General features: G+C 63.2%; 103 protein-coding genes and 1 pseudogene (1 of these 104 only partly in view). 43 read left to right on the top strand and 61 right to left on the bottom strand.

All coding sequences use genetic code 11. From position 1 onward, the window contains the following. From AC0ZZU_RS20925 to AC0ZZU_RS20910, 4 genes are all read right to left on the bottom strand, one after another. Window positions 1-727, bottom strand: partial view of a tripartite tricarboxylate transporter permease gene (locus tag AC0ZZU_RS20925; RefSeq protein ID WP_476343198.1) — the 5' portion only. The gene continues 788 nt to the left of window position 1, outside the view; 727 of the gene's 1515 nt are visible here — the first part of the coding sequence; its start codon is at window positions 725-727; the stop codon falls past the left edge of the window. Window positions 728-730: 3 nt separating this feature from the next. Next, on the bottom strand, window positions 731-1189 hold the full coding sequence (locus AC0ZZU_RS20920; protein ID WP_476343197.1) for a tripartite tricarboxylate transporter TctB family protein: 459 nt from the start codon (window positions 1187-1189) through the stop codon (window positions 731-733). Between the two features lie 204 nt (window positions 1190-1393). Then, window positions 1394-2374 carry a Bug family tripartite tricarboxylate transporter substrate binding protein gene (locus AC0ZZU_RS20915; protein WP_476343196.1) on the bottom strand — a complete coding sequence of 327 codons (981 nt, stop codon included), beginning with the start codon at window positions 2372-2374 and terminating at the stop codon, window positions 1394-1396. 29 nt (window positions 2375-2403) lie between these two features. Further along, complete coding sequence (locus AC0ZZU_RS20910; protein ID WP_476343195.1) at window positions 2404-3693, bottom strand: OprD family porin; 1290 nt, start codon at window positions 3691-3693, stop codon at window positions 2404-2406. Between the two features lie 202 nt (window positions 3694-3895). On the opposite strand from AC0ZZU_RS20910, the gene AC0ZZU_RS20905 reads away from it, so the two are divergent. Both AC0ZZU_RS20905 and AC0ZZU_RS20900 read left to right on the top strand, forming a co-directional pair. Beyond that, the gene (locus tag AC0ZZU_RS20905; RefSeq protein ID WP_476343194.1) at window positions 3896-4567 is read left to right on the top strand and encodes a response regulator; all 672 of its coding nucleotides are present in this window, start codon (window positions 3896-3898) and stop codon (window positions 4565-4567) included. Continuing rightward, a complete protein-coding gene (locus AC0ZZU_RS20900; RefSeq protein WP_476343193.1) occupies window positions 4560-5945 on the top strand; it encodes a sensor histidine kinase in 1386 nt (461 codons plus the stop codon). The genes AC0ZZU_RS20905 and AC0ZZU_RS20900 overlap by 8 nt, the downstream gene beginning before the upstream one ends. Here AC0ZZU_RS20900 and AC0ZZU_RS20895 read toward each other — a convergent pair. Both AC0ZZU_RS20895 and ygfZ read right to left on the bottom strand, forming a co-directional pair. Continuing rightward, window positions 5942-6748: an HDOD domain-containing protein gene (locus AC0ZZU_RS20895; protein WP_476343192.1), complete on the bottom strand. Its 807-nt coding sequence runs from the start codon at window positions 6746-6748 to the stop codon at window positions 5942-5944. The two genes, AC0ZZU_RS20900 and AC0ZZU_RS20895, sit on opposite strands and share 4 nt — an antisense overlap. A gap of 55 nt (window positions 6749-6803) precedes the next feature. Further along, window positions 6804-7745, bottom strand: a complete 942-nt coding sequence (ygfZ, locus tag AC0ZZU_RS20890; RefSeq protein WP_476343191.1) for a CAF17-like 4Fe-4S cluster assembly/insertion protein YgfZ — start codon at window positions 7743-7745, stop codon at window positions 6804-6806. 133 nt (window positions 7746-7878) lie between these two features. Here ygfZ and AC0ZZU_RS20885 point away from each other — a divergent pair, with 133 nt between their 5' ends. Then, a complete protein-coding gene (locus AC0ZZU_RS20885) occupies window positions 7879-8133 on the top strand; it encodes an FAD assembly factor SdhE (RefSeq protein ID WP_158459726.1) in 255 nt (84 codons plus the stop codon). Then, complete coding sequence (locus AC0ZZU_RS20880; RefSeq protein ID WP_476343190.1) at window positions 8117-8569, top strand: protein YgfX; 453 nt, start codon at window positions 8117-8119, stop codon at window positions 8567-8569. The genes AC0ZZU_RS20885 and AC0ZZU_RS20880 overlap by 17 nt, the downstream gene beginning before the upstream one ends. Here AC0ZZU_RS20880 and nadB read toward each other — a convergent pair. After that, a complete protein-coding gene (gene nadB, locus AC0ZZU_RS20875; protein WP_476343189.1) occupies window positions 8538-10154 on the bottom strand; it encodes an L-aspartate oxidase in 1617 nt (538 codons plus the stop codon). The two genes, AC0ZZU_RS20880 and nadB, sit on opposite strands and share 32 nt — an antisense overlap. Window positions 10155-10585: 431 nt before the next feature. Between nadB and rpoE the strand changes: the two genes are divergently transcribed. From rpoE to pdxJ, 10 genes are all read left to right on the top strand, one after another. Continuing rightward, entirely contained in the window at window positions 10586-11167 is a 582-nt protein-coding gene (rpoE, locus tag AC0ZZU_RS20870) for an RNA polymerase sigma factor RpoE/AlgU (protein WP_003252049.1), read from the top strand. Between the two features lie 31 nt (window positions 11168-11198). Beyond that, on the top strand, window positions 11199-11786 hold the full coding sequence (locus AC0ZZU_RS20865) for a sigma-E factor negative regulatory protein (RefSeq protein WP_476343188.1): 588 nt from the start codon (window positions 11199-11201) through the stop codon (window positions 11784-11786). 12 nt (window positions 11787-11798) lie between these two features. After that, entirely contained in the window at window positions 11799-12764 is a 966-nt protein-coding gene (locus tag AC0ZZU_RS20860; protein WP_476343187.1) for a MucB/RseB C-terminal domain-containing protein, read from the top strand. A 222-nt stretch (window positions 12765-12986) separates the two neighbouring features. Next, entirely contained in the window at window positions 12987-14366 is a 1380-nt protein-coding gene (locus AC0ZZU_RS20855; RefSeq protein WP_476343285.1) for a DegQ family serine endoprotease, read from the top strand. A gap of 236 nt (window positions 14367-14602) precedes the next feature. Further along, window positions 14603-16402, top strand: coding sequence for a translation elongation factor 4 (gene lepA, locus AC0ZZU_RS20850; protein ID WP_476343186.1), 1800 nt, complete (start codon window positions 14603-14605; stop codon window positions 16400-16402). A gap of 5 nt (window positions 16403-16407) precedes the next feature. After that, the gene (gene lepB / locus AC0ZZU_RS20845; RefSeq protein WP_476343185.1) at window positions 16408-17262 is read left to right on the top strand and encodes a signal peptidase I; all 855 of its coding nucleotides are present in this window, start codon (window positions 16408-16410) and stop codon (window positions 17260-17262) included. Between the two features lie 214 nt (window positions 17263-17476). Beyond that, window positions 17477-18166 carry a ribonuclease III gene (gene rnc / locus AC0ZZU_RS20840; protein ID WP_476343184.1) on the top strand — a complete coding sequence of 230 codons (690 nt, stop codon included), beginning with the start codon at window positions 17477-17479 and terminating at the stop codon, window positions 18164-18166. Then, a complete protein-coding gene (era, locus tag AC0ZZU_RS20835) occupies window positions 18159-19061 on the top strand; it encodes a GTPase Era (protein WP_476343183.1) in 903 nt (300 codons plus the stop codon). The genes rnc and era overlap by 8 nt, the downstream gene beginning before the upstream one ends. Before the next feature lie 54 nt (window positions 19062-19115). After that, complete coding sequence (recO, locus tag AC0ZZU_RS20830; RefSeq protein WP_476343182.1) at window positions 19116-19799, top strand: DNA repair protein RecO; 684 nt, start codon at window positions 19116-19118, stop codon at window positions 19797-19799. A gap of 9 nt (window positions 19800-19808) precedes the next feature. Continuing rightward, window positions 19809-20588, top strand: coding sequence for a pyridoxine 5'-phosphate synthase (gene pdxJ / locus AC0ZZU_RS20825; protein WP_476343181.1), 780 nt, complete (start codon window positions 19809-19811; stop codon window positions 20586-20588). Between the two features lie 23 nt (window positions 20589-20611). Here pdxJ and cmoB read toward each other — a convergent pair whose 3' ends face one another. From cmoB to AC0ZZU_RS20795, 6 genes are all read right to left on the bottom strand, one after another. Next, complete coding sequence (gene cmoB / locus AC0ZZU_RS20820) at window positions 20612-21568, bottom strand: tRNA 5-methoxyuridine(34)/uridine 5-oxyacetic acid(34) synthase CmoB (RefSeq protein ID WP_476343180.1); 957 nt, start codon at window positions 21566-21568, stop codon at window positions 20612-20614. After that, window positions 21565-22308 carry a carboxy-S-adenosyl-L-methionine synthase CmoA gene (cmoA, locus tag AC0ZZU_RS20815; RefSeq protein WP_476343179.1) on the bottom strand — a complete coding sequence of 248 codons (744 nt, stop codon included), beginning with the start codon at window positions 22306-22308 and terminating at the stop codon, window positions 21565-21567. Before cmoA ends, cmoB begins: the two co-directional genes overlap by 4 nt. An 88-nt stretch (window positions 22309-22396) precedes the next feature. Then, on the bottom strand, window positions 22397-22789 hold the full coding sequence (locus AC0ZZU_RS20810) for a protease inhibitor I42 family protein (RefSeq protein WP_476343178.1): 393 nt from the start codon (window positions 22787-22789) through the stop codon (window positions 22397-22399). Between the two features lie 84 nt (window positions 22790-22873). Beyond that, a complete protein-coding gene (gene lon / locus AC0ZZU_RS20805) occupies window positions 22874-25294 on the bottom strand; it encodes an endopeptidase La (protein WP_476343177.1) in 2421 nt (806 codons plus the stop codon). Between the two features lie 142 nt (window positions 25295-25436). Further along, complete coding sequence (locus AC0ZZU_RS20800; protein WP_476343176.1) at window positions 25437-27845, bottom strand: glucose/quinate/shikimate family membrane-bound PQQ-dependent dehydrogenase; 2409 nt, start codon at window positions 27843-27845, stop codon at window positions 25437-25439. Window positions 27846-27876: 31 nt separating this feature from the next. Further along, window positions 27877-29220, bottom strand: coding sequence for a carbohydrate porin (locus tag AC0ZZU_RS20795; protein ID WP_476343175.1), 1344 nt, complete (start codon window positions 29218-29220; stop codon window positions 27877-27879). Between the two features lie 252 nt (window positions 29221-29472). Between AC0ZZU_RS20795 and AC0ZZU_RS20790 the strand changes: the two genes are divergently transcribed. Together AC0ZZU_RS20790 and AC0ZZU_RS20785 are read left to right on the top strand one after the other, a co-directional pair. Then, complete coding sequence (locus AC0ZZU_RS20790; RefSeq protein ID WP_476343174.1) at window positions 29473-29694, top strand: VF530 family protein; 222 nt, start codon at window positions 29473-29475, stop codon at window positions 29692-29694. After that, window positions 29695-30345 (top strand): Pr6Pr family membrane protein, encoded by a 651-nt coding sequence (locus AC0ZZU_RS20785; RefSeq protein ID WP_476343173.1) that lies wholly within the window; start codon window positions 29695-29697, stop codon window positions 30343-30345. It abuts the gene before it with no gap. 5 nt (window positions 30346-30350) lie between these two features. Here the strand turns inward: AC0ZZU_RS20785 and AC0ZZU_RS20780 are convergent, their stop codons facing one another. The 3 genes from AC0ZZU_RS20780 to AC0ZZU_RS20770 all read right to left on the bottom strand — a co-directional run bounded on the left by AC0ZZU_RS20780 (window position 30351) and on the right by AC0ZZU_RS20770 (window position 34901). Further along, complete coding sequence (locus tag AC0ZZU_RS20780) at window positions 30351-31121, bottom strand: siderophore-interacting protein (RefSeq protein WP_476343172.1); 771 nt, start codon at window positions 31119-31121, stop codon at window positions 30351-30353. After that, window positions 31118-31675 carry a PadR family transcriptional regulator gene (locus AC0ZZU_RS20775; protein ID WP_476343171.1) on the bottom strand — a complete coding sequence of 186 codons (558 nt, stop codon included), beginning with the start codon at window positions 31673-31675 and terminating at the stop codon, window positions 31118-31120. The genes AC0ZZU_RS20780 and AC0ZZU_RS20775 overlap by 4 nt, the downstream gene beginning before the upstream one ends. A gap of 112 nt (window positions 31676-31787) precedes the next feature. Then, the gene (locus tag AC0ZZU_RS20770) at window positions 31788-34901 is read right to left on the bottom strand and encodes a transglycosylase domain-containing protein (RefSeq protein ID WP_476343284.1); all 3114 of its coding nucleotides are present in this window, start codon (window positions 34899-34901) and stop codon (window positions 31788-31790) included. Between the two features lie 324 nt (window positions 34902-35225). Here AC0ZZU_RS20770 and AC0ZZU_RS20765 point away from each other — a divergent pair, with 324 nt between their 5' ends. Next, entirely contained in the window at window positions 35226-36644 is a 1419-nt protein-coding gene (locus AC0ZZU_RS20765; protein ID WP_476343170.1) for an amino acid permease, read from the top strand. A 93-nt stretch (window positions 36645-36737) separates the two neighbouring features. Here AC0ZZU_RS20765 and AC0ZZU_RS20760 read toward each other — a convergent pair whose 3' ends face one another. Together AC0ZZU_RS20760 and metR are read right to left on the bottom strand one after the other, a co-directional pair. Continuing rightward, window positions 36738-41033, bottom strand: a complete 4296-nt coding sequence (locus AC0ZZU_RS20760; RefSeq protein WP_476343169.1) for a DEAD/DEAH box helicase — start codon at window positions 41031-41033, stop codon at window positions 36738-36740. 90 nt (window positions 41034-41123) lie between these two features. Beyond that, window positions 41124-42041, bottom strand: coding sequence for a transcriptional regulator MetR (gene metR / locus AC0ZZU_RS20755; RefSeq protein WP_476343168.1), 918 nt, complete (start codon window positions 42039-42041; stop codon window positions 41124-41126). Window positions 42042-42266: 225 nt separating this feature from the next. Between metR and AC0ZZU_RS20750 the strand changes: the two genes are divergently transcribed. Then, the gene (locus tag AC0ZZU_RS20750) at window positions 42267-43301 is read left to right on the top strand and encodes an alpha/beta fold hydrolase (RefSeq protein ID WP_476343167.1); all 1035 of its coding nucleotides are present in this window, start codon (window positions 42267-42269) and stop codon (window positions 43299-43301) included. Here AC0ZZU_RS20750 and AC0ZZU_RS20745 read toward each other — a convergent pair. The 11 genes from AC0ZZU_RS20745 to AC0ZZU_RS20695 form a co-directional block, all read right to left on the bottom strand. Next, window positions 43298-43624 (bottom strand): GlpM family protein, encoded by a 327-nt coding sequence (locus tag AC0ZZU_RS20745; RefSeq protein WP_476343283.1) that lies wholly within the window; start codon window positions 43622-43624, stop codon window positions 43298-43300. The genes AC0ZZU_RS20750 and AC0ZZU_RS20745 overlap by 4 nt on opposite strands. Before the next feature lie 27 nt (window positions 43625-43651). Further along, window positions 43652-44977 (bottom strand): two-component response regulator AauR, encoded by a 1326-nt coding sequence (aauR, locus tag AC0ZZU_RS20740; protein ID WP_476343166.1) that lies wholly within the window; start codon window positions 44975-44977, stop codon window positions 43652-43654. A 13-nt stretch (window positions 44978-44990) separates the two neighbouring features. Beyond that, complete coding sequence (gene aauS / locus AC0ZZU_RS20735) at window positions 44991-46901, bottom strand: two-component sensor histidine kinase AauS (RefSeq protein WP_476343165.1); 1911 nt, start codon at window positions 46899-46901, stop codon at window positions 44991-44993. A 68-nt stretch (window positions 46902-46969) separates the two neighbouring features. After that, the gene (locus AC0ZZU_RS20730) at window positions 46970-47704 is read right to left on the bottom strand and encodes an amino acid ABC transporter ATP-binding protein (protein WP_476343164.1); all 735 of its coding nucleotides are present in this window, start codon (window positions 47702-47704) and stop codon (window positions 46970-46972) included. Further along, entirely contained in the window at window positions 47701-48372 is a 672-nt protein-coding gene (locus tag AC0ZZU_RS20725; protein WP_476343282.1) for an amino acid ABC transporter permease, read from the bottom strand. The genes AC0ZZU_RS20730 and AC0ZZU_RS20725 overlap by 4 nt, the downstream gene beginning before the upstream one ends. Next, on the bottom strand, window positions 48372-49118 hold the full coding sequence (locus AC0ZZU_RS20720; RefSeq protein WP_476343163.1) for an amino acid ABC transporter permease: 747 nt from the start codon (window positions 49116-49118) through the stop codon (window positions 48372-48374). Before AC0ZZU_RS20720 ends, AC0ZZU_RS20725 begins: the two co-directional genes overlap by 1 nt. 95 nt (window positions 49119-49213) lie before the next feature. Continuing rightward, on the bottom strand, window positions 49214-50128 hold the full coding sequence (locus AC0ZZU_RS20715; protein WP_476343162.1) for a glutamate/aspartate ABC transporter substrate-binding protein: 915 nt from the start codon (window positions 50126-50128) through the stop codon (window positions 49214-49216). Window positions 50129-50415: 287 nt separating this feature from the next. Then, window positions 50416-51942, bottom strand: coding sequence for a glycerol-3-phosphate dehydrogenase (gene glpD, locus AC0ZZU_RS20710; RefSeq protein WP_476343161.1), 1527 nt, complete (start codon window positions 51940-51942; stop codon window positions 50416-50418). A 184-nt stretch (window positions 51943-52126) separates the two neighbouring features. Beyond that, entirely contained in the window at window positions 52127-52882 is a 756-nt protein-coding gene (locus AC0ZZU_RS20705) for a DeoR family transcriptional regulator (protein WP_476343160.1), read from the bottom strand. Window positions 52883-52972: 90 nt separating this feature from the next. Beyond that, complete coding sequence (gene glpK / locus AC0ZZU_RS20700) at window positions 52973-54472, bottom strand: glycerol kinase GlpK (protein WP_476343159.1); 1500 nt, start codon at window positions 54470-54472, stop codon at window positions 52973-52975. Between the two features lie 67 nt (window positions 54473-54539). Continuing rightward, window positions 54540-55391, bottom strand: a complete 852-nt coding sequence (locus AC0ZZU_RS20695) for an MIP/aquaporin family protein (protein WP_476343158.1) — start codon at window positions 55389-55391, stop codon at window positions 54540-54542. Between the two features lie 310 nt (window positions 55392-55701). On the opposite strand from AC0ZZU_RS20695, the gene ybaK reads away from it, so the two are divergent. Then, window positions 55702-56172 (top strand): Cys-tRNA(Pro) deacylase, encoded by a 471-nt coding sequence (gene ybaK / locus AC0ZZU_RS20690; RefSeq protein WP_476343157.1) that lies wholly within the window; start codon window positions 55702-55704, stop codon window positions 56170-56172. A 70-nt stretch (window positions 56173-56242) separates the two neighbouring features. Here the strand turns inward: ybaK and AC0ZZU_RS20685 are convergent, their stop codons facing one another. Continuing rightward, window positions 56243-57352 carry an ABC transporter ATP-binding protein gene (locus tag AC0ZZU_RS20685; protein WP_476343156.1) on the bottom strand — a complete coding sequence of 370 codons (1110 nt, stop codon included), beginning with the start codon at window positions 57350-57352 and terminating at the stop codon, window positions 56243-56245. Beyond that, the gene (gene argF, locus AC0ZZU_RS20680; RefSeq protein WP_476343155.1) at window positions 57349-58269 is read right to left on the bottom strand and encodes an ornithine carbamoyltransferase; all 921 of its coding nucleotides are present in this window, start codon (window positions 58267-58269) and stop codon (window positions 57349-57351) included. Before argF ends, AC0ZZU_RS20685 begins: the two co-directional genes overlap by 4 nt. Before the next feature lie 374 nt (window positions 58270-58643). Between argF and AC0ZZU_RS20675 the strand changes: the two genes are divergently transcribed. Both AC0ZZU_RS20675 and grxD read left to right on the top strand, forming a co-directional pair. Then, on the top strand, window positions 58644-60752 hold the full coding sequence (locus AC0ZZU_RS20675; RefSeq protein WP_476343154.1) for a molybdopterin-dependent oxidoreductase: 2109 nt from the start codon (window positions 58644-58646) through the stop codon (window positions 60750-60752). Between the two features lie 89 nt (window positions 60753-60841). Beyond that, a complete protein-coding gene (grxD, locus tag AC0ZZU_RS20670; protein ID WP_158459768.1) occupies window positions 60842-61174 on the top strand; it encodes a Grx4 family monothiol glutaredoxin in 333 nt (110 codons plus the stop codon). A gap of 67 nt (window positions 61175-61241) precedes the next feature. Here the strand turns inward: grxD and bfr are convergent, their stop codons facing one another. After that, entirely contained in the window at window positions 61242-61712 is a 471-nt protein-coding gene (gene bfr, locus AC0ZZU_RS20665; protein WP_476343153.1) for a bacterioferritin, read from the bottom strand. 198 nt (window positions 61713-61910) lie between these two features. Beyond that, the gene (locus tag AC0ZZU_RS20660; RefSeq protein ID WP_476343152.1) at window positions 61911-62129 is read right to left on the bottom strand and encodes a bacterioferritin-associated ferredoxin; all 219 of its coding nucleotides are present in this window, start codon (window positions 62127-62129) and stop codon (window positions 61911-61913) included. 212 nt (window positions 62130-62341) lie between these two features. Here AC0ZZU_RS20660 and AC0ZZU_RS20655 point away from each other — a divergent pair, with 212 nt between their 5' ends. Beyond that, a complete protein-coding gene (locus tag AC0ZZU_RS20655) occupies window positions 62342-62944 on the top strand; it encodes a peroxiredoxin (RefSeq protein WP_158459771.1) in 603 nt (200 codons plus the stop codon). A gap of 65 nt (window positions 62945-63009) precedes the next feature. Here AC0ZZU_RS20655 and rnt read toward each other — a convergent pair whose 3' ends face one another. Both rnt and pyrC read right to left on the bottom strand, forming a co-directional pair. After that, entirely contained in the window at window positions 63010-63681 is a 672-nt protein-coding gene (gene rnt / locus AC0ZZU_RS20650; RefSeq protein WP_476343151.1) for a ribonuclease T, read from the bottom strand. Beyond that, a complete protein-coding gene (gene pyrC, locus AC0ZZU_RS20645) occupies window positions 63678-64724 on the bottom strand; it encodes a dihydroorotase (protein ID WP_476343150.1) in 1047 nt (348 codons plus the stop codon). Before pyrC ends, rnt begins: the two co-directional genes overlap by 4 nt. A 131-nt stretch (window positions 64725-64855) precedes the next feature. Between pyrC and AC0ZZU_RS20640 the strand changes: the two genes are divergently transcribed. After that, window positions 64856-65824 (top strand): flagellar protein MotY, encoded by a 969-nt coding sequence (locus tag AC0ZZU_RS20640; protein WP_476343149.1) that lies wholly within the window; start codon window positions 64856-64858, stop codon window positions 65822-65824. A 127-nt stretch (window positions 65825-65951) separates the two neighbouring features. Further along, window positions 65952-67169, top strand: a complete 1218-nt coding sequence (locus AC0ZZU_RS20635) for an argininosuccinate synthase (protein WP_476343148.1) — start codon at window positions 65952-65954, stop codon at window positions 67167-67169. A gap of 70 nt (window positions 67170-67239) precedes the next feature. Here AC0ZZU_RS20635 and AC0ZZU_RS20630 read toward each other — a convergent pair whose 3' ends face one another. Further along, a complete protein-coding gene (locus tag AC0ZZU_RS20630; protein ID WP_476343147.1) occupies window positions 67240-67755 on the bottom strand; it encodes a hypothetical protein in 516 nt (171 codons plus the stop codon). 387 nt (window positions 67756-68142) lie between these two features. Between AC0ZZU_RS20630 and AC0ZZU_RS20625 the strand changes: the two genes are divergently transcribed. Then, the gene (locus tag AC0ZZU_RS20625) at window positions 68143-68769 is read left to right on the top strand and encodes a response regulator (protein ID WP_476343146.1); all 627 of its coding nucleotides are present in this window, start codon (window positions 68143-68145) and stop codon (window positions 68767-68769) included. A gap of 112 nt (window positions 68770-68881) precedes the next feature. On the opposite strand, the gene AC0ZZU_RS20620 is transcribed toward AC0ZZU_RS20625, so the two are convergent. From AC0ZZU_RS20620 to metG, 3 genes are all read right to left on the bottom strand, one after another. Then, on the bottom strand, window positions 68882-69058 hold the full coding sequence (locus AC0ZZU_RS20620) for a PA3496 family putative envelope integrity protein (protein ID WP_476343145.1): 177 nt from the start codon (window positions 69056-69058) through the stop codon (window positions 68882-68884). 105 nt (window positions 69059-69163) lie between these two features. After that, window positions 69164-69802 (bottom strand): endonuclease III, encoded by a 639-nt coding sequence (gene nth, locus AC0ZZU_RS20615; RefSeq protein ID WP_476343144.1) that lies wholly within the window; start codon window positions 69800-69802, stop codon window positions 69164-69166. Between the two features lie 60 nt (window positions 69803-69862). Beyond that, window positions 69863-71905, bottom strand: a complete 2043-nt coding sequence (gene metG / locus AC0ZZU_RS20610; RefSeq protein ID WP_476343143.1) for a methionine--tRNA ligase — start codon at window positions 71903-71905, stop codon at window positions 69863-69865. A gap of 157 nt (window positions 71906-72062) precedes the next feature. Here metG and apbC point away from each other — a divergent pair, with 157 nt between their 5' ends. Continuing rightward, window positions 72063-73157, top strand: coding sequence for an iron-sulfur cluster carrier protein ApbC (apbC, locus tag AC0ZZU_RS20605; RefSeq protein ID WP_476343142.1), 1095 nt, complete (start codon window positions 72063-72065; stop codon window positions 73155-73157). A 69-nt stretch (window positions 73158-73226) separates the two neighbouring features. On the opposite strand, the gene AC0ZZU_RS20600 is transcribed toward apbC, so the two are convergent. Next, complete coding sequence (locus tag AC0ZZU_RS20600; RefSeq protein WP_101321828.1) at window positions 73227-73436, bottom strand: cold-shock protein; 210 nt, start codon at window positions 73434-73436, stop codon at window positions 73227-73229. A gap of 343 nt (window positions 73437-73779) precedes the next feature. On the opposite strand from AC0ZZU_RS20600, the gene dcd reads away from it, so the two are divergent. Then, window positions 73780-74346, top strand: coding sequence for a dCTP deaminase (gene dcd / locus AC0ZZU_RS20595; protein WP_158459780.1), 567 nt, complete (start codon window positions 73780-73782; stop codon window positions 74344-74346). Window positions 74347-74442: 96 nt separating this feature from the next. Further along, window positions 74443-74673 (top strand): hypothetical protein, encoded by a 231-nt coding sequence (locus AC0ZZU_RS20590; protein ID WP_324122522.1) that lies wholly within the window; start codon window positions 74443-74445, stop codon window positions 74671-74673. Here AC0ZZU_RS20590 and pdeM read toward each other — a convergent pair whose 3' ends face one another. The 10 genes from pdeM to AC0ZZU_RS20540 form a co-directional block, all read right to left on the bottom strand. After that, on the bottom strand, window positions 74674-75333 hold the full coding sequence (gene pdeM, locus AC0ZZU_RS20585) for a ligase-associated DNA damage response endonuclease PdeM (RefSeq protein WP_476343141.1): 660 nt from the start codon (window positions 75331-75333) through the stop codon (window positions 74674-74676). After that, on the bottom strand, window positions 75334-77805 hold the full coding sequence (locus tag AC0ZZU_RS20580) for a ligase-associated DNA damage response DEXH box helicase (RefSeq protein ID WP_476343140.1): 2472 nt from the start codon (window positions 77803-77805) through the stop codon (window positions 75334-75336). Window positions 77806-77883: 78 nt separating this feature from the next. Then, on the bottom strand, window positions 77884-78999 hold the full coding sequence (locus AC0ZZU_RS20575) for a succinylglutamate desuccinylase/aspartoacylase family protein (RefSeq protein WP_476343139.1): 1116 nt from the start codon (window positions 78997-78999) through the stop codon (window positions 77884-77886). Window positions 79000-79096: 97 nt separating this feature from the next. Then, window positions 79097-80755 carry an ATP-dependent DNA ligase gene (locus AC0ZZU_RS20570; protein ID WP_476343138.1) on the bottom strand — a complete coding sequence of 553 codons (1659 nt, stop codon included), beginning with the start codon at window positions 80753-80755 and terminating at the stop codon, window positions 79097-79099. Then, complete coding sequence (locus AC0ZZU_RS20565; RefSeq protein WP_476343137.1) at window positions 80752-81783, bottom strand: ligase-associated DNA damage response exonuclease; 1032 nt, start codon at window positions 81781-81783, stop codon at window positions 80752-80754. The genes AC0ZZU_RS20570 and AC0ZZU_RS20565 overlap by 4 nt, the downstream gene beginning before the upstream one ends. Window positions 81784-81869: 86 nt before the next feature. Then, window positions 81870-84311 (bottom strand): penicillin acylase family protein, encoded by a 2442-nt coding sequence (locus AC0ZZU_RS20560; protein WP_476343136.1) that lies wholly within the window; start codon window positions 84309-84311, stop codon window positions 81870-81872. Between the two features lie 183 nt (window positions 84312-84494). Continuing rightward, window positions 84495-84698, bottom strand: coding sequence for an SEC-C metal-binding domain-containing protein (locus AC0ZZU_RS20555; protein ID WP_027977214.1), 204 nt, complete (start codon window positions 84696-84698; stop codon window positions 84495-84497). Window positions 84699-84704: 6 nt separating this feature from the next. Continuing rightward, complete coding sequence (locus tag AC0ZZU_RS20550) at window positions 84705-85181, bottom strand: LEA/WHy family protein (RefSeq protein ID WP_476343135.1); 477 nt, start codon at window positions 85179-85181, stop codon at window positions 84705-84707. A gap of 2 nt (window positions 85182-85183) precedes the next feature. Continuing rightward, a complete protein-coding gene (locus AC0ZZU_RS20545; RefSeq protein WP_476343134.1) occupies window positions 85184-85660 on the bottom strand; it encodes a YchJ family protein in 477 nt (158 codons plus the stop codon). A 4-nt stretch (window positions 85661-85664) separates the two neighbouring features. Next, entirely contained in the window at window positions 85665-86159 is a 495-nt protein-coding gene (locus tag AC0ZZU_RS20540) for a DUF6231 family protein (RefSeq protein ID WP_476343133.1), read from the bottom strand. 160 nt (window positions 86160-86319) lie between these two features. Here AC0ZZU_RS20540 and AC0ZZU_RS20535 point away from each other — a divergent pair, with 160 nt between their 5' ends. Then, window positions 86320-87018 carry a PA1041 family peptidoglycan-binding anchor lipoprotein gene (locus tag AC0ZZU_RS20535; protein ID WP_476343132.1) on the top strand — a complete coding sequence of 233 codons (699 nt, stop codon included), beginning with the start codon at window positions 86320-86322 and terminating at the stop codon, window positions 87016-87018. A 122-nt stretch (window positions 87019-87140) separates the two neighbouring features. Beyond that, window positions 87141-87416 carry a DUF1145 domain-containing protein gene (locus AC0ZZU_RS20530; RefSeq protein ID WP_476343131.1) on the top strand — a complete coding sequence of 92 codons (276 nt, stop codon included), beginning with the start codon at window positions 87141-87143 and terminating at the stop codon, window positions 87414-87416. A gap of 9 nt (window positions 87417-87425) precedes the next feature. Here the strand turns inward: AC0ZZU_RS20530 and AC0ZZU_RS20525 are convergent, their stop codons facing one another. Continuing rightward, the gene (locus tag AC0ZZU_RS20525) at window positions 87426-87890 is read right to left on the bottom strand and encodes a CopD family protein (protein ID WP_476343130.1); all 465 of its coding nucleotides are present in this window, start codon (window positions 87888-87890) and stop codon (window positions 87426-87428) included. A gap of 97 nt (window positions 87891-87987) precedes the next feature. Between AC0ZZU_RS20525 and dinG the strand changes: the two genes are divergently transcribed. From dinG to AC0ZZU_RS20495, 6 genes are all read left to right on the top strand, one after another. Then, window positions 87988-90132: an ATP-dependent DNA helicase DinG gene (gene dinG, locus AC0ZZU_RS20520; RefSeq protein ID WP_476343129.1), complete on the top strand. Its 2145-nt coding sequence runs from the start codon at window positions 87988-87990 to the stop codon at window positions 90130-90132. 80 nt (window positions 90133-90212) lie between these two features. Then, a complete protein-coding gene (locus AC0ZZU_RS20515) occupies window positions 90213-92486 on the top strand; it encodes a beta-agarase (protein ID WP_476343128.1) in 2274 nt (757 codons plus the stop codon). A 72-nt stretch (window positions 92487-92558) separates the two neighbouring features. Next, window positions 92559-93704 (top strand): serine hydrolase domain-containing protein, encoded by a 1146-nt coding sequence (locus AC0ZZU_RS20510; protein ID WP_476343127.1) that lies wholly within the window; start codon window positions 92559-92561, stop codon window positions 93702-93704. A 99-nt stretch (window positions 93705-93803) separates the two neighbouring features. Further along, window positions 93804-94772, top strand: a complete 969-nt coding sequence (locus tag AC0ZZU_RS20505; RefSeq protein WP_476343126.1) for an OmpA family protein — start codon at window positions 93804-93806, stop codon at window positions 94770-94772. 18 nt (window positions 94773-94790) lie between these two features. Further along, window positions 94791-95438: a pyridoxamine 5'-phosphate oxidase gene (gene pdxH, locus AC0ZZU_RS20500; protein ID WP_476343125.1), complete on the top strand. Its 648-nt coding sequence runs from the start codon at window positions 94791-94793 to the stop codon at window positions 95436-95438. Window positions 95439-95539: 101 nt separating this feature from the next. Beyond that, window positions 95540-96004, top strand: coding sequence for an outer membrane lipoprotein (locus AC0ZZU_RS20495; protein WP_158459799.1), 465 nt, complete (start codon window positions 95540-95542; stop codon window positions 96002-96004). Window positions 96005-96078: 74 nt separating this feature from the next. Here the strand turns inward: AC0ZZU_RS20495 and AC0ZZU_RS20490 are convergent, their stop codons facing one another. From AC0ZZU_RS20490 to AC0ZZU_RS20460, 7 genes are all read right to left on the bottom strand, one after another. Then, entirely contained in the window at window positions 96079-97692 is a 1614-nt protein-coding gene (locus tag AC0ZZU_RS20490; protein WP_476343124.1) for an NAD(P)/FAD-dependent oxidoreductase, read from the bottom strand. Window positions 97693-97795: 103 nt separating this feature from the next. Further along, window positions 97796-98470, bottom strand: coding sequence for a COG3650 family protein (locus AC0ZZU_RS20485; RefSeq protein WP_476343123.1), 675 nt, complete (start codon window positions 98468-98470; stop codon window positions 97796-97798). 58 nt (window positions 98471-98528) lie between these two features. Then, the gene (locus AC0ZZU_RS20480; protein WP_476343122.1) at window positions 98529-99230 is read right to left on the bottom strand and encodes an ABC transporter ATP-binding protein; all 702 of its coding nucleotides are present in this window, start codon (window positions 99228-99230) and stop codon (window positions 98529-98531) included. Then, window positions 99231-99998 carry a high-affinity branched-chain amino acid ABC transporter ATP-binding protein LivG gene (livG, locus tag AC0ZZU_RS20475; protein WP_476343121.1) on the bottom strand — a complete coding sequence of 256 codons (768 nt, stop codon included), beginning with the start codon at window positions 99996-99998 and terminating at the stop codon, window positions 99231-99233. It abuts the gene before it with no gap. Then, window positions 99995-101251, bottom strand: coding sequence for a high-affinity branched-chain amino acid ABC transporter permease LivM (locus tag AC0ZZU_RS20470; RefSeq protein WP_476343120.1), 1257 nt, complete (start codon window positions 101249-101251; stop codon window positions 99995-99997). Before AC0ZZU_RS20470 ends, livG begins: the two co-directional genes overlap by 4 nt. Then, window positions 101248-102171: a high-affinity branched-chain amino acid ABC transporter permease LivH gene (gene livH, locus AC0ZZU_RS20465; protein ID WP_158459805.1), complete on the bottom strand. Its 924-nt coding sequence runs from the start codon at window positions 102169-102171 to the stop codon at window positions 101248-101250. The genes AC0ZZU_RS20470 and livH overlap by 4 nt, the downstream gene beginning before the upstream one ends. A gap of 185 nt (window positions 102172-102356) precedes the next feature. Further along, window positions 102357-103475, bottom strand: a complete 1119-nt coding sequence (locus AC0ZZU_RS20460) for a branched-chain amino acid ABC transporter substrate-binding protein (protein WP_476343119.1) — start codon at window positions 103473-103475, stop codon at window positions 102357-102359. Between the two features lie 362 nt (window positions 103476-103837). On the opposite strand from AC0ZZU_RS20460, the gene AC0ZZU_RS20455 reads away from it, so the two are divergent. Then, a complete protein-coding gene (locus AC0ZZU_RS20455) occupies window positions 103838-104143 on the top strand; it encodes a DUF2288 domain-containing protein (protein ID WP_476343118.1) in 306 nt (101 codons plus the stop codon). 172 nt (window positions 104144-104315) lie between these two features. Here AC0ZZU_RS20455 and rapA read toward each other — a convergent pair whose 3' ends face one another. After that, window positions 104316-107162 (bottom strand): RNA polymerase-associated protein RapA, encoded by a 2847-nt coding sequence (gene rapA / locus AC0ZZU_RS20450; RefSeq protein WP_476343117.1) that lies wholly within the window; start codon window positions 107160-107162, stop codon window positions 104316-104318. 169 nt (window positions 107163-107331) lie between these two features. Between rapA and AC0ZZU_RS20445 the strand changes: the two genes are divergently transcribed. The 6 genes from AC0ZZU_RS20445 to AC0ZZU_RS20420 all read left to right on the top strand — a co-directional run bounded on the left by AC0ZZU_RS20445 (window position 107332) and on the right by AC0ZZU_RS20420 (window position 111997). After that, window positions 107332-107967: a M949_RS01915 family surface polysaccharide biosynthesis protein gene (locus AC0ZZU_RS20445; protein WP_476343116.1), complete on the top strand. Its 636-nt coding sequence runs from the start codon at window positions 107332-107334 to the stop codon at window positions 107965-107967. Between the two features lie 98 nt (window positions 107968-108065). Beyond that, window positions 108066-108395, top strand: a complete 330-nt coding sequence (locus AC0ZZU_RS20440) for an aspartate-semialdehyde dehydrogenase (protein ID WP_476343115.1) — start codon at window positions 108066-108068, stop codon at window positions 108393-108395. 73 nt (window positions 108396-108468) lie between these two features. Continuing rightward, window positions 108469-108627 carry a hypothetical protein gene (locus AC0ZZU_RS20435; RefSeq protein ID WP_476343114.1) on the top strand — a complete coding sequence of 53 codons (159 nt, stop codon included), beginning with the start codon at window positions 108469-108471 and terminating at the stop codon, window positions 108625-108627. 325 nt (window positions 108628-108952) lie between these two features. Then, window positions 108953-110938 (top strand): FUSC family protein, encoded by a 1986-nt coding sequence (locus tag AC0ZZU_RS20430; protein ID WP_476343113.1) that lies wholly within the window; start codon window positions 108953-108955, stop codon window positions 110936-110938. Further along, window positions 110925-111131 carry a DUF1656 domain-containing protein gene (locus AC0ZZU_RS20425; RefSeq protein ID WP_476343112.1) on the top strand — a complete coding sequence of 69 codons (207 nt, stop codon included), beginning with the start codon at window positions 110925-110927 and terminating at the stop codon, window positions 111129-111131. The genes AC0ZZU_RS20430 and AC0ZZU_RS20425 overlap by 14 nt, the downstream gene beginning before the upstream one ends. Before the next feature lie 11 nt (window positions 111132-111142). Beyond that, window positions 111143-111997 (top strand): efflux RND transporter periplasmic adaptor subunit, encoded by an 855-nt coding sequence (locus AC0ZZU_RS20420; RefSeq protein ID WP_476343111.1) that lies wholly within the window; start codon window positions 111143-111145, stop codon window positions 111995-111997. Window positions 111998-112010: 13 nt separating this feature from the next. On the opposite strand, the gene AC0ZZU_RS20415 is transcribed toward AC0ZZU_RS20420, so the two are convergent. Together AC0ZZU_RS20415 and AC0ZZU_RS20410 are read right to left on the bottom strand one after the other, a co-directional pair. Continuing rightward, the gene (locus AC0ZZU_RS20415; protein WP_476343109.1) at window positions 112011-112916 is read right to left on the bottom strand and encodes a formate/nitrite transporter family protein; all 906 of its coding nucleotides are present in this window, start codon (window positions 112914-112916) and stop codon (window positions 112011-112013) included. Between the two features lie 219 nt (window positions 112917-113135). Beyond that, window positions 113136-113337, bottom strand: a pseudogene (locus AC0ZZU_RS20410) (hypothetical protein); the annotation flags it as partial.

The following is a 113337-nucleotide window of genomic DNA, read 5'->3' as shown; positions in this document are numbered from 1 at the left end:
ACAGCATACGTCCGGTGGCCTTGACCGCCTGGTGACCGTGATGGGTTTTCTCGATCAGCAACAGAATCTCGCTGATCGAGAACAGGCCCAGCACCAGTACGACGAACTGGATGCCGTCGGCCAGGTGCACGCTGTCGCCGGTAAAGCGATAGACCCCACTGTTCGCATCGATGCCGACCGCGGAGAGGAACAGCCCGATCAGCGCCGCGATAAACGTCTTCAACGGCTTGTCGCCCGCCATGCCGCCCAGGCAGATGATGGCGAAGACCATCAGCACGAAGTACTCGGCCGGGCCGAAGGCGATCGCCCATTTGGCCAGCAGCGGCGCGAACAGCACCATGCCGCAGGTGGCGATGAACGCGCCGATGAACGAACTCCAGGCCGACAGGGACAGAGCGACGCCCGCCAGGCCTTGCCGGGCCATGGGGTAGCCGTCGAGGGTGGTCATCACGGTGGAAGCTTCGCCGGGGATGTTGAGCAGGATCGAGCTGATTCGCCCGCCGTACTCGCAGCCCAGGTAGACCGCAGCCAGCAGGATCAGCGCCGACTCCGGTGGCAGGCCGAGGGCGAAGGCAATGGGAATCAGCAGCGCCACGCCATTGATCGGACCCAGGCCTGGCAGCAGGCCGACCACGGTCCCGATCAACGTGCCGCTCAGGGCGGTGACCAGGTTGTAGGGGGTGAGGGCGACGCCGAAGCCCTGGCCCAGGTAGCTCAAGGTATCCATGTGTCAGTTCTCCAGAACATCAAGCAGGCCGAGGGGCAGGGGTACATCCATCACGCGGTCGAACAGCCAGTAGAGGAACAGGCTCATGCCGATCACGATGATCGTGCTGTGCAGCCAGCGTCCACCGTAGAGGCGCGCCATGGGTACGCCGATCAGGATGCTGCTGACGATGAAGCCAAGCGACTCGAAGGTCGCGGCGAACACCAGCAGCAAGGCCACGCAGAGGCCGATCTTGGTCAGGGTTTCGCGGTCGAGCTCGGGCTCGTCGTCCTTTTGCACGATGGGGGTCGGACGGAACGCCAGGTAAAGCAGCGCCAGGCCCATGAGGCCAAGCATCAGCAGGGGGTAGGCGCGAGGGCCTACCGGTTCATAGGAAAATGCGGCCTGGTAGGGCCAGGCCATGACCGCCAGGGCCGCGCAGACGGCCAGCAGGATCAGGGCGAAGATGCGTTGCAGGATCATGGTGAAATCCTCGTGGTGAGGCAGGCTTTTGAACACTGCTCCTCGAGACGGCGCCGTACCTGTGGGAGCTGGCTTGCCAGCGAAAGAGCCGATGCAGACTGCCGACATGAATGCGGTGTCTGTGCCATCGATTCGCTGGCAAGCCAGCTCCCACAGGTCCAGCGTCGTTCTCGAGATCAGGTGAAGTCAGAGGTTTCAGCAGGCTTACTGAATCAGCCCGAATTCCTTGGCCAGCGTCTTGTAGTCCGCGACCTGTTTCTTCACGTAGGTGTCCAGCTCTTCACCGGTCATGGCGAAGGGGAACAGCTCGCGCTGGTCACGCAGCTTGGCGAACTCTTCGGAAGTCAGCAGCTTGTCGAACGAAGCTTTCCACCAGGCGTAGTCCTCGTCGCTGACCTTCGGCCCCAGGTAGAAACCGCGTACCACCGGCCAGACAATGTCGTAGCCCTGTTCCTTGGCGGTGGGGATGTCCTTCATCCCGGCCTCGTCCAGGCGATTCTCCGAGAACACCGCGAGGATGCGCATGTCGCCACTCTGGATGTGCGGCATGGAGTCGGAAATGTCGGTACTGCCGACCTGGATGTGCCCACCCAGCAGCGCAGTGGCGATCTCGCCGCCGCCTTCAAGCGCCACGTAGCGCAGGTCACGAGGGTTGATGCCGGCGGCCTTGGCGATCAGTGCAGTCTGCATCCAGTCCTGGCTGCCGACGGTGCCGCCGGAGCCGATCACCACTTTGCTCGGGTCCTTCTTCAGCGCGGCGACCAGGTCGGCCAGGTTCTGGTAGGGTGAGTCCTTCTTCACGGCGATGGCGCCATAGCTGGTGCCGACCGCAGCCAGCCAGCGCACGGCATTTTCGTCGAAGCGTCCGAACTTGCCCTGGGCCAGGTTCAACAGCGAACCGCTCGACCAGGCCACCAGCGTGCCGGCATCGCCTGGGCGCTGAGCGACCACGGCGTTGTAGGCCACTGCACCGACACCGCCGGGCATGTAGGTGACACGCATGGGCTTGCTGAGGATCTTCTCGTTGACCAGCGCGCTCTGTACCAGCTTGCAGGTCAGGTCGAAACCGCCGCCGGGGGAAGCGGGGGCGATACATTCAGGACGCTTTGGTTCGGCAGCGAGGGCGTTGCCGGCCAGCAGCAGGCAGCCGGTTGCGAGGACGAGGCGGCGCAGTGAAAAAGTCATCGTCTATCTCCGTACATTGTTGTTATTGGTTACCAGAGGGCCACGCTGTAGCTCACCAGCAGCCGCACTTCGTCGGCGTCGCGGGCAAAGTTCGAGCGGAAGGTGGCGTTGCGCAGGCGCACGGCGACGTTTTTCAGCGCGCCGCTTTGTACCACGTACTTGAACTCGGTATTGCGCTCCCACTCCTTGCCCTCGCCGCCATTGGCCAGGCTGACGTTGTCGCCGCTGAGGTAGCGGGTCATGAAGGTCAGGCCAGGAATGCCGAGAGCGGCAAAGTTGTAGTCGTAGCGCGCTTGCCATGAGCGCTCGTCGGCGCCGGCAAAATCATTGATCTGTACGAAGTTGACCAGATAGGGGTCGGAGCCGTCGATGTAGGGAAAGGCGCTGTCGCCCGACAGGTGCTGGTAGGCGAAACTCAGCTTGTGGCCGCTCAAGGCGTAGCTGAACATGCCGTTGGCGGCGGTGTTGTCGATCTTGCCGCCACGCGCCTGACCCTGATCGTCGCTGACCGACAGGCGCAGGTCGGCGCCAAAGGTACCTGGACCCCACGGCTGGCTGGCGACCAGGCCGACGAAGTGCTGGCGGTAGACTTCGTCGAGCTGGGCGAAGTGGTAGCTGCCGGTGAGGCGGTCGCTGAACTTGTAGTCCAGGCCGGCCAGGTCGTAGTGCTCGCCGGCCACGGTACCCAGGAAGCGGCTGTTCTTGTTGTTGAGCGCGATGTCTTCCTTGTTGGTGTCGTCGCGGTCCTTGGCTTTTTCGAGGCGCCCGCCAGTGAAGGTCAGGTTGCGGATCTCGCGGGAGGTCAACAAGCCGCCTTCGAAGGTCTGGGGCAGGATGCGCCCGTCATTGGGCTGCAGGGTCGGCAGCTCCGGGATCAGGGTGCCGATCTTGAGCTCGGTGTTGGAAATCTTCACCTTGCCGGTCAGGCCGAGCTTGGAGTATTCGTCGGCGGCGCGGCCATCATCGTGCGTCGGCAGCAGGCCGGTACCGGTGCGGTCGGGGCTCGAGTCGAGCTTGACTCCCAGCATGCCCAGCGCATCGAGGCCAAAGCCCACGGTGCCGTCGGTGTAGCCGGATTCCAGGTTGAGCATGAAACCCTGTGCCCACTCATCGCGCTTGGACTGCTGGCTGCTGGTGCCGTCGCGGAAATCACGGTTGAAGTACATGTTGCGGGTTTCGAAGGTGGCGCTGCTGTCTTCGATGAAGGCGGCCTGGCTCAGCGGGGCGACACCGGCAAGGGCGAGCGCGCTGGCGATGGCGGAGGGGCGGGTAGGCAAGCGTCGGATAGGCGCGTGCGCCTGAGGCTGCAGTGACAGCATCGTCGGGTGACTCCGTTTATTGTTTTTATGGGTCTGCACCTTTCTGGTGCTTGTTCGGCCCACTACGGGGCCGTAGCGAAATGCTAGGTAACGAACCTTTCGCTAACCTTTCAATGTGAAAGGATTGTTGCAAAGGGCTTCACAGGTCGCCCGACGGGGGTACACTCCGCGCCACAGACCCTGACCCGAGCGGGAGAAATCGATGCGTGTGCTGCTGGTCGAAGACCATCTGCAACTGGCCGAAAGCGTTGCCCAGGCCTTGAAGAGCACCGGCCTGACCGTCGATGTGCTGCATGACGGCGTCGCCGCCGACCTGGCGCTGGCCAGCGAGGAGTACGCGGTTGCCGTGCTCGACGTGGGCTTACCGCGCATGGACGGCTTTGAAGTGCTGGCGCGCCTGCGGGCGCGCGGCAAGACCCTGCCGGTGCTGATGCTGACCGCGCGCAGCGACGTCAAGGACCGGGTCCATGGCTTGAACCTGGGCGCCGATGACTACCTGGCCAAGCCTTTCGAACTGACCGAACTCGAGGCGCGGGTCAAGGCTCTGCTGCGCCGCAGTGTGCTGGGCGGCGAACGCCAGCAGCGCTGCGGCCCGCTGGTCTACGACCTCGATACCCGGCGCTTCAGCCTGGGCGATGATCTGCTGACCCTCACCTCGCGCGAGCAGAGCGTGCTTGAAGCGCTGATCGCGCGCCCGGGCCGAGTCATGAGCAAGGAGCAGCTGGCAGCCCAGGTGTTCGGCCTGGACGAAGAGGCCAGCCCCGATGCCATCGAGATCTACATTCATCGTCTGCGCAAGAAACTCGACGGGCAGCAGGTGGCGATCGTGACCTTCCGGGGGCTCGGCTACCTGCTCGAGCATCGCGATGCGTGACGAGGGCAGCCTTCGCGGGCGCCTGTTGTGGAACCTGGCGCTGCTGCTGGTGATGCTGATGCTGGCCAGCGGGCTGAGTGCCTACTGGAATGGCCGGGAGGCCGCCGACACCGCCTACGACCGCACGCTCCTGGCGTCGGCGCGGACCATCGCCGCCGGGCTGTCGCAGCGTGACGGCACCTTGAGCGCCGATGTGCCCTACGTTGCGCTCGATACTTTCGCCTATGACAGCGCCGGGCGTATCTACTACCAGGTCAATGACATCCACGAGCGGCTGATTTCCGGCTACGAAAACCTCCCGGCGCCGCCGCCTGGCACCCCGCGTACCGACGACTATCCAGCCTTGGCGCGCTTCTACAATGCCAGCTACCAGGGCCAGGACGTGCGCGTGGTCAGCCTGCTCAAGCCGGTGAGCGAGCCGAACATGAACGGCATGGCCGAGATTCGCGTAGCCGAGACCGAAGAAGCCCGCGTGCGCATGGCCCGCAGCCTCATGGGCGATACCCTTCTACGGCTGGGCATGCTGGCGCTGGGGGCGTTGCTGCTGGTGTGGTTCGCCGTCAGCGCCGCGCTGCGGCCGCTGGAGCGGCTGCGCACGGCCGTGGAAGAGCGCCAGCCGGATGACCTGCGCGCCTTGCCGTTGGTGCAAGTGCAGCATGAGCTGAGGCCGCTGGTGCGCGCCCTCAACCATTTCACCGAACGCCTGCGCGAACAGTTCGAGCGTCAGGCGCAATTTATCGCCGACGCGGCGCATGAGCTGCGCACACCCCTGGCCGCGCTCAAGGCCCGGGTTGAACTAGGCCTGCGTTCGCACGAGCCGCAGGAGTGGCGCCAGACGCTGGAATCCGCGGCCCAGGGCACCGACCGCCTGACGCATCTCGCCAACCAGCTGCTGTCGCTGGCGCGGGTCGAGAACGGTGCGCGGGCCATTGCCGAAGGCGGGGCACAACGTCTCGACCTCACCCAGCTGGCACGCGAACTGGGCCTTGCCATGGCGCCCCTGGCCCATGCCCACGGCGTGGCCCTGGCCCTGGAGGCCGAGGCGCCGGTCTGGCTCAAGGGCGAGCCCACCTTGCTCAACGAACTGCTCAGCAACCTGGTGGACAACGCCCTGGCGCACACGCCCAAGGGCGGCAATGTGATTCTACGAGTACTCGCTCCCGCAGTACTGGAAGTCGAGGACGACGGGCCGGGGATTCCCGAGCAGGAGCGCGAGCGGGTGTTCGAGCGCTTCTATCGGCGCAGTGCGCAGGGCACCGGCCTGGGGCTGGCCATCGTCGGGGAGATCTGCCGGGCACACCTGGCGCAGATCAGCCTGCATGACGCTGAGGGTGGCGGCCTGAGAGTACGGGTCAGTTTTATCGCCGACCCGGACTAACGCAGCATGCCTCGGGCGACCAGCACGTCGGCCGCCTGCAACTCGGTGCCTTGGGGCAGGTTCAGATGGCGGTAGGCCGGCAGGTCGGTGAACGAATGCTCGCGGTTCTTGCTGGTCAGGGCGCAGGCGAGCTGCACGATGTCGATGTAGTCCATGCGGTCGGTTCGCCTCTCGCGGTCCTGAACCTGGCTTGGCAGGTGCGTGAACTGCTCGGGAAACTCCCAGGACTTGAGGATCTTGTCGCCCAGAACAGGCTGGATCTGTTCGATGACATGATGCAGGCACACCGGGTCGGCGAGCAGTTCGTTGTGTTCTTCGGCATAGATGAGCACCGGGAGGGCGCCGATCTGGTGCACCAGGCCCCCCAGCGCAGCCTGATCGGGCTTGAGGCGGGTGTATCGACGGCTGATTTCGTAACTGATGCCCGCCACTTCCAGGCTGTTGGTCCAGATGTCCCGCAATTTTTGCTCGACCGCCGGGGAGCGGGCATGGAAGATCTGCTCGATCACCAGTCCGATCGCCAGGTTGCAGCTGTAGTTGATCCCCAGGCGGGTGATCGCAGTATGCAGTTCGGTGACTTCGACAGAAGCGCGCAGCAGCGGGCTGTTGACCACCTTGATCAAGCGCGCGGACAAGGCGGCGTCACGACCGATGACCTTGCTCAGGGCGCCGACGCTGATCTCGCTGTTCTCGGCGGCCTCGCGAATGCTCAGTGCGACTTCCGGCAGGGTCGGCAGGACCAGGTCGTCGTTCTCGATGGCATCGAGCAACTCTGCTTGCACCATCTCGGCCAGCTTGTTCATGGTCTTCTCTAACGCAGTGTATTGACGGCTCCGCCGGGCGGGCGGAGCGGGCGGGTCAACGCTGGATTTCCCGGTCGCGGTCCAGTTCGTAAGGCAGGGACAGCAGTTCAAGACGGGGCCCTTCCGGGCTGCCCAGGTGCAGGTTGTCGTCCGCGACCGCATCGGCGGTCAGCACCGCGAGCAGCTCGCAGCCTTGCCCTGCCTGGGCGGCAATGACCACTTCGCCCACCGAGGAGCCATGGGTCGGCGAGAAGATCTCGCTGCCCGCCACGGGCACTTCGGCCCCAGCCAGTGCCAGACGATACTGGCGCCGCTTGAGCTTGCCAAGGTACTGCATGCGCGCGACGATTTCCTGGCCGGTGTAGCAACCTTTCTTGAAGCTGACGCCGCCGACGGCCTGCAGGTTGATCATCTGCGGGATGAACAGTTCGCGGGTCGGGCCGGTAACCTGGCCGATACCGGCGCGGACCTGGCCGAGCAGCCATGCATCGAGCGTGCCTTCAGGCAGCAGCGAGGCAAGGGTCGAGCGCAGGGTGTCAGCCTTTTCGATGGTTGCCCAAAGCTCAACACGTCCTTCGGACGCGCGTACGGCGATCAGCCCTTCATTGCGTTGGGTTGCCCCCGCTTCGGCAGGCACTTCCAGGCCCAGTGCCTGGAGGGCGGCATCGCCGTGCTGGAGCCCGAAACGGCACCAGGCCTGGCTCTCGTCGGCCAGCGTGGCCTTGGAGAAAACCGCATATTTCTTCAAGTCCGCCAGTTGCGCCTCGAGCAGCTCGCTGGCCATTGCCAGCAGGTAGCCATTGCCCTCGGGCAGGATGCGGAAGCTTGACTGCATGCGGCCCTTGACCATGCAGCGGGCGCCAAGGCTGGCGTGCTCAGGGCTGAGGTAGCTGATATTGCAGGTCAGTTGACCCTGCAGGAACTTGCCGGCGTCGGAGCCGCGAACGGCGAGAATGCCCTCGTGGGACAGGGGGCAGAAGAAAGCGGTATCGGCCATGGGTCATCGCAGGTGGTAAAGACTGGGGCCCATCATAGAACGGTGGTAACAAAATAGGTAGGTGACTAGACGATCGCCCGATGCCGGGGGCAGTGCGCCGCTGTATACTTGCCGGCCATTCGAGGAGGGTCCCATGGTCGAACAAACTGAAATCAACCGGCTTTTCTGGCACAGCCGCCGCGGCATGCTGGAGCTGGACGTCCTGCTGGTGCCGTTCACGCAAGAGGTCTACTCGACCCTGAGCGAGAAGGACCGCGAGCTCTACGTCCGCCTGTTGAGCTGCGAAGACCAGGACATGTTCGGCTGGTTCATGGAGCGCTCCGAGTCCGAAGACCCCGAGCTGCAGCGCATGGTCCGCATCATCCTGGACCGTGTCCAGCCCAAATGAGCTTTTCGAATGCCGCTGGCAGGGCTCGCGCCATCTGCTGACGGCCTATCTGGCCTGCCAGGCCCTCGCATGCCTGGCGCTGCTGGTGAGCGCGGCGCCTGATTGGCTGCGTGTGAGCCTGTTGCTCGGCTGTCTCGCCCATTCCGCCTGGGCGATACCTCGCCGTATCCTGCTGACCCATCCCCACGCCATTACCGGCCTGCGCCGCGATCCGCGCGGCTGGCAGCTGTTCAGCCATGCCCGTGGCTGGCAGCCAGCGCGTCTTTGCCGTGACAGTCTGGCGTTGCCAAGGATGGTGGTGTTGCGATTCGTGGGCCAGGGGCGGCGGTTGAGCCAGACGCAGTGCATCGCGCCGGACGCGCTGGCGCCGGATCAGCACCGGCGCCTGCGTCTGCGGCTGAAGTTCAGTCGGCGTAGGTGGGCGGCTGCAGGATAGTGTCCTGGGCCACGGGGAGCATGCCTGGATAGTCGAGGGTGTAATGCAGTCCACGGCTCTCCTTGCGCTGCATGGCCGAGCGGATCATCAGCTCGGCCACCTGGGCCAGGTTGCGCAGCTCGATCAGGTCGCGGCTGACCTTGTAGTTGCTGTAGAACTCGTCGATCTCGTCCAGCAGCAGGCGCACACGGTGCTGGGCGCGTTGCAGGCGCTTGCTGGTACGCACGATGCCGACGTAGTCCCACATGAAACGCCGCAGTTCGTCCCAGTTATGGGCGATGATCACATCCTCGTCGGAATCGGTGACCTGGCTTGCATCCCAGCAGGGCAGGGCGACCGGCATGGGTACCTGCTCAAGGTGTGCCTCGATGTCGGCGGCGGCGGCGCGTCCATAGACAAAGCATTCGAGGAGCGAGTTGCTGGCCATGCGGTTGGCGCCGTGCAGCCCGGTAAAGCTGGTTTCGCCAATGGCGTAGAGACCCGGCACGTCGGTATGGCCACGATCATCGACCATCACCCCGCCACAGGTGTAGTGCGCTGCGGGGACCACCGGGATCGGCTGGCGGGTGATATCGATGCCGAAGGTCAGGCAGCGTTCGTACACGGTGGGGAAGTGGCTCTTGATGAAGTCGGCCGGTTTGTGGCTGATGTCCAGATACACGCAATCCACGCCCAGACGTTTCATCTCATGGTCGATGGCGCGGGCCACGATGTCGCGTGGGGCAAGCTCTTCGCGCGGGTCGAAGCGAGGCATGAAGCGTTCGCCGTTCGGCAGGCGCAGCAGGGCTCCCTCGCCGCGCAGGGCTTCGGTCACCAGGAAGCTCTTGGCCTGAGGATGATACAGGCAGGTGGGGTGGAACTGGTTGAACTCAAGGTTTGCCACTCGGCAACCGGCGCGCCAGGCCATGGCGATGCCATCGCCACAGGCGCCGTCGGGATTGCTGGTGTAGAGGTAGACCTTGGCCGCCCCGCCCGTGGCCAGCACCGTGAAGCGCGCGCCGAAGGTGTCGACCTCGCCGGTGGCGCGGTTGAGCACGTAGGCGCCCAGGCAGCGATCGCCTTTCTGGCCGAGCCGGCGCTCGGTGATCAGGTCCACGGCCACCCGTTGCTCGAGCAACTGAATGTTGCTGCGCTTGCGCGCCTGCGCCAGCAGGGTGGTGAAGATGGCTGCGCCCGTGGCATCGGCGGCATGGATGATGCGCCGGTGGCTGTGGCCGCCTTCACGGGTCAGGTGGAACTCGAACGCGCCGTCGTCGGCGCTGTGCTGTTCGTCGCGGGTAAAGGGCACGCCCTGGTCGATCAGCCACTGGATGGCCTCGCGGCTGTGCTCCACGGTGAAGCGCACAGCATCTTCGTTGCACAGGCCGCCGCCGGCATTGAGCGTGTCCTCGACATGGGATTGCACCGTATCGGTGTCGTCGAGAACGGCGGCTACGCCGCCCTGGGCCCAGAACGTCGAGCCATTGGAGAGGTCGCCCTTGCTCAGCACTGCGATGCGCAGGTGACGGGGAAGATTCAGTGCCAGGCTAAGGCCTGCGGCCCCGCTGCCGATAACCAGGACATCGTGTTGGAATTGTTGGGTCATGTCGGGACACTAGTAATCTGGAGGAGGTGAGCGGCACAATAGTCATGCGCAGATGGCATTGTGAAACTACTGTGAATCGTGACCGGCTGTCTTTATAACAGTCCCCGGGACCTGATTTCCAATGGCGCTTGCTGTGCATGGCAATCTTTGTGGAACTTTCCCGGAAGCGGGGGAATCCATAGAAGGCTGCCCGTACGCCACAAATGCCGCGGCGACGCGGGCGGCAGCTCTTTCTGAGCTGTCACCTGCGTATTCGAGACCAGATTATCGACGCAGCCGGCGATGTCCGCGCTGCGTTTTTCGTGCGAGCCGATCATGGGGCGCAGGAAACTTGCTTGGAGGGGAGAACTTTTGCTCAAAGCCCGAGTCTATGTTTGCAAGCCTGAACGATGGCTGTTGCAACGCTCCTTCGAGTTCACTGAGGAGTGTTCATGCTAACCCAGGAAGAGGATCAGCAGCTTGTCGAGCGCGTTCAGCGCGGTGACAGGCGAGCGTTCGATCTGTTGGTGCTGAAGTATCAGCACAAGATTCTCGGGTTGATCGTGCGATTCGTCCACGACACCCATGAGGCCCAGGATGTGGCACAGGAAGCCTTCATCAAGGCCTACCGTGCGCTAGGAAATTTCCGCGGTGACAGCGCGTTCTATACGTGGCTCTACCGCATTGCCATCAACACGGCAAAAAACTATCTGGTGTCCCGCGGTCGGCGGCCACCGGACAGCGATGTAAGTTCCGAGGATGCGGAATTTTACGACGGCGATCATGGCCTCAAGGATCTCGAGTCCCCAGAGCGCTCGTTGTTGCGGGATGAAATCGAAGGCACCGTCCATCGAACCATCCAGCAACTGCCTGAAGATCTGCGCACGGCCTTAACTTTGCGTGAATTTGATGGTCTGAGTTATGAGGACATTGCAAGCGTCATGCAATGTCCGGTGGGTACCGTGCGCTCTCGAATCTTCCGCGCTCGGGAGGCCATAGATAAAGCCCTGCAGCCTCTGTTGCAGGAAACCTGAGACAGCGGCGACAGCCAAGAGAGGAACCGCCATGAGTCGTGAAGCTTTGCAGGAATCGCTGTCCGCGGTAATGGATAACGAAGCGGACGAACTGGAACTGCGTCGGGTTTTGAACGCCGATGATTCCGAGACACGTGCCACCTGGTCGCGTTACCAGGTAGCCCGTGCAGCGATGCACAAGGAGCTGTTGCTGCCCAAGCTGGACATCGCTTCGGCGGTCTCGGCAGCCCTCGCCAACGAGGCCGTTCCGGCCAAGGTCAAGAGCGGTCCATGGCGTAGCCTGGGTCGTCTGGCGGTAGCCGCTTCGGTGACTGTTGCCGTGCTGGCGGGTGTGCGTATGTACAACCAGGATGAAATCACCGGTGTCGAGCTTGCCGCTCAGCAGCCGGTCCAGCAGAACCTCAGCGTTCCGCAAGTCCAAGGTCCAGCGGTACTGGCGGGCTATACCGAAGGCAGCGAGCAGACCACGGGTCCTATGGCCAATGGTGTGTTGCAGAATCAGGCCGGTTGGGATCAGCGTCTGCCGGGCTACCTGCGCCAGCATGCTCAAGAGTCCGCGCTCAAGGGTTCTGAAAGTGCGCTGCCTTACGCACGTGCTGCCAGCCTCGAAAACCGCTAAGTAAGGAGGATCATGCGCGCGCTACCTCTCATGCCGCTGCTGTTAGGCAGCTGCTTGGCGGTGCCGGCACTTGCAGCCAACTCGTCGCCCGAGGCGACGCAGTGGCTGAACAGGCTGGTCCAGGCTGAGCAAGCGCAGAGTTACCAGGGTTCTTTCGTCTACGAGCGTAACGGCAGCTTCTCAACCCACGATATATGGCATCGCGTCCAGGATGGCAAAGTCAGCGAGCGGCTGTTGCAGCTCGATGGCATTGCCCAGGAGGTCGTGCGCGTGGATGGCAAGCTTCGTTGCGTCAGTGGTCCTCTGGTCAGCGAGGTAGGCCCTGCACCTGATCCCGCGCCGCGCGTGCTTGATCCCCTCAAGCTGATGAGCTGGTATGACTTGAGCGTCACGGGCAAGTCGCGGGTCGCTGACCGCGATGCCGTGATCGTCACGCTCAGTCCGCGCGACCAGCATCGCTACGGGTTCGAACTGCACCTTGACAAGCGTACCGGCCTGCCATTGCGTTCGTTGATGCTCAACGACAAGGGGCAGCTGCTCGAGCGCTTCCAGATGACTCGCCTCGATACCCACGACCTGCCAAGCGATGCCGACCTTCGGGCCAGCGCCGCCTGCAAGCCGGTTGAACCGGTGTCCGTGCGCTCCACCGAATCGGTGGCGGGCTGGCGTTCCGACTGGTTACCCCCGGGCTTTGAGCTGATCAACAGCTCCGTGCGCCGGGATCCTGCGCGCAAGAGCACGGTGAGCAGCCTGATGTATGACGATGGTCTGGCACGCTTCTCGGTGTTCCTGGAACCTGTAGAAGACAATGCCGGGGCTGACACCCGTGCCCAGCTGGGCCCGACGGTTGCGGTATCACGCCACCTCAACACGCCCAAGGGCAAGGTCATGATTACCGTGGTCGGCGAGATTCCTCTTGGCACTGCCGAGCGCATCGCGTTGTCCATGCGCGCCCAGGATGCTCAAGCCCGTCAGTGACGGCCAGTTCTCCCTCGATTCGGTGCGGAGATGGCCCGGCTGAAATGAAATTAAAGCATTGTCATTTGCAAAATCCCTGGAAATTTTCTATAGGTCAGGCCTCACAGGTTCTGGCCTTTCATGCGTTTGCAGGGCCTTACTGCCAATTACGCTCGTTGTGACGGGAGCCGTATGTCAATACCACGCTTGAAATCCTATCTATCGTTGTGCGCCGCCGTGCTGATGCTCGGGCAGGTTGTCACCGCCCAGGCGCAGGAAGCCCTTCCGGACTTCACCACCCTGGTCGAGCAGGCCTCGCCTGCCGTGGTGAACATCAGTACCAAGCAGAAATTGCCCGATCGCCGCATGACCGGGCAGATGCCCGACCTCGAAGGCTTGCCGCCGATGTTCCGCGAATTCTTCGAGCGCAACATGCCGCAGCAGCCGCGCTCGCCCCGCGGCGACCGCCAGCGTGAGGCGCAGTCCCTGGGCTCGGGCTTCATCATCTCCAGCGATGGCTATGTGCTGACCAACAACCATGTGGTTGCCGACGCCGACGAGATCATCGTCCGTCTGTCCGATCGCAGCGAACTGCAGGCCAAGCTGGTCGGTACCGACCCGCGTACCGACGTGGCGCTGCTCAAGGTCGAGGGCAAGGACCTGCCTATCGTCAAGCTGGGCGACTCCGAGAAGCTCAAGGTCGGCGAATGGGTGCTGGCGATCGGCTCACCGTTCGGCTTCGACCATTCGGTGACCAAAGGCATTGTCAGTGCCAAGGGCCGTACATTGCCCAACGACACCTATGTGCCATTCATCCAGACCGACGTGGCTATCAACCCAGGCAACTCCGGTGGTCCGCTGTTCAACATGAACGGCGAGGTGGTAGGGATCAACTCGCAGATCTTCACGCGTTCCGGTGGCTTCATGGGTCTGTCCTTCGCGATTCCGATCGATGTCGCACTGGATGTCTCCAACCAGTTGAAGAAAGACGGCAAGGTCAGCCGCGGCTGGCTTGGTGTGGTAATCCAGGAGGTCAACAAAGACCTGGCCGAGTCCTTCGGCCTCGAAAAACCGGCCGGTGCCCTGGTGGCCCAGGTGCTGGAGGAAGGCCCTGCAGCCAAGGGTGGCCTGCAAGTGGGTGACGTGATCCTGAGCATGAACGGTCAGCCGATCGTCATGTCGGCCGATCTGCCACACCTGGTAGGCAGCCTCAAGGATGGCGACAAGGCCAAGCTCGATATCATCCGCAACGGCAAGCGCCAGAACCTGGATATCACCATCGGTGCACTGCCCGAGGAAGACCAGGAGATCGGCGTGGGTACCGATGGCGGTGCCGAGCGCAGCAGCAACCGTCTGGGCGTTTCGGTCTCCGACCTGACCGCCGAGCAGAAGAAGAGCCTGGAGTTGAAGGGCGGCGTGGTCATCAAGGAAGTCCAGGACGGTCCGGCGGCGCTGATCGGCCTGCGTCCAGGTGATGTCATCAGCCATCTGAACAACCAGGCGATTGCCTCGGCCAAGCAGTTCACCGAGATCGCCAAGGAGCTGCCGAAGAATCGTTCGGTGTCCATGCGCGTGCTGCGTCAGGGACGTGCAAGCTTCATTACCTTCAAGCTCGCTGAGTAAGCGACAGGCAAGGTAGGAAAAGGGCAGCGTAAGCTGCCCTTTTTTCATGCAAAACCGGCCTTTGACCTGCCACGTCGGCGATCTGCAGTGATCGGCCGTTACCGTAGTGAAAAGTGCGGTCCGTGAAACCAGCGGTGCAGCCGATCAGGAATTCCCCATAACCCTTCGGCTTAAGGTACAATTCCCGGCTATTTTTCGGCGGGCGTCCGGCTCGCAGCCTTTTCGAGTGTTGACCCGTGAGTGATTTGAGTCATATCCGCAATTTCTCCATCATCGCCCACATCGACCATGGCAAGTCGACGCTGGCCGACCGTTTCATCCAGATGTGCGGCGGTCTGTCGGCGCGCGAAATGGAAGCACAGGTCCTCGATTCCATGGACCTGGAGCGCGAGCGCGGTATCACCATCAAGGCCCACAGCGTCACGCTGCATTACAAGGCCCAGGACGGCAAGACCTACCAGCTGAACTTCATCGACACCCCAGGCCACGTCGACTTCACCTACGAAGTCAGCCGTTCCCTGGCTGCCTGTGAAGGCGCGTTGCTGGTGGTCGATGCCGGCCAGGGCGTCGAGGCCCAGTCGGTCGCCAACTGCTACACCGCCATCGAGCAGGGCCTCGAGGTCATGCCGGTGCTGAACAAGATGGACCTGCCCCAGGCCGATCCGGACCGCGTCAAGGACGAGATCGAAAAGATCATCGGCATCGATGCCACCGACGCCGTGGCCTGCAGTGCCAAGAGCGGCATGGGCGTGGACGAGGTGCTCGAGCGCCTGGTGCACACCATTCCCGCCCCAACGGGTGATATCGAGGCGCCGCTTCAGGCGCTGATCATCGACTCCTGGTTCGACAACTACCTGGGCGTGGTCTCGCTGGTGCGTGTGCGCCATGGCCGCGTCAAGAAGGGCGACAAGATCCTCGTCAAGTCCACCGGCAAGGTGCACCTGGTCGACAGCGTGGGCGTGTTCACCCCCAAGCACACCCAGACCGTCGACCTCAAGGCAGGCGAAGTCGGCTTCATCATCGCCAGCATCAAGGATATTCATGGTGCTCCCGTCGGTGACACCCTGACCCTGAGCTCGACCCCCGAGGTCGAGGTGCTGTCCGGCTTCAAGAAGATCCAGCCGCAGGTGTACGCAGGCCTGTTCCCGGTCAGCTCCGAGGATTTCGAAGATTTCCGCGACGCCCTGCAGAAGCTGACGCTCAACGACTCGTCGCTGCAGTACATGCCTGAAAGCTCCGACGCCCTGGGCTTCGGTTTCCGCTGTGGTTTCCTAGGCATGCTGCACATGGAGATCATCCAGGAGCGCCTGGAGCGCGAATACGACCTGGACCTGATCACCACCGCGCCGAGCGTGATCTTCGAGGTCAAGCTCAAGACCGGCGAAACCGTCTACGTCGACAACCCGTCGAGGCTGCCGGATGTCTCGGCGGTGGAGGACTTCCGCGAGCCGATCGTCTCGGCCAACATCCTCGTGCCTCAGGAGCACCTGGGCAACGTCATTACCCTGTGCATCGAGAAGCGTGGCGTCCAGCGCGACATGCAGTTCCTCGGCTCGCAGGTGCAGGTACGCTACGACCTGCCGATGAACGAGGTGGTGCTGGACTTCTTCGACCGCCTCAAGTCCACCAGCCGCGGCTACGCGTCGCTGGACTATCATTTCGACCGTTATCAGTCGGCCAACCTGGTCAAGCTCGATGTACTGATCAACGGCGACAAGGTCGATGCCCTGGCGCTGATCGTGCATCGTGACAACGCGCACTACAAAGGCCGTGCGTTGACCGAGAAGATGAAGGAGCTGATTCCTCGGCAGATGTTCGACGTGGCCATCCAGGCCGCCATCGGCGGACAGATCGTTGCGCGGACCACTGTCAAGGCACTCAGAAAGAACGTACTGGCTAAATGCTACGGTGGCGATGTGAGCCGTAAGCGCAAGCTGCTGGAGAAGCAGAAGGCCGGTAAGAAACGCATGAAGCAGGTTGGTAATGTGGAGATCCCGCAGGAAGCCTTCCTCGCCGTGCTCAGGTTGGATAGTTAGGTCCTATGTCGCTAAATTTCCCGCTGTTGCTAGTTATCGCCGTCGCTGTCTGTGGCTTGTTGGCACTGATCGATCTGCTGTTCCTGGCTCCGCGCCGGCGCACGGCAATCGCCAACTACCAGGGCAGCGTCACGCAGCCCGAAGGGGCCGTGGTCGAGCGCCTGAACAAGGAGCCGTTGCTCGTCGAGTACGGCAAGTCGTTCTTCCCGGTGCTGTTCATCGTGCTGGTGCTGCGTTCGTTCCTGGTCGAGCCGTTCCAGATCCCGTCGGGATCGATGAAACCGACCCTGGAAGTGGGCGATTTCATCCTGGTGAACAAGTTCTCGTACGGTATCCGCCTGCCGGTGATCGACAAGAAGATCATCGAGGTGGGTGACCCGCAGCGCGGGGATGTCATGGTGTTCCGCTATCCAAGCGATCCCAACGTCAACTACATCAAGCGGGTGGTCGGCCTGCCGGGCGACCGGATCAGCTACACCAACGACAAGCGTCTGCTGGTCAATGGCGAGTCGATTGCCGAGCAACTGCTGGGCGCCGAGCCGGGCACCCTGGGCAGCGCGCAGCTCTACAAGGAAAAACTCGGTGCCACCGAGCACCTGATCCGCAAGGAAATGAGCCGTTACCGCATGCCGCCGGACCAGCAATGGACCGTGCCGGCAGGCCATTACTTCATGATGGGTGACAACCGCGACAACTCCAATGACAGCCGCTTCTGGGATGATCCGAACATTCCCAAGGAGCTGCATGGCATGGTCCCGGACCGCAATATCGTCGGCAAGGCGTTTGCGGTATGGATGAGCTGGCCGGAGCCCAAGCTCAGCCATTTCCCGAACCTCTCGCGGGTCGGTCTGATCCAGTGATACCCAGCGGCGCCGTCTGCCAGACGGCGCCGAATGCATTTCTGACATAGGCTGTGTATTCAGGGGGTGCGAGTGATCGCGCCCCTTTTCCGCCCATGCAGCACAGCCAAACCGTCTTTCAGGATTTTGTTTTGAATACAGCGTTGATTTCGATGGCAGCTCCTTCCGGGGCGCCGTGCCGACTGGCCAAGCGTGACAAGCGGGTGGGGGCACTGTGAGCGATTCCCTGAGCCGCCTCGAGCGCAAGCTCGGCTACACCTTCAAGAACCAGGACATGATGCTGCTGGCCTTGACCCACCGCAGCTACGCCAGCCGCAACAACGAGCGCCTGGAATTCCTGGGCGATGCGATCCTCAACTTCGTGGTCGGCGAGGCGCTGTTCGAGCGCTTTCCGCAGGCCCGCGAAGGCCAGCTGTCTCGCCTGCGTGCCCGCCTGGTCAAGGGCGAGACGCTGGCCGTGCTGGCCCGCGGCTTCGACCTGGGCGAGTACCTGCGCCTGGGCTCCGGCGAGCTGAAGAGCGGGGGGTTCCGTCGTGAGTCGATTCTGGCCGACGCCCTTGAAGCGCTGATCGGTGCCATCTACCAGGACGCCGACATGCAGACTGCGCGCGAGCGCATTCTCGACTGGCTGGCCGGCGAGTTCCAGAGCCTGACCCTGGTCGACACCAACAAAGACCCCAAGACCCGCTTGCAGGAGTTCCTGCAGTCGCGCGCCTGTGAGCTGCCGCGTTACGACGTGGTGGACATCCAGGGCGAACCCCATTGCCGGACCTTCTTCGTCGAGTGCGAAGTGACCCTGCTGAACAAGAAAAGCCGCGGCCAAGGCGTTAGCCGGCGTATCGCCGAGCAAGTCGCCGCTGCTGCTGCATTGATCGCCCTGGGCGTGGAGAATGGCAATGACTGAGAATAATCCGACCCGCTGCGGCTATGTCGCCATCGTTGGCCGTCCGAACGTGGGCAAGTCGACCCTGCTCAACCATATCCTTGGCCAGAAGCTCGCGATCACCTCTCGCAAGCCGCAGACCACGCGTCACAACATGCTCGGCATCAAGACCGAGGGCGATGTCCAGGCGATCTACGTTGACACCCCTGGCATGCACAAGGGCAACGAAAAGGCCCTGAACCGCTACATGAACCGCACCGCATCGGCCGCCCTCAAGGACGTCGACGTGGTTATCTTCGTGGTCGACCGTACCCGCTGGACCGACGAGGACCAACTGGTGCTCGAGCGCGTGCAGTACGTGCAGGGCCCGGTGATCCTGGCGGTCAACAAGACCGACCGTGTCGAGGAAAAGGCCGAGCTGATCCCGCACCTCAAGTGGCTGCAAGAGCAATTGCCGAACGCCGAGATCGTGCCGGTCTCCGCCCAGCAGGGGCACAACCTTGAAGCACTCGAAGGCCTGATCGCCAAGCACCTGCCGGAAAATGATCATTTCTTCCCCGAAGACCAGATCACCGACCGCAGCAGTCGCTTCCTGGCGGCCGAACTGGTTCGCGAGAAGATCATGCGCCAGCTCGGCGCCGAGCTTCCGTACCAGATCACCGTCGAGATCGAAGAGTTCAAGCAGCAAGGTGCAGTGCTGCACATCCATGCCCTGATCCTGGTCGAGCGGGATGGCCAGAAGAAGATCATCATTGGCGACAAGGGCGAGCGCATCAAGCGCATCGGCTCCGAGGCGCGCAAGGACATGGAGCTGCTGTTCGACGCCAAGGTGATGCTCAACCTCTGGGTCAAGGTCAAGGGCGGCTGGTCCGATGACGAGCGCGCCCTGCGTTCGCTGGGCTACGGCGACCTGTAACCCCCCTCGGCGGCCCGCCCTTGCGCGGGCCGCTTCTGTCTCCAGGCGATCCCCATGGAACAACCCGTCGGCCAGCCTGCTTACGTGCTGCACAGCCGCGCCTACCGCGAGACCAGTGCCTTGGTGGACTTCTTCACGCCGCAAGGCCGTGTGCGCGCCGTGTTGCGCCGCGCGCGGGGCAAGGGCGGCAGCCTGGTGCGGCCGTTCATGCCGCTGGAAGTCGAACTGCGAGGGCGCGGTGAGCTGAAGAACGTCGGGCGCCTGGACACGGTCGGCATTGCCGCATGGCTCGTGGGTGATGCGCTGTTCAGCGGGCTGTACCTCAATGAGCTGTTGATGCGCCTGTTGCAGGCAGAAGACCCGCATCCGGCGCTGTTCGAACACTACGCGCTGACCTTGCAGGCCCTGGCGGCCGGCCGCCCCCTCGAACCGCTGCTGCGGGCCTTCGAATGGCGATTGCTGGAAAACCTGGGCTATGCCTTCGCGCTGGATCATGACGTCAACGGTGAAACGGTAGTCGCCGACGGCCTGTACCGCCTGCGGGTCGATGCCGGGCTTGAGCGGGTCAACCTGGGTCAGCCAGGACTGTTCAACGGCGCGGAGCTGTTGGCGCTCGCCGAGGCGGACTGGGAAGCGCCGGGTGCGCTGGGCGCGGCCAAGCGCCTGATGCGCCAGGCGCTGGCCGTGCACCTGGGTGGCAAGCCGCTGGTCAGCCGGGAACTGTTTCGCAAGCGCTGAGCACGACGTATGCTGTGGGGCTCAATCTTCAGGAGTGCCCCTTCCGTGACTCACAGCAACCGCATGCTTCTCGGCGTCAACATCGACCACGTGGCGACCCTGCGCCAGGCTCGGGGCACGCGCTATCCCGATCCGGTCAAGGCTGCCCTCGATGCCGAGGAAGCGGGTGCCGACGGCATTACCGTGCACCTGCGTGAAGACCGCCGCCACATCCAGGAGCGCGATGTGCTGCTGCTCAAGGACGTGCTGCAGACCCGCATGAACTTCGAAATGGGCGTCACCGAAGAAATGATCGCCTTCGCCGAGCACATTCGCCCGGCGCATATCTGTCTGGTGCCCGAGACCCGTCAGGAGCTGACCACCGAAGGTGGGCTGGACGTGGCAGGCCAGGAGGCACGGATCAAGGCGGCAGTCGAGCGGCTGTTGCGCACGGGCGCCGAGGTGTCGCTGTTCATCGACGCCGATGAACGCCAGATCGAAGCCTCGCGGCGCGTGGGTGCGCCGGCCATCGAACTGCACACTGGCCGTTATGCCGATGCACACACCCCGGCCGAAGTGGCCGAGGAGCTCAAGCGTATCGTCGACGGCGTCGCCTTTGGCGTAGGGCAGGGGTTGATCGTCAATGCCGGGCACGGGTTGCATTATCACAACGTCGATGCGATCGCGGCGATCAAGGGGATCAACGAACTGAACATCGGGCATGCGTTGGTTGCGCATGCGCTGTTCGTTGGTTTCAAGGCCGCCGTGGCGGAGATGAAGGCATTGATCCTGGCGGCCAGCACTCGCTGACACAGCAGGTCCAAGGCCGGCGGTTACTTCCGTGCGACGATCGTCGCACGGCGCGGCGCCGGCAATCCCTCGATGGTGCGGCTGTGGTCCGCAGGATCGAGAAAATCTCCCAGCGACTGGTAGCGCATCCACTCCGTACTGCGCTGCTCCTCCACAGTCGTCACACTGACATCCACGCACCGCACATCGCTGAACCCGGCACGCCGTACCCAGCGCTCCAGCGCCGGAACCGAAGGCAGGAACCAGACGTTGCGCATCTGCGCGTAGCGATCCTCGGGCACCAGCACCTGGTGCTCGTCACCTTCGACCACCAGCGTCTCCAGCACCAGCTCGCCACCCTTGACCAGGCAGTCCTTGAGCGCCAGCAGATGCTCGATCGGCGAACGCCGATGATAGAACACGCCCATGGAAAACACGGTGTCGAAGCCTTCGAGGCTGGCTGGCAGCTCTTCCAGCGCAAAGGGCAGGTGCCAGGCCGGCAGCTCAGGCAGGTAGCGCTGCACTGCCTGGAACTGGCAGAAGAACAGCCAGTTCGGGTCGACGCCCACCACCATGTCCGCACCGGCGCCCAGCATGCGCCACTGGTAGTAGCCATTGCCGCAGCCAACGTCGAGGACGCGCTTGCCTGCGAGGTCCAGGTGAGGGGCCACCCGTGACCATTTCCAGTCCGAATGCCATTCGGTGTCGACGTGTACGCCGAACAGGTCGAATGGTCCCTTGCGCCACGGCGAGAGGCCCATCAGGGCATTGCGCATCTGCACGCGGGTGGCGTCATCGCAAGCGCAGTCAAGGCTCAGGCCATGGACCAGGTCGATCTCGGTGGGCTGCAAAGCGGGCAATGCGTCGAGCGCGCTTTGCCAGCGCTCGAGGTCGCCATGGCCTTTTTCCAGCTTGGCATCGAGTTGGGCTTGCAAGCCTTGCGACCAGGCAGCCAGGGGGGTGCCCGCCAGACGGCGGACCAGGGAAGACAGATCGATCATGGCAGGGCTATCAGAGAGGCGAAGTTAAGGCATTGGAACCACGGCACAACCTTGGAAAAACCGGCGGCGTGCAGGCGTTGGCGATGGGTTTCGAGCGTATCGGGTTTCATCACGTTCTCGATGGCGCTGCGCTTCTGGGCAATTTCCAGTTCGCTGTAGCCGTTGGCGCGCTTGAAGCCCAGGTGCAGCTCGGTGAGCAGCGCCTGTTGCGTTTCATCGTCGAAGCACAGTTTCTCGGAGAGGATCAGTGCGCCGCCCGGCAACAAGGCCTGGTGGATGCGGGCAAGCAATCCCTCACGCTCTTCGGGGGCGATGAACTGCAAGGTGAAATTCATCGCCACGACCGAGGCAGGTTCGAAGGGCAGGGCAAGGATGTCGGCCTCGACCACCTGCACCGGCAGCAGCTCCTGGAACATCGAGTCCTGCGCGGTGAGGTATTGGCGGCAGCGCTCGACCATGGCGGCGGAGTTGTCCACGGCAATGACGTGACAGCCATCGCTGCGCACATGGCGGCGCAGCGATTGGGTGACCGCGCCCAGGGAGCTTCCCAGGTCGTACAGCGCGGTGTTCGGCTGGGCGAACCGCGCAGCCAGCACGCCGAGGTTCTCGACGATGGTCGGGTAGCCCGGCACCGAGCGCTTGATCATGTCCGGGAACACCCGGACCACGTCCTCGTTGAAGGCGAAGTCGGGCACCTGGTCCAAGGGCTGGGCGAATAGGCGGTCGGGCTCTTTGCTCACGGGTATTCCAGAAGACGGCGATGGAAAAGGGCGGCATTTTAGCCAAACCGCGCCGTCGCTGCATGATCCGCTGACCAGCGCGGGCTGTTTATTTCACGCTGATGGCGCAATCGAAGGTCTGCACGGGCAGTACTTCCGGCGCCCAAGGCTGCTGGTACACCAGGATCAGGTGGCTCTCGCCAGCCTGTTGCGCCTGGAAACGCCAGGTGGATTGCCCGGCGCTGCCAACGATACCGGCATCCTCTGGATGGCTGTAGACCTCCGGGCCCAGGCTGCGCAGGGTGCTCGACGCCGGGTTCTGCAGCAGCCAGCGATAGCCCGTGCTGGGGTTACTAGGCAGGGTCAGCGTCAGCGTCTGGCCGGTGCGCAGGCTTGTGGGGCAGTCGGACTGGCCGTCCAGGTCGATATTGTGCGCGGGTTGCTGGGCGCAGGCGGTCAGCAGGGCAAGGCTCAAGGGAACGAGCAGACGGGCAGCGGTCATGTTGGCTCCGGAAGTCACGAAGGAGTGGAGCATAACCGATGGTCCCCTGTCGCGGGCAAGCCCGCGATGGGACCGCACCCTCTTTCAGAACAACACTTTCGCCACATCACTGAACCGCTTGGCGAAATGCACCGTCAGCCCTTCCTTCAGGTAATCCGGCAACTCTTCGAAGTCACCCCGGTTCGCCTCCGGCAAAATCAGCTCGAAGATCTTCTGCCGCTTGGCCGCGATCACCTTCTCCCGCACCCCACCGATCGGCAGCACCTGGCCGGTCAGGGTCAGCTCGCCGGTCATGGCCACGCCTTTCTTCGGCACCTGGTCCCGGGCCAGCGACAGCAGTGCACTGGCCATGGTCACGCCGGCACTCGGTCCATCCTTGGGCGTCGCGCCTTCAGGCACATGCAGGTGAATGAAGGCTTCGTTGAAGAACCCGGGGTCTCCTCCATACTGCTGGAGGTTGGCGCTGACATAGCTGTAGGCGATTTCGGCGGATTCCTTCATCACGTCCCCCAGCTTGCCGGTGAGCTTGAGGCCGCGGGTCAGGTTGTGGATTCGAGTCGCTTCGATCGGTAGCGTCGCGCCGCCCATGCTGGTCCAGGCAAGCCCGGTAATGATGCCCTTGCCCGCCAGCACCTGTTCGCTGCGGAACACCGGGATGCCCAGCGCGGATTCCAGGTCCTTGGGGGCGATCTTCAACTGTGCCTGCGGATCCTCGAGGAGCTTGATCACAGCCTTGCGGATCAGTTTGCCCAGCTGCTTCTCCAGCTGGCGCACGCCGGCCTCGCGGGCATAGCCTTCGATTACCAGGCGAAGTGCGCTGTCGGTGATGCTCAGGCTGGTCTTGGACACCCCGGCTTTTTTCAGTTGTTTGGGCCACAGGTGACGCTTTGCGATCGCCAGCTTCTCTTCGGTGATATAGCCCGACAGGCGTATCACTTCCATACGGTCGAGCAGCGGCCCCGGGATGGAGTCCAGCGTGTTCGCCGTGCAGACGAACAGCACCTTGGACAGGTCCAGTCGCAGGTCGAGGTAGTGATCGAGGAAGTCGACATTCTGCTCGGGGTCGAGGGTTTCGAGCAGCGCCGAGGCCGGATCGCCCTGGTAGCTCTGGCCCATCTTGTCGATCTCGTCGAGCATGATCACCGGGTTCATCACCTCGACGTCCTTGAGCGCCTGCACCAGCTTGCCTGGCTGGGCGCCGATGTAGGTCCGGCGGTGACCCTTGATTTCAGCCTCGTCGCGCATGCCGCCGACGCTGAAGCGGTAGAACGGGCGGCCCAGGGACTCGGCGATTGATTTTCCGACACTGGTCTTGCCGACACCAGGCGGGCCGACCAGCAGGACGATCGAGCCACTGATCTCGCCCTTCCAGGCACCGACAGCGAGAAACTCCAGGATCCGTTCCTTGATATCGACGAGCCCGGCGTGGTGCTGGTCGAGCACCTTGCGCGCGTGCTTCAGATTGAGCTTGTCCTCGCCATACACGCCCCAGGGCAGGGCGCAGGCCCATTCCAGGTAGTTGCGCGTGACGGCATATTCTGGCGAGCCGGTCTCCAGAATCGCCAGTTTGCCCATCTCTTCCTGAATGCGTTTCTGCGCGGCAGCCGGCAGAGTCTTGCCTTGCAGGCGTTGCTCGAACTGCTCGAGATCGGCGCTGCGGTCATCCTTGGTCAGCCCCAGCTCCTGCTGGATCACCTTGAGCTGTTCCTTGAGGAAAAACTCGCGCTGGTGCTCGCCGATCTGGCGGTTTACCTCGGCCGAGATCTCGTTTTGCAGGCGCGCGACCTCGACCTCCTTGCGCAGCATCGGCAGGACTTTTTCCATGCGCTTGAGCATGGGCACACAATCGAGCACCTCTTGCAGCTGGTTGCCAGTGGCCGAGGTCAACGCGGCGGCAAAGTCGGTAAGCGGGGAGGGATCATTGGGGCTGAAGCGGTTGAGATAGTTTTTCAGCTCTTCGCTGTACAGCGGATTGAGAGGCAGCAGCTCCTTGATCGCGTTGATCAGGGCCATGCCGTAGGCCTTGACCTCGTCGGTGGGGGCAGGGGGCTGGCGTGGGTATTCGACCTCCACAAGATAGGGCGGCCGGTGGTGTTTGAGCCAGGTGCGGATGCGCACGCGGGTCAGGCCCTGGGCGACGAACTGCAGCTTGCCGTTCTCGCGGCTGGCGTGGTGCACCTTGACCAGCGTGCCGTACAGCGGCAGGGCGGAGGTGTCGAAATGTCGATGGTCTTCGGGCGGCGTGTCCATGAAGAACAGGGCCAAGGCCTGTTGCGGGTCCTTGGCCACCAGGTCGAGAGTCTCGGCCCATGGTTCTTCGTTGACCATTACCGGCAGCACCTGCGCGGGGAAGAACGGCCGGTTATGGATCGGAATCACATAGACCTTGTCCGGCAGTTGCTGGCCCGGCAAGGCCAGGTGATGACCGGGCACGTCCTGGGCTTCGAGGTGTTCGACTTCCGGGTGTTGGTCGGGATAATCCGCAGGATCCTGCTGGTCGCTCATGGGGCACCTAGGCAAATGACTATGGTGCTTAGATGGGGCAACAGCGAGCAGGTTTCAATGGCGATGCCCGCCACGCGCTTTTGTAGGAGCGGGAGCAGTCACCGTGCGCTGGCACCGACGTGAACGGTGCCAGCGGGTGGCCTTATTCCGCCAGTTTGTAGGCGATGATGTAGTCGCCCATCCGGGTACCCAGCGAGCCGTGGCCGCCAGCAGTGACCAGCACGTACTGCTTGCCATCCTTGCCGGTGTAGGTCATCGGCGTGGCCTGGCCGCCAGCGGGCAGGCGCGACTTCCACAGCTCCTTGCCGTTGTTGGTGTCGTAGGCACGCAGGTACTGGTCGAGGGTGCCGCTCAGGAAGCCCACGCCACCTGCGGTGACAATCGAACCGCCCATGCTCGGCACGCCCACTGGCAGGCCGATCGGCACCGGAGTGCTGTCGCGGGTGGTGCCGTTCTTGTGCTTCCACACCACTTTGTTGGTGAACAGATCGATCGCTGCGACGTAACCCCAGGCCGGAGCCTGGCATGGCACGCCCAGCGGCGACATGAACGGGTGCATGGTCACGGCATACGGGGCGCCGGCGTTCGGCTGCACGCCGCTGGTCTCGCTTTCACGCTTGCTGCCCGCGGCAACCTGCTCACGTGGCACCATCTTCGAGACGAAGGCCAGGTAGTTGGGCGAGGTGAACAGCAGTTGGCGGACCGGGTCGACCGAGACACTGCCCCAGTTGAACACACCCACGTTGCCCGGGTAGATCAGGCTGCCCTGCTCGGACGGTGGGGTGTACTGGCCTTCGTAGCGCAGCTCGCGGAACTGGATCCGACACAGCATCTGGTCGAACGGCGTGGCGCCCCACATGGCCTGTTCGGTCAGGTCCGGGCCAAGCAGGTTTAGGTCGGAACGCGCCTGGCTCGGGGCGGTGTGGTCGCCCTTTACCGCACCTTGCGGGGTCGGGATCTCGCGGATCGGCACGATCGGGGTACCGTCGCGACGGTCGAGCACATACAGGCTGCCCTGCTTGGTCGGGGCGATCAGCGCAGGCTTGATGCCATCTTCGGTCTTCAGGTGAACCAGGGTCGGCTGGCTCCCGACGTCCATGTCCCACAGGTCATGATGGGTGAACTGGTAGTTCCAGCGCACCTTGCCGGTGGCGAGGTCGAGTGCGACGATGCCGGCGCTGAACTTCTCGGCGCCAGGAGTACGGTCGGCGCCCCACTGGTCGGGGGTCTGGTTGCCCAGAGGCAGGTAGACCATCCCCAGGTCTTCATCGACGCTGGCCAGCGACCACATGTTGGCCGAGTTGCGGCTGTAGGTCTTGCCCGGGGCGAGCGGGGCGGTCTCGTCCGGATTGTTGCTGTCCCAGTTCCACACGAGGTGGCCGTCGTGCACGTCATAGGCGCGGATCACGCCGGACGGCTCGTCGATCGACTCGTTGTCGGTCACATGACCACCGATGATCACCAGGTCGCGGGTGATCGCTGCAGGCGAGGTGGAGTAGTAGCCGCCTGCGGTGAACGGGCCGATACCGGTAGTGAGGTCGATCACGCCCTGGTTGGCGAAGCCTTCGCATACCTTGCCGTTGTCGGCGTTGAGCACGATCAGGCGGGCATCGGCGGTCGGCAGGTACAGGCGGCGCGGACAGCTCTGGGCGACAGCCTGACCGGCCTGGGAGATCTTCGGCGCGGGACTGCCGTCACTGCTGACGTAGTTGTTCTCGTCATAGTACGAGACCCCACGGCAGGTCATGTGGGCAAAGCCCTTGAAGCCGACAGGGCTCTTGATCTGCGGGTCGAAGCGCCAGATTTCCTCGCCGGTGTCCGGGTTCAACGCCAGCACCTTGCTGTGGGCGGTGCAGGCATAGAGCATGCCGTTGACCTTGAGCGGAGTGTTCTGGTTGGTCAGCTCGATGGGGTCGTTGTCGGTTGGCATGTCGCCGGTGCGGATGCGCCAGGCCTCTTCAAGGCGATAGGCGTTCTGCGGAGTTATCTGTCGCAGCGGCGAATAACGGTCGCCGTGCTCGGTACGGCCATAGGCCTGCCACTCGCCATCGGGCATCGAGGGCGCGGCGCTGGCCATCTCGCTGCTGTCGCGGCCCAGTTCGCCCTGAATCTCGCCAGGGGAGGTGAACTGGCTGGCGATAGCGGTTGCGCCGGACATCACCACGCCGAGGCCCAGCAGGCCAAGGTTGGCGCGCTGTGACGGACCAATCAGCGAACGGGTAGCCCAGGGCAGCAGCAAGACCACGCCGATGGCAAACCACATTGCCAGGCGCGGCACCAGCTGCCACCAGTCCAGGCCCACTTCCCACAGTGCCCAGACGGTGCTTGCAATCAGCACCAGGCCGTACAGGCCCAGGCCGATGCGGCGCTGGGCCAGCAGGAGAACGCCGGACACGGCGAAGCCGATACCGGCGATCAGGTAGTAAAGCGAACCGCCAAGCTGGCTCAACTTGATGCCGCCGGCCAGCAACGCCAGCCCCATCAGCAACAGCAGCGCGCCGATCAGGCGCGGCAGCCAGCGGGTTCCAGTCTTGGCACCTTCAGTGCTCATCGTAGGGTCTCCGTAGGGTCTTGAATGTGGGTTAGAAAGTACTTTGGATCTTGAGCCCGCCGATCAGCGCATCATCGACCTGCGATACCCCGCCCGGATGGCGGATGTACTGCAGGTTCGGGCGCACGGTGAGCCAGTCGGCCAGATGGATCCCGTAGTACAGCTCTGCGCTGTACTCGGTGTCCTGGACTGGCAGGAAAGCGAGGTTGTCGTAGTCGGCAACGCCGGAGGCCTGGTTGGCCAGGCGGGCGTTCTTGCGGTAGCCAGGGTTGACGTGCACGCGGGCGAGGGCGAAACCGATGTCGTCCTTGACCCGGGCATCGAAGAGCCCCTTGTACACCACACCTGCCTGAACATAGTTGTCGATGGCATTGGTCTTCTTGTCGTGCAACGTGGCATTGGCGAACAGGCTCAGGCCGCGCGAATCGTCTGATGCCTGGGACGTCACCTGCTGCTGTACACCCAGCCAGAAACCGTGTTTGCTGGAACTGCTGCGGTACGCCTGGCCGCTGAGCGCAGCCGGTTGACCGTTGTTGTCCTTGTAAACATCTTGTGCCTTGGCATTACTGTAGTAGTACCCGGCGCGATATTCCCCCTTCAGACCAAAGACCCGCGGGCTCCACACCAGTTCGATCGGCATGAGCGCCCCTTGGGTCCCGCTGGTGCTGAGCTTGAAGCCATTGCCCGATTCCAGGTTCGAAGGGTTCTGCTCGTAGATGCCGATCTGGGCATAGAGATCGTCGTGCAGGTTATATCTGACACGCAGCGCCCACTGGCTGACCGGCCAGTTGTACCAGATGCCGCCAACCCAGTTGCCGACCTGCGAGCCGCAGAAGGCCAGGTTCTGGAAGTCGCACGGGAAGCTGTTGAAATCCTCACCCTCGCCGAAGCGACCGAATTTCACGTCCAGCGCACCGTCGAAGTATTTCTGCTTGACCCACAGCTGCGTCAGCCGCCAGGTCTGACCGCGGCCCCAGACTTCCTGGGCCGAGGTAAAGCCACCGACACGCGGGTCGTTGATGCGGTCGTTGCTGATGTTGGCGCCATGGCGCTCGGTGACGGTCAGCTGGAACTCGGCGTCATGCCAGCCGAGTATCTTCTCCAGGTCCAGATGACTGCCAAAGGTGAACTGGTCGCTGTAGCGCGCGGTGCGGTCATGGTCGTAGCCGCCATGCAGGTTGCTGCCCATCTCGCCGGTGTAGCCCAGGGTGAAGTCGTAGCCCTGCTCGAGCAATTCGCTGCGGGTGCCGCCCCAGTCACCGAGCATCCACGGCGAGTCGCTGGCGAACAGCTCGGCAGCCTGGGCGGTGGACAAGGACGTGCAGAGCGCGGCGCAGGCAAGCGCCGGGACGTGGAGATGGGATAATCGGTGCATGAGATAGCGCTATCTTCTGGTGATCGGAAAAACGGCAGCGCATTGAAGAACAACGCTCTTCAATGGAGATGTCGAGAAGGGGAGCTGGCTGAAATGGTTCAGCAGGCGGCGGCAGGATATCGTTGATAACCAAAGAAAAAAAGACAATTTGTCGCAGGGGATCGTTGCGAGATCGGTAACAATCCACTGGGTATGCAAATGGGCAGGCCGATCTGGTGTAACCTGCCGCTCTTTATCGCGGGAGTACCACCCATGAGCACCGGTCAACACAATGCGCTGCATGGCGTGACCCTGGAGCAGGTCCTTACTGCGCTGGTGGCCCACTACCAGTGGCAGGGCCTGGCCGAGCGCATCGATATCCGCTGTTTCAAGAGCGACCCCAGCATCAAGTCGAGCCTGACCTTCCTGCGCAAGACGCCGTGGGCCCGGGAAAAGGTCGAGCAGTTGTATGTGAAACTGCAGCGGTCTGGCTGAGTGCCTCGCCATCCCTGGCTGACCCTGGCCGCAGTGCTGGGCTGGGGCGGGCTTGCCGTGCAGCTGTACCTGGTGCTGCTGGTGCGCTGGCAGGAGCAGGCCAGCCTGGTCGGCGGGCTGGTCAACCTGTTCAGTTATTTCACGGTATTGAGCAACACGCTGGTCGCCACGGTGCTGAGCTACGCGGCGTTCGGGCACAAGGGGCGCGCACGGCAATGGTTTTTATCACCACCGGTCAGTTCGGCGATCGCAACCAGCATCGTCCTGGTGGCGCTGGCCTATAGCCTGCTGCTGCGTCATCTCTGGCATCCCGAGGGCTGGCAGCGGCTGGCGGACGAACTGCTGCACGATGTGATGCCGGTGCTGTTCGTCGTGTACTGGTGGCGCTGCGTCCCGAAGGGCAGCCTGCGCCTGTGGCATGTGCTGGCCTGGGCATTGTATCCGGCGGGGTATTTTACCTTTGCGCTCTGGCGTGGGCATGTGATCGGGGTTTACCCATATCCCTTCATCGACGTAGCCGAGCTCGGTTATGGGCAGGCCGTGCTCAATGCGTCCGGCGTGCTGGCTGGGTTCTGGGCCATCGGCCTGCTGTTGCTGGCTCTGGACCACTGGCAGGGCCGCCGGCAGGCACTGGCCCAGGCGCGGCCCTGAGGGTTTCACTCGTCGTCTTCACTGCTGTCCAGGCGCCAGTAAGCGGCAGCCTTCAGTGTGTCCTCGCTGGCGCCCTTGCTCAGGAGCAAAGCCTTGGCCTGGCGGGTCAGGCTCTTTTCCAGTGCGACCCAGCTGTACAGTTTGCCTTCTGGTAACGCCAGGTCCTGGAGCACCGCCAACATGGCTTGGCGGTGACGCTGAACCCAGATCACTTCGACGTTCGCATGGCTTTCGAGCGGCTGGCGCTCCTGCTCGTCCTCGATCTCGATCACCGCCAGGACCGTGCGGCCTGCGGGCAGTTCTTCCAGGCGTCGGGCGATGGCGGGGATGGCGGTCTCGTCGCCGATCAGCAGGTAGCTGTCGAAGATGTCCGGTACCACCAGCGAGGCGCGCGGCCCGGCGATGTCAAGAGTCTGTCCTGGCGCGGCCTGTTCGGCCCAGGTCGAGGCAGGACCATCACCGTGCAGGACGAAATCGATGTCCAGCTCGCCGGCCGCCAGGTCGATGCGGCGCGGGGTGTATTCGCGCATGGTCGGGCGGGTGCCGCCGTCGCGGCCCAGATTGCGTTGGTCGATCGCCTGCTGTTCTTCCGGCGTGCAGCCAAACAGCAGCTTGATGTGATCGTCGCTGCCCAGGCTGGTGAAACCTGCGAGCTCGGGCCCGCCGAGGGTAATGCGGCGCATGCGCGGGGTGAGTTCGGTGACGCGCAGCACGTCCAGACGGCGCTGCTTGATCTCGTGGCTGACACGGTGGATGGCGGGGGCGTTGTCGGTCATTGATCGTTCTCCTGAGCGGTTGGGCCGGGGCGGGCAGCGATGGCCTTGGCCGTCTCGTTGAGCAGGTCGCGGACCCGGTCGATTTCCTCGCGGCTCCAGCGGCCGCTATGCATGTGCAGGGCATGGCGCAGGTTGCCCACTGCCTCATGGATCTCGGGCGGACGGTCATGACCGCGCAGGGCTCGCTTGCTGACTTCGATACGCATGCGTACGCCGTCCAGCGCGATGGCCTGGTCGCTCAAGGACTGCTGGCCTGCCGCGGTGATGACGTACAAGCGCTTGCTGCCCTGGGCCTGGCCGCTGATCAGCTCGGCTTCTTCAAGAAAATTCAGGGTTGGATAGATCACGCCGGGGCTTGGGCTGTAGTTGCCGTCGAACAGACCCTCGATCTGGCGGATCAGGTCATAGCCATGCCCGGGTTGCTCGGCAAGCATGGCCAGCAGCAGCAGTTTCAGGTCGCCGGGTGCAAATACGCGGGGGCCGCGTTCGCCACGCCCGACGCGGCGTTCGACCGCGTCATGACGCTCGCGGTGGGGGGGAGGATGGTCACGCATGATGGAGCTCCGTCTGTTTCGATATATCGCAAGATATTACTCAAGATATATCTTAAGACAAGCGCTGAAATATCGATGGTCATGATCGAACCCGTCGATAGGACGGGCTCAGTCAGTGCGCGGCCACCTGCGCCGCCGTGCACTGGGTCGCACTGCCGGGCTCCAGATAAGGCATCAGGATCGGCGCCATGCCTTTGAGCACCTGTACCGGCAAGGCCGAGGTGAATTTGAACGTCTCGGCCGCGCGTCCAGGGACAAAGGCCGTGAGCGTGCCGAAGTGATTGTCACCCAGGAAAAACACGAAGGTCGCGGTGCGGTTCAGCGAGCGTGAGCCGATCAGACGGCCACCGGCGCCGAAGCTCTCGATGCGGTTGTCCCCCGTGCCGGTCTTGCCGCCCATGACCAGCGAGGTGCCGTCCTGCAGCTTGAAGCTGCCAGAGACACGCCGCGCCGTACCGGCATCGACCACCTGGGACAGGGCGCCACGCAGTGCTTGAGCCACTTCGACCGGAAGGATGCGCTGGCCCCTGTCCGGGTCGCTGGCAAGCCGGGTCTCATAGGGCGTATCCGCGGCGAAATGCAGGGTATCGATACGCAGGGTAGGCAGGCGCACGCCGTCGTTCTGGATGATGCCGACCAACTCCGACAAGGCGGCAGGCCGGTCTCCCGAGCTGCCAATCGCCGTTGCCAGCGACGGCACCAGATGATCGAAGGGATAGCCCACACGCTTCCAGCGCTGGTGGATATCCAGAAACGCCTCGATCTCCACCATGGTCCGCACGCGGCTGTCACGCGCGCCCTTGTGCCGGCTCTTGAACAGCCAGCCATACACTTCCTGACGCTGGAAGTAGCTGGCGTTGACCGCGTCCTTGAGCTGGGCGCTGGGGTTCTTCAGCAGGTAGCCGAGCAGCCAGAGGTCCAGCGGATGGACCTTGGCGACATAGCCCTGGTCAGGCAGATCGTACTTGCCGGGGCCATAGCTGCCGTACATTTCCACCAGGCGGGTGTCGGTGAGCTTGGCCGCTGCGGCCGTGCCCTTGCCGATGTGTGCGCGCACGAAGGCGTTGAAGATGTCCTGGCTGGCCTCGGGGAACAGATAGCGGTGAACCGCGGCCAGCCGCTGGGGCGTGACGCGCATGCTGTCGAGGAAGGTGTCCAGGCGCTGTTGCGAGGTCTTGCGCTGGTATTTCTTCCAGAAGCGCATCAGGTAGTTGGTGCCTTCGCGGTCGGCGAAGCGGGCCAGGTATTCCTGGCGGCGCGGGTCGGCGTCGTCCTTGAGCAACGGTTCGCGGTTGAAGGGGGATTGATAGGTGACGTAGCGCACCACATCACGCATCAGGCGGATGAAGGGCAGGTTGATCGATTCGCGCAGGGCTTCCTTGAGGGTCGGAATGCGGCCGTTGTCTTCCTTGCGGAAGTTGTTGAACGAATGCATGCCACCGCCGGTGAAGAACGTCTCGCCCGGGCTGGCCGAATACTTGCGCTCAAGCGCTGCGTCGAGCATCGCGGCCAGGTCCTGGTTCTTGTTCTGCATCAACCAGTCCAGCGACCAGCGGCTGATGAAATCCAGTTCCGGGACATCGACTTTCTTCAGTTCTGCAATCGGCTTGCCGGCGTATTGCTGATGCAGCTCGGCGACTATTTCGAGATAGGTGGTCAGCACCCGCAGCTTGGCGGTGGAGCCCAGTTCCAGCTTGCTGCCTTCGTTGATGTCGAACGGCTGATCGGTACTGTCTGTCTGTACCCGGACCCGTGAGCCGTCGGCGGTACGCTCGAAGAGGGTAAAGCTGTAGCGCACCTGGTCGGTGGTCTTGGGAGTGAGCAGGCGCTCGCCGATCAGGCCCATCTCGGCGGCAAAGGCCGGGTCGGAGAGGTTTTTCAGATATTGACTTACCTGCATCTGCAGGTTGCCTTGCAGCGTACTGGTGACAGACAGGTCGAGGCGGTCAAGGTCGTACAGCGGACGATTGAGCATCGCGGCCAGGCGGTTGCGCGCCAGGCTGATGCCTTTGTTGGTGATGATCGGCTGGATGGTCGGCTGCGCCACCCAGTCGCGGAACACGGCCTTGCTGGCCAGCGCAGCGTCCGCCAGCGGGCGGTCGATCACATTGTTGGCCGCCAGCACGCGAACATGGCTGTCGGTAAGCCACGCCAGCTCGGTGCGACCTTTTGAAAGGTAGTGCGAAGGGCGGCGCTGGGCGATCATCAGCGACAGCACCTGGCGCAGCGCAAGGCCACGGGCGGCCAGGCTTTGGTCGTCGGTGGCGGTTGAGGCGAGAGCCTGGTTGACCTGGTCGAAGTCCGCGCCATACCAGACGCGCAGGCCCTCGGCCATGCCGTGCACCTCGCCGTGGCCGGGTACGGCGGACAGCGGCACGCTGTTGAGGTAGTCGCGCACGATCCGCTGGCGGGCCTCCAGCGTGTCTGGGCCTCCCTGGTAGGCGCGCACACTGGCCGAGATCATCTGGCGGATCTTCTCGGCGCCCGACACGGTCAGGCCGTCTGGCGAGTGCCGGTACTTCTCCAGCTGGGTCGCCAGGGTACTGCCCCCGGCCGACTGGCCGGGCAGTGCGAAGTACTTGGCAAGCTGGCTGTACGCGGCCTTGACGAAGCGCGGCCAGTCCACCGCGGGGTTGCTGCGCGGATCATTCGGGTCGAGCAGCTCGCGGTTCTCGATGAACAGCAGGCTGTGCACCATCACCGGCGGTATCGAAGCGAATTCGGGGTACAGGTACTGCGGGTATTTGTACTGGTAAAGCGTAGAGCCACGGCAGTCGGTGATCGACAGCCCGGCCTGGCTTTTTTCGATGAAGGGGACAAACAGTCCCTGGTCGGTATAGCGCATCAGCGCGGGCGAAAACTGCACCTGCTCGCTGATCAGGTAGTCGCGCTTGAGCAGCCGCGGCAGGAATTCGCCCAGCGCGCTGTAGCCCAGGCGCTTGTCGAAGGGGCCCTGGCCGGGATACACGATCGCGTCGCTTGGCCCTGGCTGCATCGAGTAGCTCAGGGTAGCGGCAAAGCGGCTGAACTCACGGGATTGAAGCCGTGAGGTACGCACCTCTTCGGTCACCGCCAGGCCCGTGAGCACGGCCCCGACAATCAGGATCAGCCAGAACAGCCGCCACCACAGGCGGCGCTGACGAGGTGTTTTCGGCATTGGAGTGTCAGCCTGGGGTGCTTCGGGTGCTTCCTTTCTGGTTGATTCCGATTGCCACAGTACGCCCATAGTCTTCAGCCCGGCCACGATATCGTCTTGCTTGTCTGAAGCTTAGACGTTGGCCGAGTTCGGTGAAAATTTTGTGAGAAGGCTCTCCAAGTCACCTGGGCGCGGTGGAAATGCCGAGATTTCCCGCTGAATTTCCCAGTGTATATGGTGAAAATCCCTAGGAACGGCTTCCTATACTGCTCGGCCCCTTCGTCCTGCCAGCAGCTCCACTGCCGGCGGATGGGACGGCCCACGAGGCTTTCCCCGCAAGACGACGCCCGCGCCTACCGGCGCTGCCGGGTCTGCACGAGGGTAAATCCAATAACAAAATGAGGTTGTTTTCCTATGCCAGTCGGCAATCACCCTGCCCAAGGTGCGTCCGCCCAGGGCGGCCCGCTCAAGCGTGAACTTGGCGAGCGGCACATCCGCCTCATGGCGCTCGGCGCCTGTATCGGCGTCGGCCTGTTTCTCGGCTCGGCCAAGGCCATCGAAATGGCCGGTCCCGCCATCATGTTCTCCTACATCATTGGCGGCCTGGCGATCCTGGTGATCATGCGCGCCCTCGGCGAAATGGCCGTGCACAACCCCGTCGCCGGCTCGTTCAGCCGTTATGCCCAGGACTACCTCGGTCCCCTGGCTGGCTTTCTCACCGGCTGGAACTACTGGTTCCTGTGGCTGGTGACCTGCGTGGCGGAAATTACCGCAGTGGCCATCTACATGGGCATCTGGTTCCCCGATGTACCCCGCTGGATCTGGGCGCTGATGGCCCTGGGCAGCATGGGCGCAATCAATCTCATCGCCGTCAAGGCCTTTGGGGAGTTCGAATTCTGGTTTGCCTTGATCAAGATCGTCACCATCATTGCGATGGTGCTGGGTGGCATCGGCATCATCGCCTTTGGACTGGGCAACGACGGCGTGGCGATGGGTATTTCCAACTTGTGGAGCAACGGCGGCTTCATGCCCAACGGCATGACCGGTGTGCTGATGTCACTGCAGATGGTGATGTTCGCTTATCTGGGCGTGGAAATGATCGGCCTCACCGCCGGTGAAGCGCGCAACCCGCAGAAGACCATTCCGCAGGCGATCGGCTCGGTGTTCTGGCGCATCCTGCTGTTCTATGTCGGTGCGCTGTTCGTGATTCTCTCGATCTACCCCTGGAACGAGATCGGCAGCCAGGGCAGTCCCTTCGTCATGACCTTCGAGCGCCTGGGCATCAAGACCGCCGCGGGCATCATCAACTTCGTGGTGATCACTGCCGCGCTGTCATCCTGCAACGGCGGCATCTTCAGCACCGGGCGCATGCTCTACAGCCTGGCGCAGAACGGCCAGGCCCCGTCCGCGTTCGCCCGCACCTCGCGCAATGGTGTGCCCCGCAATGCACTGCTGCTGTCGATCGGCGCGTTGCTGCTGGGGGTGCTGGCCAACTACCTGGTGCCTGAGAAAGTATTCGTCTGGGTAACCTCCATCGCCACCTTCGGTGCGATCTGGACCTGGGTGATGATCCTGCTGGCGCAGCTCAGGTTCCGCGCCGGGCTGAGCACGGCCGAGCGCCAGGCGCTGAAGTACCGCATGTGGCTGTGGCCGCTGAGTTCCTACCTTGCGCTGGCATTCCTGATCCTGGTGGTCGGGCTGATGGCGTTCTTCGAGGAAACCCGTGTGGCGCTGTATATCGGGCCGGCGTTCCTGATGGTGCTGACGGTCTTGTACTTCGTGTTCAGGCTGGCGCCGAAGGAGCCAGCCGGCGCTGTGCAGGCGGTGTCCTGATGCTGGAACGCCGGCGCATGACCGCGATATTGTTCACTTCAGACTGATGTGATCTGTACTGGGGCCGCGATGCGGTCCCAATCGCACTCTCAATCAGAGTATCTGGGCCGAGGTGCGCAGCAAGCGCTGGCGCCAGGCGTTTTGTTCGACCGCGTCACCCTCAACCCAGTACACATGTTTCCCGGACACTCGCGCCGCCACCGGCACCCCGTCGCGATAGAGCACGCGGTTACCGCTGATGGCGGGGACCTTGCTGCCGGGCAGCAGGGTGCCGACCAGGTTCAGCGGGTCGCTGGCACTGATCATCACCAGGCTTTCATCCACCGGGCGCCGGCGCACCTGGCGCAGCAGGCCGACCGCTTCAGGCAGGGCGAACTGCTCGCCGGCCAACCCGCCGATGAAGCGTCCTCCGCGGATTTCGCCGCGCGCTTCCAGCCGGTGGTAGCACCGCAGCAGCTCGCGCCACGAGGGCAACACTTCGCTTTCGCGCTCCAGCAACCGCCAGCAGACCACACCGTAGCGGCGCAGCAGGCTGCGGGCCACATGCTCCAGGCGCTGATCGCTGTCCTGGTTGCTGCTGCCCTTGCGCAAGAGGGCCCAGCGCCCCGCATGGACCATGCTGCTCGACAAGGGCGCATGCCCTCGACGGCCCATGCGCGCGCTGCGCTTGGCCGCCGGAGTGATCAGGGTGCGCAGCCCGGTGAAGCTGTCGGCGCTGACCAGGCCGGCGCCTACCAATTCCTGCAGGGCCGTTTCAAGCTCGCTGGGCAGCAGACGGGCTTCGCTGGTCAGTTCGTCGAAAAACAGTGCGCCTTGCTCCTGCAACGCGCTGTGCACCCGTTGCGCACGCGGGCCCAAGGTGTCGGTGTCCGGCAGGATGACCAGGCTGCGCCACAGGCCCAAGTGTTCTCTTGGCAGCAGCACCAGGGGCGTGCTGGGCAAGGTACTGCTGGAGGCGGTAGCCGCGAGCCTGCTCCAGGTCCATTGGCCACTGCGGCAGGCATCGTCGAGCCATTGCCGGCTGTAGTCCTTGATGCGGCTGGGCAACAGGTCGGCCTCCCAGGCGCTGGCCGCCGAGGGAAAACCCTGCAGCTGGCCGAGTACTTCAGCGACCGCCAGGGGTCCCTGCAGACGCTCTTCCGAGGACAGGTGCTGCCAGTCGAACAGAAACCGCATGAAATCCTGCAGGCTCACGGGTTCGATTTCACGGCGCAGGCGCTTGACGGTGTAGCGGTGGATGCGCGCCAGCAGATGCCGCTCGCACCACTGCAGCGCTTCGACACCAGGGCTGAAATGCCCGCGCATCACGTATCCATCATTCTCCAGCCGCGCCAGGGCTTGCTCTACATCGCTCTGGGGCAGGCCAAGCGGGACGGCGACCTGGGCCAAGGTCTGCGGGCCGTGGCCGCTCAGGCGACCGCGCAGCAGTTCGGTGAGCGCCACGTTGGCATCAAGGGGCTGGTCGAAGCCCGGCAGAACGCCAAGCGCCGGTTGCAACTGCGCGCCCGGAAACAATGGCGGCAGCAGGTTCAGGCGTTCGCGTGCCAGCCACATGGCGTGGTCGGTGCCGGTCAAGCGGGTGGCGCGTCCGGACTTGGCCAGTTGTTCGAGCCAGTCCCCCCAGCCTTCATTGGCCATGACCTCGGCCTCGGTGATCACCCCCAGGGTCATCAACGCTTCATGCATCTCGTCGCTGCCCGCAGGATTCGGCCAGGTTTCGGCCTGCACGGCGGTAATGGCGTCGGCATCCAGCGCGCCCAGGTCGTCGGCGCTGCGGACTTCGGTCCAGCGGCGGTTGAGCACGGCCTGGGTTCGCCGCTCTTCAAGCGGTGCATCGTCGAGAAAGGCATAGGGCCGAGCATTGAGAATGGCTGCAGCCAGCGGCGAGGGCGCGGGCAGGTCTCGGCTGACCAGGCGTATGTCGCCGCTTTCCATGCGCCGCAGCAAGGCCAGCCAGCCTTCGCTGTCCATGGCTTCGTGCAGGCAGTCGTCGAGGGTCTGCTCGACGAGTGGATGCTCGGGGATCTGCCGCTCGCCGGCGACATTTTCGAGGCAGGCGATCTGGTCGGGGAACACTGCGGCGATCAGGTCCTCGCTCTTCATGCGCTGGATCTGCGGCGCCACCTTGCGCCCGCCGACAAAGCGCGGCAGGGCCATGGCCACGCCTGCGTTCCAGCGCCAGCGCACGCCAAACAGCGGCGCTTCGAGCAGCGCCTGGATCAGGATCGCCTCGGCGGTCTTGCTCGACAGGTAGCGCCAGACCTCTTCCAGATCGAAGCTGTGGCTGGTGGACAATGACAGCACGATGGCATCTTCACTGGCCGCGGCCTGCAGTTCGAAGTTGAACGTGCGGCAAAAGCGCTTGCGCAGGGCCAGCCCCCAGGCTCGGTTGATACGGCTGCCGAATGGCGAATGAATGATCAGCTGCGTGCCGCCGGATTCATCGAAGAACCGCTCCATCACCAGCGTTTGCTGCGAGGGCAGGGCGCCGAGCACTTCCCGGGTGCGGCCCAGGTAGTCGAGCAACTGGCTGGCGCTGTCGTCGCCCAGGCCGAACGCTTCGTGCAGCCATCCCCGCAACGGGCCGAAGTCGCCGCCGCTGGCGGTGAGGTGCTGATCGATCTCGGCTTGCAGGCGGGCAACTGCCGCAGAGAGCTCGTCGCTGCGCCCAGGCGCCTCACCCAGCCAGAACGGGATGGTCGGTGGCAGCCCGTGGGCGTCCTCGACCCGCACTCGCCCCGCTTCCACTCGCAGAATGCGGTACGACGCGTTGCCCAGCTGGAAGATATCTCCGGCGATGCTCTCGACCGCGAAGTCTTCGTTGACGCTGCCGATGCTCAGCGCCTGGGGTTCGAGCAGCACGGCGTAGTCGGCGCTTTCCGGAATGGTGCCACCACTGGTCAGGGCTGTCAGCTGGCTGCCACGGCGGCCTCGCAGCATGCCGCTTACCGCATCGCGGTGCACGTAGGCACTGCGCAGGCCCTGGCGCCCGTTATAGCCCTCCGCGAGCATGCGCAGCAGGGCCTGGTAGTGGGCCCAGTCGAGCTCGGCGAAGGGATCGGCCTGGCGCAGGCAATCGAACAGCGCACGCTCGTGCCAGGGCTGGTTGCTGACTTCGGCGACGATCTGCTGGGCCAGCACGTCCAGCGGTGCCTTGGGAATGTGCAGCACGTCCAGTTCGCCGCGACGGACGCAGTCAAGCAAAGCCACGCACTCGATCAGGTCGTCTCGTGAGGTGGCGAAGAGGCGCCCCTTGGGTACGCCGTCCACTTGGTGGCCGGAGCGTCCGACCCGCTGCAAGAAGGCGGCAATGGAGCCAGGGGAGGCGATCTGGCAGACCAGGTCGACCTCGCCGATATCAATACCCAGCTCCAGCGAAGCGGTGGCCACCAGCATCTGCAATGACCCACGCTTGAGCCGCTGCTCGGCATCCAGGCGATATTCCTTGGCCAGGCTGCCATGGTGGGCGGCTACAGCTTCCTTGCCCAGCCGATCGCTCAGGTGGCGGGTCAGGCGCTCGGCCAGGCGCCGGGTATTGACGAACACCAGGGTGGTTCGGTGTGCCCGGGCAAGCTCGGCCAGGCGGTCGTAGACCAGGGACCAGACATCGGTGGCCATCACCGCGCCCAGCGGCACGGGCGGCACTTCGATGGCCAGGTCCCGCTGGCGGGCATGGCCAACGTCGACAATGGCGCAGGGCCGGCCGTGCCCGGCCAGGAACTGCGCCACCCGCTCCACTGGCCGCTGGGTCGCCGACAGGCCGATACGGCGCAACGGCCGGCCGGCCAGCACCTGCAGGCGTTCCAGGCTCAGTGCCAGATGACAGCCGCGCTTGTTGCCGGCCAGGGCGTGGATCTCGTCGACGATCACCGTGTGCACATGGGCCAGGCCCTGGCGGCCGGACGTCGAGCCGAGCAGCACGTACAGCGATTCGGGCGTGGTGACCAGGATATGTGGCGCGTGACGACGCATCGCCGCGCGCTCCTTCTGCGGCGTGTCGCCGCTACGCACGGCGGTGGTGATCCGCGGCGGTTTCAGTCCGCGCGCGGTGAGTGCGTCGCTGATGCCATCCAGCGGCGCTTGCAGGTTCAGGCGGATGTCATTGGACAGCGCCTTGAGCGGCGAGACGTAGACCACCTGAGTCTGTGCCGGCAGTTCTCCCTCCTGCTCCAGACCCTGGCGAAACAGCTCGTCGAGCACCGCCAGGAACGCACTCAGCGTCTTGCCCGAGCCCGTCGGCGCTGCGAGCAGCATCGACTGGCCGCGCTGGATCAATGGCCAGGCCTGCGCCTGCGCGCCGGTGACGCTGGCAAACTGCTGCCGGAACCAGGCGCTGACCGCCGGGTGGAACAGCTCAAGGACCGGGTGCTGCTGGGCGGGAAGGTTCATCTGCTGTTTATGGGGCGCAGCACCTTGAATGGCAAGGGGCGTTCGTCTGGACTCGCAGATGGCGCGGTGACCCGGACGGTGGCGCAAGGCCTACCGCACCGCGCTGACGCCTTCAAGCGTGGCGAACGAGGTGTCCTTGGCGGTCAGCAGGAAATCGCGCATGTACGGCGCATCGAGCATGTCGGTGCGCACTGCCGCGTAGAGGGTCGCGAACAGGCCTTTCTCACCCAGGCGCTTGCCCTTCACATAGCCGCGCGAGCTGTACTCGTGCAGGGCCCAGTGCGGCATGCCGCAGACGCCCCGGCCGCTGGCCACCAGCTGCATCATCATCACCGTCAGCTCCGAAGTCCGCACGGCGGCAGGCTCGATATCGGCCGGCTCCAGGAAGCGGGTGAAGATGTCCAGGCGGTCACGCTCCACCGGGTAGGTGATCAATGTCTGGTCGATCAGGTCCCGGGGCACGATGAAGGGCTTGCTGGCGAGCGGATGCTGATTGGCCACCGCGAGCATCGCTTCGTAGGTGAACAGCGGCACGTAGGTGATCCCGGCCAGGTCCAGCGGATCGGAGGTGACGACAAGGTCGAGATCGCCACGGGCCAGGGCCGGCAGGGGAGCGAAGGCGAAGCCGGAGGCCAGGTCCAGCTCGACCTCGGGCCACGCGTCGCGGAACTGGTCGATGGTCGGCATCAGCCATTGGAAACAGCTGTGGCACTCGATGGCCATGTGCAGGCGACCTGCAGTACCGCCCGCCAGGCGGGCAATGTCGCGCTCGGCGCCGCGCAGCAGCGGCAGAGTGGCATCGGCCAGTTGCAGCAGGCGCAGGCCCGCGCTGGTGAAGCGGATCGGCTTGCTCTTGCGCACGAACAGTTGCATGCCCACGCGTTCCTCCAGCTCCTTGAACTGGTGCGAGAGCGCCGACTGTGTCAGGTGCAGGCGCTCGGCGGCCTCGACTAGGCTGTCGGCCTCGCGCAGGGCATGCAGGGTTTTCAGGTGACGGATTTCCAGCACAGCGGGCTCCATGAACAACATTTGAGACAAATCAGGAAGAGAGTGAGTTTCTCTCATGATGCCGTGGGTTGTCGACAACGGCAGGCCCTGCAGCGGTGGTAGTCGATGATTATTCGATGACCGCTGGGCTGCCTTCATCAAATTGTCACGCAACGGTGGCAGCGCGCCCGTACGCAATTCATCAGACTCGCGCACTACTGGGGATCTGCGTTCTGGTGTTTTCGCATGCGGGCTTTGATGATTTTCTTCTGTTTCCTCATGGGCGTACCTGGGGCCTTCGCGGGCTTGCGGTGCGATACCACGGTGCTCGTTCAGCGGGCTGAGCTGGGTGCGCTGAGCCTGGCCTACCAGAGTGTCGGCGACCAGGCGGACCCGGCCCTGCTGCTGGTCATGGGCTTGGGTGGGCAACTGATCCATTGGCCGGATGACGTCGTCGAGGCCTTGTGCCTGCAAGGATTCCGGGTGATCCGCTACGACAATCGCGACGCGGGGCTGTCGCATTGGAACCAGGCACCGCCCACGGCGAATCTTGCGTTCCAGGTGTTGCGCTACAAGCTCGGTTTGCCGATGACGGCGCCCTACACCCTGACCGACATGGCCACGGACGGGCTGCACTTGATGGATGAGCTGCAGATCCGGCAGTTTCATGTGCTGGGCGCCAGCATGGGCGGCATGATCGCCCAGCACATGGCCGCCGTGGCGCCTGCGCGGGTTCGCAGCCTGATCCTGGTGATGTCCAGTTCAGGCGCGGCGGGTCTGCCGGCGCCGAGCCCCGCGCTGGTGGAGTTGCTTGCCCGGCGCAGTGCCCCGAGCCGTGAAGCCGCCCTCGAACAGCAGGCCGACCTGCTTGCGGCGCTGGGCAGTCCGCGGATCCACGACAATCGCGCCGCTCTGCTGCAGGAGGCTGCCGCGGCCTATGACCGGGCCTTCAATCCCGAAGGCGCCAAGCGCCAGATCATGGCGATCCTCGCCGAGCCAAGCCGGGTAGGGTTGCTCAACCAGTTGCGCCTGCCGGCCCTGGTGGTGCATGGCACCGCCGACCCGTTGTTGCCGGTGATGCACGGCGTGCACCTGGCGGCGCATCTGCAGGGCAGCCAGCTGCGCCTGATTCCAGGGCTGGCCCATCGGTTTCAGGAGCCGTTCAAGGAGCCATTGCTAGGGGCGGTGTTGCCCTACCTCAAGGACCACCGCGAAGATCCGCAGGAGCTTGCCGGCAGGGTTCAGGCCGGCCGCGGTGGAGCCCTGCAGGCGCGGCGTTAGTGCAACCGCACCCACGCCGTGACCAGCACAGTGGCAGCCACCAGCCAGGCAACAGTGGCAAGCGCCAGCGAAACCTCCAGGCGCATGCGGTCGACCAGTATGTACAACGCCGCCAGGTAGACGAAATACGGAATGATCGACCACATGCCGAAGACAATCGTGGCCTTGAGGTCTGCCAACGAGCGGCCCTTGCCGACGATGTAGTGGGCGATCAGGGCAAAGGTGGGAAACAGTGGCACCAGCCCCGCGATGTAGTAGTTGCGGGTCTTGGCGAGCAGGGCGAGCAGCACCACCACGGCACCGCCCAAGGCGGCCTTGAGTATCAGATCCACGATGTCGTTTCCTTATGATCAGCCAAGTCCGTATTTTTTCACTTTGTCGAACAGGGTCGTCTTTGCCATGCCCAGCTCTTGGCTGGCCTGGCTCAGATTGCCGCCGGTGCGGTGCAAGGCGTCGCTGAGCAGGTTGCGCTCGAACGCTTCCACCGCTTCGGCGAACCCGAGGCCCTGGCTGGCGCTGGCGCCGGCCTTCTTGAACGCGGGCAGGCCCAAGGCGTGGCGTTCGGCGACATTGCGCAACTCGCGCACATTGCCGGGCCAATCGTGGGCCATCAGCCGCGACAGGGTCTGGCTGTCGAGCTCTGGGGCTTCGCGGTCGAAGCGCAGCGCCGATTGCTGCAGGAAGTGCTCGAACAACTGCAGGATGTCCTCGCGACGGTCCCTGAGCGGCGGCAGCTCGAGAGTGACCACGTTGAGGCGGTAGTACAGGTCGCTGCGAAATTGCCCACTCTGGCCCAGGGCATCGAGGTCGGCCTTGGTGGCGGCGATGACGCGGCAGTCCACGGCGATGCTCTGGTTCGAGCCGAGGCGCTCCAGGGTGCGCTCCTGCAACACCCGCAGCAGCTTGATCTGCAGGTTGAGCGGCATGCTCTCGACCTCGTCGAGAAACAGCGTGCCGCCATTGGCGTGCTCGATCTTGCCGATGCGCCGCTTGCCAGCACCGGTGAAGGCATTGGCCTCGTGGCCGAAAATCTCGCTTTCGAACAGGTTCTCGGGCAGGCCACCACAGTTGAGCGCGACGAAGGGCTGGGCCTGGCGACGGCTGAAGTCATGCAGGCAGCGGGCGACGAGTTCCTTGCCGGTGCCGGTTTCACCTTCGATCAGCACGTTTGCCGAGGTGTCCGCGACGTTGGCTATCAATTCGCGCAGGTTCTGCATGGCCGGCGAGCGGCCAATGATCCGCCCTTCCAGGCTGCTCTGGCCTGCCAGCTGGCGTCGCAGGGCAAACACCTCGCGGGACAAGCCGCGCTGCTCAAGGGCGCGGCGCACTACCTCCACCAGACGCTCGGGAGAAAAGGGTTTTTCCATGAAGTCGTAGGCGCCGCTGCGCATGGCACCTACTGCCATGTCGATATCGCCGTGCCCGGTGATCAGCACCACCGGCAGGCTGCGGTCACGTGCCTTGAGGCGGTTGAGCAGCTCGAGGCCGTCGATGCCCGGCAGCCGGATATCGCTGACGACGATCCCGGCAAAGTCATCCCCGATCCTTTCCAGGGCTTGTTCCGCGCTGCCGACACCTTCACAAGCGATGTCTTCCAGCGCCAGCGCCTGCTGGCAACCGAGCAGCACATGCGGGTCGTCTTCCACGATCAGGACGGTGAGGGGCGCTTGGTTCATGAATGCTCTCTGCTCATATTCGCTCGGACGCGTCCGCGGGGCGTGCAACCAGGGGCAGGGCGAGAACGAAGGCGGTGCCGCCATTGGCGGGATGCTCGACGCTCAGGTTGCCCTTTGCAGCGGCGGCCAGGCTTGCTGACAAGGTCAGGCCCAGGCCCAGGCCGTGATCACCCGGCTTGGTGGTGAAAAAAGGTTCGAACAGGTGCTTGCGGGTCTCGGCATCGATACCGTGGCCGTTGTCGCGTACCCGCAGGCGGTACTTGTCGCCCTGAGGCTCGCCTTCGAGCCACAGTTCGGGCTGCGGCTGGGCCGCCATGGCGTCCAGGGCATTACCGACAAGGTTCACCAGAATCTGCTCGAGTCGGGTCTGATCGATGGCCAGCTGCTGGTCTTCGAAGTGGCTGTGCAGTTGCAGGCCACAGCCGGCTACGCGGCTGGCCAGCACTTGCAGACTGGCATCCACCGCCTTGACCAGCGACGCCTGACCGCGGTCGTCGCCACGCCGGGCAAAGGAACGCAGGCTGGCGGTAATCCGGCCCATGCGGTCGATCAGCTCGTTCATGGTGCGCAGGTTGGTGCTGGCGGTTTCAAGGGCGCCGCGCTCGAGAAAGCGAACGGTATTGCCCGACAAGGTGCGCAGCGCCGCCAATGGCTGGTTGAGCTCGTGGGCAATGCTGGTGGACATCTGCCCGATGGCAGCCAGCTTGCCGGCCTGCACCAGCTCGTCCTGGGCGTGGCGCAAGGTCTGCTCGGCATGCCGGCGTTCGCGTATCTGGCCCTTGAGACGGTCGTTGCTGGCGCGCAGGTCGGCGGTGCGGTCGGCGATCTTGCGCTCCAGCTGGCTGTTGGCTTCCTGTAGCGCTTCACGGGCTGCCAGGCGCGTGGCCAGCACCTTGCGCCGCTCGTTCCAGGCGATCAGCACGATTGCGAGCAGGGCAAAGGCCACTCCCACCAGCACGCCCTGCACCATGGACTCGCGGCGCAGGTCCTGCAGGGGCGTGAGCAAGGTGAAATGCCAGGGGGTGTCGGCCAGGCGGCGAGTCTGCGCGAGATAGGCGACCTTGTGGTGCTTGCCTTTGTCGGTCTCGCTATTGGCCGGGAAGGTGAGCTTCTCGACGCCGTCCGCCAGGATTTCGCGCGCCAGGGGCTGCAGTTCGTTGAGCGGCCACCAGTAGTACTGCAGGCTGCGCGCCAGGCGCTCCTTGACTTGTGGGGTCAGCGGGCGGACCGACTTGAGACGGCGGGCCGGGTCACTGGAGAGGATGATGATGCCGTTCTCGTCGCTGACAAAAGCTTCAAGGCGGGCACGTTGCCAACGCTCTTCCAGCGTGTCGAGGCGCACCTTGATGACCGCCACCCCGATGATCTTGCCGTGCTCTTCAAGGCCGTGGGCGAGGAAATAGCCGGCCTCGCCGGTGGTGCTGCCGATGCCATAGAAGCGTCCCGGCTCACCGCGCACGGCGTCCTGGAAATAGGCACGGAACGACAGGTCTTCGCCCAGGAACGAATCGGCATCGCGCCAGTTGCTGGTGGCCTGTACCCGGCCGCTGGTGTCGAGCACGAAGATTGCCCGGCTGCGGCTGCGCCGATTGAGGCCCTCGAGGTATTCGTTCACCGCCTGGCGGTGGCTGTCGTCGCTGCGGGTGAGCAGACTGGATACGCTGTCTTCGAGTTCGAGCAGGCTCGGCAGATAGGTGTACTTGCTGATTTCGCTCTCGACGGTGCGCGCATGCAGTTCGAGCTGGCGCTCGCCAGTATCGCTCAAGGTGCGGATGCCGTTGTTCTCGCTGATCATGAAACCGGCCACACCCAGGCCAACCATCAGCAGGATGATCAAGGGCGGGAGCAGCAGTTGGCGGATCAGACGGGGTTTCACGGCAAGGGCAGGCTGAGCTGGGCGAAAGTGTGCGGGGTCGCATTTCATCACAGTGGCCTTGTCGCGACCAGCGCCCGCTGCCCGGTGTTCACCGGACAGCGGGCGCGTGCCATGTCTTAGTGTTGCAGAATCTTGCTGAGGAAGTGCTGGGTACGGGGGTCGCGGGCGTTCTGGTCACCAAAGAATTGCTCCTTGGTGCAGTCCTCGATGATGTTGCCCTTGTCCATGAAGATGACCCGGTTGGCCACCTTGCGCGCGAAACCCATCTCGTGAGTGACACACATCATGGTCATGCCCTCGTGAGCGAGCTCCACCATGACATCGAGCACCTCGCTGACCATCTCGGGGTCGAGCGCCGAGGTTGGCTCGTCGAACAGCATGACAATCGGGTCCATCGACAGTGCACGGGCAATTGCCACCCGTTGTTGCTGGCCGCCTGACAGTTGGCCAGGGTGTTTCTTCGCCTGGTTGCTCAAGCCGACCCGCTCCAGCAGGGCCAGGCCTTTCTTGGTTGCTTCGGCCTCGCTGCGGCCCAGCACCTTGCGCTGGGCAATGGTCAGGTTCTCGGTGATGGTCAGGTGCGGGAACAGCTCGAAGTGCTGGAACACCATGCCGACGCGCGAGCGCAACTTGGGCAGATTGGTCTTCGGGTCGGCAATCGAAGTGCCATCGACCACGATGTCGCCTTTCTGGAACGGCTCCAGGGCGTTGACGCACTTGATCAACGTCGACTTGCCTGACCCGGACGGACCGCAGACCACCACCACCTCACCCTTCTTCACCTCGGTATTGCAGTCGGTCAGTACCTGAAAGTCGCCGTACCACTTGTTCACGTTCTTGATGGAAATCATACGGTGATCCTTTTCTGCAGACGCTTGACCAGCCACGAAGCGGAGAAGCTGATGAGGAAATACACGACCCCGGCGAACACCAGGAACTCGTTCGAGCGCCCGATGATGTCGCCACTGGCGCGTGCCGAGTTGAGGAAGTCGACCAGGCCCACGGTATAGACCAGCGAGGTGTCCTGGAACAGGATGATGCTCTGCTGCAGCAGCAGCGGGGTCATCTTGCGAAACGCCTGGGGCAGGATGATCAGGCGCATGGTCTGGCCGTAGGTCATGCCCAGGGCCTGTGCGGCGCCCATCTGGCCCTTGGAGATCGCTTGCACGCCCGCGCGGACGATTTCGCAGAAGTACGCCGCCTCGAACATCATGAAGGCGACCACGCACGAGGTGAACGCGCCCACCGGGGTGTCTTCACCGGTGATCCAGCGCAGCACGAATGGCACCGCGAGGTAGAACCAGGTGATGACCAGCAGCAACGGGATCGAGCGGAAGTAGTTGACGTAGGCGCCCGCGATCCTCGACATCAGCTTGCTCGAGGAGAGGCGCATCAGGGCCAGGATCGTGCCCAGCACGATACCGCCGACGATGCCCATCACCATCAGTTGCAGGGTCATCACCATGCCGTTCCACAGCGCGGGCAGGGCAGGGATGATGCCAGTGAAGTCCATGTCCATCATTTACCTCCCACGGAGATCAGGCCGGGAACCGCGACCTTCTTCTCGACCATGCGCATCAACAGCATCAGGCCCATGTTGAGGGTGAAGTAGATCAGCGTGGCCAGGGTGAAGGCCTCGAACAGGTTGGCGGAAAACTCGGCGGTCTGCTTGGTCTGGGCCAGCAGCTCCATCAGGCCGATCAGGGAGGCGACCGAGGAGTTCTTGAAGACGTTCAGGAATTCGGATGTCAGCGGTGGAATGATGATCCGGTAGGCTTGCGGCAGCAGCACGTTGGTGTAGATCTGCGGCAGGCTGAAGCCCATGGCGCGGGCGGCGGACTCCTGGCCGCGGGGCAGCGCCTGGATGCCGGTGCGCACCTGTTCGCAGACACGGGCTGCGGTGAACAGGCCGAGGCAGACGACCACGCTGATCAGCGCCGAGGTGGTCGGGTTGAGGTCTTGCTTGAACCATTCCTGCAGGCCCTCGGGCAGCAGGTCAGGCACCAGGAAGTACCAGATGAACAGCTGCACCAGCAGCGGCACGTTGCGGAACAGCTCCACATAGGCGGTGGCGATACCCGACACCAGGCGGTTGGGCACGGTGCGCATGACGCCCAGCACCGAGCCAAGCAGCAGGGCAATGATCCAGGCGCAGATGGCGATCGCGATGGTCCAGCCCAGGCCGGTGATATACCAGTCCAGGTAGGTTTCGTCGCCGACGCCGGTGGACTTGAAGAACACGCCCCAGTCCCAGTTGTAATTCATCGGGATTTCCCCTCAGTTGTTTCACGGGCACCTTCGAGCATCCAAGGGCGGTAGCCGCCCTCGGATGAAAGGTTAGACACTAACGAGGCTGCGGGTCAGGACTTCTTGTCGTCTGCCGCTTTGTCGGTGGGGTTGGCGATCAGTTCCTTGAGCTCGTTGCTCATCGGGAAGTTGAGGTTCAGGCCTTTGGGGGGTACGGGCTGGGTGAACCACTTGTCGTAGATCTTGTTGATCTCGCCCGACTTGTACAAGGCAACGATGGCCTCATCGACCGCCTTCTTGAACGGCGCATCGCCCTTGCGCACCATGCAGCCGTAGATCTCGTACGACTGTGGCGTACCGGTCACGGCCCAGTCGCCCGGCTTCTTGGCCTTGGCCATTTCGCCGGCAAGCAGCGCGTCATCCATCATGAAGGCCACGGCGCGGCCCGATTCGAGCATCTGGAAGGACTCGCCATGGTCCTTGGCCGAGATGACGTTCATCTTCATCTGCTTGTCGGCGTTCATCGCCTTGAGCAGGCGCTCGGAGGTGGTACCGGCGGTAGTCACCACGTTCTTGCCGGCCAGGTCCGGGAAGTCCTTGTACTTGGAATCCTTCTTGGCCAGCAGGCGTGTGCCTACTTCGAAGATACCAACCGAGAAGTCGACCTGCTGCTGGCGCTCGACGTTGTTGGTGGTGGAGCCGCACTCGACGTCGACGGTACCGTTCTGCACCAGCGGGATACGGGTCTGCGAGGTGACCAGGTTGTAGCGGACCTTGAGCTCAGGGGTGTCGAGCTGCTTCTTCAAGTGCTCGACAATGGCGACCTGAATGTCGTGGGAATAGCCCACGGGCTTACCCGAAGCATCGGCGATGTAGGAAAACGGAATGGAAGAGTCTCGGTGCCCCAGGGTGATGGTGCCCGAATCCTTGACCTTCTTGAGGGTGCCGGTCAGTTCTTCGGCCATGACCGGGGAACTGATGACGGCAGCCGCGATGGCGGCGCCCAACAGGTGACGAACGATACGCATCAAATTTTCCTCGACGTTTGTTTTTTTTATGGAGCCGTTGGCGGACTCTTTCGTTCAACGAACACAGCCTGAAGCGGTGATGTATTCGGGTGAAGAGTGTAGAGCATGAGTCGTGCCAAGCCCTGGCATCGATCATAACGCCGCGCAAAGGCTGGTGATCAAGGTTTTATGAAGGTTTTGTGAGGGGAGGGTTTGTCCGGGATTCCGAACGGGTGGCGATTAGCCATCCGGGAATCCGAATGGATTCCCGGACTGCATCATGGACTGGGATTGCCGTTGTCCCGGGCTCAGGCAGCGTTTTGACGATTCAGCTGCTGCAGATAATCGCGCAGCGCCTGCTTCTCGGCATCGGTGGTGAACAACCCAAGCTTGCTGCGGCGCCAGAGGATGTCGTCAGCGCCGACCGCCCACTCCTGCTCGCGCAGGTAATCCACTTCCCGGGTGAACAGCCCACCGCCGATAGCCTGGCCAAGGTCGTCGGGACCCTGAACGCCTTCGAGCAGGTTCCACACGCGGCTGCCGTAGGTTTGCGCCCAGCGGCGGGCGATATCGACCGGCAACCAGCCGCAACGGGCCAGGATGGCGTCGACCAGTGCTTGCACGGTGGTCATCCGCTCGCCGCCTGGGAGGGGCGCGCTGGCCGTCCAGCTGCCACGCATCTGGGTGAAGAACGGCTTGAGCTCGACCATCGCCGACTCGGCCAGCTTGCGGTAGGTGGTCAGCTTGCCACCGAAGACCGACAGCAGCGGTGCCTGGCCCTGGCTGGCGGACAAGGCAAGGGTATAGTCGCGGGTCACCGCCGAAGGGTTGTCCGATTCGTCATTGCACAGCGGCCGCACGCCAGAATAGGTGTGCAGGATGTCGGCGCGGCTGAGTTGATGATTGAAGTGCTCGTTGACCACTTTGAGAATGTAGTCGGTCTCCACATCGGTGATCGCAACCTTGGCCGGGTCACCGGTGTACTCACGGTCCGTGGTCCCGATCAGGGTGAAGCGATCGAGGTAGGGAATCGCGAACACGATGCGCTGGTCTTCGTTCTGCAGGATGTAGGCATGCTCGCCCTCGTACAGACGCGGCACGATCAGGTGGCTGCCCTGGATCAGGCGGATACCGTATGGCGCATCGAGCTGCAGGTCATCCTTGATGAAGCTGGCGACCCATGGGCCCGCTGCGTTGACCAATGCGCGGGCACGAATGCTCTGACGGCTGCCGTCTGCATGCTCCAGCTCGACCTGCCACAGTCCACCGGCGCGCTTGGCGCTCAGGCAGCGGGTGCGGGTTCGAATGTGTGCACCGTGTTCACGGGCGGCCATGGCGTTGACTACCACAAGACGCGCGTCATCCACGGCGCAGTCGGCATATTCGAAGCCATGGGTGATGGCCGGCTTGAGCGGGTTGCCCGGGCCGAAACGCAGGCCGCGCGAGGCACCCAGCTGCTTGCGCTTGCCCAGGTGGTCATAGAGAAACAGGCCCGCGCGGATCATCCAGCCCGGACGCAGGTGCGGGCGATGGGGCAGCACGAAGCGCATCGGCTTGACGATGTGCGGAGCCTTGGCCAGCAATACTTCTCGTTCTGCCAGCGCTTCGCGTACCAGGCGGAACTCATAGTGCTCCAGGTAGCGCAGGCCGCCGTGGATCAGCTTGCTGCTGGCCGAGGAGGTGTGGCTGGCCAGGTCATCCTTTTCGCAAAGGAATACCGAGAGACCGCGCCCGGCTGCGTCAGCGGCAATGCCCACGCCATTGATCCCCCCGCCAATCACGGCAAGATCATAGCAGTCGGCAACGGGCGGCTGGGACGAAGTAGGCTGGGACACGGCAAGGCCTCCTGGGGCATTTCACATCGAATGTGAACATCTATGTTCGTTTCCGAAAATACTAGCGCAATGCACAGGCAGTAGCCAGTCCGATCCCATAGAAAATATTGATCGGATAATAAAGTTTCGAACATTAACGAACATAAGTGACGCCACTGGGTCCAGTGGCGTGCGCGGGAGGCAGTCAGACCACGTCGAGGCGGATCTTGTTCTGGCTGAGCAGCTCGGCCAAGGCAGGAGAGGGCGCCTGGTCTGTCACCAGGCAGTCGACCAGGCTGATCGAGCCCAGGCGTACCATGGCATTGCGGCCAAACTTGCTGGAGTCGGCGGCGAGGATCACCTGGCGGGCGTTGGCGATGATCGCCTGGGATACACGCACTTCCTGGTAGTCGAAGTCCAGGAGACTACCGTCTTCGTCGATACCACTGATGCCCACCAAGGCAAAATCCACCTTGAATTGATGGATGAAATCCACGCTGGCCTGGCCGACCACGCCGCCATCACGGCGGACGGTTCCGCCCGCCAGCTGCACCTCGAAGTCATCCTTGGCGCTGAGAATCGACGCCACGTGGAGGTTGTTGGTGATCACCTTGAGATGGTTGTGGTTGAGCAGGGCGCGGGCGATGGATTCGGTGGTGGTACCGATATTGATGAACAGCGAGGCATGGTCGGGAATCTGCTTGGCCACGGCGTCGGCGATGCGCTGCTTCTCATCGCGCATCTGGTCGGCGCGCATGGCGTAGGCGGTGTTCTCGATACTCGAGTCATAGGCGGCACCACCGTGGTAACGGCGCAGCAGGTTGACCTCTGCGAGGAGGTTTATATCACGGCGGATGGTTTGGGGAGTGACGACGAACAACTGCGCCATTTCCTCGATACTGACATAGCCGCGGTCGCGCACCAGTTCGAGGATTTGTTGTTGGCGTGGGGGCAGATTCATGGGCGGTCCTTCGGGCTGCCGGACAAATGCTGCAATGATGCCGCAGGACGGGTCTGACGACCAGTCGCTACGGCTTCATGTACGCGCAGATCACTCCTCGTGCGGTTCCCAGTCGCGGGTGCGGTCGACGGCCTTCAGCCACCCGGCGTACAGTTTCTCTTTGCGTGCCTCGTCCAGCTGCGGGCTGAATTCACGCTCGATGACCGCTTTGCCGCGCAATTCGTCCAGGCTGCCCCAGAACCCGCAGGCCAGGCCCGCGAGGTAGGCCGCACCCAGCGCAGTGGTTTCGCGCATCTGCGGACGTTCGACGCAGGTTCCCAGGATGTCGGCCTGGAACTGCATGAGGAAATTGTTCGCGACCGCGCCGCCGTCCACCCGTAGCTCGCTCAGGCGCTGGCCGCAGTCTTGTTGCATGGCGTCGAGCACGTCGCGGGTCTGGTAGGCGATCGACTCCAGCGCGGCGCGGATAATATGGTCGACTTTCACCCCGCGGGTCAGGCCGAACAGCGCACCACGGGCATACGGGTCCCAATACGGGGCGCCCAGGCCGGTGAAGGCCGGCACCAGATAGACTCCGTTGCTGTCCTTGACCTTGCTCGCGAAGTATTCGGTGTCGTGGGCATCGTTGACGATCTTCAGCTCGTCGCGCAGCCACTGCACGGTGGACCCACCGTTGAATACCGCACCTTCCAGGGCATAGGCGACTTCACCGCGCGGGCCGCAGGCGATGGTGGTCAGCAGGCCGTGGGAAGAGTTGACAGCTTGCGTGCCGGTGTTCATCAGCAGGAAGCAACCAGTGCCGTAGGTGTTCTTGGCCTGGCCTGGCTCGACGCACATCTGGCCGAACAGCGCGGCCTGCTGATCGCCAGCAATGCCAGCGATGGCGATGCCGCTCTTGGTGTGGCCATAGACTTCGGACGAAGGGCGAACCGGGGGCAGCATCTGGCGCGGAATGTCCAGCACCTCAAGCATCTTCTCGTCCCACTCCAGGGTGTGGATGTTGAAGAGCATGGTGCGCGAGGCGTTGGTGTAGTCAGTGACGTGTACCTTGCCGCCGGTGAATTTCCAGATCAGCCAGGTATCGATGGTGCCGAACAGCAGCTCGCCACGCTCGGCACGCTCGCGCACACCCTCGACGTTGTCCAGGATCCACTTGAGCTTGGTGCCGGAGAAATACGGATCGGTGACCAGGCCGGTAGTCTCGCGGATGTACTCCTGATGACCGTCGCGCTTGAGCTGCTCGCAGATCTCGGTGCTGCGGCGGCACTGCCAGACAATGGCGTTGTAGACCGGGCGACCGGTTTCCTTGTCCCACACCACGGTGGTCTCGCGCTGGTTGGTGATACCGATAGCGGCCACCTGAGCGTGGCTCAGGCCCGCCTGGGCCAGGGCTTCGACCATGGTTGCGCTCTGCGTGGCGAAGATTTCCATGGGGTCGTGCTCGACCCAACCCGCTTGCGGATAGTGCTGAGCGAACTCGCGCTGGGAGGTGCCGACCACATTGGCGTCACGATCGAAAATGATGGCCCGCGAACTGGTCGTGCCCTGGTCCAGGGCAATGATGTAGTTCTTGTTCTGGGTGTCTGTCATGTCGTTGGCCTTGCACAAGATAGGGAGTAGATCAGGGCGTGGGCGAGCGTTGGGCTCAGCGCCGGCATCAGGAAACCTGGGTCTTGCCCTGAGAATTATCGTCGGTCTGGATGGTCGCTGCCTCGGCATCGGGCAGGTTGCGGCCGATTACCATGCGGTACAGGGCCGCGCCGAGGCACGCCCCGGTGATCGGCGCGAACACCGGAATCAGGAAATAAGGAATATCACGGCCACCGGTCAGTGCCATCTCGCCCCAGCCGGCCATGAAGGTCATCAGCTTGGGCCCAAGGTCTCGTGCCGGATTCATCGCAAAACCGGTGAGCGGGCCCATTGCGCTGCCGATCACGGCGATCAGCAGGCCGATCAGCAGGGGGGCCATGGCGCCGCGCGGCAGACCGTTGTTGTCGTCTGTCAGGGCCATGATCACGGCCATCAGGATCGCGGTTATCACCACCTCCACCAGGAACGCCTGGCCCGTGGAAAGCGCAGGGTGCGGGTAGGTCGAGAACACCGAGGCGAGCTCCAGGCTCTCCTGGCTGCCGCGAACCATGGCGTGTGCTTGTTCGTAATCGAAGAAAAGACTGCTGTAGAGGGTATAGACCAATGCAGCCCCGCAGAACGCGCCGGCGATCTGCGCAATGATGTAGAAGGGCAGCTTGTGCTTTTCAAAACCGCCGAACAGGCAGAGCGCAATGCTCACGGCCGGGCTCAGGTGCGCGCCAGATACGCCAGCGGTCAGGTAGATGGCCATGCTGACGCCGATGCCCCAGATGATGCTGATCTCCCACAGGCTGAAGCTGGCACCCGCGATCTTGAGCGCGGCGACGCAGCCCGTGCCGAAAAAGATGAGCAGCGCGGTGCCGAAGAATTCGGCGATGCATTGGCTGGACAGCGTAGGTGGACGTAGAGCAGTCGTCATGTATGACCTCGATTCTTGTTGTTGTAAGGCGCTGGGTGCGCTCGACAGCAAGGCCCGGCATCGATCCCCATTGAGGCCGGGTGGGTAAAGGAAATGCACCTTATCAGGGCGTCATTTATTCAGAAACGAAAAAATATAGACAAGAAACGCTTATGTCAAAGGTCGAAAGTGAACCATTGGACATATTCTGACTGTTGGCTGGCAAAGTGACTTCATTCGCGACGCGACGCGGCCGCCACTCGCTGGCCGGTCCCTGACTTTTCCCCTAAAGTACGCGCAAACCCTGGCCTGCCGCCCAATGGAGCACTGCATGACACCTGCCCTGGATCTGTTGAAGAAGGTTCGCGCCGAACATCGAATTCACAGCTACGATCACGATCCGAAAGTGGCGTCCTATGGACTGGAAGCCGCTGAGAAGCTTGGGCTAGACCCACTGCGCGTTTACAAGACACTGCTGGCGAGCAGTGACAGGGGGGAGTTGCTGGTGGCGGTGGTTCCTGTCGGCGGGACACTTGACCTGAAAGCTCTCGCCCATGCAGCTGGGGTAAAGAAGTGCGAGATGGCCGACCCCGCAGCGGCGCAGCGGGCGACGGGATATCTGGTGGGGGGAATCAGTCCGCTGGGACAGAAAAAGCGCTTGCGCACCTTTATCGACCAGTCCGCTCAAGCGTTCGAGACGATTCACGTCAGTGCCGGGAGGCGTGGGCTGGAGGTCGAACTGGCCGCTGACGTACTTGCCGCGAATACCCTGGGCCAGTTTGCCTCGATTGGCAGGGTGTGAATGCTCTACGGGAGCTGCATCGCGCCATTCGCAGGCTTGCCCCGCAACAGGCGCGATGCGGTCCGGACGTTCAGGTCACCGAGCTGTACCGGCGCACACCTGCGTCCTGGGAGTGCAACTGCGCCGCCACGCTCCCCGCTACGGCGAACAGCACCAGATGATCCGCCGCCACTTCGATCCCTACGTCATGGCCGATCAGATGATCGACATGGCTGGGGAAGATCGCTTCGAGCTGGCTGCCGGTCGGCAGTTGCAGCCGATACAGGGTCGAGGCCCCCAGGAAACTCTTGCCTACGATCCGCGCCTGCAATGCACTGCCCGGGGCATGCACGATATCGTCCGGGCGCAGCAGCACGTCCACCGCACTGCCTACCGCCATGGTGTAGGCGCGATTGCCGCGCAATTCGCCCAGCTCGGTACTGACAGCTTCAGGACTGAGCAACTGGCCACGGATGAAATACCCCTGGCCCACAAAGCTTGCGACAAAAGGCGTCAGCGGCTCGTGATAAAGGTTGTAGGGCGTATCCCACTGTTCAAGCCGACCTTCCTTGAACACGCCGACGTGGTCGCTGACCGCGAAGGCTTCTTCCTGGTCGTGAGTGACGAGGATGGCGCTGGTACCGCGGCTCTTGAGGATGTCACGCACCTCATGGCTGAGGCGCCGGCGCAGCTCGACGTCAAGGTTGGAAAACGGCTCGTCGAGCAGCAGCAGTTGTGGCTCCGGAGCCAGTGCACGGGCCAGGGCGACGCGCTGCTGCTGGCCACCTGACAGTTCGTGCGGGTAACGGCCGCCCAGGCCACCGAGCTTGACCAGCTCGAGCATATCCTGGATGACGTCGCGCTGCTGCGGGTGCTTGGCGATGCCAAAGGCGATGTTCTGCGCCACGGTAAGGTGAGGGAACAGCGCGTAGTCCTGGAACACCATGCCGATCCGGCGTTTCTCCGGGGCGAGGGTGAAGCCTGCGCGCGAGATCACTTCGCCCGCCAGGGTGATATCACCTTCGTGCACGGGCTCGAAGCCGGCGATGGCGCGCAGGGTGGTGGTCTTGCCGCAGCCTGATGAACCCAGCAGGCAACCAATGTCGCCTGCGTTCAAGTGCAGGTTGAGGTTCTGGACGATGCGCTGGTCGCCATAGCCGCAGGCGAGGTTGCGCAGGTTGAGCAGTAGGGGTTGACTCATGCGTGGTGGTAAGCCGGTTCTACAAGAAATTCGAGAAGGGCCTTCTGTGCATGCAGGCGGTTTTCAGCCTGGTCCCAGGCGACCGCGCGAGGGTCGTCAAGCAGGTCCAGACTGATTTCCTCACCACGGTGGGCGGGCAGGCAATGCATGAACAGGGCGTCGGATGCCGCCAGGTCGAGCAGTTCACGGGTGACCTGGAAAGGCGCGAAATGCGCCAGGCGCCGAGCAGTTTCCTCCTCCTGACCCATGGAAGTCCAGACATCGGTGCTGACCAGGTGCGCATCACGTACCGCATCCTTGGGATCACGCACGATCCGCACGCGTTCGCCAGCGGCTTCGACGAAGCGCGGGTCGGGCTCGTAGCCCTCGGGGCAGGCCACGCGCAGCTGGAAGTCGAACTGGATGGCTGCCTCTATATAGCTGTTGCACATGTTGTTGCCGTCACCGATCCACGCCACGGTCTTGCCCTGAATCGAGCCACGGTGTTCGTGGAAAGTCTGCATGTCGGCCAGCAACTGGCAGGGGTGCAGATCATCGGAAAGGCCGTTGATCACCGGTACCCGTGAATTGGCGGCGAACTCGGTGAGCGTGCTGTGGGCGAAGGTGCGGATCATCACGGCGTCGAGCATGCGCGACATCACAATGGCGCAATCGCCGATCGGCTCGCCGCGGCCCAGCTGGGTGTCACGCGGCGAGAGGAAGATGGCCTGGCCGCCGAGCTGGATCATGCCGGCTTCGAACGACAGGCGGGTCCGCGTCGACGATTTTTCGAAGATCATTCCCAGCACCCGGTTTTTCAGGGGTTCGAACAGTACGCCGCGGTTACGCAGGTCCTTCAGCTCGATGCCGCGACGGATTACGCTCAGCAGCTCGTCGGGCGTGAAATCCATCAGGGAGAGAAAGTGCCTAGCGCTCATGATTGACTACCTTGTTTGCATCGGACTGCAGGTCGACCGTACCGGTTTCCTTGACGGTTTTGAACAACGGAGGTGACCTGCGGCGTTAGCCGCACGGGGCGACGGAATTAGGGAAAGGCGCAATACTATAATTAAATGTCGCCTGAAACCAATAGGGACGGCAGGCTCGGTGTATCAAAGGGTGTCGTAAACCCTGGGGGGACGCTGTTTCTTATTTGCTACAGGCGTTTTTACACCGACCGTGCTCGGTTTTGCAAACCAAGGTCGCAAATTGCTCCGCCTGATGGCGTTCGATTCATGCGGCGAAACCGGCTGGTGCCGGGTTGATCGCTGGCGCATAGTCGGATTTCAGACAACCATCAGCAGAGGCGGCCATGCCCAGCACCCTGCACCACCGTGCCTGTCACCTGTGCGAGGCCATCTGCGGCCTGAATATCGAAGTCTTCCGACCGGACAATGGCCCGGCAAGCATCAGCTCCATAAAGGGCGATCACGACGACCCGTTCAGCCGCGGCCATATCTGTCCCAAGGCGATTGCGCTCCAGGATATCCAGAACGATCCGGACCGTCTGCGCCAGCCTCATCGGCGCATTGGCGAGCGCTGGGAAGCCATCGGCTGGCAGGAGGCATTTGCCCTCGCCGCCGACCGGCTCTGGGCCATTCAGCAAGCCCATGGGCGCAACGCGGTGGCGGTGTACCAGGGAAATCCCAGCGTGCACAACTACGGGTTGATGACCCACAGCAACTACTTCCTGGGCCTGCTCAAGACCCGCAACCGTTTTTCTGCCACCTCGGTCGACCAACTGCCCCAGCACCTGACCAGTTACCTGATGTATGGCCATGGCCTGCTGTTGCCGATTCCCGACATCGATCACACCGACTTCATGCTGGTGCTGGGCGCCAATCCGTTGGCATCCAACGGCAGCATCATGACTGTGCCGGACGTCGCCAAGCGGCTCAAGGCGCTGCAAGCCCGCGGCGGCCGCTTGGTAGTCGTCGACCCTCGCCGTACCGAAACGGCGGGCATGGCCGATCAGCACCTGTTCATTCGCCCTGGGGGTGATGCCGCGCTGCTGTGTGGGCTGCTCAATACGCTGTTCGCCGAAGGCCTGGCGCGTGGCTCGCACTTGCCGGTGCAAGGGCTCGAAGCAGTGCGAGAGGCGATCCTGCCTTTCGATGCCGAAGCGATGAGTCCGCTGTGCGGCATCGACGCCGTGCGCATCCGTCAGCTGGCTCGGGACTTCGCCGCAGCCGAAAAAGCCGTTTGCTACGGACGCATGGGCGTGTCCACCCAATCCTTTGGCACGCTTTGCCATTGGCTGGTGCAGCTGATCAACCTGGTGACCGGTAATCTGGACCGGGTCGGTGGGACACTGTGCACAGAGCCCGCGGTCGACCTGGTGGCCAGCACCCCGGCCGGGCATTTCAATGCCTGGCAGAGCCGGGTGTCCGGGTTGCCCGAGTACGGCGGCGAGCTGCCTGTAGCGGCCTTGGCCGAGGAGATTCTCGGCAAGGGGGAAGGGCAGGTGCGGGGGCTGGTCACGGTGGCCGGCAACCCTGTGTTGTCCACCCCCAATGGGCGCCAGTTGGACAAGGCGTTGGGAGGGCTGGAGTTCATGCTCAGCATCGACCTGTACATCAACGAAACCACGCGCCATGCCGACCTGATCCTGCCCTCCACCTCGGCACTGGAAAACGACCACTACGACACCACCTTCAACCTGCTGGCGGTGCGCAACGTCACCCGCTTCAACCGGGCGATCCTGCCCCGGCCAGAAGGTGCGCTGCACGATTGGGAAATCTTCGTCGGCCTGGCCCAGGCTCTCGCCGAGCGCACCCAGGTCGAGCTCAAGCCCACAGTGCCGCCCGCGCGAATGATCGATACCGGCCTGCGCCAGGGGCGCTACGGAGATGCCTCACCGTGGCAGCTGTCGCTGGATACCTTGGACAAGCACCCGCATGGTCTGGACCTGGGTGCGCTGCAGCCGAATCTGGCATCGCGCCTGAAAACGCCGGGTCAGGTCGTCGATGCCGCGCCTCAGGTCGTGCTCGACGACCTGCAACGCCTTGCCCGGCAAGTGCCGCCAGCGCCAGACCAGTTGCAGTTGATTGGCCGTCGGCATGTGCGCAGCAACAACTCCTGGATGCACAATTTCCACCGGCTGGTAAAAGGCAAGCCGCGTCACCAGTTGCTGATGCATCCAAGCGACCTCGAAGCGCGTCGCCTGCAGGATGGTCAATGGGTGCAAGTGAAATCCCGGGTCGGCAGCGTGCGAGTGCAGGTCCTGGCCAGTGATGAAGTCATGCCGGGCGTGGTGAGCCTGCCCCATGGCTACGGACACGGCCTGAAAGGCGCGCAACTCGAGATCGCCAACGGTCAGCCCGGCGTCAGCGCCAACGACCTGACCGACGAACACCTGCGCGACGCCGTATCGGGCAATGCCGCCCTGAACGGCGTGCCGGTAGAAGTGGTAGCGGCCTGACGAGGCAAGGCCGAGCATGCCGCTCGGCTTTCCGATACAATGCGTCACCGTGCCGACGATGGAGTCGGAAAGTTCAGCCGAGGTGCTTCATGGATATCATCGAAACGATCAAAGAGCAGATTGCCAACAACACCATTCTGCTTTACATGAAAGGCTCGCCGAATGCCCCGCAGTGCGGCTTTTCGGCCAAGGCGGCGCAAGCCGTTATGGGTTGCGGCGAGAAGTTCGCTTACGTCGACATCCTGCAGAACCCCGAAATCCGCGCCAACCTGCCCAAGTACGCCAACTGGCCGACCTTCCCACAGCTGTGGGTAGGCGGCGAGCTGGTCGGCGGTAGCGACATCATGATCGAGATGCACGCCAACGGCGAATTGCAGACCCTGATCAAGGACGCTGTTGCCAAGGCTGCCGATCAGGCATAAGCCGCATGCAATAAAAAAGCCCCGCTGATGCGGGGCTTTTTTTATTGCGCAGTACAGCAGTGCTGGTTTACTCCCCCATCTGCGACTGCAGGTAGTTCTCCAGGCCGATCTTGTCGATCAGGCTGAGCTGGGTTTCAAGCCAGTCGATGTGCTCTTCCTCGGACTCGAGAATGTCTTCGAGCATGTCGCGGCTGCCGAAGTCGCCGACGGTCTCGCAGTGGGCAATGGCCGCCTTCAGGTCGATCAGCGCTTTCTGCTCGATCTTGAGGTCGCACTCGATCATCTCGCGGGTGTGCTCGCCGATCAGCAGCTTGCCCAGGTCCTGGACGTTGGGAATGCCTTCAAGGAAGAGAATACGCTTGATCAGTTTGTCAGCGTGCTTCATCTCGTCGATGGATTCCTTGTACTCGTGCTTGCCGAGCTTCTCCAGGCCCCAGTCCTCGTACATGCGCGCATGCAGGAAATACTGGTTGATGGCGACCAGCTCGTTTCCGAGGATCTTGTTGAGATGCTGGATGACGCTAATGTCGCCTTTCATGGTGGAGCCTGCCCTTCAAATGTGCCGATAAGCAGGATTTTGAGCTTGAGCAGTTCTGCTGTCAAACCTAAGTTATTGAATAATAAATGAAAATTAATCGGAATAAGAATGTTTTTGAACCGCGTCTTAGTCCTAACTGTTTGAATTACAGGCATAAAAAAACCGGACACTGAGTCCGGTTCTTGAAATTGGGCACTTTTACGCCGCGGTAAATTCCACGGGATAGGGCAGGGCAGCCTGGCTGGCCTGCAGTTCGGTGAGGGTTTCACGTACCACTTCCTTGGCAAGGCAGGCACATTTCCCACACTGGGTGCCAACCTGGGTGGCGGCTCGAACTTCCTTGTAGCTGCAGCATCCTTCATAGATCGCATCGCGGATCTGTCCGTCGGTTACACCAACACAAAGACACACATACATAAAGTCTGACCATCACTGGTTGCGGCTTGATGTTCTGGAGACTAATGGTAATGAGAATGCTTGTCAAAGCACAGGCGTGAGCTTTGTGCGCCGGCCGACCAGCGGTTGCATTCGGCCTGTCACCTCAAGCGGTGTATGATGGCCGGCCTTTGTGTGCGCCGAGCGGCATAGGTCGCTCGGGCCGCCTTTTCAACACCATCAGGAGATATCGAATGAGCGTGCTCGTTGGTAAACAAGCCCCGGACTTCACCGTCGCCGCCGTACTCGGCAATGGCGAAATCGTCGACAGCTTCAACCTGGCTTCGGCCATCAAGGGCAAATATGGCCTGGTGTTCTTCTATCCACTGGACTTCACCTTCGTCTGCCCGTCCGAGCTGATCGCCCTGGACAATCGCATCCCTGACTTCCAGGCGCGCAACGTCGAAGTGATCGGCGTTTCGATCGACTCGCACTTCACTCACAACGCCTGGCGCAACACCCCGGTCGAGAAGGGCGGCATCGGCCAGGTCAAGTACACCCTGGCAGCTGACATCTCCCACGAGATCTGCAAGGCCTACGACGTTGAGTCCGAAGGCGGCGTGGCCTTCCGTGGCGCATTCCTGATCGACGACAAGGGCGTAGTCCGCTCGCAGATCGTCAACGACCTGCCGCTGGGCCGCAACATGGACGAGCTGCTGCGTCTGGTCGATGCCCTGCAATTCCACGAAGAGCACGGCGAAGTCTGCCCGGCCAACTGGAAGAAAGGCGACAAGGGCATGACCGCATCGCCTGAAGGCGTTGCTGCTTACCTGAGCGAGAATGCTGGCAAGCTGTAATCGCCACGCATAAGAAAACCGGCCATTACGGCCGGTTTTTTTATGCGTGGCGATTACAGCACGACTCAGTCGTTGAAGTCGCGCCAGCCGCCCATCTCTTTCCAGCGGTTGACGATGCCGCAGAACAGCTCGGCGGTCTTCTCGGTGTCGTAGCGGGCCGAGTGAGCCTCACGGCCATCGAAGTCGATGTCGGCGCTCTGGCAGGCACGGGCCAGTACTGTCTGGCCGTAGGCGAGGCCAGCGAGGGTCGCGGTATCGAAACTGGAGAACGGGTGGAACGGGTTGCGCTTGAGGTCGTTGCGCACGACAGCCGCGTTCAGGAACCCCAGGTCGAAGCTGCTGTTGTGTCCGACCAGGATCGCCCGCTTGCAGCCATTGGCTTTCAGCGCCTTGCGCACACCTCGGAAGATGTCGGTCAGGGCTGATTCCTCGCTCACCGCCATGCGCAGCGGGTGGTCCAGCTTGATCCCGGTAAACTCCAGGGCGGCCTGCTCGATGTTGGCACCTTCGAACGGCTCGACGCGGAAGAAGTAGGTGTGTTCAGGGAACAGGAAGCCTTTTTCATCCATGCCGATGGTGACGGCGGCGATTTCCAGCAGTGCGTCGGTCGCGCTGTTGAAACCGCCGGTCTCGACATCCACCACTACCGGCAGGTAACCGCGAAAGCGTTCGGCCATCGGGTGACGCGGGCCGCCCGCTTGACCGTCCTGGTCGTCATCATAGCGATCTTCGCTCACACGTTTTCCTCCAGCAGGCGCCAGCGCAGTTTTTCACCGGCGCGCAGCGGAACGACTGTCTGCTCACCGAAGGGCAGGCTGTCGGGTGCGGTCCACTCTTCGCGGACCAGGGTAATGGTGTCGGTATTCACAGGCAGGCCATAGAAGGCGGGACCGTGCAGGCTGGCGAAGCCTTCAAGCTTGTCCAGCGCACCACGTTGCTCGAACGCCTCGGCGTACATCTCGATGGCAGCGTAGGCGGTATAGCAGCCGGCACAGCCGCAGGCGGCTTCCTTGGCGTGTCGGGCGTGGGGCGCCGAGTCGGTACCGAGGAAGAACTTGCTGCTGCCACTGGTAGCCGCATCCAGCAACGCCACCTGGTGAGTGTTGCGCTTGAGAATCGGCAGGCAGTAGAAGTGCGGGCGGATGCCGCCAACCAGCATGTGGTTGCGGTTGTACAGCAGGTGCTGGGCGGTGATGGTCGCGGCGACGTTGCTTGGGGCTTCGTGGACGAACTGCGCGGCATCAGCGGTGGTGATGTGCTCGAAGACCACCTTGAGAGTCGGGAAACGCTCGACGACTCGGCGCAGGTGCTCGTCGATGAACAGCTTCTCGCGATCGAATACGTCGACCTCGCCACGTGTCACTTCACCATGCACCAGCAGCAGCATGCCCACTTCGGCCATGGCTTCGAGCACCGGGAAGATCTTGTCGACGCTGGTGACACCGGAATCGGAGTTGGTCGTGGCGCCTGCCGGGTAGAGCTTGGCGGCGTGGATGAAGCCGGTGGCCTTGGCCGCGCGGATTTCCTCGGGCTGGGTACGGTCGGTGAGGTACAGCACCATCAGCGGCTCGAAGCGGCTGCCTGCCGGGCGTGCGGCAAGAATGCGCTCACGGTAGGCACCAGCCTCGGCGGCGTTGCGCACCGGCGGTACCAGGTTGGGCATGATGATGGCGCGGGCAAAGGTGCGCGCCACGTCACCGACGGTGTGTGGCAGGACAGCGCCATCGCGAAGATGGATGTGCCAGTCATCGGGACGCAGGAGGGTCAGGCGATCGGACATTGGGGTTTCCAGGCGGGTCGAACTCAAGGATCAATGCTACCGGAAAAGCCGGGGACGAGCACTGGCTATCAAGTTTTGCAGGTTCCGACCGATAGCTTGCAGGTATGCCGTGAAAATCTGTGGAGCCGACCGTGCGCCAGCGTTATCTAGCCCTGTTCAGTATGTTTGCCAGCCTGCCGGCCATGGCGCTGACGTTCCAGACTCGCATGGAGAACATCGAGTGGAAAGTCGAGGGCGATCAGTTCGAGTGTCGGCTGATCCAGCCTATCAGCGGTTTCGGCAGCGGCGAGTTCGTGCGCCGGGCCGGCGAACAGGCGACTTTTCAGCTGCGTTCCAGCGGCAGCGTGCTGGGTGGCGGCACCGCGACCCTCCTCGCCGCAGCGGCCCCCTGGCAGCCAGGGCGGGGCGACATCAATCTTGGCGCGGTTCGCCTGGCGCGCAGTGGAGTGCTGTTCACTACTTCACAAGGCCAGGCCAGCCGCTTGATCAACGGGCTGCTCGATGGCCGCAGCACGGTAGTGCGCAATCACACCGGCGAGGGCGGCCGGGTCATGGAAGTACGTGTCTTGCCGGTGAGCTTCAGCAAGGCGTTCGATGACTATCAGGCATGTGCCGGCAAGCTGCTGGCAATGAACTACGACCAGATCCGCCAGACTCTGGTCGGCTTTCCCGGAGGCGGCATCGAATTGGACGGCAGTGCCCGGGCCCGGCTCGACCTGATCCTCGACTACATGAAGGCTGATCCCACGGTCAACCGCATCGAACTCGACGGCCATTCCGACAACAGCGGCAACCGTCTGACCAACCGTGACGTGTCGCGCCGTCGTGCACTGGCTGTCCTCGAATACCTGAAGGCCCATGGTGTGCGGGAGGAGCAGATAATCGTGCGCTTCCATGGCGAGCGGTATCCGCTGGCCAGGAATACCACGCCCGCCAACCGGGCGCGGAACCGGCGGGTCAACATCCACCTGGAGAGGGAAGCCTTGGTTGCCCAGCCACTGCAGGCCGGGGCTGCGGGAGATGTGAAGCCGGCTGAGGCGCAGCCGCCCGCTGCTCCACCGCCTGCGCCCCAGGCAGCCGCGGTCACGAAGACGCCCTGAGCGCTGCCGTTCGTCGCGCTGTCGACAGTTCTTGTCGCTTTGTCGTCACAAGCTGTCGCCCCACTGTAAATTCTGCGGCAAGAGCGGTAGAATCGACGGCTTTCCGTACAACGCGTGGAGTGATGGCATGGCGGACGTAAAAAAGGTCGTACTGGCGTATTCCGGCGGCCTTGATACTTCGGTGATTCTCAAGTGGCTGCAGGATACCTACAACTGCGAAGTGGTGACTTTCACCGCTGACCTGGGTCAAGGCGAGGAGGTCGAGCCGGCCCGCGCCAAGGCACAGGCCATGGGCGTCAAGGAAATCTACATCGACGACCTGCGCGAAGAGTTCGTGCGTGACTACGTATTCCCGATGTTCCGCGCCAACACTGTCTACGAAGGCGAGTACCTGCTGGGTACTTCGATCGCCCGTCCGCTGATCGCCAAGCGCCTGATCGAGATCGCCAATGAAACTGGCGCCGACGCCATTTCCCACGGCGCTACCGGCAAGGGCAACGACCAGGTTCGTTTCGAACTGGGCGCCTACGCGCTCAAGCCGGGCGTCAAGGTCATTGCTCCATGGCGTGAGTGGGACCTGCTGTCCCGCGAAAAGCTGATGGACTACGCCGAGAAGCACGGCATCCCTATCGAGCGCCACGGCAAGAAGAAATCGCCGTACTCGATGGACGCCAACCTGCTGCACATCTCCTACGAGGGCGGTGTCCTTGAAGATACCTGGACCGAGCACGAGGAAGACATGTGGAAGTGGAGCGTCTCGCCAGAGAACGCCCCGGACAAGGCAACCTACATCGAGCTGACCTACCGCAATGGTGACATCGTTGCCATCGACGGCGTCGAGAAGACCCCAGCCACCGTACTGGCCGAGCTGAACCAGATCGGCGGTGCCAACGGCATCGGTCGCCTGGACATCGTCGAGAACCGTTACGTCGGCATGAAGTCCCGCGGCTGCTACGAGACCCCGGGCGGCACCATCATGCTCAAGGCCCACCGCGCCATCGAGTCGATCACCCTGGACCGCGAAGTCGCTCACCTCAAAGACGAGTTGATGCCCAAGTACGCCAGCCTGATCTACACCGGCTACTGGTGGAGCCCGGAGCGCGTGATGCTCCAGCAGATGATCGACGCCTCCCAGGTCAACGTGAATGGCGTGGTTCGCCTGAAGCTGTACAAAGGTAACGTCATGGTTGTCGGCCGCCAGTCGGATGACTCGCTGTTCGATGCCAACATCGCGACCTTCGAGGAAGACGGCGGCGCCTACAACCAGGCTGATGCCGCTGGCTTCATCAAGCTCAACGCCCTGCGCATGCGCATTGCCGCCAACAAAGGCCGCTCGCTGCTGTAAGGCTTGATCGCTGTACAAGAAACCCGGCCTGGCCGGGTTTTTTCATGGGCGCTGGAAAGCTTCCTTGCCCTCATGCAACGGGTTCGTGCGCCTCCATGGGGCGCACATTGACGGTGATGCACGTCTGCGTGTCCAGGTTGTAGATCACCCAGCTGAATGCCTTGGCGGGTTGCTGGTCCATGCTGCGCGAGAGCTGCTTCTCGATGACCGCCCGCGCGTCATCGCCCGACAGCGCGATGGTGATTACATCCTTGGCCTCTGCTGGCGGCGCCGCTCCGCCACGGGGTGCGGCCAGGCTGGGCAGCGCATGTGCACGTCCCGGGTCTGGTGGCGCGTCCTCGGCAACCGCTGCTGGCGGAGGCGTGGGCTCTGCTTTGGCTACCGGGATATACAGTGATTTGTAGTTGAAGTTGAGGGTCAGGAAAAACAGCACTGTCAGGAAAAAGGGGAAGCACACGAGAAACCATGTGTAGATAGTCTGGCTGCCCTCGCTCAGAAAAGGTAACGATGCCAGGGCCGAGGCTTCGATGATGCCGGCGAATATGGCGATTATGGTCAGCGGACTGGTAGGTTCTACACGGCTCATTTCTGGGTTGCCTTTCGGTGCGTGGATCACCTTTAGCACGGCTGTTCAACGTGCAGAACCGTGCGGCATTTCGCCATGCGGAATCAATTCCGGTTGGTGTGCAATTGGATGATGCTTGCCATCCCTAAATAAAGAAATTTCCTGCACTACGAACGGATGAATTGAGGGGGAGCCGACTGACGGGTAGTGCTAGTTTTGCTGCGTGGTCGATTCATGCTAGTTGATCGACAACCGTTACAGAATGATGCGCTTTGTAGGAAGTTTCCGTTAATCGCGTAGGTTCTCTCCTTGCATGTAAGTGTGAGGGTGGTCGTGGTCCTCGACTGTGTCCTGTTAGGCTATCGTGCGACTTCAAAACTAGAAAAATACCGAAACTTTGGATATCCCATGAATAAAGTGTTGATCGTGGATGATCACCCGGTTATTCGTCTGGCCGTACGCATGCTGATGGAGCGGCATGGCTATGAGGTCGTGGCGGAAACGGACAATGGTGTGGATGCACTGCAACTGGCGCGGGAAGGCCGTCCGGATATCGTCATACTCGACATCGGCATACCCAAGCTCGATGGCATGGAAGTTGTTTCACGGCTGGTAGCCGCCCACCCCGAGACCAAGGTGCTGGTGCTGACGTCCCAGTCCGCCGGCCATTTTTCGATGCGCTGCATGCAGGCGGGAGCAGCGGGCTACGTCTGCAAGCAACAGGACCTGACAGAACTGCTCAGCGCGATCAAGGCTGTGTTGTCGGGATACAGCTACTTTCCCAACCAGGCACTGCACAAAGTGCGAACCAACCTCAACGGCGGCAGCGAGGCCGAAATGGTCGGGCGTCTGTCAGGGAGGGAAATGATGGTGCTGCAGCAGCTTGCAAAGGGCAAATCCAACAAAGAGATAGCTGAAGGCATGTACCTCAGCAACAAGACGGTGAGCACTTACAAGACGCGCCTGTTGCTAAAGCTCAATGCTCGGTCGCTGGTCGACCTGATCGAGCTCGCCCAGCGTCATGGGATCGCGTGAGCAGTACTGCGCAGTCCAAGCCTTGAGCTTTGGAGCGCCGCTGTAGGAAGAGCGCCGCGCGGGCGGCGCTGGTTCCAGAGGCGCCAGAACGCTCAAGGGCGCACATCACACATCACACATCAAAATCGTAATCGGCCAATTGCCGCTTCAACCGCCGCTCTTCCAGCAGATTGTCGATGGTGCGGCGTTTGTCGAGGTTGGTCTTGGCGGTTTCCGCCCGAGGCTCGTCGTCATCGGTGCTGGTGAAATCTTCGTCGATCGCCAGGTCTTCTTTTTCATCGGTGCTCATGAGTCACTCCAAGCCATCAGGGCCGTTGGCCGACCTTATAACGAGAAATGCGAAGCGGGTAAAAAAGATTTTTTCAATCGCGATGGGCGGATCCTGGCTATCACCTCAATCGTCGGAGGTTTTATGCTTGTACTCGCACAGGTCTTCGATGCGGCAGCTGCCACATCGAGGCTTGCGCGCCTGGCACACATACCGGCCATGCAGGATCAGCCAGTGGTGTGCGTCGAGCAGGTAATCCCTGGGGACGAACTTGAGCAGCTTCTTCTCCACCTCCAGCACGTTCTTGCCGGGCGCGATGCCGGTGCGGTTGCTGACGCGGAAGATATGCGTGTCGACGGCCATCGCCAACTGGCGAAATGCAGTATTCAACACGACATTGGCAGTCTTGCGGCCAACTCCAGGCAAGGCTTCGAGCGCCTCGCGGCTTTGGGGCACCTCGCTGCCATGCTGCTCCACCAGCAGGCGACAGGTCTCGATGACGTTCTTCGCCTTGCTGTTGTAGAGGCCGATGGTCTTGATGTAGGTGCTCAAGCCCTCGACGCCCAAGGCAAGGATCGCTTCCGGCGTATTGGCCACCGGGTACAGCCTGGCAGTGGCCTTGTTCACGCCGACATCGGTCGCCTGGGCCGAAAGAATCACGGCAATCAGCAGCTCGAAAGTCGTCGTGTAGGCCAGCTCGGTCTTCGGATCGGGGTTGTCTTCATGCAGCCTGCGAAAGATTTCGAGGCGTTTGGCAGCGTTCATTGAGTCAGGTCAGCGAGCGAGGAGAGGGATGCCCCGGCCATGGTTGGCCGGGGCGGGGACTTACTTGATGCGCTGGCCCGGCTTGGCGCCGCTGTCCGGGCTCAGCAGATAGATCTCTTCACCCCCGGGGCCTGCGGCCATGACCATGCCTTCGGACACGCCAAAACGCATCTTACGCGGCTTCAGGTTGGCCACCATCATGGTGAGGCGACCCTCAAGCTGGGACGGCTCGGGGTAGGCGGACTTGATGCCGGAGAACACATTGCGCTGCTCGTCGCCGATGTCCAGGGTCAGGCGCAGCAGCTTGTCTGCACCTTCCACAGCTTCGGCCTTGAGGATCAGGGCGACGCGCAGGTCAACTGCGGCGAAGGTATCGAACTCGATTTCAGCCGACAGCGGGTCCTTGGCCAGCTCGCCATTGCCGACAGGGGCGGTGTCACCCTGGGCAGCGGCCAGGTCTTCCTTGCTGGCCGCGACCATGGCCTCGACCTTGGCAGGTTCGATGCGGCTCATCAGCGCCTTGAAGGGATTCAGCTTGTGGTTCTCAAGACGGCTCAGGTGATCGGTCCAGGTCAGCGGCGCGACGTTGAGGAACGCCTCGGCATCGGCAGCCAGCAGTGGCAGCACCGGCTTGAGGAAGATCACCAGCTGGCGGAACAGGTTGACGCCCTGGGCGCAGATCGCCTGCACCTCATCCTGCTTGCCTTCCTGTTTGGCCAGCGACCACGGCGCCTTGTCGGCGATCCAGGCGTTGGCACGGTCGGCCAGGCCCATGATCTCGCGCATCGCGCGGGCAAAGTCGCGAACCTCGTAGGCCTCGGCGATGGATGGAGCGGCAGCGAGGAAGGCTTCGGTCAGCTCGGGCGCTGCGTCGCCTTCGACCATCACGCCATCATTGCCCTTGTGGATGAAGCCCGCACAGCGGCTGGCGATGTTGACCACTTTGCCGACCAGATCGGAATTCACCTTCTGCACGAAGTCGTCCAGGTTCAGGTCCAGGTCATCGACGCCACGGCCCAGCTTGGCCGCGTAGTAGTAGCGCAGGTACTCGGGCTGCAGGTGGTCGAGGTAGGTGCGGGCCTTGATGAAGGTGCCGCGCGACTTGGACATCTTGGCGCCGTTGACGGTCAGGTAGCCGTGCACATTGATTGCGGTCGGCTTGCGGAAACCGGCACCTTCGAGCATCGCTGGCCAGAACAGGGCGTGGAAGTTGACGATGTCCTTGCCGATGAAATGGTACAGCTCGGCCTTGGAGTCCTTGTTCCAGAATGCGTCGAAATCCAGCTCGGGGCGACGGTCGCAGAGGTTCTTGAAACTGGCCATGTAGCCGATCGGGGCATCGAGCCATACATAGAAGTACTTGCCCGGCGCATCGGGGATCTCGAAGCCGAAGTACGGCGCATCGCGGGAGATGTCCCACTCCTGCAGGCCCGAATCGAGCCATTCGGCGAGCTTGTTGGCTACCGCGTCCTGCAGGGTGCCGCTGCGGGTCCACTCCTGCAGCATGGCCTGGAAGTCAGGCAGCTTGAAGAAGAAGTGCTGGGAGTCGCGCAGCACCGGGGTCGCCCCGGAAATTGCCGACTTGGGATTCTTCAGCTCGGTCGGCTCATAGGTTGCGCCGCATTTCTCGCAGTTGTCGCCATACTGGTCGTCCGCGGCGCACTTGGGGCAGGTGCCCTTGATGAACCGGTCGGCCAGGAACATCTTCTTGTCCGGGTCGAAGTACTGGGTCACCGAACGGGTGGCGATATGGCCGGCGTCCCGCAGCTTCAGGTAGATGAGGCTCGACAACTCGCGGTTTTCTTCGGCATGGGTCGAGTGGAAGTTGTCGAAGTCGACCAAGAAGTCGGCGAAATCGCCGCTGTGCTCGGTCTGCACGTTGGCGATCAGCTGCTCGGGCGTGATGCCTTCCTTCTCGGCGCGCAGCATGATGGCCGAACCGTGGGCGTCGTCGGCGCAGACATAGATGCACTGGTTGCCGCGCAGCTTCTGGAAGCGTACCCACATGTCAGTCTGGATGTACTCGAGCATATGGCCCAGGTGGATGGAACCATTGGCATAGGGCAGGGCGCTGGTAACGAGAATCTGACGGGGCTCGGACATGTTGGCTCGGCTATCTTCGGCTACTTGGGTGATGAAAGGGTGATCGGCCACTATAAAGGCCCAGGCGATTTATTTCACCCCATGCACGCATCTGCTGACGGTTGACGGGTTAGCATAGGCACCTGTTTTTCACTCAGCCTTCACATTGGGAGCCTCCATGAGTGCCGTCACGCGTGCCGCCGTCGAAGCCGTGCTTCGCCTGTACAATGACCCTTACCTGAACCTGGACCCAGTCAGCGCCGGTTGCGTCCAGGCCATTGATATCCAGGGCGGGCAGGTCACTGTACGCCTGCAGCTGGGCTATGCCGCGGGTCTGTTCAGCAATGGCTGGGCCCAGGTATTGCAAACGGCCATCGAAGGAATCGAAGGCGTCGCCGGCGCCCGCGTCGAGATCACCACGGTGATTGCCGCACACAAGGCCCAGGCCCAGGTGCCCGGCCTGGCCAACGTCAAGAACATCATCGCCGTGGCCTCGGGCAAGGGCGGCGTCGGCAAGTCGACCACCGCTGCCAATCTGGCGCTGGCGTTGGCACGGGAAGGGGCCCGGGTGGGCATTCTCGACGCCGACATCTATGGCCCGAGCCAAGGGGTGATGTTTGGTATCGCCGAGGGCACCCGGCCGCAGATCCGCGAGCAGAAGTGGTTCGTGCCGATCAAGGCCCATGGTGTCGAAGTCATGTCCATGGCGTTCCTGACCGACGACAACACGCCGATGGTGTGGCGCGGTCCGATGGTATCTGGCGCCTTGCTGCAGCTGGTTACCCAGACTGCCTGGGATGACCTTGATTACCTGGTCATCGACATGCCGCCGGGTACGGGCGACATTCAGCTGACGCTGGCGCAAAAGGTGCCGGTGGCCGGTTCGGTGATAGTCACCACGCCTCAGGACCTGGCGCTGCTGGATGCCAGGAAGGGTGTGGAGATGTTCCGCAAGGTCAACATCCCGGTGCTGGGCGTGGTCGAGAACATGGCGGTGCACATCTGCTCGAACTGCGGCCATGCCGAGCACTTGTTCGGTGAGGGCGGCGGCGAGAAGCTGGCCACGCAATACGGTGTCGAGCTGCTGGCCTCGTTGCCGTTGTCGATGCTGATCCGCGAACAGGCCGACAGTGGCAAGCCCACCGCGATCGCCGAGCCGGAAAGTCAGATTGCGATGGTGTATCAGGAGCTGGCGCGTCAGGTCGGTGCGCGCATTGTGCTTCAGGAAGCTGCCGCGCCCGCCATGCCAAGCATCACCATCAGCGAGGACTAACAGCCGCGCGTTGAGGGACAGGCATAAAAAAACCCGCCAATTGGCGGGTTTTTTCAGCTAGCGGCTAAATCAGCCCAGCTGCACTTCTTCAGCCTGCATACCTTTCTGGCCGCGGGTAGCGACGAAGGTAACAGCCTGGCCTTCTTTCAAGGTCTTGAAGCCGTCAGCTTGGATGGCTTTGAAGTGTACGAACAGGTCGTCACCGGATTGTGGGGTGATGAAGCCGTAGCCTTTTTCATCGTTGAACCACTTGACGGTGCCGTTTTGACGATTGGACATGGTGAGTCTCCTTGGACTGAGTTAACAACGGCGCAGGAAATGCCCTGGCCGAGACTGAGTGCAAAGAGCAGGAAAATTCGAGGATGGGCGATCGTAATCTTGCATCTGACAGATATTCTCGGTGACACGTGCAGCACAGTGACGACACCTTACCCCACTTTCCAGAACCTGCCAATGGCCAACGAGCGCTTTGCGCGAAATCGGACTGGCGGCTGCCGGTGAGCCGGCAGGGCCCGTCAGCCGTGGATTTGAGGACACCGCCCGGCGATGGAACTTTATAGCCGGAGCCGAGCCCGGTAAGATGCCCCATCTTTTTTCATCCCGCTATTTCAGGACACCCGCCATGAGCATCAAATCGGACAAGTGGATTCGCCGCATGGCGCAGGAACACGGCATGATCGAACCGTTCGTCGAGCGTCAGGTACGTGGCGACAGCGACAGCCGGGTCATTTCCTTCGGCGTGTCCAGCTACGGCTACGATGTGCGCTGCGCCGACGAGTTCAAGGTGTTCACCAACATCAACTCGGCCACCGTCGACCCGAAGAACTTCGATGCCGGCAGCTTCGTCGACGTGAAGAGCGACGTGTGCATCATCCCGCCGAACTCCTTCGCCCTGGCCAGGACGGTCGAGTACTTCCGCATTCCGCGCAATGTGCTGACGATCTGCCTGGGCAAGAGCACCTACGCCCGTTGCGGCATCATCGTCAACGTGACGCCGCTGGAACCGGAGTGGGAAGGCCATGTGACCCTGGAATTCTCCAATACCACCACGCTGCCAGCGAAGATCTATGCCAATGAAGGCGTGGCCCAGATGCTGTTCCTGGAGTCCGACGAGGAGTGTGAAGTTTCCTATAAGGACCGCGGCGGCAAGTACCAGGGGCAGCGTGGCGTGACCCTGCCGCGCACCTGAATCGACGAAGCGCGGGAATTAGTTTCCTCATTGGCACTCCAACAGGGTGTATGCCGGCGCGCATGACGCGTGCCATCCAACGCCCAGGAGCAGCCTATGAAACTCGATCCCGTCATCAGCGCCAAGCTCGCCGTGCTGCAGCCCAATCATATCGGGATGCTGGCGTGGACGCTTCTGGCGCACCCGCAGGTGTCACTGCACGCAGGGGGTGTGCCCGGCCAGCCCGATCCGGATACCCCTCAACCTGCGCAGCCCGGGGATACTCCGCCGATGGAGCCCGGAGAGCCGACCCTGCCGGATGAGCCACCACCCGCCCCTGTGGCCTGATTACCCGCGCACGCGCCACACCTTGCCGGCTCCCGCAAGATACAAGCGGGTTGCGGGCGAGGGGTCGACGTTCCAGCCGCCGGTGAATTCACCGAAGGCCGGTAGCAGGCTTACCCGCTCGTCCAGCACGTAGCAGGGCAGCCGCAGGCGCTGCCGTCCCCGCCCCCGCAGGATATGCACGGGATGCACGTGTCCTGCCAGTACCGGATGCGTTGCATGCGGCTCAGGCTCATGCTGCAGGGCAAACGGTCCCATCATCAGCGGCTCATCCACTACCTTCATCCCAAGGCTTTCAGGCGGGTCGCCCGCATGGCGATCGTGATTGCCTCGAATCAGCACTATCCGCAAACCAGGGTGCCCTTCGCGCCAGCCCTGCAAGCGTGTCATGGTAGCCGGTGCCCGGGCCGTGCGGGCATGCAGAAAGTCCCCAAGCACGATCAACTGCTCGCTGGGATAGGCGGCCAGCAGCGCATCCAGCCGTGCCAGGGTCGCTTCGGTGGTGCCACGCGGGACAGGCTGATGCAACGCCCGATAGCTGGCCGCCTTGCCGATGTGCACGTCGGCCAGCAGCAGTGCTTTGTGCGATGGCCAGTAGATCCCGTGATCGCCCAGCAGCCAGAGGATTTCGCCGCAGTGCTCCACCGCCAGGTAGTCTTCCATCTACAGTCCTCTGCTCGCGGCTTTTTCCAGGTCAGCCACCATCCGCGCGATGCGGTCGGCCAGTTTCTCGGTGGTCAGTGTTTCGCGCATGCCCTCGACCAGCAGGGCAAACGCCAGCGGCCCCGGCCTGCGCAGGGGTTGCAGGTCGAGCCGCAGGGCGCCCAGTTTGTGGAGCTGTGCTTGCAGTCGCTCGATTTCCAGCTCTTCACGCATCACTTCGTCACGGGCCTGCCCTAGCAGCAGGTTGCCCGCGTCGTGTTTGCGGAATACTTCATAGAACAATCCACTCGATGCCTGGATCTGCCGCATGCTCTTCTGCGCCGCCGGGTACCCGCCGAACACCAGCCCGGAAATCTGCGCGATCTCCCGAAAGCGGCGCAGGGCCATTTCGCCAGCGTTCAGGCTGGCCAGCACATCCTCCAGCAGGTTGTTCGGATCCAGGGCTGCGGGCAGGTGATTGGCCCAGTCCACCTCGCTGGGGCTGAGTAGTTCGAAGCCATAGTCATTGACCGCGATCGAAACGCTGAGGGGTTGATGGCGGCTCACACGCCAGGCGATCAGGTTGGCGAGCCCCAGGTTGGCCATGCGTCCGGCGAAGGGATAGAGAAACAGGTGCGAGCCCTGGCGGGTGCTCAGGGTCTCAGCCAGCAGGCTCGTCTGGGTCGGCAGTGCCGACCACTCGGCCTGCAGGCTCAGCAAAGGACGCACCGCACGCAGTTCCGGGCCGTCGAAACGGCCGTGGGCGGCAGCGTCCAGTTGCTCGACCAGGGCGTCGGCCAGCTCGCTGGACAGCGGCATGCGCCCGCCATTCCAGCGCGCCACTGCCGCCTTGCGGGCGGTACTGCGGCGCACATAGGCCGTCATGTTTTCCACCCGCACCAACTCCAGCACCCGGCCCGCGAACACCAGGGTATCCCCGGGGCGCAAACGTGAAATGAAAGCTTCCTCGACACTGCCCAGTGTCTTGCCGCCCCCGCCCTTGCTCCAGTACTTCAGCTGGATGCTGGCGTCGCTGACGATGGTGCCAATGCCCATGCGATGACGTCGTGCCAGACGCTCGCTGGCCACCCGCCAGACTCCGTCGGGGTGCGCTTCGACGCGCTGATAATCTGGATAAGCAGTGAGTGAACTACCGCCGTGGCAGACAAAATCCAGCGCCCACTGCCACTGGCTGTCACGCAGGTCGCGGAACGCCCAGGTGGCACGCACTTCCGCCTGCAGCTCATCCGGACGGAAGCCTGCCCCGAGCGCCATGCTCACCAGATGCTGTACCAGCACATCCATGCTCAGCTGCGGCGAGCGGCGTGCCTCGATGTGACCGGCCGCCAGGGCGTGCCGGGCTGCGGCCGCCTCGACCAGCTCCAGGCTGTGAGTGGGCACCAGGGTGATACGTGATGGGCGGCCGGGGGCGTGGCCCGAGCGGCCGGCGCGCTGCATCAGGCGGGCGATGCCTTTGGCCGAGCCGATCTGCAGTACACGCTCCACGGGAAGGAAGTCCACGCCCAGGTCGAGGCTCGAGGTACAGATCACCGCTTTCAAGGCACCTTCCTTGAGACTGCGCTCGACCCAGTCGCGGGTATGGCGTGCTAGCGAGGCATGGTGCAGGGCGATCAGCCCCGCCCAGTCGGGCCGGGCATCGAGCAGCGCCTGGTACCACAACTCGGCCTGTGCACGGGTGTTGGTGAAGACCAGGCAACTCTGGCTGACATCGATCTGCTCGCGGACCTGATCGAGCATCCTCAGGCCCATGTGGCCGGCCCACGGAAATCGCTCGATCTCGGCGGGCAGCAAGGTATCGACGACGATGCGCTTGTCCTGGCGGCCCTCCACCAACTCGCCACCTGCAGGCAGCAGCACCTCAAGGGCATGGGGCAGGTTGCCCAGCGTTGCTGAAAGGCCCCATACCACCAGGCCCGGGTGCCAGCGCCGCAGCCGTGCCAGGGCCAGTTGCAGCTGCACGCCACGCTTGTTCCCGAGCAGTTCATGCCATTCGTCCACCACGACCATGCGCAGGCTGGAAAAATCACTGATGGCATTTTCACGGGTCAGCAGCAGGGTCAGGCTTTCCGGGGTGGTGATCAGTGCGCTGGGCAGGCGCCGGGCCTGGCGTGCGCGCTCGGCGCTGCCGGTGTCGCCGCTGCGCACGCCGATGCTCCAAGGCAGACCCAGTTCATCCACTGGGGCCTGCAGGGCCCGGGCGGTGTCGGCAGCCAGTGCACGCATCGGGGTAATCCACAACACCTGCAGCGGCGCGGGCGGTGGCGCGCGCTTGCCTGTGACAGGCGGCGCGGGCCGGGCCAGGGCGCGCAGGGCCGCAAGCCAGACCGCGTAGGTCTTGCCCGCCCCGGTGCTGGCATGCAGCATGCCTGACTCGCCACGGCCCACGGCTGCCCAGACACGGCGCTGGAAGGCGAAGGGCGTCCAGCCACGCGTGGCGAACCAGGAACCTGCAAGGTCAGCGGGTGAGGGCATGCATTCGGCCACGGCGTGAAGGGTGTGTCTTCACAGACCTCTGGCCGCGCGCATTAGTTTTACCGGGCTCGCGGTGACTCAGGGCGCCAGCAGGTAGCCGCTGCGGCATACCTGCTCGCCTGCGACATGGGCGATGACCATGCCCGCCGTGGCCATCCGCCGCGACGTGCGGGCGTACATCAACCCCGCCTGGCCGTTGCGCAGCGGGGTGACCTGATCGCTCAGCGGGTCGATGACTTCGGCGATCAGCTCGCCCGCCTGCAGGTATTGCCCAGGATGGGCGTGGAACACCAGCAGCCCGCCCAGCGGCGCCGCCACCAGCTCGACCGCCGCGAGCGGGGTGGCGGGATAGGGCAGCTGGGGCAGGGGCGCAACCTCGCCTTCGATCATCCCCTGGTGCGTGAGGTAGTCGAGGATCGCCTGGCAGTCGCCTCTCGCCAGCTCATGGCTGACATCGCCTTGACCACGCAGCTCGACGGTCACTGAAACGCTGCCCAACGGAACAGGAAAACGCTTGGCGAAGCGTTGCTGCAACTGCCACCAGACCAACGTGAAACACTCGTCGAAGGACTGCCCGCCGGAGTCGGTGGCAAGCAGGCTCGCCTGGGCGCCCAGATAGCGGGCCAGCGGCTCGACCCGCGGCCAGGCTTCGGGCGTGGTGTAGAGGTGCTCGACCGCCTCGTAGTCGCAATGCAGGTCGAGTACCAGGTCGGCCTCGCATGCCAGGCGTTGCAAAGCCAGGCGCAACGATTGCAGTGGCGTGCGCGCGGTGTGGGCGTCGAGCGCGAGGCGCAGGGTCTCGCGGATCAGCGTGACGTTGTGGGCCGGGTCCTGGGTGAGGTGCGCCTCGATCTGGTCGCCGATGCTGTCGCTCAGGTCGACGAAGTGACGGTTGAAGTTCTCGCCGCTCTGCAGCTCGAAACGCCCCAGCGGTGCATCCAGCAGCACCTGTTCGAGCCCCACGGGGTTGGCGATCGGCACCAGCACGATCTCGCCTTGCAGACGGCCCTGGCGCTCGAGCTCGGCCAGGCGCTGCTTGAGATGCCAGGCCACCAGCATGCCGGGCAGTTCGTCGGCGTGCAGCGAGGCCTGGATGTAGACCTTGCGGCTACCTTGCGGGCCGAAATGAAAGCTGTGAACCTGGCGGGCGATACCTGGGACAGGCGTGAGCAGTGCGTGGGTCGAATGATGCATGGCAATCCTGGGCGGCGGTGCGGTCCGCTCTGCGGCAAAGGGCAAGGAAACATACAAGCATAACCTTGCCGATTGCGCCGCCTCAAACGGTGAGGAATCAGCCGAGCAGCGCCTGCAGCGTCGCCAGGTCGTCGGCTTCGTCCACCGGCTTGTCCAGGCGCCAGCGCAGCATCCGCGGGAAACGCACGGCGATGCCGCTTTTGTGGCGCTTGGACAGGGCGATGCCTTCAAAGCCCAGCTCGAACACCAGGGTCGGGGTGACGCTGCGCACCGGGCCGAAGGTTTCGACCGTGGTCTTGCGGATGATCGCGTCGACCTTGCGCATCTCGGCATCGGTGAGTCCGGAGTAGGCCTTGGCAAAAGGCACGAGGGTGCGGTCGCGGCTACCCGGCGGAGTGTCCCAGACGGCGAAGGTGTAGTCGCTGTACAGGCTGGCGCGCCGGCCATGGCCGCGCTGGGCGTAGATCAGCACGGCATCGACGCTGAAGGGATCGATCTTCCATTTCCACCACAAGCCCATGTCCTTGGTACGACCGACCCCGTAGAGGGCGTCGCGCGCCTTCAGCATCAGGCCCTCGACGCCCAGGCTGCGCGACGCTTCGCGCTGCCGGGCCAGATCGTTCCAGTCGCTTGCCTGCAGCACGGGAGACAGATGCAGGGGCGCCAGCGGGTACTGCTCGACCACCTGTTCAAGCTGCCGGCGACGCTCATGCTGGGGGACGCTGCGCAGGTCATGGCCCTGCCATTCGAGCAGGTCATAGGCAAGCAACACCACCGGCGCGTCGGCCAGCAGCTTCTTGCCCAGGTTCTTGCGGCCGATGCGTTGCTGTAGCAGGGCGAAGGGCTGGACGGCAACGGCGGCAGGATCAGCGCCGGGTTTCCAGACCACGATCTCGCCGTCGAGCACTACGCCGTCCGGCAGGGTCTCGGCCAGGGCGTGCAGCTCGGGAAAACGGTCGGTGACCAGCTCCTCTCCGCGTGACCACACCCACAACTGGCCGTCGCGCTTGACCACCTGGGCGCGGATACCATCCCACTTCCACTCCGCTTGCCAGTCGCTGACAGGCCCCAGTAGCGCATCGAACTGGTCCGTGGGTTGCTGCAGGGCGTGGGCAAGAAAGAAGGGGTAGGGCTGCCCGCCACGCTGGGCGTGCTCGTCGGGTGACTCGTCCGCGACCAGCTTGAGGTAGCTGTCCGCGGTGGGGCGGTGGCTGAGGTCGGTGTAGCCGACCAGGCGCTGGGCGACGCGCTTGGCATCCAGATCCGCCAGTTGCGCCAGGGCGCGGGTGACCAGCAGCTTGGACACCCCGACACGGAAGCTGCCGGTAATGAGTTTCAGGCATAGCATCAGGCTTGCCCGGTCCAGCTGCGACCAGAGTTCAGGCAGCCGCTGCTGGATGACTTCCGGCGGCTGGCCACGCAAGGGCAGAAGCTGATGCTCCACCCAATGCGCGAGTCCTTCGTCGCTGGTATGGGCCACCTCCGGCAGCAGCAGCGATATGGTCTCGGCCAGGTCGCCCACTGACTGGTAGCTCTCCTCGAACAGCCAGTCAGGAAGGCCGGCCATGGCCGTGGCCAGTTCGCGCAGCATTCGCGTTGGCACCAGTTGCCGGGGCCGGCCCCCGGCCAGGAAGTACACGGCCCAGGCCGCGTCGGCCGCTGGCGCCTGGCTGAAATAGCCCTGCAGCGCGGCGAGCTTGGCATTGCTCGAGGTGGTCGCATCGAGATTGGCATAGAGCTCGGCGAAGGCCTTCATGCCTCGGCCTCCGTAGTAGCGGTGGCCGTCGCCGTTGCGTCATCTTCATCGCCATATTCGGTCACGAAGCCTCGGGCGTCGAGGCCCAGTTCGTTCAGGTAGCGGACCAGCACATTGACCGATCCGTGGGTCACCATGACCCGTTCGGCACCGGTCTGCTCGATGGCCCACAAAAGTCCGGGCCAGTCGGCGTGGTCCGACAGCACGAAGCCCCGGTCGACCCCTCGCCTGCGCCGGGTACCGCGCAGGCGCATCCAGCCGCTGGCGAAGGCATCGCTGTAATCCCCGAAACGGCGGATCCAGCTGCTGCCGCCAGCCGACGGAGGTGCCAGCACCAACGCGTTGCGCAACATCGGATCGTTGCGTGGGACGTCACCGGCGTACAGGGTCGGTGGCAGGTAGACACCGGACTCGCGGTACACCCGGTTGAGCGGCTCGACCGCGCCATGCACCAGGATCGGACCGATGCTCTCGTCCAGCCCATGAAGGATGCGCTGGGCCTTGCCGAACGAGTAGCAGTACAGGACGCTGGCCTTGTTCTGGGCACTGTTGCCACGCCACCAGTCATTGATTTCGGCGAAGACCGATGCCTGGGAAGGCCAGCGGTAGATCGGCAGCCCGAAGGTCGATTCGGTGATGAAGGTATGACAGCGTACGGGCTCGAAAGGGGCACAGGTGCCGTCGGCCTCGACCTTGTAGTCGCCTGAAGCGACCCACACCTCGCCCTCGTACTCGAGTCGCACCTGGGCCGAGCCCAACACGTGGCCGGCGGGGTGAAGACTCAAGGTGACGCCGTGGTGCACCAGGCGCTCACCGTAGGGCAAGGTCTGCAGGTTGATGTCCTGGCCCAGGCGGCTGCGCAGGATGCCTTCGCCGGGGGCGGCGCACAGGTAATGCTCGTTTCCCGTGCGCGCATGGTCGGCGTGGCCGTGGGTGATGACCGATCGTTCTACGGGGCGCCACGGGTCGATGTAGAAATCTCCCGGCGGGCAGTACAGGCCTTCGGGGCGGGCGATGACAAGGTCCATGGCTCGGCTGCCGGCTGGGGGTGGTAAGAGTTATGAGCCCCAGCACGAGCCCTAAGTTCGAAGCAGATCTGGCGGCCGCCGATCCGTTACCGTCCCGGCACCAACGTCAGTCGCTGGCTGCCATACGCCCTGTCGAAATTCTGCGGCTGCACGGGCAGGCTCATGAACCTGCCCTTGAACCACGCATCCAGCCCATCACCGAAATGGGGGCTGGCTGGATTGCCGGACTGGCCGCTGCTGGTCAGCAGTTGCAGCGGTTCGACCTGACCAAAGTCCACCACCATGCGTGCCGACGATGGCAGGCGGGTGTCGAAGCTGCTGCCCCAGGCATACGGGGTCATTGCCAGTGTACTGAAATCGCCCCCCGCAGCCAGTGGCGCACGGCCCAGGGCGTCGCCCAGCCCATGGAAAGCCGGGGCCGGCCAGCGGTACTGGTGCAGCTTGCCCCATTGCCAGGCGCGGCGGTCGGCACCCATCTGCGCGACACCGGCATCGACCGCAGCGGCCAGGCTGCGAGCAAGGATAGCGGGCTTGTCTTCTCGTTGCGGCGTGCCGCGGTCATCCCAGAACGGGCTGTCCTCACGGCCAAGCAGATGGTCGGCCTGCGCCGAGTACGACAGCCGCGCATTGCTGACAAAGGCTTGCCACGCGGGACTCGACTCAGGACCCAACTCGTCGAGGAAGGTCTGGCGGGCAGATTCCTGAAGAAACAGCTCGTACAACGCGGCATCGGCCGACACCTGGCTCAGTCGACCGTCGAACGCCATCAGGCGGGCATAGGCCTCGCGCGCCTTGTCGCGCTGGGCAGGGGGGAGGCTGTCGATGGCCTGCTTGAGCGGCTGCGCCATCCCGGGCGCTTCGAACATCTTCTTCAGCTTGTCCGCCAGCAGGGTCGTCTGGTCGTTTTGCATGGCTGCCAGGCTGCGGCCGTCATGGCGGCCATTGCCCGCCAACTGCGCCAGGCGCTCGGCACGTTCAGGGTAGTACCAGCTGTTGGACAGCTGCATGCCGTAGCCGCGGGGCAGGCTGCGCTGATTGGCATGGCCAAGCCAGCCTGCGGGCGGGTCCTGGTCGTAGGGGTGCAGCATCGGGTCAGCGTAGCCATCCCAGTCGTAGCGCCCGTCCCAGCCCGGGGAGGGCAGCAGCCCCTGGCCCTCGCGGCGATTGGGATAACGGCCGCCGACCTGCCAGCCGATGTGCGCGGCATCGGCGAAAATGAAGTTCAGGGGCGCGGCAGCAATTTCCCGGGTAGTGTCGAAGGCGCGTTCCACGGTGCCTGCACGAGTAAGGTCGAACAGGGCGTCAAGGCTCTTGTCATCCTTGAGTTGCGGCAGGTGCAGGGCCAGCCCCAGGCCGTTATTGCCGGGTTGGCCGATCAGAGTGCCATGGCGGGTGTCATGGAACACCTCGCGCTGGGCGCGTTGCCCACTGACCAGAAAGGTTTCGTTGCGCGCGCGGGTGGTCTGCCACTTGCCGTCGGCGAGGTACGCCAGATGGTTGCCTTGGCGGCGCAGCTGTTCCAGGTAAAGGTCCTGGTTGTCGGCCATGACCGCGCTGCTGCTCCAGGCGACCTTGCCGTTGTAGCCGGCGAGCACGATGGGCAAGCCAGGCAGGGAGAGGCCTGCAACCTGGTACTTTCCCGTGTGGATCTGCACCGGGCCCAGTGCCCAGGCGGCGCGGCTGTCGCTGGCCAGCAGGCTTTTGCCGCTGCGGCTGCGCAGAGGGGAAAGTGCCCAGTTGGCGGAGCCCGGGCTGCCCAGCAGGTCGAGGTCGGCCAGTTGCTGGCTGACCGCCGCCAGCGGCTCAAGTCCCGGCAATTGGCGATTCAGGTCGATACCCTTGAGTTTATCGACCTCGGCCTCTGCCAGCGGCTCGTCCGGGGCGGCGGGGAGGAGCCACGCGAGCTTGTCGCTGCCGACTTTCCGGGCCAGGGTCAGCGCGGCGATCTCTTCCTGCAGGTTCACCGACTGGCTGAAAGCATAGAAGCTGAAGATCAGCGCCGAATCCTCGGGTTTCCAGTACTCCGGGCGATAGCTGCTTTGGGCCAGATCACCCGGCAGCTTGTCGCGGAAACGGAAAAGGTAGGCGTTGACGCCGCGGGCATATACCTCGAAGAAGCGCTTGAGGCGTGGGGAGGCATCTGCATAGAGCTGGTTGGCGCTCTGCCGGAGGTTGGCCGCGCGCATCAGCCGGTCGACCTCAAGCACATCCGGCCCGGCCAGTTCGGCCAGGCGGCCCTGCGCCAGCAGGCGCATGCCGACCATCTGCCCGATGCGGTCGCTGGCGTGCACATAGCCCAGGGTGAACAACGCGTCATGGAAGCTGCTGCTTTCGATCAGCGGCATGCCCATGGCATTGCGGCGCACCGAGACATTCTGCGCCAGACCTTTGAGTGGTAGCACGCCGGTGGTGGGCGGCAGGTTGTCCTGCACGCCCGCCGTCTGGCAGCCGCCCAGGCCAAGCAGGCCAAGCAGTGTCGCGGCGACGCCGAACCGGGGGATGAAAGGTGGAAAGGCGGGCGCGGCCATGACAAGGCTCCTGCAGGGCGGGGCGGGGGTGGAGAAAGGCGCTACGTTATTGAGCAGGGGGGCGGCATGCAAGACGCTGCATGGGATTATTTTGCAGGGAAGGAGCATGCCTTGAGCTTTGCAGTGTCGCAGGCATCGAGCGCCGCCCGCGCGGGCGGCGCTCGAACCGAGGTCTGTGAAATCTCAGGCCCCGTGGCACTTCTTGAACTTCTTGCCATTGCCGCACGGGCACGGATCATTCCGGCCTACGTCCTTCAGGGCATTGCGGACGGGCTCTTGAGGTTCGTGGTTGCAGTGCGGGCCGTGCACATGGCCGTGGTCATGATGATGGTCATGGTCATGATCGTGGTTGCAGTCTGGGCCATGGACATGGGGTTGCTGGGTCATTGCGGGTCACTCCGGTAATAGATCGCCGGGAATTATCTCACCACTGCGCGACAAGTGCAGTTCGCGATGAAAGATTAATCCGGTGTCCAGCTCGCCTTGCAGGCGATACTGCAGCGGCTCTTCGCTCTCGAGCAGCTTGGCCAAGGGCTTGATCTGCTTCCAGAGGTTGGTCCGCGCGGTAATCTTGAACGTGCGCGCGGCATGCCCCCCGACGCTGCGCCACAGGCTGGTTTCATCGTCTACCAGCAGGAGGTCGTTGAGGCGTATCGAATAAGCGATGTTGCGAATGAACAGCCTTCCGTCGTTGGGGTTGTCGACGCGCAGGTGCAGGATGAACTCCTGCTGGTGCAGGCGCGCCTTGACCGTCTCGACCTTGACCAGGTGCACCTCCGGATCGCGCCAGGGCTCGCCGCCCCAGCTGATACAGCCCGACAGCAGCGTCAGCAGCAGGCTGAGGACAAGCAGGCGGGCCGAGTTCTTCATGGTCAGGTATCCAGGTATCCGGCGCAGCATTTCTTGAATTTCTGCCCGCTGTCACAGGGGCAGGGATCGTTTCGTCCGGCCTTGAGTGCAACCGTGGGATCGATGAAGTACCAACGCCCGCCGTGCTGCACGAATGCCGAGCGTTCACGGTGCTGGTGATCGCCTTCAAGGTCGTGCCAACGCGCGCTGAACGTCACGAAGGCATGCTCGGGCAGGCCGCCCAGCACTTCGGCACTTTCCACTTCAAGGCCCAGCCAGGTGCTCTGAGCGCTCCAGGACGCCATGGCGGCCTGGTCCAGGCCAGACTGCTGCGCGGTCAGGGTGGTCTGCACCAGATAGTCGACCAGGCCCAGCACGTAGGCGCTATAGCGCGAACGCATCAGGGTCTGCGCATCGGGGGCCGGGGTGCCGGCGTGGTAGTGCCCGCAGCAGGCGTCAAGCAGACTGCCGCTGCCACAGGGGCAAACCGAAACACTCATCTGATCACCACCAGTACTTGCCAAAATTTTGCGGATTGGCCCAGAACCTGGCGTTCAACCAGTCCGGAACCTGTTTGTACTCACGTAGATCATAGGTGAACAGGCTCAACACCTGCTGGTCACGCTGGAATCGCTCGCTGACCGACAGGGCCAGGGCAAAGAAATCGGTCTCTTGCCAGCCACAGGCCGGAAGGTCGGCCAGCACCGCCACTCTGTTGGAGTTGAGATTGCGAATGCCGCCCAGCAGTTCCAGGCCAGTGCGCTTGGGCAGATGTTCCAGGCAGTCGACCAGCAGCGCCAGGTCGAAACGCTGCGCCGCCAGTTCAGTGGGCAGGGGCCCAGGCGCGGCGCTCTCGATGCTCACGTGCGGGTGGGCCTGGGCAAAAGCGTCCAGCGCCGGAAAGCGGGTTCCCACCAGCAGCAGGCGTTGGGGTGTGAAGCGCTCAAGCAGGGCTGCCAGGGCCTGCTGGGGGGTACGCTGTGAGTAAACCTCGGTCATTGCCAATCCTCGCTCAGGTTGTACAAGACTATCGGTCCGAGCCCGCTCGGCATAGAGGCTGGGCGCTCCAGCGTGGCCTGCCGCTGGCAGAGACGGACTGCGCGGTCTTTACTCCCAGAGCATCGGTTTCAACCGATTCCCCCCACGGAGACGCAACATCATGAGCATAGTACGCACGGCGATACCCCTGGTTCTGCTCACCAGTGTGTTGACTGGTTGTGCAGGTTTGCAGAAAACCGACTGGCCCAAGTGCGCTGCCGTCGGGGGCGTGAGCGGTGCAGCCCTGGGCGCCATCGAAAGTTCCAGCTGGGCAGGCTGGGGCGCGTTGCTCGGTGGCGGCCTGGCGGCCGGCTACTGCTGGGCCCATGGCGACGGTGACGAAGATGGCGATGGCGTGCCGGACAGCCGTGACAAGTGCCCGGGCACTCCACGCGGAGTGCAGGTTGACGCCAATGGCTGTCCGCCCGAGGCGCCGGCGCCGGTGGTCGAAGAGGTGGTCGTGGTCGAGAAGGAAGAAGTCATCGTCATCCGCGATGTGCATTTCGAGTTCGACTCAGCCCGCCTGACCGCAGCCGACAAGGAACGCCTGAACACCATTGCCACCCGCCTGAAAAACGAAGCCCCCAGTGCTCGGTTGAGCGTCACCGGGCACACCGACAGCGCCGGCTCCGACCGCTATAACCAGAACCTTTCGGAGCGCCGCGCTCATTCGGTGACCGACTATCTGGTCAGCAGCGGCGTGCCGCGCAACAGCTTCGTGTCGGTGGCCGGTGCGGGCGAGACCCAGCCTGTGGCCGACAACGCCACGGCCGAAGGCCGGTCCATGAACCGCCGTACCGAGATCAAGATCCAGCGCTGAGACGTGTTTTCGCACCTTCATCCCTGCTCTGGCGCACTTCCACGCCAGAGCAGGGCGTCAATGCCGGCAGACTGCCCGCTCCGGAGGGCCGCGCCGACACAACGATAACGGTTGGAGCAGGTATGAAACTGATTCTGATGCTGGGCAAGATCCTGACAGTGATCTTCTGGGGCGTGGTGGTGATGAATCTGCTGGTCCCGCAGCCAAGTCCGCTCAACCTGCTGATCAGCGCAGCGGGTCTGTTCCTCCTCACGTTGCATGTGCTCGAGCTGCTGTTTTTCAATGGCAGCCTGCGCGAGCGCAGTCACCGCTGGTTCGACCGCCTGCAGATCCTGCTGACCGGGATATTCCACATCATGTCGATCCCTCGTCCAGCCCGGAAGGTACGACCTGCGTGAGCGCGTGTCTCAGGTCACTATCCGCGAACTCGCTACCACGACAACCCCGATCCCCAGCAGAAGATTCACTCCAACCATCCGTCGGATCCGTGCCATCACCCCAGCGCCGCCCGCCCAATCCTGTCTCTCGACCGCCGTCCGCAGTTCCGGCAGCAGCAATGTCTGAATCCGCATGAACAACGCCACCATCAAGATCGCCCCGCCCATCATTATCTGCACATACCTGGGGGCGGTCTCGAACCCCGAAAACCGCATGTGCAACATGCCGACACCAGTGATCGCCAGCACCGCGATCGCCACCCAGACCCACACGAAAAAACGCTGAAACACTTCTACCCAGAGTCTCAGCCTGGCGGGTCCTTCCAGGGCTGCAACCGCCGCAGGCCGTAGGACCAGCCAGGCGAAGAACATGCCGCCAACCCACACCAATGTGGCCAGAACATGCAGGGTGTAGGGCAATGCGAAGGCGGTCATCGGGATCTCCATGCGGCGCAAAGGGCAATAGCGGGGTATGATAGCCGCCCATGCGAAACACTGAAAATTTATCCAGCCCTTCGGGCGCCCCCAGACCATGATCAGTAACGAACTCAAGACCACCATCCAGGGCGCCTACACGCGTTTTCTCGAAGCCAAGAACCTCAAGCCCCGCTACGGCCAGCGTCTGATGATCGCTGAAGTCGCCAAGGTGCTGGGCGATATCGCCTGCGACGACGAAGGCCGGCGTGCCGGCGACCCGGCCGTGGTCGCGGTCGAGGCCGGCACCGGTACCGGCAAGACCGTTGCCTACAGCTTGGCTGCCATCCCCGCCGCCAAGGCGGCCGGCAAGCGCCTGGTGGTGGCGACCGCCACCGTGGCCCTGCAAGAGCAGATCGTTTTCAAGGACCTGCCCGACCTCATGCGCAATAGCGGGCTGAACTTCAGCTTCGCCTTGGCCAAGGGCCGTGGCCGCTATCTGTGCCTGTCCAAGCTCGATGTGCTGCTGCAGGAGGGCGAGGCGCAATCGGCCACTGCCCAGCTGTTCGAGGACGAAGGTTTTCGCATCGAGGTGGACGAGCGCAGTCAGAAGCTGTTCACCAGCATGATCGAAAAACTCGCCGGCAACCGCTGGGACGGCGACCGTGACAGCTGGCCCGAAGCCCTGGAAGACCAGGACTGGGCGCGCCTGACCACCGACCACAGCCAGTGCACCGGCCGGCATTGCCCGAATTTCCAGCAGTGCGTTTTCTACAAGGCGCGTGAAGGCATGGGCAAGGTGGACGTGATCGTCACCAATCACGACATGGTCCTGGCCGACCTGGCCCTGGGTGGCGGCGCCGTGCTGCCCGACCCGCGCGATACCATCTATGTGTTCGACGAAGGGCATCACCTGCCAGACAAGGCCATCGGCCACTTCGCTCACTATTCGCGACTGCGCTCCACGTCCGAGTGGCTGGAGCAGACCGCCAAGAATCTCACCAAGCTGCTGGCCCAGCACCCGCTGCCGGGGGACCTGGGCAAGCTGATCGAGCAAGTGCCTGAACTCGCGCGTGAAGTCCGCACCCAGCAGCAGTTCATGTTCAGCCTCTGCGAGCAGGTTGCCGACTTCCGCCCGGGCGAAGACATGGAAGGCCGTGACCGCCCGCGCTACCGCTTCGAAGGCGGCGTGGTGCCAGAGGAGATCCGCGAGGTCGGCATCGAGCTGAAAAAGGGCTTCTCCCGCCTCAACGACCTGTTCACCCGCCTGGCCGACCTGCTCAAGGAAGGCATGGACGGCGAGGTCAACATCGGCATTGCCAGTCACCAGGCCGAGGAATGGTATCCACTGTTTGGCACCTTGCTCACCCGAGCCCAGGGCAACTGGGAGCTGTGGACCGCCTTCACCGCCGAAGACCCGGAGGACAGCCCGCCCATGGCGCGCTGGCTGACGCTGGCCGAAAGTGGCGCGCTGTTCGATATCGAGGTCAATGCAAGCCCGATTCTTGCCGCCGAGATGCTGCGCCGCAGCCTCTGGAATGTCGCCCATGGCGCCTTGGTAACCTCGGCCACGCTGACGGCGCTGGGCAAGTTCGACCGTTTCCGCATGCGCGCCGGCCTGCCGCGCGACGCCGTCACTGCCGTGGTGCCGAGCCCTTTCCATCACATCGACGCGGGTGTGCTGCGAGTGCCCGACCTGCGCGCAGACCCGCGTGATGCCGCAGCGCACACCGCGGCGATCATCCGCGACCTGCCCGACCTGGTGGAAGGGTCACGCGGCTCGCTGGTGCTGTTCTCTTCGCGCAAGCAGATGCAGGAAGTGTTCGACGGGCTTGACCGCGACTGGCGCAAGCAAGTGTTCATCCAGGGCAATCTGTCGAAGCAGGAAACCCTCAACAAGCACAAGGCGCGGGTCGATGACGGCAAGTCCAGCGTACTGTTCGGTCTGGCCAGCTTTGCCGAGGGCGTCGACCTTCCCGGTGCCTATTGCGAGCACGTGGTCATCGCCAAGATTCCCTTTGCCGTGCCGGACGATCCCGTGGAGGCAGCCTTGGCCGAATGGATCGAGGCCCGTGGCGGCAACCCGTTCATGGAAATCGCCGTGCCCGACGCCTCGCTGCGTCTGATTCAGGCCTGCGGGCGCTTGCTGCGCACCGAACAGGACCGCGGCACCATCACCTTGCTGGACCGCCGCGTTGTAACCCAGCGCTATGGCAAGGCTATCCTCAACGCGCTGCCGCCGTTTCGCCGGGAAATTTCCTGACGCCGGAGCGCAAGGCTGCGGCCTGTTGTCTATCACTCAGACCTGGCCCGGGACGGGCCTTGCAGGAGAGTATCAGCCCCATGATTCGCCGTACCTTGCCCGCCGTTCTTACCCTGTTGTTCAGCACGCCGCTGCTCGCCGCCCAGCAGACGCTGTTCAGCTTCGTGCGCCCGGCCTCGGTGGTCAACGTGGCGACCGACAACACCAGCCTGCCGCAGTACAACGCCGAGCAGACAGCTCAGGGCGAGGTGCTGCGCCGCGTGGTGTTCAATCCCTCGCCGCGCCCGACCCTGCGCCTGAGCCCGCAGCAGGGTGCCTGGGACTGGTCCAGCGCCCAGGCGCTTACCCTGCGACTGCAGAGCGGCATGGACTGGGCACTGAGCGTCGACGTCGTCGTGCAGAGCAGCGATGGCCGTACATTGACCAGCCGCATCGACGTGCCGGCTGGGCCCGCGCAGACCGTTTTGGTACCGCTCAAGGCCACTTCGCCACTGGGCCAGGGCATGCGCGCCGGCCCGCCGATGCCGTGGAACTACCAGGGCCAACGTCTGCTGCTGACCAGCAGCGTGGGTGAGCTCGACCTGGCCCAGGTGACATCCATCAGCCTGTCGATTCCCCAGCCCAATGTCGCCCAGAGCCTGCTGATCGAACGCGTCGGCCTGCAGGACGACGACGAGGCGCAGAAAGCTGCCTACACCGGTCTTGTCGACGGTTACGGCCAGTCGACCCGTGGCCGCTGGCCAGAAAAGATCCTCGGCGACGAGCAGCTCAAGACCGCTGCCACCCGTGAACATGAGCAGTTGCAGGGCTGGCTCGCCGAGCGCGCAAAGCAGCCACTCGACAGCTATGGGGGCCTGCAAGGCGAAGTCAGCTTCGAGGCGAAGGGGTTCTTTCGCACCGAAAAGCGCGAGGGCCGCTGGTACCTGGTGACGCCGCAGGGCAATCCGTTCTATTCGCTGGGCGTCAATGCAGTGGCCGCCGATGCTGGCCGCACCTACGTGACGGGGCGCGAGGCCATGTTCACCGCCTTGCCCGCCGAAGGTGAGCCGCTGGCGCCGTTCTACGGCGAAGGCAACAACAACGACGGGACCGGTGCCTCGCGTGGGCGCAACTTCAACCAGGGCCGCTGGTTCGACTTCTATGCCGCCAATCTCGAGCGGGCGCATGGCACGCCTTGCCCGACCGCCGCCCAGCCCCAGGCCGCCAGCCCGTGTCCTGTCGTGGCCTTCGATGCCAAGCGCTGGCAGGCGCAAAGCCTGGACCGCATGCAGGCCTGGGGTTTCAACACCCTGGGCAACTGGAGTGATCCGGCGCTGAGCCAGGCCAAGCGTGTGCCCTACACGCTGCCTCTACTGATCGGCGGCGATTACGCCAGCATCAGCACGGGCCAGGACTGGTGGGGTGGCATGCCCGATCCGTTCGATCCCCGCTTCGCCATGGCCACGGAACGGGCCGTGGCCATCGCGGCCCGTGACCACCGCGACGACCCTTGGCTTGTGGGCTATTTCGCCGACAACGAGCTGGCCTGGGCCGCGCCAGGCAACGATCCGAAAGCTCGGTACGCACTGGCCTACGGCACCTTGCGGCTGACCACCGACGTGCCGGCCAAGCGGGCCTTCCTCAAGCAGTTGCGCGACAAGTACCGCAACCAGAATGGCCTGTCCCGCGCCTGGGGCATCGACCTCAGGGCATGGGAGCTGATGGAAGACCCCGGTTTCGAAGCGCCGCTGCCGAACCCGGAGCATCCGGAAATCGAACGCGACCTCCAGTATTTCCAGCAGGTATTCGCGGAAACCTACTTCAAGACCATCTCCGACTCCTTGAAGTGGCATGCCCCCAATCACCTGCTGCTCGGCGGCCGTTTTGCGGTGAGCACCCCGGAGGCGGTCAAGGCGTGTGCACGTTACTGCGATGTGCTGAGTTTCAACTTCTATACGCTCAAGCCCGATGATGGCTATGACTTTGCCCAGCTCAACGCGCTGGACAAGCCTGTGCTGGTATCCGAATTCCAGTTCGGCTCGCGTGACCGCGGCCCGTTCTGGCCAGGGCCGCTTGAACTGCCGCGGGAGGAGGACCGAGGGCCGGCCTATGGCAATTTCGTCAAGGCGGCCTTGGCCCAGCCGTCGATTGTCGGCGTGCATTGGTTCCAGTACCTCGACCAGCCTGCCAGCGGGCGGCTGCTCGATGGCGAGAATGGGCATCTCGGGTTGGTGGCTATCACGGATGTGCCGTATGCCGGATTTGTCGATGCCGTGCGCAAGGTCAACCAGCAGGCCCTCGAGCAACTGCGCAAGGGCTTGCAGCCGCTTGCGCCCCCGCCGCCAACGCCTGGGGTGACGACCACCCGGCCATAACCTGTATGCAAAAGCGCCCGGTGCTGAAACAATGCACGCCATTTGAAACAGGTAGGTCGGGGGAATTGGCGGGTGCAGATCCAGGGTCACTATGAGCTGAAGTTCGAGGCGGTACGCGAGGCGTTCGCCGCGTTGTTCGACGATTCCCAGGAGCGTGGCGCCGCGCTGTGCATACAGGTCGGTGGGGAAACCGTGATCGACCTGTGGGCTGGCAGCGCCGACAAGGACGGCCAGCAGGCCTGGCACAGCGATACCATCGCAAACCTGTTTTCCTGCACCAAGACGTTCACCGCCGTCACTGCCTTGCAACTGGTGGGCGAGGGGAAACTGTCCCTGGATGCCCCGGTCGCCCGCTACTGGCCTGAATTCGCCCAGGCTGGGAAACAGAGCGTGACCCTGCGTCAGTTGCTCAGCCACCGTGCGGGCCTCCCAGCGATTCGCGAGCTGCTGCCCGCCGAGGCGCTGTATGACTGGCAGCTCATGACCGATGCATTGGCCGCCGAAACCCCGTGGTGGACGCCGGGTACTGCGCATGGCTATGCCGCGATCACCTACGGCTGGCTGATTGGTGAGCTGATCCGGCGCGCCGACGGCCGTGCGCCGGGTGACTCCATCGTGGCCCGCACCGCCAAGCCCCTGGGTCTGGACTTCCATGTCGGCCTGGCGGACGAAGAATTCCACCGTGTCGCCCATATCGCCCGTGGCAAGGGCAACATGGGCGACGAGGCAGCCCAGCGTCTGCTGCAGGTGACCCTGCGCGAGCCGAACGCGTTGTCGACCCGCGCCTTCACCAATCCGCCGGCGATTCTCACCAGTACCAACAAGCCCGAGTGGCGGCGCATGCACCAGCCCGCAGCCAACGGCCACGGCAATGCCCGCAGCCTGGCCGGTTTTTATGCCGGTGTGCTGGACGGCAGCCTGCTCGAGTCCGAACTGCTCGACGAGCTGACCCGTGAACACAGCATCGGACAGGACCACACCTTGCTGACCCAGACCCGCTTCGGTCTGGGCTGCATGCTCGACCAGCCCAGAGTCGCCAATGCCACCTTCGGACTTGGCGCCAGAGCCTTCGGGCACCCTGGCGCAGGCGGTTCGGTAGGGTTCGCCGACCCTGAGCACGATGTAGCCTTCGGCTTCGTCACCAATACCCTCGGGCCCTACGTACTGATGGACCCTCGCGCGCAGAAGCTGGTGCGTGTGTTGGCACATTGCCTTTGATCGGGTAACGCGGGTGTTGCCAGAACCCTTTGACTATTCTCAATTCCAACGCCCGGTCCGCCAGGGCAAAAATTCTTTCATTTTCATGGTGTCTCGCTGATGTCTTCACATAAAACCTTAGCTCTCGCCCTCTGCCTGGCCATGACTGGCTGTGCCCAGCACCCGCAGAACGCCTCGGCCGATGGCGGCCACGGCTGGTGGCCCTTTGGCTCGGACAAAGTGGCCGACAAGGAGGTGAAGGAAGTGGTGACCGAGAAGGTCGCCCAAGCCGATGCCAAGTCCGAGAGCAGCAGCCGCTGGTGGTGGCCGTTCGGGGGTGAAGCCAAGGCGTCCGCCAAGGCGGCGGTGCCACAGATCGACCACAAGGCTACCCAGGCCTGGCTGGACAGCTACGAGCCCAAGCTGCGTGAAGCCATCAAGGACAGCAAGTTCGAGCTCGAACGCCGCGAAGACGTCCTGGTCGTGACCATCCCGGTCGAAGGTGCTTACAACCCTGACCGTCCATCCATGCTGTTGCCCGTCACGCTGGGGCCGATCACCCGTGTTGCCAAGGTCCTTGAAGCCGATCCCAAGACCGCCGTGCTCGTGCTTGGCCATGCCGACACCAGTGGCGCCGCCGCGCTCAACCAGAAACTCAGCCAGGAGCGCGCAGCCTCCGTGTCGGCGATCTTCCGTCTGAGCGGTCTGCAGCGCGACCGGCTGACCCTGCGCGGGATGGGTTCGGTAATGCCACGGGCAGCCAATGACAGCGTCGAAGGCCGGGCGCTGAACCGTCGTGTGGAAATGCTGCTCACTCCGCAGAACACCATGCTGGCGCTGTTGGCCAAGTACAAGCAGCCAACCCTCAGCGCAGCCGAGATGGTCGCCGTCCAGGACACCAAGGCGCCCGTCAAGGCCGAGGCCAAGCCTGCCGCGAAGCCTGCCGCCAAAGCCACGGCGAAGAAAACCGTAGCCAAGGCCAAGGCGCCTGCCGCCAAGGCCGTAGCTAAGAAGAAAGCCACGCCCGCCAAGCCTGCCGCCAAGAAGGTCGCGGCAGCCGACAAAAAGGTCGCCGCCAAGGCCAACTGATCGACAAGGAACGCAGCAATGACCAAGACCCTTGCCGAAATGCGCCGCGACTACACTCGCGATGGCCTCACCGAAACCCAGGCTCCGGATGAGCCGTTCGCCCTGTTCCATCAGTGGTTCGGCGACGCGGTGAAGACCGAGCAGGCTCCGGTCGAAGCCAACGCCATGACCTTGGCTACCGTCGACGCCCAGGGACGCCCCCACTGCCGCGTGCTGTTGCTCAAGGGGCTCGATGCCCAGGGTTTTACCTTTTTCACCAACTATGAAAGCGCCAAGGGCCAGCACTTGCTGGCCAATCCGTTCGCGGCGATGACGTTCTTCTGGCCGGCGCTGGAGCGTCAGGTGCGCATAGAGGGGCGGGTGGAGAAGGTCAGCGCCAAGGAATCGGACGACTACTACCAGGTGCGTCCGCTGGGCAGTCGGCTAGGTGCCTGGGCCTCGCGGCAGAGCCAGGTGATTGCCGATCGCGAACAGCTTGAAAGCCTGGTCAAGGCCACCGAGACGCGTTTCAGTGACAGTGACCCGCACTGCCCGGAGCACTGGGGTGGCTACCGTCTGCTGCCCGACCGTATCGAATTCTGGCAAGGCCGCTCCAGCCGGCTTCATGACCGGCTCAACTTCCGTCACGTCGACGGCCAGTGGGTACGCGAGCGTCTGGCGCCCTGATCTGCCTGTTAACTTGGTGACAATAATTTTATCCCTCGGCTGTCGTGACAGTCGGGTTTGCGCAGGGTCTAATGGATACCTGACTTATGGAGATGCTTCCCATGCGTAAATCTGTACTGCTGGTGGCCAGCTTTACCACCATGTCGTTGCTGCTCGGCGGCTGTGCCTCGAACCTGAGCGGCGATTCCTATTCCCGCGATGAAGCTCGACGCGTGCAAACGGTACGCATGGGCACCATCGAGGCCTTGCGTCCGGTCAAGATCGAGGGCACCAAGACGCCGATCGGCGGTGGCGCAGGTGCGGTTGTCGGGGGTGTGGCCGGGAGTGCCATTGGTGGAGGCCGGGGCAGCATCGTCGCGGCGGTGATCGGTGCGGTTGCCGGTGGGCTGGCGGGTTCAGCGGCCGAGGAAGGCATCACTCGTACACAGGGCGTGGAAATCACCGTGCGGGAAGACGATGGCAGTACCCGAGCCTATGTGCAGCAAGTGCAGGACAACGAGATTTTCCGCGTGGGTGAGCGCGTGCGCATCATGACGGTCGACGGCACCAGCCGCGTCTCGCACTGATCGATCCGCAATAAAAAAACCCCGATTCGGCAACAGCCGGTCGGGGTTTTTTCATGGCCGCTGGCAGGTACTGTTCAGCCGTTGAGACCGAGCATGTCACGCGCCACCGCTTCGGCGATGCGAATGCCATCGACACCTGCCGACAGAATGCCACCGGCGTAACCGGCGCCTTCACCGGCCGGGAACAGGCCACGCAGGTTGAGACTCTGGTAGTCATCGCCACGCGTGATGCGCAGTGGTGAGGAGGTCCGTGTCTCGATACCGGTCAGCACCGCGTCCGGCAGGTTGTAGCCCTTGATCTGGCGGTCGAAGGCCGGCAGCGCCTCGCGGATTGCCTCGATGGCAAAGTCCGGCAGGCTGAGGGCCAGGTCGCCCAGGCTGACACCTGGCTTGTAGGATGGCTCGACACTTCCCAGTTCGGTAGATGGCCGACCGGCGACAAAATCGCCCACCAGCTGCGCCGGTGCCTGGTAGTTGCTGCCACCGAGCAGGTAGGCCTTGGCCTCCAGTTGCTCCTGCAGCTCGATACCTGCCAGCGGACCGCCTGGGAAATCCTGTTCCGGGTGGATGCCGACGACGATACCCGAGTTGGCATTGCGCTCGTTGCGCGAATACTGGCTCATGCCGTTGGTGACCACGCGGCCCGGCTCACTGGTGGCCGCGACCACGGTCCCACCCGGGCACATGCAGAAGCTGTAGACCGAACGGCCGTTCTTGGCATGGTGCACCAGCTTGTAATCAGCGGCACCAAGCTTGGGATGGCCGGCGTACTTGCCCAGGCGCGCCTGGTCGATAAGCGTCTGCGGGTGCTCGATACGAAAGCCGATCGAGAACGGCTTGGCTTCCATGTAGACGCCTTTGCCGTGCAGCATGCGGAAGGTGTCGCGTGCGCTGTGGCCCAGCGCCATGACCACGTGGCGCGAATGCAGTTGCTCGCCACTTTCCAGTACTACCCCGTGCAACTGGCCGTCGTCCATGAGCACGTCAGTGACTTTCTGCTCGAAGCGCACCTCGCCGCCCAGGGCGATGATCTCGGCGCGCATGTTCTCGACCATACCCGTCAGACGGAAGGTGCCGATGTGCGGCTTGTTGACGTAGAGGATCTCCTCCGGAGCGCCGGCTTTCACGAATTCGTGCAGGACTTTGCGGCCATGGTGCTGAGGGTCTTTGATCTGGCTATACAGCTTGCCGTCGGAGAAGGTGCCGGCGCCGCCTTCGCCGAACTGTACGTTGGACTCAGGGTTGAGCACGCTTTTGCGCCACAGGCCCCAGGTGTCCTTGGTACGTTGGCGCACTTCCTTGCCGCGTTCGAGGATGATCGGACGAAAACCCATCTGCGCCAACAGCAGCCCGGCGAAGATACCGCACGGGCCGAAGCCGACCACGATTGGCCGTTGCGCGATATCGCTCGGCGCCTGACCGACATACTTGTAGCTGACATCCGGAGCCACGGTGATATTGCGGTCATCGGCGAACCGGGTCAGCAACTCGGCTTCATTGGTCGCCTGGAGGTCGATGGTATAGATGAACAGCAGTTCGGTGTTTTTCTTGCGGGCGTCGTAGCTGCGCTTGAACAGGGTGAAGTCGAGCAGCTGGTCGTCGGCGATGCCCAGGCGCTGCACGATGGCTTCGCGCAGGGCTTCATCGGGGTGATCCAGGGGCAGCTTCAGTTCGTTGATTCGTAGCATGGCAGGGTCCAGTATCCCGGCCATGGCGGCCGGCGGCTTTACTCAAACCGCCAAGTATAAGCTGTTCGTTGCCGTTTCAGGCAGCAGAAACCGCCGCCGGTGATCAGTCGGCGCGCGATCCTCCGTAGTAACCGCAACCGCGCAGGGTCTGCCCGTCGATCCGCAGCTCGGCGCTGAGGTGCCGAACCGCGCCGGTGGCGCTGTCGACGCAACGCTGCGGGGCAACCCACAGTTCGATGTGCTGGTTGTTGGCCTCGCTGCTCAGGCTCAGGCCTCCGCCGGGCAATTGCTCTTCGAGAAAGGGCAGGGGCAGGGGTGGTTGATCGGCGCGATCGAGCACCATTCCGCGGCCGCTGGCCTTGATGTCCCATTCGGGCTCATGGCCACTGGCACGCAGCGTCAGCTGCTTGAAGTTGGGATCGCTGCAGGCACTGCTGGAGGGATCGAGGCGGTACAGGCGTTGCACGTTCAGTTGACCGTCGCTGCCAGCGGTGACGCTGCCGGCGAGCTTGGCGCGCACATCGGCGAAGAGCTTGTCGCTGGCGTTGTCGGCCAGGTTGGAGGCTTCCTGAAGCACACCGGTGCCGCCACTGTCGCTGACCACGAAGCGGCGGCTCTCGTTGCACGGTTTGAACAGCAGTTGCCCGCCCGCAGCGCTCAGCTCGCCCTGCATCCGCGTGGTGCCGATGTTGGGGTCGACAGGTTTGTCCGCCAGCATCTGGCAGCCGCCGAGCAGGGGCAGCAGCGTGGCGAACAGCAGGGGAGGGGTGAGGCGCATTGTGAAGGAGCTCCTGGGATTCGAAGGAGCTACCGTATCACCTCCGCCCCTGCATGGGTTATCCGCCGAGGTAGGCGTCGCGCACTTTTGGATCGGTCAGCAGCGCTTCGCCGGTCCCCTGCATCACCACGTGCCCGTTCTCCAGCACATAGGCCCGGTCGGCGATCTTCAGCGCCTGGTTGGCGTTCTGCTCGACCAGAAACACCGTCACGCCGTCGCGGCGCAACTGCTCGATGATGTCGAAGATCTGCTGGATGATGATCGGCGCCAGCCCCAGCGACGGCTCGTCGAGCAGCAGCAGCTTGGGCTTGCTCATCAGTGCCCGGCCGATGGCGAGCATCTGCTGCTCGCCGCCCGACATGGTGCCGCCGCGCTGGCTGTAGCGCTCCTTCAGGCGTGGGAACAGTTGCAGTACCTTGTCCAGCTGCTCCTGGTAGTCGCCCTTGTCGGTGAAGAATCCGCCCATGGCCAGGTTTTCCTCGACGGTCAGGCGGGCGAACACGCGGCGGCCTTCTGGCACCACCGCGATGCTCTTGCGCATGATGTGCGAGGATGGCTGGCCAACCAGCTCTTCACCCTGGTAGCGGATGCTCCCGCTGTGCGCCTGCGGCGATCCGCAGAGGGTCATCAACAGCGTCGACTTGCCCGCGCCGTTGGCGCCGATCAGGGTGACGATCTCGCCCTGGCGGATCTCGACGTTGACGCTGTGCAGCGCCTGGATCTTGCCATAGAAGGTGGAGACGTTTTCGAACTGCAGCATTTACGCTTCCCCCAGGTAGGCTTTGATCACGTCAGGATTGTCGCGGATCTGGTCCGGGGTGCCATCGGCCAGCGGCGTGCCCTGGTTGATCACCACGATATGGTCGGAGATGCTCATCACCAGCTTCATGTCATGCTCGATCAGCAGAACGGTTACGTTGTGGTCCTGGCGCAGGTACGAAATCAGCGCCTTGAGGTCCTCGGTTTCCCTCGGGTTCAAACCGGCAGCCGGCTCGTCGAGCATGATGATGCGCGGGCGCGTCATCATGCAGCGGGCGATCTCCAGACGGCGCTGCTGGCCATAGGCCAAGGTGCCTGCGGTGCGGTTGGCGAACTCGGTCAGGTGTACCTTGTCGAGCCAGTACTGCGCCCGCTCCATGGCCTCGCGCTCGCTGCGGCGATAGGACGGGGTCTTGAACAGACCTGCGAAGAAGTTGGTGTTCAGGTGCCGGTGCTGCGCGATCAACAGGTTTTCCAGCGCGGTCATTTCCTTGAACAGGCGCACGTTCTGGAACGTGCGGACCACGCCTTTACGAGCGATCTGGTGACCGGCCAGGCCCTGTATCGGCTGACCGTCAAGCAGGATGGTGCCACCGCTTGGCTTGTAGAAGCCGGTCAGGCAGTTGAATACTGTCGTCTTGCCCGCGCCATTGGGGCCGATCAGCGCCACCACCTGTTTTTCCTTGACGGTCAGGCCCACGCCGTTGACCGCCAACAAGCCGCCAAAGCGCATGCTCAGGCCGCTGACTTGCAGAATTTCGCGGCTCATCGATGCAGCTCCATATGGGGACGTTGCATGGGCAGCAGGCCCTGCGGACGCCAGATCATCATCAATACCATCAGCGCGCCGAACATCAGCATGCGGTACTCGCTGAACTCGCGCATGAGTTCAGGCAGCAGGATCATCACGATGGCCGCGAGAATCACGCCCAGTTGCGAACCCATGCCGCCGAGCACGACGATGGCGAGGATGATCGCCGATTCGATGAAGGTGAACGATTCAGGGGTTACCAGGCCCTGGCGCGCGGCGAAGAAGCTGCCGGCGAAACCGGCGAAGCAGGCGCCGAGGGTAAAGGCCGAGAGCTTGATCACTGTCGGGTTCAGGCCCAGCGCGCGGCAGGCGATCTCGTCTTCGCGCAGCGCTTCCCACGCACGACCGATCGGCATGCGCAGCAGGCGATTGATGACGAACAGCGCGAGCAATGCCAGCAGCAGGGCGACCAGATAGAGGAAGATGACCTTGTTGATCGAGTTGTACGGCAGGCCGAAGAACTCGTGGAAGGTCTGCATGCCCTCAGCGGCACGGCGTTCGAAGCTCAGGCCGAAGAACGTCGGTTTCTCGATGTTGCTGATGCCGTTGGGCCCGCCGGTAAGGCCAGTCAGGTTCCGCAGGAACAGCCGGATGATCTCGCCGAAGCCCAGGGTGACGATCGCCAGGTAGTCCCCGCGCAGGCGAAGTACCGGGAAACCCAACAGGAAGCCGAAAGTCGCTGCCATGAGGCCCGCGAGCGGCAAGCAGATCCAGAAGCTCAGGCCGTAGTAGTGCGAGAGCAGGGCATAGGTATAGGCGCCGACGGCGTAGAAGCCGACATAGCCGAGGTCGAGCAGGCCTGCCAGGCCGACCACGATGTTCAGCCCCAGGCCGAGCAGCACGTAGATCAGGATGAGCGTGGCGATGTCGACCGCCCCACGCGAGCCGAAGAACGGCCAGACGAGAGCGAGCACTATCAGGACCAGGATGATCCAGCGCTGGGTACGCGGCAGCGTCAGGAAGTTGCTGACGGCGGGCGAGACCAGCTTGCGGTCCGAGCGGCTGCGCACCACGGTGCTCCATTGCTTGTCGAACAGCACCCGCAGGAACATCAGCACCGAACAGACTGCGATCACCGTCAGGGTGAAAGGCCCCTGGCTGTGCACAATCAGGTTGATGCCATCGATACTCAGTTTCAGGCCCAGCACCGGGAACGCCACGGCCCAGACCAGCAAGGCGCTGAAAAACGCCTGTTTGATATTCTTGCTCATACTTTTTCAACCTCCGGACGGCCCAGAATGCCGGTCGGCCGGAACAACAGCACCAGAACCAAAAGACCGAATGCCACCACGTCCTTGTACTGGTCGCCGAAGATGTCGGCGCCGAAGGCTTCGGCCACACCCAGCACCAGGCCACCGAGCATGGCGCCCGGAATACTGCCGATGCCGCCAAGTACCGCTGCGGTGAAGGCCTTGAGGCCCACCAGGAAGCCTGCGTTTGGGTTGATCACACCGTATTGCATGCTCAGCAACACCGCCGCCACGGCCGCCAGCGCGGCGCCGATGACAAAGGTGAGGGCAATGATGTTGTTGGTGTTGATCCCCAGCAGGTTGGCCATCTTGATGTCTTCGGCACAGGCGCGGCAGGCGCGGCCCAGGCGGGAGCGCGAGATGAACAGGGTCAGGCCGATCATCGACACCAAGGTGACCACGAATACCAGGATCTGCATGTACGAGATCAGGACTTCCTCCGCCCCCCCCGGGCCGAAGGAGATGCTCCCCGGAATCAGGTTGGGAATGGATTTGTCCTTGGAATCCTGCGACAGCAGCACGGTGTTCTGCAGGAAGATCGACATGCCGATCGCGGAGATCAACGGGATCAGGCGATTGCTGTTGCGCAGCGGCCGGTAGGCCACCCGCTCGATACTGTAGCCATAGGCGCTGGTCACGAAAATCGTCGCGACAAAGGCGACGGTCATGAGGATCGGCAGGGAATCGATACCCATCATGGCCAGCCCGGCAAGGGCAATGAAGGCCACGTAGGAACCGATCATGTACACCTCGCCGTGGGCGAAGTTGATCATTCCAATGATGCCGTAGACCATTGTGTAGCCAATGGCTATCAAGGCATAGGTGCTGCCAATGGTCAGGCCATTAACCAGCTGTTGGAAGAAGTGGTAGATCTCAGGCATTACAGCGCTCCTAAAAACCTGAAGTGCATTTCGCTGGCGGGGGTAAGGCCAGGAAACCGCGAGTGACGGTTTTAAGATTTTCAGGTGGGCGGGTCCCCGGATCGCGGGGATCAGTCCATGAACCTCATAAAACAAAGCCCACTGCTCGCACAGTGGGCTACTACGGTCAGCTATTGGTCACGCGGTTACTGAGGAGAGACTTCGGTCTTCGGCTTGCCGAAGTGCCACTGGTAGACCACGAACTTGAAGTCCTTGAGGTCGCCCTTGGCGTCGAACGACAGCTCGCCGGTAGGAGTCTTGAAGGTACCGGCATGGATGGCCTCGGCCACTTTCTCGGCGTTGTCGCTGTCACCGGCTGCCTTGATGCCATCGGCGATCAGTTGAACAGCGGAGTAGGCCGGGAACACGAACGGGCCGCTCGGATCCTTGCCATCGGCCTTGATGGCCTGGACGATTGCCTGGTTCTGAGGATCGGCGTCGAACGACTTGGGCAAGGTCACCAGCAAGCCTTCGGAGGCGTTCTGGGCGATCTGAGAGATGGAGTCGTTGCCCACGCCTTCCGGGCCCATGAACTTGGCGTTCAGGCCTTTTTCCTTCGCCTGGCGCAGGATCAGGCCCAGCTCTGGGTGGTAGCCGCCGTAGTAGACGAAGTCGACGTTGTTCTGCTTGAGCTTCTGGATGATCGAGGAGAAGTCCTTGTCACCTGCGTTCAGGCCTTCGAAGACGGCAACCTTGGTGCCTTTGCCTTCCAGGGTCTGTTTGACGGCGGTGGCAATGCCTTCACCGTACTGCTGCTTGTCGTGCAGGACGGCAACCACCTTGGGCTTGACGTGATCGGCGATGTAGTTGCCGGCGGCAGGGCCCTGGGCGCTGTCCAGGCCGATGGTACGGAAGATCAGCTTGTAGCCGCGGGCGGTGATTTCCGGGCTGGTGGCCGCTGGAGTGATCATGATCACGCCTTCGTCCTCGTAGATGTCGGACGCAGGCTGGGTGGAGCTGGAGCACAGGTGGCCGATGACGTATTTCACGCCATCATTGACCACCTTGTTGGCGACCGCCACGGCCTGTTTGGGATCGCACGCGTCGTCGTATTCCTTGGCTTCGAGCATCTTGCCATCGACGCCGCCCTTGGCGTTGATGTCCTTGATGGCCTGTTTGGCGCCAATGAACTGCATGTCACCATACTGAGTGACCGGGCCGGTCTTGGGACCGGCGATGCCGATCTTGATGGTATCGGCGGCAAACGAATGGCTGGCGACCCCTGCCAGTACCATTGCGGCGAACAGCTTGGAAATCTTGATCATAGTGCTCCACTCATTCTGTTGTAATTCTTATAGTCCTGGCGGCCAGGGCTACAGACCGGGCGGGATATACGGCGTGGCGACGCCAAAGCCGCAACCCCACCTTCCCCCGGAACATGTCCCGGTAACTGTACCGGTACAGTGTAGAGCGCCGTTCGAGCGCTTGAAAAGCGCGCTTTTTGCGCCCTTTCTCGAGGGTGTCGCCTGGTCGACATAAAAATACAGAAAAGCGCCATCAAATTGCCTTCACCCCCCGGCAATCCTCGGCTCTGTGTCTCTTGACGACCAATTACATATTTGAAACCGGGTTTTTCTGCAAAAATGGCGACCCTTTCAAGTGATCGAATTTTTGCCGGTGGTAACCCATGACTGATCAAACAAGCACCGTCTATGCCAAATTGCTCGGCGAGACAGCAATCATCGAGTGGAAAGCATTGGAGCGTTTCTGGGCAAAGGGTGACCTGATTTGGGTCGACCCCAGCCTGGACTTGATCACCGTCGCCCAGGCCATGGCCGAAAACCACAGTGAAGCCTTTGCTGGCTGGCGCGATGCTGGCACGGTAGGCGCCTTGACGGCAGAGCAGGCGCTAGACCTGCAGCAACGGGATCCACAGATCTGGGCAGTAGTGGTCTCGCCGTTCATTGTGATCCAGGAGAAGGAGGCTGGATAAGAGCGCACCTTGCCGGTGCGTGAAAATGCCCAGGCGGGCTTTCCTGGTGCTTGTTGGCGTTCAACCGAGTGGCTGTTGGTAACAGTCGCACGGTCCGGAAGCTGCTGAGGTAACAGTCAGGGTCATGCGGCACCGGACAGGGGGCATTGCGCCCCCTGTACCACGGATTACATCATCCTGCGACCAGCACCCGGATTGCCTCCAGGCGCAATGCCGCTTTTTCGAGCATTGCCAGCCCGTCTTCGCGCTGCTTGCGCAGGGCTTCGATCTCGCTGTCGCGCACACTCGGGTTGACCGCTTGCAGCGCGGTCAGGCGCGCGAGCTCTTCATCCGTCTCGGCCGCCAGGCGACGCTGCGCTTCGGCAACGCGTTCGGCATGACGCGGCAGGATCTTGGCCTCACCGGCGTTGATCCGGCCTGACAGAATGTCCCGCTGGGCCTGGATGAATTTGTTGGCGCTGGCGCGAGGTACGCTTTCAAGTTGCTCGTTGAGCGTGTCGAAGGCCACGCGCGACGCGAGGTCGTTGCCATTGGTGTCGAGCAGGCAGCGCAGCGCCGCCGGTGGCAGATAGCGACCCAGTTGCAGATTGCGCGGGGCCACCACTTCGCTCACGTACAGCAGCTCGAGCAGCACAGTCCCAGGCTTGAGCGCCTTGTTCTTGATCAGCGCCACGGCGGTGTTGCCCATCGAGCCGGACAGCACCAAGTCCATGCCACCCTGCACCATCGGATGCTCCCAGGTGATGAACTGCATGTCTTCACGCGACAACGCCTGGACGCGGTCATACGTGATGGTCACGCCTTCGTCGTCGCCCAGCGGGAAGCTGGCGTCGAGCATCTTCTCGCTTGGCTTGAGGATCAGGGCGTTTTCCGAGTGGTCCTCGCTGTCGATACCAAAGGCGTCGAACAGGGTTTCCATGTAGATCGGCAGGGCGAACTGATCGTCCTGCTCAAGGATCGCCTCGACCAGCGCCTCGCCTTCGCCGGCACCGCCGGAGTTGAGCTCGAGCAGGCGGTCACGGCCGCCGTGCAATTCGGCTTCGAGACGTACGCGCTCGGTGCGCGCCTGCTCTACCAGCTCGGCCCAGTCGTCGTCCGCTCCGCGCTCGAGCAGCGGCAGCAGGCGCGGGCCGAACTGGTGCTGCAGGGCGTTGCCGGTCGGACAAGTGGCGAGGAAGGCATTCAAGGCCTCGTGGTACCACTGGAACAGGCGCTCCTGCGGGCTGTCCTGCAGATAGGGGATATGCAGCTCGATAGTGTGCTTCTGGCCGATCCGGTCAAGACGGCCGATCCGCTGTTCGAGCAGGTCCGGGTGCGCAGGCAGGTCGAACATCACCAAGTGATGGGCAAACTGGAAGTTGCGGCCCTCACTGCCGATCTCGGAGCAGATCAGCACCTGGGCGCCGAATTCTTCGTCCGCGAAATAGGCGGCGGCGCGGTCACGCTCAAGGATGTTCATGCCCTCGTGGAACACCGTGGCCGGGATGCCGGAGCGCACCCGCAGGGCGTCCTCCAGGTCCATGGCGGTCTCGGCGTGGGCGCAGATGACCAGCACCTTGGTGCGCTTGAGCATCTTCAGGGTGTCGATCAGCCAATCGACGCGCGGGTCGAAGCGCCACCAGCGCTCGTCTTCAGTGGTTTCGCCCTGTGCCTGGAAAGCGACCTCGGGATACAGCTCGGCGTGTTCGTCGGCTGGCAACAGCAGGTACTGCTCGGGGTTGGCCAGTGGGTAGGGATGCAGCTTGCGCTCAGGGAAGCCCTGCACCGCGGCCCGGGTATTGCGGAACAGCACACGGCCGGTGCCATGGCGGTCGAGCAGTTCTCGGATCAGGCGCGCGCTGGCCTGGGTATCGCCATCGGTGACGGCGGCAAGCAGCGCTTCGCCCTCGGCACCGAGGAAACCTTCGATTGTGGCGTGTGCCTCGGGCGACAGGCGGCCCTGGTCGAGCAGTTCCTGCACGGCTTCGGCCACCGGACGGTAGTGCTCGCTTTCGGCGCGGAATGCGGCCAGGTCGTGGAAACGGTTGGGGTCGAGCAGGCGCAGGCGGGCGAAGTGGCTGTCCTGTCCCAGTTGCTCTGGGGTGGCGGTCAGCAGCAGAACGCCGGCGATAACCTGGGACAGTTGCTCGATCAGGGAGTACTCGGGACTGGCTTTTTCCTCGTGCCAGACCAGGTGATGGGCCTCGTCGACGACCATCAGGTCCCAGCCTGCGGCGAACAGGGCATCCTGCGCTTTTTCATCGTGGGTCAGCCATTCCAGTGCAACCAGCGCCAGCTGGGCATCTTCGAACGGATTGCTGGCGTCGCTCTCGATGAAACGCTCGGCATCAAACAGCGCAACCTCGAGATTGAAACGCCGGCGCATTTCTACCAGCCATTGATGCTGCAGGTTCTCTGGCACCAGGATCAGTACACGGCTGGCACGGCCCGTCAGGAGCTGGCGATGGATCACCAGGCCCGCTTCGATGGTCTTGCCCAGGCCCACTTCGTCGGCCAGCAATACCCGCGGGGCGCTACGGTCGGCCACTTCGCGGGCGATGTGCAGCTGGTGGGCGATAGGTTGCGCGCGGATACCGCCCAGGCCCCAGAGCTGCGACTGCATCTGCTTGCTGGTGTGTTCCAGGGTGTTGTAGCGCAGCGAGAACCAGGACAGCGGGTCGATCTGCCCGGCGAACAGGCGGTCGCTGGCCAGGCGGAACTGGATGAAGTTGGACAGCTGGGTTTCCGGCAGCGTACGCGGCTCGTTCTGAGCATCGAGCCCGTGGTAGACCAGCAAGCCATCGGCAGCCTCCACTTCGCGCACGGTCATCTTCCAGCCCTCGAAGTGAGTGATCTGGTCGCCAGGCGAGAAACGCACGCGGGTCAGGGGCGCGTTACGCAGGGAATACTGGCGGGTATCGCCAGTGGCCGGGTAGAGCACGGTCAACAAGCGGCCGTCCTGTGCCAGAACGGTCCCAAGTCCGAGCTCGGCTTCGCTGTCGCTGATCCAGCGTTGCCCCGGTTGATACTGCTGCGCCATACTGCCTGACTCCCGCGATGAAAAGCCGACTATGTTAACGGATAGGTCCGTGCAGACCAAAGAGTCTAGCAATTTCATCGAAGAAACCTGCCTTTGCCTACGAGGGCTTCACTTGCACAAGCGCGCCGAGCACCGCTGGTTGAATGCTTTGATAGCCTTTGGCGGCGTTATGCTGCTATCCGCCTGCGAGCAGAAGAGCTTCGAGACGCTGGCCCCGATCCCGGTCGGCGAGCTGGAGGCACTGGGCGTCCAGACCCCCATCAAGAGCGTGCATTTTCGCGACCGCGAGGGCGAAGGGCTGCTGGTGCTCAGCCGTACCGACGGCCAGGCCACCGATGCCGAGACCGCGCAAGAGGTCGACAAGGTGGTGCTCCGCGCAACTCTGTTTGCCCGCCCAGGCCCGCAAGGGGCGTTCAAGGCCCGCTGGCAGAGCGAACAGGAGACCAGCTGTCCGGGCCTTGACCTGGATGTCGACTTCTATACTGATGTCAGCGATATCAGCGACCTGAACAAGGACGGCCTGGCCGAGGCGACCATTGCCAGCCATGCGTTCTGCGGCGGTGGTATCGAACCCCACGCTATCGTCATCGAACTGCGTGAGGGTCAGGCCAGCTACAGCATCACCGGAGACTCCCTGATCAGCCCCTCTGGTGAGGAACCCATAGGCGGCGAACGCAATGACAGCGCCACGCTCAAGGACGCACCCCAGGCATTTCGCGATCATCTGGATACTGTCTGGCAGTCGGTCTACAAACGCCCTTGGAGCGAGACCGGTGCAGCAGCGGATGACGCCGAGGCACCCTGAATCCTGCTGACGCACACTGCCCTGGCGTGGCGCGCTTTGTACCTGACGCTCAAGGATGCAGGCGGCAGGCCGATATAATGGCCACAGGAGATCATCAAATGCTGCCGCCCCTTATCCCGCTCAGTGCTGCCCCAGTGACCACCCAGTTCGACCCGGTCAAGCCGCTGCCCGCCATCGCGCCGGTAGTACCCGCGCAGTCGAACTCTGGCGAAAGCACCATCAACCTCAAGCAACAGCGCGATCCGCAAGAGCAGGCGCTCTTGCTTCGCGAGGAGCAGCGCCGCCAGCAGCAACGTCGTCAGCACGCGCATGACGAGCGTTTCGAGGCGCTCCCAGGCGATGAGCTCAATGCCGACAACACTGTGCCGGTCGCACCTTTGATGGGCGACGAGCCACGTCAGGGCCTGCTGGTCGATATCAAGATCTGAGCCGCTCGGGACTGGCCAACATGACCACGGGGCTTCATCATGAGCGCCTCCGCTGTCAGCCTTCGAGCCCGCCATGAGCAAAGACAACCTTATCGATTTCGGCACCGAGCGCACCAAGCGTATCCACGACCTGAAGGAAAAGCGCCTGAACGAAGTGCGCCAGGCTTTCGAACAGGCCATGCCGCTGCCCAAGCCGAAGAAAAAATCCAAGGGCAAGCCCAAGAAGCGCTGAAACCTGACGCAGCTCAAACCTGCGCGCGCCACGCGTGCCCGGTCCCGGGCACCCATTGACCTCGATCAATTTCCCTCTCCCTCGAATTCGCTACAGTGCACCCATCGAACAACGGCGTAAGGACTCGAACAAGCGCAAGCCGCGCTGATCCTTCCCGGTGCATGGGCACGCAAGGCATTTAGGGCGACTTCGGTCGCCCATTTTTTCGTGTCGCTTTTTTCTCGGGTATCGCTCTTTAGATGATTAGCTAGCTAATTACATCTCTGGGTCTTATCCTTGCGCTCTGTCTATCGTTCTACTCATCACAGTGCGCAAGGTTTCGCTCGTGCCCATCACTTTCCAGGCCCTGTTTGCTCCCAGCACCCTGGCCATCAAGTTTGCCATCAAGACCCTCCTGGGCGGCGGTCTGGCATTGTGGCTGGCGTTACGGTGGGGGCTGGACCAGCCGACCTGGGCGCTGATGACAGCGTTCATCGTTGCTCAGCCCTTGTCGGGGATGGTGGTGCAGAAGGGTCTGGCGCGCCTCGCTGGAACCTTGGCCGGTACCTTCATGTCCGTGGTGATCATGGGACTGTTCGCCCAGGCACCCTGGTTGTTCCTGATCGCATTGGCGCTATGGCTGGGGCTGTGCACCGCGGCCTCTACCCAGTTGCGCAGCGCCTGGTCCTATGCGTTTGTGCTGGCCGGCTATACCGCCGCGATCATCGCCTTGCCCGCGATCAGCCATCCTTTGCAGGTGTTTGAACAGGCAGTGGCGCGTTGCACCGAAATTTCGCTCGGCATTGTCTGTGCCACGGCTGCCAGCGCCTTGCTCTGGCCACTGCGCGTGGAGCAACAGCTGAGCGGACAGGCACGCCAGGCCTGGCAACAGGGTATGCAGGCTGCCAGCGCCATGCTCGATGGGCAGGATCAGGCGCGCCAGGGGCTGCTCGAGACACTGGGACGTATTGTCGCCATCGACGCGCAGCGTGAGCATGCCTGGTTCGAGGGTAGCGTGGGGCGGCAGCGGGCCAGCGCCATTCGCGGGCTGAGCCAGAAGCTGATGGTGCTGCTGCGTATCTCTCGCTCGGTGCGTCGCCAATGGCGTCAGCTCGACGCTACCGAGTCGCTGCGCCTGGCGCCTTGGCTGGAAGAAGTGCGCGGCCAGCTTGCGAAGCCTGACCGTCCAGGCCAGCTCCTGCGCCAGCGGTTGTGGGACGCGGCCCATGATGAGCGGATCAGCTCAGCCGAACACTACTGCCTGGCGCGCCTGACGTTGCTGTTGGACACCGCCATGGCGGCGACTCAGGCAGTGGAGGATGTCGAGGCAGGAAGAGCGGCGACCGACGCCCCCTCGGGCCTGGCGGTGCATCGTGACCTGGCGCTGGCGCTGTTGTTCGGCTCGCGCAGTGCCCTGGCGTTTCTGGTGATGAGCATTTTCTGGCTGGCTACCGCCTGGCCAGCGGCCCCTGGCGGACTGGTGCTGACCTGCGTGGTATGCAGCCTGTTCGCCAGCCGCGAGAACGGCGCTCAGATCGGCATGAGTTTCTTGCGCGGCATTCTGCTGGCGATCCCGGTGGCATTTGTCGTGGGGCAGATCCTCCTGCCGCAACTGAGCAGCTTTGCCATGCTCTGCCTGGCCATGGGCGTCCCGCTGTTTTTCGGTGCGCTCGGCATGGCCCATCCCCGCACCGGCGCGACTGCTACCTCTTATTGCCTGCACTGCATTGTGCTCATCTCGCCACTCAACGCCATGCAATTCGATGTAGCAGGCATGCTCAACAATGCTCAGGCCATGCTCATGGGCGTCGGTGCTGCGGTGCTGGCCTTCAGACTGTTGGTGCTGCGTCACCCGGGCTGGCACGGCCGAAGGCTGCGGGCAGCAACCCAAAGTGACCTGGTGCGCCTCACCCGGCGCGATCTGCGTGGCGCTGATAGCTGGTTCGGCGGGCGCATGGCAGATCGGCTGATGCAGCTGGCGCGGCATTCCAGTGAGCTGCCCGAGCCTGAGAGTCGGCGCTGGGACGATGGCCTGCACAGCCTGGACATCGGTGACGAGTTGCTGCACCTGCGCCTGTGCCTGACCATGGCCAAGGCACCGCTGGCAGCTGCGCAGAGGCATTACCTGCAACAGCTTGAGGCTGTATTGAGCCGAGGTCCCGCGCCAGGCCGCGGCGGACGGCTGGATGCGGCAAGCAATACATTCATTGAGGCCTTGCGGGCCCAGTCCGCGAGCGATGCGCTGCGCCTGGCCGAGGGCGCGGTGCTGCAACTGCAGGCAAGCTGGCGCAAATGGTGCCGCTGGCAGGAGGAAACTCATGGGTCTGCGTGAATGGGCACTGGGCGGCGTACTGCTGAGTCCGTTTCTGATCTATGTGCTGCTGGCGCTACTGCTGACCGGCCTGCTGCGTATGGTACTGCGGGTCACGCCGCTGGGGCGCTGGATCTGGCACGAAGCCTTGTTCGACGTGGCGCTGTTCATCTGTATCTTGTCCCTGGTGGTCCACCTGCTGGGACCTTTGTGAGGAGTAGGACCATGCGCACAGCAGTACGTGTCGCGATAACCCTCTGCGTGGTGGTGATCGCCATCTTTGCGGGGCTCAAGCTCTGGCAGTACTACATGCTCACCCCTTGGACACGTGACGCGCGGATCGGCGCGGATGTCGTGGTCATCGCGCCGGACGTTTCCGGCTGGGTGCGGGAGTTGAAAGTACAGGACAACCAGCAGGTCAGGGCAGGCGATTTGCTGATGTCGATCGACCGCGACCGTTTCGAGGCTGAGCTCGCCCGGACCAGGGCGATTGCCGAAACCCGTCAGCAGCAATTGCACCTGCGTGAGCGCGAGGCGGCGCGCCGTACGGCGCTGGGGCCAGGCGCGATCAGCGCGGAGCTGCGCGAGAACGCCCAGATCAATGCCGCCGTCGCCCGCGGCGAGTTGCACCAGGCCGAAGCCGAGGTCCGGGTAGCACAGATCAACCTGGACCGCAGCGAACTGCGCGCGCCGCGCAATGGCCATGTCACCAACTTGCGGCTGGCCGAGGGAAACTACGTCACTGCAGGGCAGTCGGTGATGGCCCTGGTGGATGACTCGACTTTCTATGTACAGGCCTATTTCGAGGAGACCAAGCTGCCGCGGATTCGCGTGGGCGATCCGGTCAAGGTCTGGCTGATGAGCGCCGAAGCCCCCATGCAAGGAGTTGTACAGAGCATCAGCCGCGGCATCAACGACCGCAATACCACCCCTGACACCCAGTTGCTGGCCGAGGTCGAGCCGACCTTCAACTGGGTACGCCTGGCCCAGCGTATTCCGGTACGCATCCGTCTGGAGAACGTCCCGGAAGGCACCAGGCTGAGCGCCGGGATGACAGCGAGCATTCAGGTGCTTGAATGAAAAGCTTTGGGCTCTAGTCGCTCTTCCTGTTCTTGCCCGATTTGCGCCGACCGGCCGCCTCGTCGCCCTCAAGCAGCCTGGAGACCGGCTTGCCGCTATCGCTGCGGACCTGGGCGTGGCTGATGAGGGCGAAGATGAAGCTGCCGCCTATTATGTTGCCGGCTAGTGTGGGCAGGGCGAACTCAAGCCAGAAATGAGTCCAGGTCTCATCCCCCGCCCACACCAGATAAGACACTTCAACGGAGCCGACGACAATATGCGTGAAGTCGCCCAGTGCCATCAGGTAGGTGATGAGCACGATGATCCAGATCTTGGCGTGCTCCATTGAGGGAATCATCCAGACCATGGTGGCGATCATCCAGCCTGAGACAATGCCTTTGGCGAACATCTGGCTGATGTCGTTCTTCATCACCTTGCGGCCAACCTCTAGAAAGGCCACGTCGGTCTTGCTGTCGAAGATCGGCAATTCCAGCATCACCCACGCGACCAGCAATGTGCCGGCGAGGTTGCCGGCCAGCACCACGCCCCATAGACGCAGCAACCTCCCCAGGTTGAACAGGGTAGGGGTGGTCATCACGGGGAGCACTGCGGTGAGGGTGTTTTCGGTAAACAGTTGCTGGCGGGCAAGGATGACTGCCAGGAAGCCTGCACTGTAGCCGAGGCTGGCGATGACCTGGCTGCTGTCGCTGTCGGGCAGGCGCGAATAGAAAAGCCCCATGGCCATCAATGAAAGGCCCATGGTCAGCCCGGCGGCCAGTGCCGACCACCACAGGGCTGCGATTGTCCGTTCAAGTTCCTGGTCACCTTGATAGCGGATTATCTCGTGCAACACTGCAGCCCGGGGTGGCTGGCTGTGACTGACCTCCTGTTCTTCGTCCGCCGACAGTCCTGGGGTCTTGCCGTTTTCCGATTCGCTCATGATCCGACTCGCTGTACTGGTAGATGCGTTTCTCTAGTGATCTACCGCGGCTGGATTAGTTGCCTCGGAGGCGTTTGGCGAGCTGTGAATTTTTTTGCGCTAAGGTGTTGACTCATAATCTGAATGACGTATTATTCGCCTCCCGCAGCGATGAGTTGCAGGGTGAGTCAAGCGGCTCTTGGAGTTGAACGGTTTTCGAAAGAAAGCAGATTGAAAACTTCAAAATAAACGCTTGACAGACTTAGAGGAAAGCGTAGAATGCGCACCTCGGTTCAGCAAGCCAAGCGCTTCGGGCCAACCGCTCTTTAACAATTGAATCAAGCAATTCGTGTGGGTGCTTGTGAGTACGGACTGATAGTCTGCAAGATTATCAGCATCACAAGTGACCACATGAGCAATCATAGTAGTCATTTGAGATTGC

It is taken from the genome of Pseudomonas sp. JE3303 (assembly GCF_056312565.1).
Note: the sequence above shows the minus strand (reverse complement) of the source record. Positions and strands in the feature narration are given on the sequence as shown.

Bases quoted from the DNA above. Each gene is read 5' to 3' on its own strand.
- AC0ZZU_RS20920 (WP_476343197.1), bottom strand. From the start codon at position 1,189: ATGATCCTGCAACGCATCTTCGCCCTGATCCTGCTGGCCGTCTGCGCG.
- AC0ZZU_RS20915 (WP_476343196.1), bottom strand. From the start codon at position 2,374: ATGACTTTTTCACTGCGCCGCCTCGTCCTCGCAACCGGCTGCCTGCTG.
- AC0ZZU_RS20910 (WP_476343195.1), bottom strand. From the start codon at position 3,693: ATGCTGTCACTGCAGCCTCAGGCGCACGCGCCTATCCGACGCTTGCCT.
- AC0ZZU_RS20905 (WP_476343194.1), top strand. From the start codon at position 3,896: ATGCGTGTGCTGCTGGTCGAAGACCATCTGCAACTGGCCGAAAGCGTT.
- AC0ZZU_RS20900 (WP_476343193.1), top strand. From the start codon at position 4,560: ATGCGTGACGAGGGCAGCCTTCGCGGGCGCCTGTTGTGGAACCTGGCG.
- AC0ZZU_RS20895 (WP_476343192.1), bottom strand. From the start codon at position 6,748: ATGAACAAGCTGGCCGAGATGGTGCAAGCAGAGTTGCTCGATGCCATC.
- ygfZ (WP_476343191.1), bottom strand. From the start codon at position 7,745: ATGGCCGATACCGCTTTCTTCTGCCCCCTGTCCCACGAGGGCATTCTC.
- AC0ZZU_RS20885 (WP_158459726.1), top strand. From the start codon at position 7,879: ATGGTCGAACAAACTGAAATCAACCGGCTTTTCTGGCACAGCCGCCGC.
- nadB (WP_476343189.1), bottom strand. From the start codon at position 10,154: ATGACCCAACAATTCCAACACGATGTCCTGGTTATCGGCAGCGGGGCC.
- rpoE (WP_003252049.1), top strand. From the start codon at position 10,586: ATGCTAACCCAGGAAGAGGATCAGCAGCTTGTCGAGCGCGTTCAGCGC.
- AC0ZZU_RS20865 (WP_476343188.1), top strand. From the start codon at position 11,199: ATGAGTCGTGAAGCTTTGCAGGAATCGCTGTCCGCGGTAATGGATAAC.
- AC0ZZU_RS20860 (WP_476343187.1), top strand. From the start codon at position 11,799: ATGCGCGCGCTACCTCTCATGCCGCTGCTGTTAGGCAGCTGCTTGGCG.
- AC0ZZU_RS20855 (WP_476343285.1), top strand. From the start codon at position 12,987: ATGCTCGGGCAGGTTGTCACCGCCCAGGCGCAGGAAGCCCTTCCGGAC.
- lepB (WP_476343185.1), top strand. From the start codon at position 16,408: ATGTCGCTAAATTTCCCGCTGTTGCTAGTTATCGCCGTCGCTGTCTGT.
- era (WP_476343183.1), top strand. From the start codon at position 18,159: ATGACTGAGAATAATCCGACCCGCTGCGGCTATGTCGCCATCGTTGGC.
- recO (WP_476343182.1), top strand. From the start codon at position 19,116: ATGGAACAACCCGTCGGCCAGCCTGCTTACGTGCTGCACAGCCGCGCC.
- pdxJ (WP_476343181.1), top strand. From the start codon at position 19,809: ATGCTGTGGGGCTCAATCTTCAGGAGTGCCCCTTCCGTGACTCACAGC.
- cmoB (WP_476343180.1), bottom strand. From the start codon at position 21,568: ATGATCGATCTGTCTTCCCTGGTCCGCCGTCTGGCGGGCACCCCCCTG.
- AC0ZZU_RS20810 (WP_476343178.1), bottom strand. From the start codon at position 22,789: ATGACCGCTGCCCGTCTGCTCGTTCCCTTGAGCCTTGCCCTGCTGACC.
- lon (WP_476343177.1), bottom strand. From the start codon at position 25,294: ATGAGCGACCAGCAGGATCCTGCGGATTATCCCGACCAACACCCGGAA.
- AC0ZZU_RS20800 (WP_476343176.1), bottom strand. From the start codon at position 27,845: ATGAGCACTGAAGGTGCCAAGACTGGAACCCGCTGGCTGCCGCGCCTG.
- AC0ZZU_RS20795 (WP_476343175.1), bottom strand. From the start codon at position 29,220: ATGCACCGATTATCCCATCTCCACGTCCCGGCGCTTGCCTGCGCCGCG.
- AC0ZZU_RS20790 (WP_476343174.1), top strand. From the start codon at position 29,473: ATGAGCACCGGTCAACACAATGCGCTGCATGGCGTGACCCTGGAGCAG.
- AC0ZZU_RS20780 (WP_476343172.1), bottom strand. From the start codon at position 31,121: ATGACCGACAACGCCCCCGCCATCCACCGTGTCAGCCACGAGATCAAG.
- AC0ZZU_RS20775 (WP_476343171.1), bottom strand. From the start codon at position 31,675: ATGCGTGACCATCCTCCCCCCCACCGCGAGCGTCATGACGCGGTCGAA.
- AC0ZZU_RS20770 (WP_476343284.1), bottom strand. From the start codon at position 34,901: ATGGGCGTACTGTGGCAATCGGAATCAACCAGAAAGGAAGCACCCGAA.
- AC0ZZU_RS20765 (WP_476343170.1), top strand. From the start codon at position 35,226: ATGCCAGTCGGCAATCACCCTGCCCAAGGTGCGTCCGCCCAGGGCGGC.
- AC0ZZU_RS20760 (WP_476343169.1), bottom strand. From the start codon at position 41,033: ATGAACCTTCCCGCCCAGCAGCACCCGGTCCTTGAGCTGTTCCACCCG.
- AC0ZZU_RS20750 (WP_476343167.1), top strand. From the start codon at position 42,267: ATGCGGGCTTTGATGATTTTCTTCTGTTTCCTCATGGGCGTACCTGGG.
- aauR (WP_476343166.1), bottom strand. From the start codon at position 44,977: ATGAACCAAGCGCCCCTCACCGTCCTGATCGTGGAAGACGACCCGCAT.
- aauS (WP_476343165.1), bottom strand. From the start codon at position 46,901: ATGAAATGCGACCCCGCACACTTTCGCCCAGCTCAGCCTGCCCTTGCC.
- AC0ZZU_RS20730 (WP_476343164.1), bottom strand. From the start codon at position 47,704: ATGATTTCCATCAAGAACGTGAACAAGTGGTACGGCGACTTTCAGGTA.
- AC0ZZU_RS20725 (WP_476343282.1), bottom strand. From the start codon at position 48,372: ATGGACATGGACTTCACTGGCATCATCCCTGCCCTGCCCGCGCTGTGG.
- AC0ZZU_RS20720 (WP_476343163.1), bottom strand. From the start codon at position 49,118: ATGAATTACAACTGGGACTGGGGCGTGTTCTTCAAGTCCACCGGCGTC.
- AC0ZZU_RS20715 (WP_476343162.1), bottom strand. From the start codon at position 50,128: ATGCGTATCGTTCGTCACCTGTTGGGCGCCGCCATCGCGGCTGCCGTC.
- AC0ZZU_RS20705 (WP_476343160.1), bottom strand. From the start codon at position 52,882: ATGAATCTGCCCCCACGCCAACAACAAATCCTCGAACTGGTGCGCGAC.
- glpK (WP_476343159.1), bottom strand. From the start codon at position 54,472: ATGACAGACACCCAGAACAAGAACTACATCATTGCCCTGGACCAGGGC.
- AC0ZZU_RS20695 (WP_476343158.1), bottom strand. From the start codon at position 55,391: ATGACGACTGCTCTACGTCCACCTACGCTGTCCAGCCAATGCATCGCC.
- ybaK (WP_476343157.1), top strand. From the start codon at position 55,702: ATGACACCTGCCCTGGATCTGTTGAAGAAGGTTCGCGCCGAACATCGA.
- AC0ZZU_RS20685 (WP_476343156.1), bottom strand. From the start codon at position 57,352: ATGAGTCAACCCCTACTGCTCAACCTGCGCAACCTCGCCTGCGGCTAT.
- argF (WP_476343155.1), bottom strand. From the start codon at position 58,269: ATGAGCGCTAGGCACTTTCTCTCCCTGATGGATTTCACGCCCGACGAG.
- AC0ZZU_RS20675 (WP_476343154.1), top strand. From the start codon at position 58,644: ATGCCCAGCACCCTGCACCACCGTGCCTGTCACCTGTGCGAGGCCATC.
- grxD (WP_158459768.1), top strand. From the start codon at position 60,842: ATGGATATCATCGAAACGATCAAAGAGCAGATTGCCAACAACACCATT.
- bfr (WP_476343153.1), bottom strand. From the start codon at position 61,712: ATGAAAGGCGACATTAGCGTCATCCAGCATCTCAACAAGATCCTCGGA.
- AC0ZZU_RS20660 (WP_476343152.1), bottom strand. From the start codon at position 62,129: ATGTATGTGTGTCTTTGTGTTGGTGTAACCGACGGACAGATCCGCGAT.
- AC0ZZU_RS20655 (WP_158459771.1), top strand. From the start codon at position 62,342: ATGAGCGTGCTCGTTGGTAAACAAGCCCCGGACTTCACCGTCGCCGCC.
- pyrC (WP_476343150.1), bottom strand. From the start codon at position 64,724: ATGTCCGATCGCCTGACCCTCCTGCGTCCCGATGACTGGCACATCCAT.
- AC0ZZU_RS20635 (WP_476343148.1), top strand. From the start codon at position 65,952: ATGGCGGACGTAAAAAAGGTCGTACTGGCGTATTCCGGCGGCCTTGAT.
- AC0ZZU_RS20630 (WP_476343147.1), bottom strand. From the start codon at position 67,755: ATGAGCCGTGTAGAACCTACCAGTCCGCTGACCATAATCGCCATATTC.
- AC0ZZU_RS20625 (WP_476343146.1), top strand. From the start codon at position 68,143: ATGAATAAAGTGTTGATCGTGGATGATCACCCGGTTATTCGTCTGGCC.
- AC0ZZU_RS20620 (WP_476343145.1), bottom strand. From the start codon at position 69,058: ATGAGCACCGATGAAAAAGAAGACCTGGCGATCGACGAAGATTTCACC.
- nth (WP_476343144.1), bottom strand. From the start codon at position 69,802: ATGAACGCTGCCAAACGCCTCGAAATCTTTCGCAGGCTGCATGAAGAC.
- metG (WP_476343143.1), bottom strand. From the start codon at position 71,905: ATGTCCGAGCCCCGTCAGATTCTCGTTACCAGCGCCCTGCCCTATGCC.
- apbC (WP_476343142.1), top strand. From the start codon at position 72,063: ATGAGTGCCGTCACGCGTGCCGCCGTCGAAGCCGTGCTTCGCCTGTAC.
- AC0ZZU_RS20600 (WP_101321828.1), bottom strand. From the start codon at position 73,436: ATGTCCAATCGTCAAAACGGCACCGTCAAGTGGTTCAACGATGAAAAA.
- dcd (WP_158459780.1), top strand. From the start codon at position 73,780: ATGAGCATCAAATCGGACAAGTGGATTCGCCGCATGGCGCAGGAACAC.
- AC0ZZU_RS20590 (WP_324122522.1), top strand. From the start codon at position 74,443: ATGAAACTCGATCCCGTCATCAGCGCCAAGCTCGCCGTGCTGCAGCCC.
- pdeM (WP_476343141.1), bottom strand. From the start codon at position 75,333: ATGGAAGACTACCTGGCGGTGGAGCACTGCGGCGAAATCCTCTGGCTG.
- AC0ZZU_RS20580 (WP_476343140.1), bottom strand. From the start codon at position 77,805: ATGCCCTCACCCGCTGACCTTGCAGGTTCCTGGTTCGCCACGCGTGGC.
- AC0ZZU_RS20575 (WP_476343139.1), bottom strand. From the start codon at position 78,999: ATGCATCATTCGACCCACGCACTGCTCACGCCTGTCCCAGGTATCGCC.
- AC0ZZU_RS20570 (WP_476343138.1), bottom strand. From the start codon at position 80,755: ATGAAGGCCTTCGCCGAGCTCTATGCCAATCTCGATGCGACCACCTCG.
- AC0ZZU_RS20565 (WP_476343137.1), bottom strand. From the start codon at position 81,783: ATGGACCTTGTCATCGCCCGCCCCGAAGGCCTGTACTGCCCGCCGGGA.
- AC0ZZU_RS20560 (WP_476343136.1), bottom strand. From the start codon at position 84,311: ATGGCCGCGCCCGCCTTTCCACCTTTCATCCCCCGGTTCGGCGTCGCC.
- AC0ZZU_RS20555 (WP_027977214.1), bottom strand. From the start codon at position 84,698: ATGACCCAGCAACCCCATGTCCATGGCCCAGACTGCAACCACGATCAT.
- AC0ZZU_RS20550 (WP_476343135.1), bottom strand. From the start codon at position 85,181: ATGAAGAACTCGGCCCGCCTGCTTGTCCTCAGCCTGCTGCTGACGCTG.
- AC0ZZU_RS20545 (WP_476343134.1), bottom strand. From the start codon at position 85,660: ATGAGTGTTTCGGTTTGCCCCTGTGGCAGCGGCAGTCTGCTTGACGCC.
- AC0ZZU_RS20540 (WP_476343133.1), bottom strand. From the start codon at position 86,159: ATGACCGAGGTTTACTCACAGCGTACCCCCCAGCAGGCCCTGGCAGCC.
- AC0ZZU_RS20535 (WP_476343132.1), top strand. From the start codon at position 86,320: ATGAGCATAGTACGCACGGCGATACCCCTGGTTCTGCTCACCAGTGTG.
- AC0ZZU_RS20530 (WP_476343131.1), top strand. From the start codon at position 87,141: ATGAAACTGATTCTGATGCTGGGCAAGATCCTGACAGTGATCTTCTGG.
- AC0ZZU_RS20525 (WP_476343130.1), bottom strand. From the start codon at position 87,890: ATGACCGCCTTCGCATTGCCCTACACCCTGCATGTTCTGGCCACATTG.
- dinG (WP_476343129.1), top strand. From the start codon at position 87,988: ATGATCAGTAACGAACTCAAGACCACCATCCAGGGCGCCTACACGCGT.
- AC0ZZU_RS20515 (WP_476343128.1), top strand. From the start codon at position 90,213: ATGATTCGCCGTACCTTGCCCGCCGTTCTTACCCTGTTGTTCAGCACG.
- AC0ZZU_RS20505 (WP_476343126.1), top strand. From the start codon at position 93,804: ATGTCTTCACATAAAACCTTAGCTCTCGCCCTCTGCCTGGCCATGACT.
- pdxH (WP_476343125.1), top strand. From the start codon at position 94,791: ATGACCAAGACCCTTGCCGAAATGCGCCGCGACTACACTCGCGATGGC.
- AC0ZZU_RS20495 (WP_158459799.1), top strand. From the start codon at position 95,540: ATGCGTAAATCTGTACTGCTGGTGGCCAGCTTTACCACCATGTCGTTG.
- AC0ZZU_RS20490 (WP_476343124.1), bottom strand. From the start codon at position 97,692: ATGCTACGAATCAACGAACTGAAGCTGCCCCTGGATCACCCCGATGAA.
- AC0ZZU_RS20485 (WP_476343123.1), bottom strand. From the start codon at position 98,470: ATGCGCCTCACCCCTCCCCTGCTGTTCGCCACGCTGCTGCCCCTGCTC.
- AC0ZZU_RS20480 (WP_476343122.1), bottom strand. From the start codon at position 99,230: ATGCTGCAGTTCGAAAACGTCTCCACCTTCTATGGCAAGATCCAGGCG.
- livG (WP_476343121.1), bottom strand. From the start codon at position 99,998: ATGAGCCGCGAAATTCTGCAAGTCAGCGGCCTGAGCATGCGCTTTGGC.
- AC0ZZU_RS20470 (WP_476343120.1), bottom strand. From the start codon at position 101,251: ATGAGCAAGAATATCAAACAGGCGTTTTTCAGCGCCTTGCTGGTCTGG.
- livH (WP_158459805.1), bottom strand. From the start codon at position 102,171: ATGCCTGAGATCTACCACTTCTTCCAACAGCTGGTTAATGGCCTGACC.
- AC0ZZU_RS20460 (WP_476343119.1), bottom strand. From the start codon at position 103,475: ATGATCAAGATTTCCAAGCTGTTCGCCGCAATGGTACTGGCAGGGGTC.
- AC0ZZU_RS20455 (WP_476343118.1), top strand. From the start codon at position 103,838: ATGACTGATCAAACAAGCACCGTCTATGCCAAATTGCTCGGCGAGACA.
- rapA (WP_476343117.1), bottom strand. From the start codon at position 107,162: ATGGCGCAGCAGTATCAACCGGGGCAACGCTGGATCAGCGACAGCGAA.
- AC0ZZU_RS20445 (WP_476343116.1), top strand. From the start codon at position 107,332: ATGCTGCTATCCGCCTGCGAGCAGAAGAGCTTCGAGACGCTGGCCCCG.
- AC0ZZU_RS20440 (WP_476343115.1), top strand. From the start codon at position 108,066: ATGCTGCCGCCCCTTATCCCGCTCAGTGCTGCCCCAGTGACCACCCAG.
- AC0ZZU_RS20435 (WP_476343114.1), top strand. From the start codon at position 108,469: ATGAGCAAAGACAACCTTATCGATTTCGGCACCGAGCGCACCAAGCGT.
- AC0ZZU_RS20425 (WP_476343112.1), top strand. From the start codon at position 110,925: ATGGGTCTGCGTGAATGGGCACTGGGCGGCGTACTGCTGAGTCCGTTT.
- AC0ZZU_RS20420 (WP_476343111.1), top strand. From the start codon at position 111,143: ATGCGCACAGCAGTACGTGTCGCGATAACCCTCTGCGTGGTGGTGATC.
- AC0ZZU_RS20415 (WP_476343109.1), bottom strand. From the start codon at position 112,916: ATGAGCGAATCGGAAAACGGCAAGACCCCAGGACTGTCGGCGGACGAA.